This window comes from Nonomuraea sp. AD125B, assembly GCF_041402765.1.
In the GTDB taxonomy this organism is placed as follows: domain Bacteria; phylum Actinomycetota; class Actinomycetes; order Streptosporangiales; family Streptosporangiaceae; genus Nonomuraea; species Nonomuraea bangladeshensis.
In genome coordinates, this window is the sequence record NZ_JBGLOU010000004.1 from 101,717 (window position 1) to 213,645 (window position 111,929).

The 111,929-nt window shown below is 69.9% G+C and carries 112 protein-coding genes, 2 tRNA genes, 1 pseudogene and 1 riboswitch (1 of these 116 cut by a window edge); of the genes and pseudogenes, 63 read left to right on the forward strand and 52 right to left on the reverse strand.

Annotated features, from left to right (window positions below; all coding sequences use genetic code 11):
• Positions 1-330 precede the first annotated feature (330 nt).
• The 8 genes from ACBR40_RS12280 to rpmH form a co-directional block, all read right to left on the reverse strand.
• The gene (locus ACBR40_RS12280) at positions 331-1,311 is read right to left on the reverse strand and encodes a ParB/RepB/Spo0J family partition protein (protein ID WP_371248727.1); all 981 of its coding nucleotides are present in this window, start codon (positions 1,309-1,311) and stop codon (positions 331-333) included.
• A 1,006-nt stretch (positions 1,312-2,317) separates the two neighbouring features.
• Complete coding sequence (locus ACBR40_RS12285) at positions 2,318-3,253, reverse strand: ParA family protein (RefSeq protein ID WP_371248983.1); 936 nt, start codon at positions 3,251-3,253, stop codon at positions 2,318-2,320.
• A 137-nt stretch (positions 3,254-3,390) separates the two neighbouring features.
• The gene (gene rsmG / locus ACBR40_RS12290) at positions 3,391-4,062 is read right to left on the reverse strand and encodes a 16S rRNA (guanine(527)-N(7))-methyltransferase RsmG (RefSeq protein WP_371248728.1); all 672 of its coding nucleotides are present in this window, start codon (positions 4,060-4,062) and stop codon (positions 3,391-3,393) included.
• A 289-nt stretch (positions 4,063-4,351) separates the two neighbouring features.
• Positions 4,352-4,840 carry a R3H domain-containing nucleic acid-binding protein gene (locus ACBR40_RS12295; RefSeq protein WP_344209118.1) on the reverse strand — a complete coding sequence of 163 codons (489 nt, stop codon included), beginning with the start codon at positions 4,838-4,840 and terminating at the stop codon, positions 4,352-4,354.
• A 20-nt stretch (positions 4,841-4,860) separates the two neighbouring features.
• On the reverse strand, positions 4,861-5,784 hold the full coding sequence (yidC, locus tag ACBR40_RS12300; RefSeq protein ID WP_344209035.1) for a membrane protein insertase YidC: 924 nt from the start codon (positions 5,782-5,784) through the stop codon (positions 4,861-4,863).
• A gap of 4 nt (positions 5,785-5,788) precedes the next feature.
• A complete protein-coding gene (yidD, locus tag ACBR40_RS12305) occupies positions 5,789-6,067 on the reverse strand; it encodes a membrane protein insertion efficiency factor YidD (RefSeq protein ID WP_084685948.1) in 279 nt (92 codons plus the stop codon).
• On the reverse strand, positions 6,064-6,405 hold the full coding sequence (rnpA, locus tag ACBR40_RS12310; protein ID WP_371248729.1) for a ribonuclease P protein component: 342 nt from the start codon (positions 6,403-6,405) through the stop codon (positions 6,064-6,066). The genes yidD and rnpA overlap by 4 nt, the downstream gene beginning before the upstream one ends.
• A gap of 83 nt (positions 6,406-6,488) precedes the next feature.
• A complete protein-coding gene (rpmH, locus tag ACBR40_RS12315; RefSeq protein WP_020547366.1) occupies positions 6,489-6,626 on the reverse strand; it encodes a 50S ribosomal protein L34 in 138 nt (45 codons plus the stop codon).
• Positions 6,627-7,083: 457 nt separating this feature from the next.
• Between rpmH and dnaA the strand changes: the two genes are divergently transcribed.
• From dnaA to ACBR40_RS12375, 12 genes are all read left to right on the forward strand, one after another.
• On the forward strand, positions 7,084-8,676 hold the full coding sequence (dnaA, locus tag ACBR40_RS12320; RefSeq protein ID WP_364457231.1) for a chromosomal replication initiator protein DnaA: 1,593 nt from the start codon (positions 7,084-7,086) through the stop codon (positions 8,674-8,676).
• A 536-nt stretch (positions 8,677-9,212) separates the two neighbouring features.
• The gene (gene dnaN, locus ACBR40_RS12325) at positions 9,213-10,352 is read left to right on the forward strand and encodes a DNA polymerase III subunit beta (protein ID WP_364457233.1); all 1,140 of its coding nucleotides are present in this window, start codon (positions 9,213-9,215) and stop codon (positions 10,350-10,352) included.
• 50 nt (positions 10,353-10,402) lie between these two features.
• A complete protein-coding gene (gnd, locus tag ACBR40_RS12330) occupies positions 10,403-11,347 on the forward strand; it encodes a phosphogluconate dehydrogenase (NAD(+)-dependent, decarboxylating) (protein ID WP_371248730.1) in 945 nt (314 codons plus the stop codon).
• A 165-nt stretch (positions 11,348-11,512) separates the two neighbouring features.
• Positions 11,513-12,757, forward strand: coding sequence for a DNA replication/repair protein RecF (recF, locus tag ACBR40_RS12335; protein WP_344209044.1), 1,245 nt, complete (start codon positions 11,513-11,515; stop codon positions 12,755-12,757).
• Entirely contained in the window at positions 12,747-13,256 is a 510-nt protein-coding gene (locus tag ACBR40_RS12340; RefSeq protein ID WP_344209046.1) for a DciA family protein, read from the forward strand. The genes recF and ACBR40_RS12340 overlap by 11 nt, the downstream gene beginning before the upstream one ends.
• 325 nt (positions 13,257-13,581) lie before the next feature.
• A complete protein-coding gene (gene gyrB / locus ACBR40_RS12345; RefSeq protein WP_371248984.1) occupies positions 13,582-15,507 on the forward strand; it encodes a DNA topoisomerase (ATP-hydrolyzing) subunit B in 1,926 nt (641 codons plus the stop codon).
• A 12-nt stretch (positions 15,508-15,519) separates the two neighbouring features.
• Entirely contained in the window at positions 15,520-18,018 is a 2,499-nt protein-coding gene (gene gyrA, locus ACBR40_RS12350) for a DNA gyrase subunit A (protein ID WP_344209050.1), read from the forward strand.
• Positions 18,019-18,021: 3 nt separating this feature from the next.
• Positions 18,022-18,714 carry a DUF3566 domain-containing protein gene (locus ACBR40_RS12355; protein ID WP_344209052.1) on the forward strand — a complete coding sequence of 231 codons (693 nt, stop codon included), beginning with the start codon at positions 18,022-18,024 and terminating at the stop codon, positions 18,712-18,714.
• A 150-nt stretch (positions 18,715-18,864) separates the two neighbouring features.
• Positions 18,865-18,938, forward strand: a tRNA-Ile gene (locus tag ACBR40_RS12360).
• Between the two features lie 140 nt (positions 18,939-19,078).
• Complete coding sequence (locus ACBR40_RS12365) at positions 19,079-20,200, forward strand: WD40 repeat domain-containing protein (RefSeq protein WP_371248731.1); 1,122 nt, start codon at positions 19,079-19,081, stop codon at positions 20,198-20,200.
• 76 nt (positions 20,201-20,276) lie between these two features.
• Complete coding sequence (locus tag ACBR40_RS12370) at positions 20,277-20,798, forward strand: SigE family RNA polymerase sigma factor (protein ID WP_371248732.1); 522 nt, start codon at positions 20,277-20,279, stop codon at positions 20,796-20,798.
• The gene (locus ACBR40_RS12375) at positions 20,795-21,871 is read left to right on the forward strand and encodes a CU044_5270 family protein (RefSeq protein WP_371248733.1); all 1,077 of its coding nucleotides are present in this window, start codon (positions 20,795-20,797) and stop codon (positions 21,869-21,871) included. The genes ACBR40_RS12370 and ACBR40_RS12375 overlap by 4 nt, the downstream gene beginning before the upstream one ends.
• 9 nt (positions 21,872-21,880) lie before the next feature.
• Here the strand turns inward: ACBR40_RS12375 and ACBR40_RS12380 are convergent, their stop codons facing one another.
• Complete coding sequence (locus tag ACBR40_RS12380) at positions 21,881-22,762, reverse strand: NAD(P)H-binding protein (protein ID WP_371248734.1); 882 nt, start codon at positions 22,760-22,762, stop codon at positions 21,881-21,883.
• An 81-nt stretch (positions 22,763-22,843) separates the two neighbouring features.
• Here ACBR40_RS12380 and ACBR40_RS12385 point away from each other — a divergent pair, with 81 nt between their 5' ends.
• Positions 22,844-23,251 carry a winged helix-turn-helix transcriptional regulator gene (locus ACBR40_RS12385; protein ID WP_371248735.1) on the forward strand — a complete coding sequence of 136 codons (408 nt, stop codon included), beginning with the start codon at positions 22,844-22,846 and terminating at the stop codon, positions 23,249-23,251.
• 6 nt (positions 23,252-23,257) lie between these two features.
• Here the strand turns inward: ACBR40_RS12385 and rpoB are convergent, their stop codons facing one another.
• The gene (gene rpoB / locus ACBR40_RS12390; protein ID WP_371248736.1) at positions 23,258-26,725 is read right to left on the reverse strand and encodes a DNA-directed RNA polymerase subunit beta; all 3,468 of its coding nucleotides are present in this window, start codon (positions 26,723-26,725) and stop codon (positions 23,258-23,260) included.
• Between the two features lie 533 nt (positions 26,726-27,258).
• Between rpoB and ACBR40_RS12395 the strand changes: the two genes are divergently transcribed.
• Positions 27,259-27,579, forward strand: coding sequence for a hypothetical protein (locus ACBR40_RS12395; protein ID WP_371248737.1), 321 nt, complete (start codon positions 27,259-27,261; stop codon positions 27,577-27,579).
• Between the two features lie 253 nt (positions 27,580-27,832).
• Here the strand turns inward: ACBR40_RS12395 and ACBR40_RS12400 are convergent, their stop codons facing one another.
• On the reverse strand, positions 27,833-28,462 hold the full coding sequence (locus ACBR40_RS12400; protein WP_344214049.1) for an FMN-binding negative transcriptional regulator: 630 nt from the start codon (positions 28,460-28,462) through the stop codon (positions 27,833-27,835).
• 34 nt (positions 28,463-28,496) lie between these two features.
• On the opposite strand from ACBR40_RS12400, the gene ACBR40_RS12405 reads away from it, so the two are divergent.
• Complete coding sequence (locus ACBR40_RS12405; RefSeq protein ID WP_371248738.1) at positions 28,497-29,825, forward strand: aminotransferase class I/II-fold pyridoxal phosphate-dependent enzyme; 1,329 nt, start codon at positions 28,497-28,499, stop codon at positions 29,823-29,825.
• Between the two features lie 9 nt (positions 29,826-29,834).
• On the opposite strand, the gene ACBR40_RS12410 is transcribed toward ACBR40_RS12405, so the two are convergent.
• Genes ACBR40_RS12410 through ACBR40_RS12425 form a run of 4 tightly spaced genes read right to left on the reverse strand, consistent with a single transcriptional unit; the run spans position 29,835 to position 33,667 of the window.
• Entirely contained in the window at positions 29,835-30,431 is a 597-nt protein-coding gene (locus ACBR40_RS12410) for an ATP/GTP-binding protein (RefSeq protein WP_364461214.1), read from the reverse strand.
• A complete protein-coding gene (locus ACBR40_RS12415; RefSeq protein WP_344214043.1) occupies positions 30,412-30,810 on the reverse strand; it encodes a DUF742 domain-containing protein in 399 nt (132 codons plus the stop codon). The genes ACBR40_RS12410 and ACBR40_RS12415 overlap by 20 nt, the downstream gene beginning before the upstream one ends.
• Positions 30,807-31,238: a roadblock/LC7 domain-containing protein gene (locus tag ACBR40_RS12420; protein ID WP_091080779.1), complete on the reverse strand. Its 432-nt coding sequence runs from the start codon at positions 31,236-31,238 to the stop codon at positions 30,807-30,809. The genes ACBR40_RS12415 and ACBR40_RS12420 overlap by 4 nt, the downstream gene beginning before the upstream one ends.
• A complete protein-coding gene (locus ACBR40_RS12425) occupies positions 31,238-33,667 on the reverse strand; it encodes a nitrate- and nitrite sensing domain-containing protein (protein WP_371248739.1) in 2,430 nt (809 codons plus the stop codon). Before ACBR40_RS12425 ends, ACBR40_RS12420 begins: the two co-directional genes overlap by 1 nt.
• Positions 33,668-33,838: 171 nt before the next feature.
• On the opposite strand from ACBR40_RS12425, the gene ACBR40_RS12430 reads away from it, so the two are divergent.
• Together ACBR40_RS12430 and ACBR40_RS12435 are read left to right on the forward strand one after the other, a co-directional pair.
• On the forward strand, positions 33,839-35,122 hold the full coding sequence (locus ACBR40_RS12430; RefSeq protein ID WP_344214040.1) for an FxsB family cyclophane-forming radical SAM/SPASM peptide maturase: 1,284 nt from the start codon (positions 33,839-33,841) through the stop codon (positions 35,120-35,122).
• On the forward strand, positions 35,119-36,450 hold the full coding sequence (locus ACBR40_RS12435; protein ID WP_371248740.1) for an HEXXH motif domain-containing protein: 1,332 nt from the start codon (positions 35,119-35,121) through the stop codon (positions 36,448-36,450). Before ACBR40_RS12430 ends, ACBR40_RS12435 begins: the two co-directional genes overlap by 4 nt.
• Positions 36,451-36,505: 55 nt before the next feature.
• On the opposite strand, the gene fxsT is transcribed toward ACBR40_RS12435, so the two are convergent.
• Positions 36,506-39,052, reverse strand: coding sequence for an FxSxx-COOH system tetratricopeptide repeat protein (gene fxsT / locus ACBR40_RS12440; protein ID WP_344214036.1), 2,547 nt, complete (start codon positions 39,050-39,052; stop codon positions 36,506-36,508).
• Between the two features lie 191 nt (positions 39,053-39,243).
• On the opposite strand from fxsT, the gene fxsA reads away from it, so the two are divergent.
• A complete protein-coding gene (fxsA, locus tag ACBR40_RS12445) occupies positions 39,244-39,423 on the forward strand; it encodes an FxSxx-COOH cyclophane-containing RiPP peptide (RefSeq protein WP_344214034.1) in 180 nt (59 codons plus the stop codon).
• A gap of 39 nt (positions 39,424-39,462) precedes the next feature.
• On the opposite strand, the gene ACBR40_RS12450 is transcribed toward fxsA, so the two are convergent.
• Positions 39,463-41,415: an AAA family ATPase gene (locus tag ACBR40_RS12450; RefSeq protein ID WP_371248741.1), complete on the reverse strand. Its 1,953-nt coding sequence runs from the start codon at positions 41,413-41,415 to the stop codon at positions 39,463-39,465.
• Between the two features lie 246 nt (positions 41,416-41,661).
• Here ACBR40_RS12450 and ACBR40_RS12455 point away from each other — a divergent pair, with 246 nt between their 5' ends.
• Together ACBR40_RS12455 and ACBR40_RS12460 are read left to right on the forward strand one after the other, a co-directional pair.
• Positions 41,662-43,719: a P-loop NTPase fold protein gene (locus tag ACBR40_RS12455; protein ID WP_371248742.1), complete on the forward strand. Its 2,058-nt coding sequence runs from the start codon at positions 41,662-41,664 to the stop codon at positions 43,717-43,719.
• A 101-nt stretch (positions 43,720-43,820) separates the two neighbouring features.
• Positions 43,821-45,038, forward strand: coding sequence for a polysaccharide biosynthesis C-terminal domain-containing protein (locus ACBR40_RS12460; protein ID WP_371248743.1), 1,218 nt, complete (start codon positions 43,821-43,823; stop codon positions 45,036-45,038).
• Here the strand turns inward: ACBR40_RS12460 and ACBR40_RS12465 are convergent.
• From ACBR40_RS12465 to ACBR40_RS12485, 5 genes and pseudogenes are all read right to left on the reverse strand, one after another.
• The gene (locus ACBR40_RS12465) at positions 45,023-46,180 is read right to left on the reverse strand and encodes an NAD(P)/FAD-dependent oxidoreductase (RefSeq protein WP_371248744.1); all 1,158 of its coding nucleotides are present in this window, start codon (positions 46,178-46,180) and stop codon (positions 45,023-45,025) included. The genes ACBR40_RS12460 and ACBR40_RS12465 overlap by 16 nt on opposite strands.
• A 38-nt stretch (positions 46,181-46,218) precedes the next feature.
• Positions 46,219-47,016, reverse strand: coding sequence for an amino acid ABC transporter ATP-binding protein (locus tag ACBR40_RS12470; protein WP_371248985.1), 798 nt, complete (start codon positions 47,014-47,016; stop codon positions 46,219-46,221).
• A gap of 162 nt (positions 47,017-47,178) precedes the next feature.
• A pseudogene (locus ACBR40_RS12475) lies at positions 47,179-47,724 on the reverse strand (amino acid ABC transporter permease); the annotation flags it as partial.
• A gap of 274 nt (positions 47,725-47,998) precedes the next feature.
• Positions 47,999-48,967 (reverse strand): ABC transporter substrate-binding protein, encoded by a 969-nt coding sequence (locus ACBR40_RS12480; RefSeq protein ID WP_371248745.1) that lies wholly within the window; start codon positions 48,965-48,967, stop codon positions 47,999-48,001.
• Complete coding sequence (locus tag ACBR40_RS12485; protein ID WP_371248746.1) at positions 48,967-50,403, reverse strand: MmgE/PrpD family protein; 1,437 nt, start codon at positions 50,401-50,403, stop codon at positions 48,967-48,969. Before ACBR40_RS12485 ends, ACBR40_RS12480 begins: the two co-directional genes overlap by 1 nt.
• 140 nt (positions 50,404-50,543) lie before the next feature.
• Between ACBR40_RS12485 and ACBR40_RS12490 the strand changes: the two genes are divergently transcribed.
• The 4 genes from ACBR40_RS12490 to ACBR40_RS12505 all read left to right on the forward strand — a co-directional run bounded on the left by ACBR40_RS12490 (position 50,544) and on the right by ACBR40_RS12505 (position 54,900).
• Positions 50,544-51,578, forward strand: a complete 1,035-nt coding sequence (locus ACBR40_RS12490) for a TetR family transcriptional regulator (protein WP_371248747.1) — start codon at positions 50,544-50,546, stop codon at positions 51,576-51,578.
• 143 nt (positions 51,579-51,721) lie between these two features.
• A complete protein-coding gene (locus ACBR40_RS12495; RefSeq protein ID WP_371248748.1) occupies positions 51,722-53,326 on the forward strand; it encodes an amidohydrolase family protein in 1,605 nt (534 codons plus the stop codon).
• Positions 53,327-53,394: 68 nt separating this feature from the next.
• Positions 53,395-54,144: a class I SAM-dependent methyltransferase gene (locus ACBR40_RS12500; protein ID WP_371248749.1), complete on the forward strand. Its 750-nt coding sequence runs from the start codon at positions 53,395-53,397 to the stop codon at positions 54,142-54,144.
• A 6-nt stretch (positions 54,145-54,150) separates the two neighbouring features.
• Positions 54,151-54,900, forward strand: a complete 750-nt coding sequence (locus tag ACBR40_RS12505; RefSeq protein ID WP_371248750.1) for a hypothetical protein — start codon at positions 54,151-54,153, stop codon at positions 54,898-54,900.
• Positions 54,901-54,988: 88 nt separating this feature from the next.
• Here the strand turns inward: ACBR40_RS12505 and ACBR40_RS12510 are convergent, their stop codons facing one another.
• Entirely contained in the window at positions 54,989-55,339 is a 351-nt protein-coding gene (locus tag ACBR40_RS12510) for a helix-turn-helix domain-containing protein (RefSeq protein ID WP_344214012.1), read from the reverse strand.
• A gap of 48 nt (positions 55,340-55,387) precedes the next feature.
• On the opposite strand from ACBR40_RS12510, the gene ACBR40_RS12515 reads away from it, so the two are divergent.
• Positions 55,388-56,284 (forward strand): NAD(P)-dependent oxidoreductase, encoded by an 897-nt coding sequence (locus tag ACBR40_RS12515; protein ID WP_371248751.1) that lies wholly within the window; start codon positions 55,388-55,390, stop codon positions 56,282-56,284.
• On the opposite strand, the gene ACBR40_RS12520 is transcribed toward ACBR40_RS12515, so the two are convergent.
• On the reverse strand, positions 56,281-57,501 hold the full coding sequence (locus tag ACBR40_RS12520; RefSeq protein ID WP_371248752.1) for a hypothetical protein: 1,221 nt from the start codon (positions 57,499-57,501) through the stop codon (positions 56,281-56,283). The two genes, ACBR40_RS12515 and ACBR40_RS12520, sit on opposite strands and share 4 nt — an antisense overlap.
• Positions 57,480-58,559 (reverse strand): ThiF family adenylyltransferase, encoded by a 1,080-nt coding sequence (locus tag ACBR40_RS12525; RefSeq protein ID WP_371248986.1) that lies wholly within the window; start codon positions 58,557-58,559, stop codon positions 57,480-57,482. Before ACBR40_RS12525 ends, ACBR40_RS12520 begins: the two co-directional genes overlap by 22 nt.
• A 260-nt stretch (positions 58,560-58,819) precedes the next feature.
• On the opposite strand from ACBR40_RS12525, the gene ACBR40_RS12530 reads away from it, so the two are divergent.
• From ACBR40_RS12530 to ACBR40_RS12545, 4 genes are all read left to right on the forward strand, one after another.
• Positions 58,820-61,822: a BTAD domain-containing putative transcriptional regulator gene (locus tag ACBR40_RS12530; RefSeq protein ID WP_371248753.1), complete on the forward strand. Its 3,003-nt coding sequence runs from the start codon at positions 58,820-58,822 to the stop codon at positions 61,820-61,822.
• Positions 61,823-61,882: 60 nt separating this feature from the next.
• The gene (locus tag ACBR40_RS12535; RefSeq protein ID WP_344214005.1) at positions 61,883-62,167 is read left to right on the forward strand and encodes a hypothetical protein; all 285 of its coding nucleotides are present in this window, start codon (positions 61,883-61,885) and stop codon (positions 62,165-62,167) included.
• Positions 62,168-62,196: 29 nt separating this feature from the next.
• The gene (locus ACBR40_RS12540; protein ID WP_344214003.1) at positions 62,197-62,622 is read left to right on the forward strand and encodes a hypothetical protein; all 426 of its coding nucleotides are present in this window, start codon (positions 62,197-62,199) and stop codon (positions 62,620-62,622) included.
• A 62-nt stretch (positions 62,623-62,684) separates the two neighbouring features.
• Positions 62,685-63,023, forward strand: a complete 339-nt coding sequence (locus ACBR40_RS12545; RefSeq protein WP_344214001.1) for a VOC family protein — start codon at positions 62,685-62,687, stop codon at positions 63,021-63,023.
• Here the strand turns inward: ACBR40_RS12545 and ACBR40_RS12550 are convergent.
• Complete coding sequence (locus ACBR40_RS12550) at positions 63,020-63,415, reverse strand: cupin domain-containing protein (RefSeq protein ID WP_371248754.1); 396 nt, start codon at positions 63,413-63,415, stop codon at positions 63,020-63,022. The two genes, ACBR40_RS12545 and ACBR40_RS12550, sit on opposite strands and share 4 nt — an antisense overlap.
• Before the next feature lie 52 nt (positions 63,416-63,467).
• Here ACBR40_RS12550 and ACBR40_RS12555 point away from each other — a divergent pair, with 52 nt between their 5' ends.
• From ACBR40_RS12555 to ACBR40_RS12565, 3 genes are read left to right on the forward strand one after another with little or no spacing between them, the layout of a single operon-like run.
• Positions 63,468-64,472, forward strand: coding sequence for a GlxA family transcriptional regulator (locus tag ACBR40_RS12555; RefSeq protein ID WP_371248755.1), 1,005 nt, complete (start codon positions 63,468-63,470; stop codon positions 64,470-64,472).
• A 32-nt stretch (positions 64,473-64,504) separates the two neighbouring features.
• Positions 64,505-64,825 (forward strand): prevent-host-death protein, encoded by a 321-nt coding sequence (locus ACBR40_RS12560; RefSeq protein WP_329588005.1) that lies wholly within the window; start codon positions 64,505-64,507, stop codon positions 64,823-64,825.
• Positions 64,822-65,232: a type II toxin-antitoxin system VapC family toxin gene (locus tag ACBR40_RS12565; RefSeq protein WP_371248756.1), complete on the forward strand. Its 411-nt coding sequence runs from the start codon at positions 64,822-64,824 to the stop codon at positions 65,230-65,232. Before ACBR40_RS12560 ends, ACBR40_RS12565 begins: the two co-directional genes overlap by 4 nt.
• On the opposite strand, the gene ACBR40_RS12570 is transcribed toward ACBR40_RS12565, so the two are convergent.
• Together ACBR40_RS12570 and ACBR40_RS12575 are read right to left on the reverse strand one after the other, a co-directional pair.
• Positions 65,201-65,854 carry a GNAT family N-acetyltransferase gene (locus tag ACBR40_RS12570; protein ID WP_371248757.1) on the reverse strand — a complete coding sequence of 218 codons (654 nt, stop codon included), beginning with the start codon at positions 65,852-65,854 and terminating at the stop codon, positions 65,201-65,203. The two genes, ACBR40_RS12565 and ACBR40_RS12570, sit on opposite strands and share 32 nt — an antisense overlap.
• Positions 65,848-65,953, reverse strand: a riboswitch (SAM riboswitch). It overlaps the preceding gene by 7 nt.
• A gap of 36 nt (positions 65,954-65,989) precedes the next feature.
• Positions 65,990-66,649, reverse strand: a complete 660-nt coding sequence (locus tag ACBR40_RS12575; protein ID WP_371248758.1) for a TetR/AcrR family transcriptional regulator — start codon at positions 66,647-66,649, stop codon at positions 65,990-65,992.
• 77 nt (positions 66,650-66,726) lie between these two features.
• Between ACBR40_RS12575 and ACBR40_RS12580 the strand changes: the two genes are divergently transcribed.
• The gene (locus tag ACBR40_RS12580; protein ID WP_371248759.1) at positions 66,727-67,200 is read left to right on the forward strand and encodes an anthrone oxygenase family protein; all 474 of its coding nucleotides are present in this window, start codon (positions 66,727-66,729) and stop codon (positions 67,198-67,200) included.
• Positions 67,201-67,210: 10 nt separating this feature from the next.
• Here ACBR40_RS12580 and ACBR40_RS12585 read toward each other — a convergent pair whose 3' ends face one another.
• The 4 genes from ACBR40_RS12585 to ACBR40_RS12600 form a co-directional block, all read right to left on the reverse strand.
• Positions 67,211-67,402 (reverse strand): hypothetical protein, encoded by a 192-nt coding sequence (locus tag ACBR40_RS12585; protein ID WP_371248760.1) that lies wholly within the window; start codon positions 67,400-67,402, stop codon positions 67,211-67,213.
• 255 nt (positions 67,403-67,657) lie between these two features.
• Positions 67,658-68,560: a DUF3626 domain-containing protein gene (locus ACBR40_RS12590; RefSeq protein ID WP_371248761.1), complete on the reverse strand. Its 903-nt coding sequence runs from the start codon at positions 68,558-68,560 to the stop codon at positions 67,658-67,660.
• Positions 68,557-69,027 carry a hypothetical protein gene (locus ACBR40_RS12595; protein ID WP_371248762.1) on the reverse strand — a complete coding sequence of 157 codons (471 nt, stop codon included), beginning with the start codon at positions 69,025-69,027 and terminating at the stop codon, positions 68,557-68,559. The genes ACBR40_RS12590 and ACBR40_RS12595 overlap by 4 nt, the downstream gene beginning before the upstream one ends.
• A gap of 21 nt (positions 69,028-69,048) precedes the next feature.
• Positions 69,049-70,263 (reverse strand): benzoate/H(+) symporter BenE family transporter, encoded by a 1,215-nt coding sequence (locus ACBR40_RS12600; protein ID WP_371248987.1) that lies wholly within the window; start codon positions 70,261-70,263, stop codon positions 69,049-69,051.
• Between the two features lie 100 nt (positions 70,264-70,363).
• On the opposite strand from ACBR40_RS12600, the gene ACBR40_RS12605 reads away from it, so the two are divergent.
• From ACBR40_RS12605 to ACBR40_RS12630, 6 genes are all read left to right on the forward strand, one after another.
• Positions 70,364-70,906 (forward strand): helix-turn-helix domain-containing protein, encoded by a 543-nt coding sequence (locus ACBR40_RS12605; protein WP_371248763.1) that lies wholly within the window; start codon positions 70,364-70,366, stop codon positions 70,904-70,906.
• 74 nt (positions 70,907-70,980) lie between these two features.
• Positions 70,981-72,042, forward strand: coding sequence for a ThiF family adenylyltransferase (locus ACBR40_RS12610; RefSeq protein ID WP_371248764.1), 1,062 nt, complete (start codon positions 70,981-70,983; stop codon positions 72,040-72,042).
• Between the two features lie 63 nt (positions 72,043-72,105).
• Positions 72,106-72,228: a hypothetical protein gene (locus ACBR40_RS12615; protein ID WP_364461125.1), complete on the forward strand. Its 123-nt coding sequence runs from the start codon at positions 72,106-72,108 to the stop codon at positions 72,226-72,228.
• A 50-nt stretch (positions 72,229-72,278) separates the two neighbouring features.
• A complete protein-coding gene (locus ACBR40_RS12620) occupies positions 72,279-72,863 on the forward strand; it encodes a DUF6879 family protein (protein ID WP_371248765.1) in 585 nt (194 codons plus the stop codon).
• Positions 72,860-74,044 carry a hypothetical protein gene (locus ACBR40_RS12625; RefSeq protein ID WP_371248766.1) on the forward strand — a complete coding sequence of 395 codons (1,185 nt, stop codon included), beginning with the start codon at positions 72,860-72,862 and terminating at the stop codon, positions 74,042-74,044. Before ACBR40_RS12620 ends, ACBR40_RS12625 begins: the two co-directional genes overlap by 4 nt.
• Positions 74,045-74,156: 112 nt before the next feature.
• A complete protein-coding gene (locus tag ACBR40_RS12630) occupies positions 74,157-74,591 on the forward strand; it encodes a hypothetical protein (protein ID WP_344213975.1) in 435 nt (144 codons plus the stop codon).
• 33 nt (positions 74,592-74,624) lie between these two features.
• Here the strand turns inward: ACBR40_RS12630 and ACBR40_RS12635 are convergent, their stop codons facing one another.
• Positions 74,625-74,948: a hypothetical protein gene (locus tag ACBR40_RS12635; RefSeq protein ID WP_371248767.1), complete on the reverse strand. Its 324-nt coding sequence runs from the start codon at positions 74,946-74,948 to the stop codon at positions 74,625-74,627.
• Positions 74,949-74,984: 36 nt separating this feature from the next.
• Here ACBR40_RS12635 and ACBR40_RS12640 point away from each other — a divergent pair, with 36 nt between their 5' ends.
• The gene (locus ACBR40_RS12640; RefSeq protein ID WP_371248768.1) at positions 74,985-75,485 is read left to right on the forward strand and encodes an HIT family protein; all 501 of its coding nucleotides are present in this window, start codon (positions 74,985-74,987) and stop codon (positions 75,483-75,485) included.
• A gap of 269 nt (positions 75,486-75,754) precedes the next feature.
• Here the strand turns inward: ACBR40_RS12640 and ACBR40_RS12645 are convergent, their stop codons facing one another.
• On the reverse strand, positions 75,755-76,162 hold the full coding sequence (locus ACBR40_RS12645; protein WP_371248769.1) for a VOC family protein: 408 nt from the start codon (positions 76,160-76,162) through the stop codon (positions 75,755-75,757).
• Between the two features lie 55 nt (positions 76,163-76,217).
• Between ACBR40_RS12645 and ACBR40_RS12650 the strand changes: the two genes are divergently transcribed.
• Positions 76,218-76,706 carry a MarR family winged helix-turn-helix transcriptional regulator gene (locus ACBR40_RS12650; RefSeq protein ID WP_371248770.1) on the forward strand — a complete coding sequence of 163 codons (489 nt, stop codon included), beginning with the start codon at positions 76,218-76,220 and terminating at the stop codon, positions 76,704-76,706.
• A 30-nt stretch (positions 76,707-76,736) separates the two neighbouring features.
• Here the strand turns inward: ACBR40_RS12650 and ACBR40_RS12655 are convergent, their stop codons facing one another.
• Together ACBR40_RS12655 and ACBR40_RS12660 are read right to left on the reverse strand one after the other, a co-directional pair.
• The gene (locus tag ACBR40_RS12655) at positions 76,737-77,042 is read right to left on the reverse strand and encodes a hypothetical protein (protein WP_344213965.1); all 306 of its coding nucleotides are present in this window, start codon (positions 77,040-77,042) and stop codon (positions 76,737-76,739) included.
• Positions 77,043-77,305: 263 nt separating this feature from the next.
• Complete coding sequence (locus ACBR40_RS12660; protein WP_371248771.1) at positions 77,306-77,944, reverse strand: TetR/AcrR family transcriptional regulator; 639 nt, start codon at positions 77,942-77,944, stop codon at positions 77,306-77,308.
• Positions 77,945-78,006: 62 nt separating this feature from the next.
• Between ACBR40_RS12660 and ACBR40_RS12665 the strand changes: the two genes are divergently transcribed.
• The gene (locus ACBR40_RS12665) at positions 78,007-78,672 is read left to right on the forward strand and encodes a class I SAM-dependent methyltransferase (protein ID WP_371248772.1); all 666 of its coding nucleotides are present in this window, start codon (positions 78,007-78,009) and stop codon (positions 78,670-78,672) included.
• Positions 78,673-78,982: 310 nt separating this feature from the next.
• Here the strand turns inward: ACBR40_RS12665 and ACBR40_RS12670 are convergent, their stop codons facing one another.
• From ACBR40_RS12670 to ACBR40_RS12685, 4 genes are all read right to left on the reverse strand, one after another.
• The gene (locus ACBR40_RS12670) at positions 78,983-80,530 is read right to left on the reverse strand and encodes a pentapeptide repeat-containing protein (RefSeq protein WP_371248773.1); all 1,548 of its coding nucleotides are present in this window, start codon (positions 80,528-80,530) and stop codon (positions 78,983-78,985) included.
• 488 nt (positions 80,531-81,018) lie between these two features.
• Positions 81,019-82,161 carry an ImmA/IrrE family metallo-endopeptidase gene (locus tag ACBR40_RS12675; protein ID WP_371248774.1) on the reverse strand — a complete coding sequence of 381 codons (1,143 nt, stop codon included), beginning with the start codon at positions 82,159-82,161 and terminating at the stop codon, positions 81,019-81,021.
• A complete protein-coding gene (locus ACBR40_RS12680) occupies positions 82,154-82,948 on the reverse strand; it encodes a hypothetical protein (RefSeq protein WP_371248775.1) in 795 nt (264 codons plus the stop codon). The genes ACBR40_RS12675 and ACBR40_RS12680 overlap by 8 nt, the downstream gene beginning before the upstream one ends.
• A gap of 690 nt (positions 82,949-83,638) precedes the next feature.
• Positions 83,639-84,067, reverse strand: coding sequence for an ATP-binding protein (locus ACBR40_RS12685; protein WP_371248776.1), 429 nt, complete (start codon positions 84,065-84,067; stop codon positions 83,639-83,641).
• Between the two features lie 173 nt (positions 84,068-84,240).
• Here ACBR40_RS12685 and ACBR40_RS12690 point away from each other — a divergent pair, with 173 nt between their 5' ends.
• The 9 genes from ACBR40_RS12690 to xerC all read left to right on the forward strand — a co-directional run bounded on the left by ACBR40_RS12690 (position 84,241) and on the right by xerC (position 91,620).
• On the forward strand, positions 84,241-84,549 hold the full coding sequence (locus ACBR40_RS12690; protein ID WP_020547016.1) for a putative quinol monooxygenase: 309 nt from the start codon (positions 84,241-84,243) through the stop codon (positions 84,547-84,549).
• Between the two features lie 2 nt (positions 84,550-84,551).
• Positions 84,552-85,748: a helix-turn-helix domain-containing protein gene (locus ACBR40_RS12695; protein WP_371248988.1), complete on the forward strand. Its 1,197-nt coding sequence runs from the start codon at positions 84,552-84,554 to the stop codon at positions 85,746-85,748.
• 323 nt (positions 85,749-86,071) lie between these two features.
• The gene (locus tag ACBR40_RS12700; RefSeq protein WP_371248777.1) at positions 86,072-86,401 is read left to right on the forward strand and encodes a hypothetical protein; all 330 of its coding nucleotides are present in this window, start codon (positions 86,072-86,074) and stop codon (positions 86,399-86,401) included.
• Complete coding sequence (locus ACBR40_RS12705) at positions 86,394-87,728, forward strand: FtsK/SpoIIIE domain-containing protein (protein WP_371248778.1); 1,335 nt, start codon at positions 86,394-86,396, stop codon at positions 87,726-87,728. Before ACBR40_RS12700 ends, ACBR40_RS12705 begins: the two co-directional genes overlap by 8 nt.
• Before the next feature lie 25 nt (positions 87,729-87,753).
• Positions 87,754-88,410, forward strand: coding sequence for a DUF2637 domain-containing protein (locus ACBR40_RS12710; protein ID WP_371248779.1), 657 nt, complete (start codon positions 87,754-87,756; stop codon positions 88,408-88,410).
• 14 nt (positions 88,411-88,424) lie between these two features.
• On the forward strand, positions 88,425-88,691 hold the full coding sequence (locus ACBR40_RS12715; protein ID WP_371248780.1) for a hypothetical protein: 267 nt from the start codon (positions 88,425-88,427) through the stop codon (positions 88,689-88,691).
• Between the two features lie 130 nt (positions 88,692-88,821).
• A complete protein-coding gene (locus ACBR40_RS12720; protein ID WP_371248989.1) occupies positions 88,822-90,156 on the forward strand; it encodes a replication initiator in 1,335 nt (444 codons plus the stop codon).
• Complete coding sequence (locus tag ACBR40_RS12725; RefSeq protein ID WP_371248781.1) at positions 90,146-90,328, forward strand: helix-turn-helix transcriptional regulator; 183 nt, start codon at positions 90,146-90,148, stop codon at positions 90,326-90,328. The genes ACBR40_RS12720 and ACBR40_RS12725 overlap by 11 nt, the downstream gene beginning before the upstream one ends.
• Complete coding sequence (xerC, locus tag ACBR40_RS12730; RefSeq protein WP_371248782.1) at positions 90,328-91,620, forward strand: tyrosine recombinase XerC; 1,293 nt, start codon at positions 90,328-90,330, stop codon at positions 91,618-91,620. Before ACBR40_RS12725 ends, xerC begins: the two co-directional genes overlap by 1 nt.
• Before the next feature lie 43 nt (positions 91,621-91,663).
• On the opposite strand, the gene ACBR40_RS12735 is transcribed toward xerC, so the two are convergent.
• The 4 genes from ACBR40_RS12735 to ACBR40_RS12750 all read right to left on the reverse strand — a co-directional run bounded on the left by ACBR40_RS12735 (position 91,664) and on the right by ACBR40_RS12750 (position 93,234).
• Positions 91,664-92,155, reverse strand: coding sequence for a hypothetical protein (locus ACBR40_RS12735; protein WP_371248783.1), 492 nt, complete (start codon positions 92,153-92,155; stop codon positions 91,664-91,666).
• Between the two features lie 125 nt (positions 92,156-92,280).
• A tRNA-Ala gene (locus ACBR40_RS12740) sits at positions 92,281-92,353 on the reverse strand.
• A gap of 17 nt (positions 92,354-92,370) precedes the next feature.
• On the reverse strand, positions 92,371-93,099 hold the full coding sequence (locus ACBR40_RS12745; RefSeq protein WP_344213959.1) for an HAD-IA family hydrolase: 729 nt from the start codon (positions 93,097-93,099) through the stop codon (positions 92,371-92,373).
• A 15-nt stretch (positions 93,100-93,114) separates the two neighbouring features.
• Complete coding sequence (locus ACBR40_RS12750) at positions 93,115-93,234, reverse strand: DLW-39 family protein (protein WP_020542320.1); 120 nt, start codon at positions 93,232-93,234, stop codon at positions 93,115-93,117.
• Positions 93,235-93,716: 482 nt separating this feature from the next.
• Between ACBR40_RS12750 and ACBR40_RS12755 the strand changes: the two genes are divergently transcribed.
• From ACBR40_RS12755 to ACBR40_RS12765, 3 genes are read left to right on the forward strand one after another with little or no spacing between them, the layout of a single operon-like run.
• A complete protein-coding gene (locus tag ACBR40_RS12755; protein ID WP_344213956.1) occupies positions 93,717-93,932 on the forward strand; it encodes a copper ion binding protein in 216 nt (71 codons plus the stop codon).
• Positions 93,929-94,888 (forward strand): hypothetical protein, encoded by a 960-nt coding sequence (locus ACBR40_RS12760; protein ID WP_371248784.1) that lies wholly within the window; start codon positions 93,929-93,931, stop codon positions 94,886-94,888. The genes ACBR40_RS12755 and ACBR40_RS12760 overlap by 4 nt, the downstream gene beginning before the upstream one ends.
• Positions 94,889-94,918: 30 nt before the next feature.
• Complete coding sequence (locus ACBR40_RS12765; protein WP_371248785.1) at positions 94,919-97,126, forward strand: heavy metal translocating P-type ATPase; 2,208 nt, start codon at positions 94,919-94,921, stop codon at positions 97,124-97,126.
• Between the two features lie 19 nt (positions 97,127-97,145).
• On the opposite strand, the gene ACBR40_RS12770 is transcribed toward ACBR40_RS12765, so the two are convergent.
• Positions 97,146-98,366, reverse strand: a complete 1,221-nt coding sequence (locus ACBR40_RS12770) for an MFS transporter (RefSeq protein WP_371248786.1) — start codon at positions 98,364-98,366, stop codon at positions 97,146-97,148.
• Positions 98,363-98,812 carry a carboxymuconolactone decarboxylase family protein gene (locus ACBR40_RS12775; protein ID WP_364461067.1) on the reverse strand — a complete coding sequence of 150 codons (450 nt, stop codon included), beginning with the start codon at positions 98,810-98,812 and terminating at the stop codon, positions 98,363-98,365. Before ACBR40_RS12775 ends, ACBR40_RS12770 begins: the two co-directional genes overlap by 4 nt.
• Positions 98,813-98,879: 67 nt before the next feature.
• On the opposite strand from ACBR40_RS12775, the gene ACBR40_RS12780 reads away from it, so the two are divergent.
• Positions 98,880-100,286 carry a PLP-dependent aminotransferase family protein gene (locus ACBR40_RS12780; RefSeq protein WP_371248787.1) on the forward strand — a complete coding sequence of 469 codons (1,407 nt, stop codon included), beginning with the start codon at positions 98,880-98,882 and terminating at the stop codon, positions 100,284-100,286.
• On the opposite strand, the gene ACBR40_RS12785 is transcribed toward ACBR40_RS12780, so the two are convergent.
• Together ACBR40_RS12785 and ACBR40_RS12790 are read right to left on the reverse strand one after the other, a co-directional pair.
• A complete protein-coding gene (locus tag ACBR40_RS12785) occupies positions 100,242-100,760 on the reverse strand; it encodes a universal stress protein (protein WP_329588066.1) in 519 nt (172 codons plus the stop codon). The two genes, ACBR40_RS12780 and ACBR40_RS12785, sit on opposite strands and share 45 nt — an antisense overlap.
• Before the next feature lie 99 nt (positions 100,761-100,859).
• The gene (locus tag ACBR40_RS12790) at positions 100,860-101,573 is read right to left on the reverse strand and encodes a hypothetical protein (protein WP_344213943.1); all 714 of its coding nucleotides are present in this window, start codon (positions 101,571-101,573) and stop codon (positions 100,860-100,862) included.
• 61 nt (positions 101,574-101,634) lie between these two features.
• Here ACBR40_RS12790 and ACBR40_RS12795 point away from each other — a divergent pair, with 61 nt between their 5' ends.
• Positions 101,635-102,231 carry a cadmium resistance transporter gene (locus ACBR40_RS12795; protein ID WP_371248788.1) on the forward strand — a complete coding sequence of 199 codons (597 nt, stop codon included), beginning with the start codon at positions 101,635-101,637 and terminating at the stop codon, positions 102,229-102,231.
• On the opposite strand, the gene ACBR40_RS12800 is transcribed toward ACBR40_RS12795, so the two are convergent.
• Positions 102,215-103,549: a hypothetical protein gene (locus tag ACBR40_RS12800; protein ID WP_371248789.1), complete on the reverse strand. Its 1,335-nt coding sequence runs from the start codon at positions 103,547-103,549 to the stop codon at positions 102,215-102,217. The two genes, ACBR40_RS12795 and ACBR40_RS12800, sit on opposite strands and share 17 nt — an antisense overlap.
• Before the next feature lie 153 nt (positions 103,550-103,702).
• Between ACBR40_RS12800 and ACBR40_RS12805 the strand changes: the two genes are divergently transcribed.
• From ACBR40_RS12805 to ACBR40_RS12825, 5 genes are all read left to right on the forward strand, one after another.
• Positions 103,703-105,490 carry a flavin-containing monooxygenase gene (locus ACBR40_RS12805; protein ID WP_371248790.1) on the forward strand — a complete coding sequence of 596 codons (1,788 nt, stop codon included), beginning with the start codon at positions 103,703-103,705 and terminating at the stop codon, positions 105,488-105,490.
• A 28-nt stretch (positions 105,491-105,518) separates the two neighbouring features.
• A complete protein-coding gene (locus ACBR40_RS12810) occupies positions 105,519-106,304 on the forward strand; it encodes an MBL fold metallo-hydrolase (protein WP_344213935.1) in 786 nt (261 codons plus the stop codon).
• A 71-nt stretch (positions 106,305-106,375) separates the two neighbouring features.
• Complete coding sequence (locus ACBR40_RS12815) at positions 106,376-106,942, forward strand: PadR family transcriptional regulator (protein WP_344213933.1); 567 nt, start codon at positions 106,376-106,378, stop codon at positions 106,940-106,942.
• A 114-nt stretch (positions 106,943-107,056) separates the two neighbouring features.
• A complete protein-coding gene (locus tag ACBR40_RS12820) occupies positions 107,057-107,449 on the forward strand; it encodes an SgcJ/EcaC family oxidoreductase (protein ID WP_371248791.1) in 393 nt (130 codons plus the stop codon).
• A gap of 21 nt (positions 107,450-107,470) precedes the next feature.
• The gene (locus tag ACBR40_RS12825) at positions 107,471-108,412 is read left to right on the forward strand and encodes a GNAT family N-acetyltransferase (RefSeq protein WP_371248792.1); all 942 of its coding nucleotides are present in this window, start codon (positions 107,471-107,473) and stop codon (positions 108,410-108,412) included.
• Positions 108,413-108,421: 9 nt separating this feature from the next.
• Here ACBR40_RS12825 and ACBR40_RS12830 read toward each other — a convergent pair whose 3' ends face one another.
• The 3 genes from ACBR40_RS12830 to ACBR40_RS12840 all read right to left on the reverse strand — a co-directional run bounded on the left by ACBR40_RS12830 (position 108,422) and on the right by ACBR40_RS12840 (position 110,502).
• Positions 108,422-108,706: a hypothetical protein gene (locus ACBR40_RS12830; protein WP_371248793.1), complete on the reverse strand. Its 285-nt coding sequence runs from the start codon at positions 108,704-108,706 to the stop codon at positions 108,422-108,424.
• A 130-nt stretch (positions 108,707-108,836) separates the two neighbouring features.
• Positions 108,837-109,916, reverse strand: coding sequence for a hypothetical protein (locus ACBR40_RS12835; RefSeq protein WP_371248794.1), 1,080 nt, complete (start codon positions 109,914-109,916; stop codon positions 108,837-108,839).
• A 97-nt stretch (positions 109,917-110,013) separates the two neighbouring features.
• On the reverse strand, positions 110,014-110,502 hold the full coding sequence (locus tag ACBR40_RS12840; protein ID WP_344213923.1) for a hypothetical protein: 489 nt from the start codon (positions 110,500-110,502) through the stop codon (positions 110,014-110,016).
• 156 nt (positions 110,503-110,658) lie between these two features.
• On the opposite strand from ACBR40_RS12840, the gene ACBR40_RS12845 reads away from it, so the two are divergent.
• Positions 110,659-111,195 carry a peptidylprolyl isomerase gene (locus tag ACBR40_RS12845; RefSeq protein WP_371248795.1) on the forward strand — a complete coding sequence of 179 codons (537 nt, stop codon included), beginning with the start codon at positions 110,659-110,661 and terminating at the stop codon, positions 111,193-111,195.
• A 62-nt stretch (positions 111,196-111,257) separates the two neighbouring features.
• Positions 111,258-111,929, forward strand: partial view of a rhomboid family intramembrane serine protease gene (locus tag ACBR40_RS12850; RefSeq protein WP_344213919.1) — the 5' portion only. Its footprint extends 201 nt past the window's final position; 672 of the gene's 873 nt are visible here — the first part of the coding sequence; the start codon lies at positions 111,258-111,260; its stop codon lies off the right edge, out of view.

Genomic DNA, 111,929 nt, shown 5'->3' on the forward strand with positions numbered 1-111,929 from the left:
GTCCGCGCCGTCCGCGCCGTCCGCGCCGTCCGCGCCGTCCGCGCCGTCCGCGCCGTCCGCGCCGTCCGCGCCGTCCGCGCCGTCCGCGCCGTCCGCGCCGTCCGCGCCGTCCGCGCCGTCCGCGCCGAAAGGCTAGCACTCGGAAGGCAGCCGCCTGTGTTTCACGTGAAACCAGTCCCTCCCTCACCCTCACCCAACCTGACAGTCGTTGACACCATCCGCGCCTCATCCCGAAAAGCCGTCAGCCCCGACTTCCGAACGCATCGGGAGCCGGGGCTGACGGCCGCGGTGTTTCACGTGAAACAGCGACAGATACAAGTGGTGGCGTTCTTACTCCTCGGCCTCGCGCATTGCCCGGACCGCCTCCGGAGCCATCGTCCCGATGATCCGCTCCAGATCGTCGATCGTCGCGAACTCGACCACGATCCGCCCCTTCCTCCGGCCGAGATCCACCTTCACCTTGGTCTCGAAGTGATCGGAGAGCCGGTCGGCGAGGTGGGTGAGACCGGGAGCGGTGGGCTTGGCGACCGGACGCTCCCGCGTCGGCCCCTTCGCCGCCTTGGCGCTCCCCATGGAGACGATCTCCTCCACCGCCCGCACCGACAGGAGCTCCGCGACGATCCGCTTAGCCAGCTTGATCTGCTCCTCGGCCGAGCTGAGCCCGAGCAGCGCGCGCGCATGCGAGCCGCTGATGAGACCAGCGGCGACCTTGGGCTGGACTTCCGGCGGCAGGTTCAGGAGTCGAAGGGTGTTGGTGATGTGCGAGCGCGAACGACCCACCTTCGCGGCCAGCTGCTCGTGCGTCGCCTGGAAGTCGTCAAGCAGTTGCTGGTACGCCGCCGCCTCTTCGAGCGCGTTCAGCTGCTCCCGTTGCAGGTTCTCGATGAGGGCGTCACGGAGAAGGTCGGTGTCCTGGGTGTTTCGGACGATCGCGGGCACCGGATCAAGCCCCACCTTCTGACACGCCCGCCAGCGCCGCTCCCCCATGATGAGCTCGTACTGACCGCCACCGACCGGCCGGACCACGATCGGCTGCAGCAACCCCACTTCACGGATGGACGCGGCCAGGTCATCCAGCTTCTCCGGGTCGAAGATGTCACGCGGCTGACGCGGGTTGGGAACGATCGCCTCGAGCGCGACCTCCTTGAAGTACGCTCCAGCGATCGGCTTCGGGCCGGCCTGCCCTGCCGTGGGCGTGCCGTTGCCGTTGGCCGGGGCGGTCGCCGTCGCCATCCCGGGGCCGTCAACAATGGGACCGGTCGGGATGAGCGCCCCGAGCCCCTTGCCCAATCCCCGCCGCTGCTGACTCACTGCGTCTCCTCATCCACCCAACCGATTCCGGTCACCTCAGGAGAGGTTACCGTTGCGAGCGTCGCCGAGTGCCTCCTCGCCACACACCGTCCGGCGGATTTGCCCCAACACACCCACAAACTCGCCTAACCCTGCCCGCCCTCGCGCCACTCCCCCACCACCCGCCTATGGGGAAGGAACGGGGAAGACTGATCGGCGCGAAGTCGGTCGCTCAGGTGGGCGAATCCTCTTGATATCAAGCCCTCAGATCGAAGGTCGCCCGCTCAGGAGAACGTCTGCGGGCCCCCAGCCATCAGAATCACACGGGGTGGGTGGTGTCCGGCGCCCTGCGGCTGGGTGCGGTCGATGGTAGGCGGTGGGGCGGCGTCGGCGGCTGCGTTGGACGCCACCTGGCTCGATACGGCTGGGCTCGGTTCAGCTTCGCTGCTTTGGAGTCCTCTGCTCGACGGGAGCTGTAGCTCGGTCGGCGATTGAGGCCGGTACAGCGGGCGGCTTGCGGTTGCAGGAGTCAGCGTCGCGCAGGTGCCGGACTCAGATCGCTGACCTGATCGGGTATGTCGAGGGACGCACCTGAGGTTGTGAGGGGACACGTCGCGGAAGGGTGAATGCGCTCCGGAGCGGCAGCGGTGACGGGGAAGCTGACGCGGTGGTCACCTTCGACACTGCCTGCGGTGGCTGCCGGCGGAACCGGGCGCGGTGCTTCATCGGTGGGTGCGGGGTCGCGATGCCCAGCCTCACCGCGAAGCGCATCGCCGTCCGTCGTATACGAGGTCTGCCTTCTGTTGGGACGGCGACAGAGGCGAAGTGGATCCGCCCACCGACCGAGTGGCGTGGGCTGTGATGGTCGCGACGGGAGCGAGCACAGCAAGGGCTACTGACGGGATGGCACGGCACGCGACTGCGATGCCGGCTGTGAGCCTCAGAGCCGATGAGTGTGCCGACTCAGAGAATCACAGCCGACCCAACGTCACCACCCCGAACCGGCTCAGACGGCAGGGCAGGGCACTCAGGCGACCGTAGCGCGGTAGGCGATCTCCCGAGCCGCATCCATGTAAGCCATCGCCCCACTGGACCCCGGATCGTACGTCATCACCGACTGCCCATAGCTGGGCGCCTCCGACAGCCGCACGCTCCGCGGGATCACCGTGTTCAGCACCGTCTCCCCGAAGTGGGACCGCACCTCCTCCGCCACCTGCGACGCGAGGCGGGTCCGCCCGTCGTACATCGTCAGGACGATCGTGGACAGCCGCAGCATCGGGTTCAGGTGGACCTTGATGAGGTCGACGTTCCGGAGGAGCTGGCCGAGCCCTTCCAGCGCGTAGTACTCGCACTGGATGGGAATCATGACCTCGTCCGCGGCCACCAGCGCGTTGACGGTGAGCAGGCCGAGCGACGGCGGGCAGTCGATGATGATGTAGTCCAGCTCGATCGCGTCGTACGCCATCAGCGCCCGCCGCAGCCGCGCCTCCCGCGCGACCAGCGACACCAGCTCGATCTCGGCCCCGGCGAGGTCGATGGTGGCGGGCGCGCAGTAGAGGTTGGGCATCTCGGGCACCTGCTTGACGATGTCCGCCATGGGCAGGTCGTCCACCAGCACCTGGTAAACGTCCGGCACGTCACCACGGTGCTCGGTGGCAAGGGCGGTGGAGGCGTTGCCCTGTGGGTCCAGGTCCACCACGAGCACCCGCTGGCCGTGCATCGAGAGCGCGGCCGCGATGTTCACCGACGTGGTGGTCTTGCCGACCCCACCCTTCTGGTTGGCCACCGCGATCACCCGTGTCTTCGCCGGGCGGGGCCAGCCGACGTCGCCCGTACCGGGCCCGTCTCCAGCCTGAGCAGCCGTCGGGGTTGCGGATGTTTCACGTGAAACCACTGAGCTGAGCGCCTCTCGTACCAACGGCGAATCACCGGGGTTCAGGGGGGTCTGGGTCACGATGGCCATCCTTTCAACCGATGGTGTGCCGGTGCCGGGAATTTGCTGTCGCGACACGCCCATTTCGGGCCAGCCAACCCCGGTGGGACTCGAAGGCTGACGACGGTCCGGCCATCCGAGACCGCTTGACGCGACTGGCACAACCGTCACCTCCTCCGTCGCCGCCCGGCTCGCTCCGGCGCGCGACCCGCTACCACCCGAACCAGTGTTGCAGGCGGCTCGACCTTACCGCGCCCGACGGTCACAAGCTCGGCCGTTCGGGCTCCGCTGGCGCGCAATTGGGCTTCGGCCTCGGCCAGCTCACCGGCCGCCCGCTCCCCCTTCATGGCGATGAGCTCGCCGCCCTCGCGCAGCAGCGGCATCGCCCACGTCAGCAGCCGGTCGAGCGGCGCGACCGCACGGGCGCTGGCGACGTCGAAGACGCGCTTGCCGGCCAGCTCCTCCGCCCGGCCGCGCAGCACCTCGACGTTGCCGAGCTTGAGCGTCGCGACGCTCTCCTCCAGGAACACGGTACGACGCAGCAGCGGCTCCAGCAGCGTGACCCGGATGTCCGGCCGGACGATCGCCAGCACGAGCCCCGGCAGCCCGGCGCCGGAGCCGATGTCGACCAGCTCGACGTCGGCGGGCACGGCCTCGGCGACGACCGCGCAGTTGAGCAGATGGCGGTCCCAGATCCGCGGCACCTCCCGCGGCCCCAGCAGCCCACGGACCACGCCGGGCCCCGCCAGCAGCTCGGCGAACGCGTTGGCGCGATCCCAAGCCTCCCCGGCGAAGACTTCCCGCGCTATGTCCGGCGGCGCCGGCAGCTCATCGCTCACTGGTTGGAGGCCCTTTCTCGGGTGCTGGTGTCGTGGCCGGGCGTGACCGTCCCCGCGGGGAGCTTCCACGTCCCCAGGCTAATCGGGCGATCACAAAGGAAGACTAGCGGGCCGCTCTCAGGGTGACCTTCGAGCACGCCGCCGGTCGCGGCGGACGGACCGGCAGCATGGGGACGTACGTGCTGACATCACCGCAATGAGGCTGACGGAGGTACGTACCAGGATAAAAGAGAACGGCCGCCTGCCGCTCGCCAGGGGGCGGGGCAGACGGCCGCGACGAAGCGGAGGATCAGGCGGGCAGGACCACCACGTAGCGGTTGGGCTCCTCGCCCTCGGACTCGCTGCTGAGCCCGGCGGCGGCCACCGCGTCGTGGACGATCTTGCGCTCGAACGGGGTCATCGGCTGCAGCGACTTGGGCTCGCCGCGCTCCTTGACCTGGTTGGCGATCTCGGTGCCGAGCTTGGTCAGCTCGGCGCGCCGGCGCTCCCGGTAGCCGCCGACGTCGAGCATCAGCCGCGAGCGCTCGCCGGTCTGGCGGTGCACGGCCAGGCGGGTCAGCTCCTGCAGCGCCTCCAGGACCTCTCCCCCGGGGCCCACCAGCTCGTTGCCCTTGAGCCCGACGACGGAGACGAGCGCGCGGTCGCCCTCGACGTCCATGTCGATGTCGCCGTCGATGTCGGCGATGTCGAGAAGCCCCTCGACGTAGTCGGCAGCGATCTCGCCCTCCTGCTCCAGGGCGGCGAGATCAGGAGCATTCTTCTGCTCGGCCTCGGTCATGGCCGGCCTCTCCTTCGTGGTCACGACTTCTTGCTGCCGGTGCGCTTGCTGCGAGGCTGGCGGCTCGGCTGCTGCCTGATGATCTTAGGCTCCGGCGGGGCCGGAGGGGCCTGCTCCTCCGGAGGCGTCTTGCGGATCTTGGCGATCAGGCCCTGCTTCGGCTCCACGGGGATCGCGTTGCCCTTGGCGTCGAACTGCGGCATCGGGTGCCGGCTGTAGAACCAGTGCTGCTGGCCGAGCGTCCACAGGTTGGTGGTGACCCAGTAGAGGATCAGGCCGAGGGGGAAGTTCAGGCTGAAGAAGGCGAACAGCGGCGAGATGTACATCAGGATCTTCTGCTGCTGCGCCATGGGGTTGTCCGGCATCTGGGCCATGGAGCGGGTCACGCTCTGCCGGACGGTGAGGAACGTGGTCAGCGAGCTGATCGCGACGAAGAAGCCGATGACGACCTTCTGCATCGCCGTGGGCGCCTCGAAGAACGTCGCGGGCAGCGGGGCGCCCAGGATGAGCGCGTGCTTGGCGCTGTCGACCAGCTCCTGCGTCATGCCGAACTTCGCCTCGTCCGCCGCGATCGCCCGGAGGACGGTGAACATCGAGATGAAGATCGGGAACTGGGCGACGACGGGGAGGCAGCCGCCGAGCGGGTTGGCCCCGGCTCCCTGGTACAGCGCCATGACCTCCTGGTTCATGCGCTGCTTGTCGTTCTTGTAACGCTTGCGGAGCTCCTGGACCTTCGGCGCCAGCTCCTGCATCTTCCGCGACGACCGCATCTGCTTGAGGAACAGCGGGAAGATCAGGATCCTCATGAAGATCGTCAGCGTGATGATGGTGAGCGCCCACGTCAAGCCGCTGTTCGGATCGAGGAACGTGCTGTACGCACTGTGAATCCAGGTGATGACTTGGGCGACGGCTGTGTACAGCCAATTGAGCCAGGACAGCTCCACCGAGCTATCTCCCTTGCGTTTCGTGAGACCGGACCGGGCGTGGGGGCACCGGGTCTATACCTCCGGGATGGAATGGGTGGCACCGCCCGATGCGCCGGACAGTCAGCCAGATGCCACGCAACGCACCATGCGTGGCGATCGCCTCGAGGCCGTACGCACTGCACGACGGATAGAAACGGCAGCGCGGGCCGAGCAGCGGGCTGATGAACGCCCGATAGAACCGGATCGGGACGATCAGCACCCGAGCCGCGACGCTCGGCACCTCGTGCACCTGCTCCGTCATCTCTGTCCACCCGTCGAGGCATCGCGCCGCCTGAGCAAACGATCCAGCGCGGCGTCGAGCTCGGCGGCCAGGTGCTCGAATCGCGCGGACGCGGCCGGTGGATTGGCGCGTACCACAAGCAGGCTACCTCCCGGCAGCCGGTCAAGACGCTCCCGCATGAGGTGTCGGAGCCGTCGTTTGACCTTGTTCCGGGTGACAGCGCCGCCCACGGCCTTGCTCACCACGAAACCCACCAGGGGTGGCTCTTCCCCGGAAACGCGAAAATGCACCACCAAAGTGGGGCGACCCGCGCGCTTGCCGCGCCGCACGGCCGCCTCGAAATCCTCCCCGCGCCGCATGCGGGATTGCCTGGACAGCACCGTATATGCCTATCGCCCGCCGGCGAGATTCACCGGCGGGCCGACTATCAGGCGCGGGACGGTCAGGCCGACAGCTTCTCGCGGCCCTTGCGGCGGCGGGAGGCCAGGATGGCGCGGCCGGCCCGGGTGCGCATCCGCAGCCGGAAGCCGTGGGTCTTCGCGCGGCGACGGTTGTTCGGCTGGAAAGTACGCTTGCTCACGGGTGGGCTCCAGGTCATTGGTGCGCCCGGCGGGCGCGGTACACACACAAGGATGGCCTGCCAGGAAAGCGAGGGCACGCGAAATAGCCGTCGCGTGACAAGCCGACCGTCGTACGTTACGGGCCAAGGCCCTCCCAGGTCAAACCGGGCGGGTTGTCCACCAATCCACAGGCGAGTTTTCCCCAGGCCGCACACGTCCACAGTATGTGCACTCAGGTGCCACTAGGCTGTGGACAACGCCTTGAACACAGCTGTGCACAGAGTTACTGTCGGCCCTCCTGGAGCGGCGGTAACACGGCAGCGCCACTGTGCACAACATGTGGAGATCCTGTGGAGGAACCGAGCGTGACGCTCGCCTCCCCTGCTGTGGACAAAGGCGTCCGAAGATCGTCAGCGACCGCCGGCATGTGGATGAACGACCGCGGAGGCCGCGAGAGGGAGGAGGGGGAACCGCACTGTGAGCAGTGTCGACCTCGGCACGGTATGGGCGAGGGCCCTGGGTAACTTCCTCAACGAGAACGTGCCGATCCAGCAGCGTACGTGGCTGTCGATGGTGCGCCCGATCGCCCTGGCCAACGACACGATCGTGCTCGGCGTCCCCAACGACTTCCTCAAGGACCTCATCGAGGGCAAGCTGCGCCCGCTCGTCGCGCACGCGCTGTCCCAGGAGCTCGGCCGGACGATGCGGCTGGCGGTGATGATCGACACGACGGCCCCCGAGCAGCCCGTCGTGGACGTTCATCAACAGCCTGTGGCTTCGAGTTATCCCCAAGGTGTGGAGAACCAGCCGCGTTTCACACAGCACCTTCAACCGCAGGCCCAGCAGGCTTCCGAGCCTCCGCAGTTCTATTCTCCCCAGCCCGAGCCGGAGCGTTCGTCCACCGAATATCCACAGCAGGGCTTCGCTTTTGAACAGGCGCAGCCGTACGCACCGGCCGGCACACCGCCTGTGGAGAAAACGCCGGAGCCGGCGCCGAATCGGTGGGAAGCAAAGAGCAGCAAACCCAGCGAACCCGCCCGGCTCAACCAGAAGTACACATTCGAGACTTTCGTCATCGGCGCCAGCAACCGGTTCGCGCACGCGGCCGCGGTGGCCGTCGCGGAATCGCCGGCGAAGGCGTACAACCCGCTGTTCATCTACGGCGACTCGGGGCTGGGGAAGACCCACCTGCTGCACGCGATCGGGCATTACGCGCAGAGCCTCTACGACGGAGCCCGGGTGCGCTACGTGAGCTCCGAGGAGTTCACCAACGACTTCATCAACAGCATCCGCGACCACAAGGCCGACGGCTTCCGCGGCCGCTACCGGGCGATCGACATCCTGCTCGTCGACGACATCCAGTTCCTGGAGGGCAAGGAGCAGACGCAGGAGGAGTTCTTCCACACCTTCAACACCCTCCACAACGCCAACAAGCAGATCGTCATCTCCAGCGACCGCGCGCCGAAGCAGCTGATCACGCTGGAGGACCGGCTGCGCAACCGCTTCGAGTGGGGCCTGATCACCGACGTCCAGCCGCCCGAGCTGGAGACGCGCATCGCCATCCTCAGGAAGAAGGCCATCCAGGAGGGCCTGGCCGCGCCGCCCGAGGTGCTGGAGTACATCGCCAGCCGCATCTCCACCAACATCCGGGAGCTGGAGGGCGCGCTGATCAGGGTCACCGCGTTCGCCAGCCTCAACAGGCAGGGCGTCGACCTGCAGCTCGCCGAGGTGGTGCTGAAGGACCTCATCACCTCGGAGTCCGACACCGAGATCACCATCGCGGCGATCATGAGCGAGACCGCCAACTACTTCGGCATCAGCATCGACGACCTGTGCGGCACCTCGCGCAGCCGGGCGCTCGTCAACGCCCGGCAGATCGCCATGTATCTCGCGCGGGAGCTGACGGAGCTGTCGCTGCCGAAGATCGGCCAGCAGTTCGGCGGTCGTGACCACACGACGGTGATGCACGCCGAGCGGAAGATCCGGTCGCTGATCGCGGAGCGCAAGTCGATGTACAACCAGGTCAACGAGCTGACAATACGCATCAAGCAGACACAGCGCGGGTCCTGAACGTTATGCACAGCCTGTGGAAAACACTGTGGAGCAGCGGAAACGTCGATTCGAGGCCCCTCGGTGCCCGGCAATGCCGCGAAAAATCCGCCCACAAGGGCTGGGGACAAACCTGGGGACATCTGGGGGAAACCTGGGGACGGTCCGTGGATAACGTGTGGACAGCGTGTGCACAACCGATCTGGGGCCCCAGAAGGGCCTCTTCTACCCCGTGGATAACCTGTGGAAACATCGTGGATAACCCCGGGTTTCCCGTGGATGAAGCGACCATGATCTGGGGACAGCCTGTGGGCGAAGTTTCGCCGTCCCCAGGTGCCCCCAGTTACCCCCAGGCTTCACACACAGCCTCGGTGGATGAATTCAGGGCCACTGACCAGGGCGAAGGCTGGTTGTCCACAGTTTCCACAGCCCCTAGTGTGATGACCTCTTCTATCTCTTACTAAGAAACTCAAAGACCCATAGTTGGGCTTCTCCCGGAGCGCGAGTGCGGGAGAGTGGATCCTCGAATCAACGACAGACCCAGGAGGCCGATCACCGTGATGTTCCGGATCGAGCGAGACGTACTCGCCGAGGCGGTGGCCTGGACGGCACGCAGCCTCCCGGCGCGCCCGTCGGTGCCCGTCCTCGCGGGCATGCGCCTGGAGGTCACCGACGACCAGCAGCTGAAGCTCTCCGGCTTCGACTACGAGGTCTCCGCCCAGGTGACGCTGGAGCTGCAGACCGGGGAGGCCGGTGTCGTCCTGGTCTCGGGCAAGCTGCTCGCCGAGATCACCCGCGCCCTTCCCGCACAGCCTGTGGACTTCGTGGTCGACGGCGCCAAGGCGGTCGTCACCTGTGGCAGCGCGCGGTTCACCCTCCTCACCATGCCTGTGGAGGACTACCCGTCCCTGCCGGCCATGCCGCCGGCCGCGGGCCGGGTCGGCAGCGACGTGTTCGCCTCGGCCGTGTCCCAGGTGGCCGTCGCCGCCGGGCGTGACGACACCCTGCCGATGCTCACCGGCGTCCGCATGGAGATCGACGGCGACACGGTGACCCTCGCGGCCACCGACCGCTACCGGCTCGCCGTACGCGAGCTGAAGTGGCAGCCGGGCCAGCCCGACTTCTCGGCCGTCGCGATGATCCCCGGCAAGACGCTCGCCGACACCGCCAAGGCGCTCGGCAGCACCGGCGCCGAGGTCGAGATCGCGCTCAGCTCCGCCGGCGGCACCGGCGAGGGCATGATCGGCTTCTCCAGCGCCGGCCGCCGCACCACCACGCGCCTGCTCGACCCCGAGTTCCCGAAGTACCGCTCGCTGCTCCCCACCGAGTTCTCCGCGCGCGCCGACCTGTCCACAGGCCCGTTCGTCGAGGCGGTCAAGCGCGTGGCGCTCGTCGCCGAGCGCAACACCCCGGTACGGCTGGCGTTCCGCAGCGGCGAGGTCGTGCTGGAGGCCGGCAGCGGCGACGAGGCCCAGGCCGTCGAGGCCCTGCCTGTGGACTACGAGGGCGAGGAGATGAACATCGCCTTCAACCACCAGTTCCTGCTGGAGGGTCTCGGCGCGATCGACTCCGACATCGCCAGGCTCCAGATGACCACGTCCACGAAGCCCGCTATCCTCACCGGTGGCAAACCTGTGGAGGACGGCGTCACCACGGACTACCGATACCTGATCATGCCCATCCGCCTGTCAGGCTGATCCTGCCATCGGGGATGATGAAAGCCTGACGAGGGGGTAGGGAAAAAGTCATGCAGATCGGCATGGTTGGACTGGGCAAGATGGGCGGCAACATGGCCGAGCGCCTGCGCCGCGGGGGTCACGACGTCGTCGGCTACGACCGCGATCCCTCGATCAGCGACGTCGAGAGCCTGAAGGGCCTCGTGGAGCGCCTGGAGGCGCCACGCGTCGTCTGGGTCATGGTGCCGGCGGGCAAGCCCACACAGTCCACCGTGGACGATCTGGGCGAGCTCCTCGACGAGGGCGACATCGTCGTCGACGGCGGCAACTCCCACTATGTGGACGACCAGAAGCACGCCGCCGAGCTGGCCAAGAAGGGCATCGGCTTCGTCGACTGCGGCGTGAGCGGCGGCGTGTGGGGCCTCGAGAACGGCTACGCGCTCATGTGCGGCGGCGACAAGGAGCACGTCGACCGGCTGATGCCGATCTTCGAGACGCTCAAGCCCGAGGGCGAGGACGGCTTCGTCCACGCGGGTGACGTCGGAGCCGGCCACTTCGCGAAGATGGTCCACAACGGCATCGAATACGGCATGATGCAGGCCTTCGCCGAGGGCTGGGAGCTCCTGGAGGCCTCCGACGTCGTCAAGGACGTACGCGGCTCCTTCTCGAGCTGGCGCACCGGCACCGTCATCCGCTCCTGGCTGCTCGACCTGCTGGTCCGGGCCCTCGACGACGACGAGCGCCTCGACCAGCTCCGCGGCTACGCCCAGGACTCCGGCGAGGGCCGCTGGACCGTCCAGGCCGCCGTCGACCACGCGGTGCCGCTGCCGGTCATCACCGCCGCCCTCTACGCCAGGTTCGCCTCGCGCCAGGACGACTCCCCCGCGATGAAGGTCGTGGCCGCGCTGCGCAACCAGTTCGGCGGCCACGCGATCACCGCGACCGAGGGCAGCACCGCCAAGGGCGCCGACGCGCCGGGCGCGGACGTCAACCCGCCCAAGGAGACCGACCGCTGAAGGCGCGCGCCTCCACAGGCCGCGCCTCCACAGGCTGTGCACGGACCTGCGTACAGGTCGGCGCACGCTCGCGCCTCCACGGGTGACCGCCCGGCGGCGGGAGGTTTTCCACAGACCGCACGCCGGTGAACCCAGCGGCGCGCGAGGCCGACTAACCTCTTTGAGGTGCACGTCGCCCACCTCTCGCTGACCGACTTCCGGTCCTACGCCTCCGTGGAGCTCGGCCTGGAGCCGGGCGTCACGGCGTTCGTGGGTCCCAACGGCCAGGGCAAGACCAACCTGGTCGAGGCCCTCGGCTACGTCGCGACGCACTCCAGCCACCGGGTGGCGACCGATGCGCCCCTCGTCCGCCAGGGGGCCGCCAGGGCGATCGTGCGCTGCGCCGTCCAGAGGGACGACCGGCGGGCGCTGATCGAGCTGGAGATCAACCCGGGCCGGGCCAACCGCGCGCGGCTCAACCGCTCGCCCGTCTCCCGGGCCCGCGACGTCGTGGGGCTGCTGCGCACGGTGCTGTTCGCCCCCGAGGACCTCGCGCTGTCCAAGGGCGACCCGTCCGAGCGCCGCCGCTTCCTCGACGACCTGCTGGTGGCCAGGGCGCCCAGGTTCGCCGGCGTGCGCGCCGACTACGACCGGGTGCTGAAGCAGCGCGGCGCCCTGCTGCGCACGGCCGCACAGGCCCGCAGGGGCAGCCGTGGCGCCCGCAGGCAGGAGAGCGACACCGCGTTCGCCGCCGCGGGCGCGGGCGACGTCCTGAGCACGCTGGAGGTGTGGGACGCCCACCTCGCCAGGCATGGGGCCGAGCTGCTGAAGGCGCGGCTGGAGCTGATCGAGGCGCTGCGTCCCCTGGTCGCCGGCTCCTATGCGGCGCTGGCCCCGTCCAGCGCCCCCGCGACGCTGGCCTATCGCAGCACGTTGTCCACAGGTGGGGACGACGACGAGGGGGGTCAGGGGGGCGAATTCCCCGGTGAGCGGGGATCTTTCGATACACAGACGTTATCCACAGACTTGGGGAAAACCCTTGAAGAGCGTCTGCGGGAGCGGCTATTGGAAGTCCGCCAGTCGGAGCTGGAGCGGGGCGTCACGCTCGTCGGCCCCCACCGCGACGACCTGGTCCTCGGCCTGGGCGAGCTGCCCGCCCGCGGCTACGCCAGCCACGGGGAGTCGTGGTCGTTCGCGCTGGCGCTGCGGCTGGCCGCCTACGACCTGCTGCGGGCCGACGGCGGCGACCCCGTGCTGATCCTCGACGACGTCTTCGCCGAGCTCGACAGCCAGCGCCGGCGCCGGCTGGCCGAGATGGTGGCGCCCGCCGAGCAGGTGCTGATCACCGCAGCCGTGCCCGACGACGTGCCCAAGGAGCTCTCGGGCGCCAGGTTCGACGTGCTGGAGGGGAGTGTGACCCGTGTCAGATGAGGACAACCCGACCGCCCGTACGGCCAGAGGGGTGGCCATGGCCAGGGAGAAGCTCGCCCAGGCCAAGGCCGACGCGGCCAAGCGCGGCCAGCTCCCCCGCCGCGAGCCCCGGCGGCGCGGAGGCGGCCCGCGCAGGGAGGCCGGCGACCCCCAGCTTTTCGGACGGGCGATAGCCGACCTGCTGGCCGACCGCGGCTGGGAGCGTTCGGCGGCCGTCGGAGGCGTGTTCGGGCGCTGGCCCGAGATCGTGGGCCCCGACCTCGCCGCCCACACCAAGCCCGACTCGTTCGAGGACGGCGAGGTGCTGATCCTGGCCGACTCGACGGCCTGGGCGACGCAGGTCCGGCTGCTCGCGCGCACCCTCGTACGCAGGCTCAACGAGGAGCTCGGCGAGGGCACGGTCACGAAGGTCAAGGTCAGGGGGCCGCAGAACGCACCGCGTCCATCAGGGGGTTTGCGGGTGACCGGAAGCCGAGGTCCGGGGGACACCTACGGTTAGGCGCCGGGGCGATCAGAAAGCCCCCAGACGCGATAAGCCCCCTTTCCGGAGGGGGGATGCTGGCCTGGGGGGCAAAACGAGCTAGAGGCGACCACAGGCGCGTTCATTGCCACCACGGGGCTCCGGAAGCGGTAGAATGAAAAAGGATTCCGGACACGTCCGCTTGCGTGTCACCCCGGCAGCAAGCCGACTCCCCTGGGTGACCGCGCATCGGGGCACTCACGACGGTGACGGGCACGGCAGGGGCAGCTTCGCAACACGATCGCCTCCCCCGCCGCGTGTCCGCGGCAGGAGGATTTCGCAGTTGTCCTACGACGCTAGCTCAATCACCGTACTCGAAGGGCTTGAGGCGGTTCGCAAGCGCCCGGGTATGTATATCGGCTCGACCGGCGAGCGCGGCCTGCACCACCTTGTCTACGAGATCGTGGACAACGCGGTGGACGAGGCCCTGGCCGGCTACGCCAACCGCATCGAGATCACGCTGCTCGCCGACAACGGCGTCCGGGTGGTCGACGACGGCCGCGGCATCCCCACGGGCATCCACCCTGTGGAGAAGCGCTCCGCGGTCGAGGTCGTGCTGACCACGCTGCACGCTGGCGGCAAGTTCGACAGCCAGGCCTACGCCGTCTCCGGCGGCCTGCACGGCGTCGGCTCGGCCGTCGTCAACGCGCTGTCGACCGCCATGGACGTCGAGATCAAGCAGAACGGCCACTACTGGCGCCAGCGTTTCGAGCACTCCAAGCCCGTCGCGCCGCTCGCCAAGGGCGAGGGCACCGACGAGACCGGCACCACGATCACGTTCTGGCCCGACCCCGACGTCTTCGAGACCACCACCTGGAACTACGAGACGCTCTCGCGGCGCTTCCAGGAGACGGCGTTCCTCAACAAGGGTCTCGTCATCACGTTCACGGACGAGCGGCCCGACCACGTCAACGGCGACGGGCCGCACACCGTCACCTACCACTACGAGGGCGGCCTGTCCGACTTCGTCAAGCACCTCAACGCCAAGAAGGAGCCGGCGCACGCGTCGATCATCGCCTTCGAGGAGGAGGGCGACGGCATCGCGGTCGAGATCGCGATGCAGTGGAACAACTCCTACTCGGAGTCGGTCTACACGTTCGCCAACATGATCAACACGGCTGAGGGCGGCACCCACGAGGAGGGCTTCCGCGCGGCGCTGACGTCCATCGTCAACCGCTACGCGCGCGAGCAGAAGTTCCTCAAGGAGGGCAAGGACGACAACCTCTCCGGCGAGGACGTCCGCGAGGGCCTGACCGCGATCATCTCGGTCAAGCTGTCCGACCCGCAGTTCGAGGGCCAGACCAAGACCAAGCTGGGCAACACCGAGGCGAAGTCGTTCGTCCAGAAGGCGTGCAACGACCACCTGCGCGACTGGCTGGAGCGCAACCCCGGCGAGGCCAAGGACATCATCAGCAAGTCGCTGCAGGCCTCGCGCGCGCGCATTGCCGCCCGCCAGGCCCGCGACCTCACCCGGCGCAAGTCGCTCCTGGAGTCCGGCAGCGGCCTGCCGGGCAAGCTGGCCGACTGCCAGTGGAACGACCCGGAGAAGTGCGAGCTGTTCATCGTCGAGGGCGACTCGGCCGGCGGCTCGGCCAAGGGCGGCCGCGACTCGCGCTTCCAGGCGATCCTGCCCATCCGCGGCAAGATCCTCAACGTCGAGAAGGCGCGGATCGACAAGGTCCTGAAGAACAACGAGGTGCAGGCGCTCATCACCGCGCTCGGCACCGGCGTGCACGACGAGTTCGACATCGGCAAGCTGCGCTACCACAAGGTCATCCTGATGGCCGACGCCGACGTCGACGGCCAGCACATCAACACGCTGCTGCTGACGCTGCTGTTCCGGTTCATGCGGCCGCTGATCGAGGCCGGGCACGTCTACCTGTCCTGCCCGCCGCTGTACAAGATCAAGTGGGACAGGAAGGGCGAGGACGCCTCCTACGCCTACTCCGACCCCGAGCGGGACGCGGTCATCGCCGAGGGCATCGCCAACGGCAAGCCCGACCCCCGGCCCCGCGACAACGTGCAGCGCTTCAAGGGCCTCGGCGAGATGAACGCCGGACAGCTCTGGGAGACCACGATGAACCCGGCGACCCGGTTGCTGCGGCTGGTCACACTCGACGACGCGGCGCAGGCCGACGACCTGTTCAGCGTGCTCATGGGCGAGGACGTGGAGGCGCGGCGCGACTTCATCATCCGAAACGCCCGTGACGTGCGCTTCCTCGACGTTTAAGGAATTTCACCTGTGACGGACGTGAACACCACTCCCCCGGCTGACCGCATCGAACCGGTGGACATCCAGTCCGAGATGCAGCGCAGCTACATGGACTACGCGATGTCGGTCATCGTGTCCAGAGCGCTGCCGGACGTGCGCGACGGCCTCAAGCCCGTTCACCGGCGGGTGCTGTACGCGATGTACGACGGGGGCTACCGCCCCGACCGCGGCTACTTCAAGTGCGCCCGCGTCGTCGGTGACGTGATGGGCACCTACCACCCCCACGGCGACACCTCCATCTACGACGCGCTGGTCCGCCTCGCCCAGTCGTGGTCGCTGCGCTACCCGCTGGTCGACGGCCAGGGCAACTTCGGCTCGCCGGGCAACGACCCCGCGGCGGCGATGCGCTACACCGAGTGCAAGCTCGCGCCCATCGCCATGGAGATGCTGCGCGACATCGACAAGGACACCGTCGACTTCCGTCCCAACTACGACGGCAAGTCCCAGGAGCCCGACGTCCTCCCGGCGCGCTTCCCGCAGCTCCTCGTCAACGGCTCGGGCGGCATCGCGGTCGGCATGGCCACCAACATCCCGCCGCACAACCTGCGCGAGGTCGCCGCGGCGGTCAAGTGGGCGCTGGAGAACCCCGAGGCCACCGACGACGAGCTGCTCGAAGCGTCGATCAGGCTGGTCAAGGGCCCCGACTTCCCCACCAAGGCGCTCATCGTCGGCCGGCGCGGCATCGAGGACGCCTACCGCACCGGCCGCGGCTCGATCACGATGCGGGCCGTGGTCGAGGTCGAGGAGGAGAAGGGCCGGCAGGCGCTGGTCGTCACCGAGCTGCCCTACCAGGTCAACCCCGACAACCTCGCGCTGAAGATCGCCGAGCTGGTCCGCGAGGGCAAGCTCACCGGCATCGCCGACGTACGCGACGAGAGCTCCTCCCGGGTCGGCCAGCGCCTGGTGATCGTCCTCAAGCGGGACGCCGTCGCCAAGGTCGTGCTCAACAACCTCTACAAGCACACCCAGCTCCAGGACACCTTCGGTGCCAACATGCTGGCCCTGGTCGACGGCGTGCCGCGCACGCTGCGCCTCGACCAGTTCATCCGGCACTACGTGGCCCACCAGATCGAGGTCATCGTCCGGCGCACCCGCTACCTCCTGCGCAAGGCCGAGGAGCGCGCCCACATCCTGCGCGGCCTGCTGAGGGCCCTGGAGCGGCTCGACGACGTCATCGCCCTCATCCGGGCCTCGGACTCCGCCGCGCACGCCCAGCAGGGCCTCATGTCGCTGCTGGAGATCGACGAGGTCCAGGCGCAGGCCATCCTCGACATGCAGCTGCGCAAGCTCGCCGCCCTGGAGCGCCAGGCGATCCAGGACGAGTACGACTCCCTCATGACGCAGATCGCCGAGTACAACGCGATCCTGGCCAGCGAGGCCCGCCAGCGGGAGATCATCAACGAGGAGCTCGCCGAGGTCGTCGGCCGCTACGGCGACGAGCGGAAGACCGAGATCATCGCCTACGACGGCGACATGTCGATCGAGGACCTCATCGCCGAGGACGAGATCGTCGTCACCATCACCCGCGGCGGCTACGCCAAGCGCACCAAGACCGACTCCTACCGCGCCCAGAAGCGGGGCGGCAAGGGCGTTCGCGGCGCTCAGCTGCGCCAGGACGACATCGTCGACCACTTCTTCGTCACGACCACCCACCACTGGCTGCTGTTCTTCACGAACAAGGGCCGGGTCTACCGGGTCAAGGCGTACGAGCTGCCCGAGGGCGCCCGTGACGCCCGGGGCATGCATCTTGCGAACCTTTTGGCCATGCAGCCCGACGAAACAGTCATGGAGGTTCTCGACCTGCGCGACTACGACGTCGCGCCCTACCTCGTCCTGGCCACCCGCAGCGGCCTGGTCAAGAAGACCCGCCTGTCGGAGTACGACTCCCCCAGGTCCGGCGGTCTGATCGCGATCAACCTGCGGGAGGACGACGAGGTCATCGGAGCCCGTCTGGTCTCCGAGACCGACGACCTGCTGCTGGTGTCCAAGGGGGCGCAGGCCATCAGGTTCACGGCCTCCGACGAGGCGCTCCGGCCCATGGGCCGGGCCACCAGCGGCGTGATCGGCATGAGGTTCCTCGAAGGCGACGAACTTCTCGCCATGAATCGCATGGCCGACGGTCAAGACGTGCTTATCGCCACGAAGGCAGGGTACGCAAAACGGACGCCAGTGGAGCAGTATCCGGTTCAAGGCCGTGGCGGTAGAGGGGTGCTGACGGCGAAGATCGTGAGTTCCCGTGGCAAGCTGGTTGGAGCCGTCATGGTCAACCCTGAGGACGAGGTCTTCGCGATCACGTCCGCCGGCGGTGTGATCCGGACGAGTGCCGGCGAGATCAAGCAGTCCGGCCGTCAGACCATGGGAGTTCGATTGATGAATCTCGCTGAAGGCGACAGCGTGGTTGCCCTCGCCCGGAACGCGGAGTCCATGGAGACTTCGGTGGACAGTGATGAAGACGGGGGAGGAGAGTAGTCCATGAGCGCCCAGGGTGGCCCCGCCAGGACCCAGGCGGCTTCGGGTAACGGACAGCAGCCGAAAAAGCCCGGAGAAACCGAGATTTTCAACCCGGTCGACGACGGTCAGGACACCACCTCGCCCGCGCAGGGCAAGGCCGTCCCGACCAAGGACGAACCACAGCAGCGCTCCCAGGCGCCCGGCGCGCCGGTCGACGGCAACCGTAACGACGGCATGCGCGCCCGCCCGTCGCTGGCCACCGAGGCTCCGCCGCAGGTGGAGCTGACGGGTGGCAAGAACAAGAAGAACTCCTCCAACTCCGGCGGCAACCGGCTGCCCCGTAAGGCCCACCTGGTCCTGCGGCGCATCGAGCCGTGGTCGGCCATGAAGTTCAGCTTCGTGGTGTCGCTGGTGTGCTTCGTGGTGCTGTTCGTGGCCGTGGCCGTGCTCTACGGCGTGTTGCAGGCCCTCGGTGTGTTCGACAGCATCGTGGACCTGGTCAACCAGCTCGGCCAGGGTGAGCAGGGCCAGAGCTCGATCCCGATCGACATCGCCTCGTGGTTCGAGCCGGTGCGCATCCTCGGCTACACGGCCCTGATCGGCGCGGTCAACGTCGTGCTGATCACCGCGCTCTCCACGCTGGGAGCGGTCATCTACAACATCTCCTCCGACCTCGTCGGGGGCGTCGAGGTGACCTTCAGCGAGGCCGAATAGCGCGTATGTGGAAGGCCGCTCGCGCCGTCCCTCCCGGGCCCGCCGGGGCCGGGGACGGCGCGAGCAGTTCTCCGGACGCGGTAAGCTTTTCCTCGTCCGCGCAACCGGTTCGCCTCCACACCATGGATGCGATACGGTTCGGTGTGCAGCGGGGCTATAGCTCAGTCGGTTAGAGCGCTTCCCTGATAAGGAAGAGGTCCCAGGTTCAAGTCCTGGTAGCCCCACCCAGTTGGTAAAGGCCGCTCTCCAATCTTCGGAGGCGGCCTTTTGCGTTGTCCGGATGGGCCGCTAGGGTTTCGGGAATCGAAGATCACAGCTTCCTGGCGATGGAGCGGACATGGGCGGCCGGACGGTGCCGGTGAAGGTGAAGGCGCTGGCCGTCGCAGCGGGAGCGCTGCTGATCATCGGGCCGCTGGGTCCGCCGGCAGGACGGGCGACCGCCGATGTCCGCCGCGCCTCCGCGCCGGCTGCGCCCCTCGGCAAACCGCTGAAAGGTCACGCAGGCGCGGTCGAGACGGTGGCCGTGGGCAGGCGCAGCGACGGCACCCCGGTCGTCGTCTCCGCCGGGGACGACAGGACCGTGCGGATCTGGAGCCTGGACACCGGCAAGGCTCTCGGGAAGCCCCTCAGGGGGCACAAGGGCGAGATCTACGATGTCGCCGTCGGCAGGCGCAGCGACGGGACCCCGGTCATCGTCTCCGGCGCCGCCGACGACATCCGGATCTGGAACCTCGACACGGGAAAGCCGCTCGGCAAGCCGCTCAAATCGAGCCTGGTCTATGCGGTGACGACCGGGAAGCGCACTGACGGCACCCCGGTCATCGTCTCCAGTGGCGACGCCCTGACCGGGGATGTCGAGATCTGGAACCTGGACACGGGAAAGCTCATCGGCAAACCGGCCGTGAGTCCCATCGCCCTCACGGTCACCCAGTTGGTCACCGGCAAGCGCAGCGACGGCACCCCGGTGTTCGTCACGGGCGCGACCAACGGCAGGGCGCGCATCTGGAACATGAACACCGGCAAGCCCCTCAGCAAATCTCTCAGCCGCTGTGGCATCTGCCTGGTGGAAGGGCTTGCCCTGGGCAAGCGCAGCGACGGCACTCCGGTGGCCGTCTCCGGCGACATCCCGTCCGGTCCCGACGAGGACGGCGGCACGCCACCGAGCTGGATCCGGATCTGGAACCTGGACACCGGCAAACCGATCGGCAAGTCCATCGAAACCCCGAGCCGTGGCGACGTCGAGGTGGCGGTCGGGCGACGGGGTGACGGCTCCCCCGTCATCGTCTCCGGCGATGACGCCGGCAACCTGCTGATGTGGGACCTGGACACCGGGGAGCGCCTCGGCGAACCCGTCGCCGGGCACACCCTTCCGATCTCCGCCCTGGCGACCGGCCGACGCAGCGACGGAACCCCTGTCGTCATCTCCAGCGGCGGGGACGGGACCATCCGGATCTGGAGCCTGGGCGCTCGAAGCTCCACCGGCTGAGCGACGAACTGCCTGAGCGGGACGCTCGATCGGCAGCCTGACGCAACCTCCCAGGGGACTTGTGCATGTAGATGGCATGAGATCCGAGACAGTCCATCCGCCACCCGGCGCGGCCGACACGGCCGTGACGGAGTTGTTCCTCGCTCACCGCCTCGCGCTGGTGCGCCTGGCGTTCCTGCTGGTCGGCGACCAGGAGACCGCCGAGGACGTGGCCCAGGACGCGTTCGCCGAGGTGTACCGCAGGTGGAGCCGGCTCGCCGACCGGGGGCAGTTGCTGCCGTACCTGCGTACGGCCGTGGTCAACGGGTGCCGGATGGTGCTGCGGCGCAGGGCGATCGTCGGACGGTTCCGCGGTCACCGTGAGGTTCCCTTCTGGTCGGCGGAGGCGGCGGCGTTGCTCGGGGAGACCCGGCGAGAGGTGTTCCTGGCCGTGCGGGCTCTGCCGCGACGCCAGCGCGAGGTGCTGGTGCTGCGGTTCTACCTCGACCTGTCGGAGGCGGAGATCGCCCAGGTGATGGGGGTCAGCCGCGGAACGGTCAAATCGACGGCATCCCGGGCGCTGAAGGTGCTCGCGGGGAAACTGCAGGAGGAGCGATGACCCGGAACGTCGAGGACCGCCTCCGCGACGCGTTCACCGCCGGCGCGGAGCTGGTGTCCCCGGAGAGCCTGAAGGGTGTCGCGGCTCCTGTCGTGGCCCGGCCGCGCCGGAGTTTCCTGGTGCTGCCGATGCTGGCGGCCGCCTCCGTCGCGGTGGTGCTCGGCGCGGTCGCGATCGTCCCCTCCTGGTCGCGGCAGCCCGCGGCTCCTGGAGGGTTCACCGCTGTCGTGGACGCGCTGGCGAGGCGGGTCGAGCAGCCGCGTGAATACTGGCGCAGCGAGGTGGAGACCCTGACGAGGGGACGGCCGTCCAAGCAGACGTACAACATCGAGGAGCGTACCCGCAGGGTCCACTGGGCGACTCCCCGCGGCGTCGCCGTGGCGACCACGCCGCTCCAGACCCGGCCCGTGACGACCGCCGATGAACGGAAGTGGCGTACGGCGGGTGCGCCCGCCCTGTGCGGTTTCGCGGTGGGTTGCAAGGGCGTGCAGGACCGGCGTGGCAGGACGGACTACTGGTTCCCGGAGGGCTTCGAGCTCGGCTCGGCGTCGTTGACCCGTCCTCAGCTCCTCGCGCTACCGGAGGATCCGCAGCGGCTGAGAGCGGAGTTGTCGCGGCTGTGGGGCGGCGAGCGCCAGGAAGCCGCCGGTCGGGGCAGTCCCTCGGTCAAGCGATACTCGGAGCAGGACAAGCTGTGGGTGATGGGCGAGCAGTTGCTCACGCGGATGCCTACCCCGCCCGCCGTGCGGGCGGCCGTCCTGCGCATGATGGCCGCGTTGCCTGGCGCACGGATCGTGGACGAGGCCAAGGACGCCGAAGGGCGAAGTGGCCTGGCCATCGTCCGCAGAGTCGACCGCGATCCGCTGGAGCGGCGACTGGTGTTCGATCGCTCCAGCGGCGACGTGCTCGGGATGACGTCCCTGGTGACCGAGCCACTGCCCGCACGCCTCGGCCTGAAGGTCGGTGACCTGGCCTCCGCGGACGTGGTCAGGAAGCACGGCTGGACCAGCGAGGGGCCCCGGCTGCCCGAAGGGTGCGTCCAGCAGGCCGGGAAGTCCTGCCCCGGCCCCTGAGCGGGTCGTTCAGACGCCGCTGCCGGCGACCGCCGCGAGGATCAGGTCGCGTACGGGACGGGGCTCGGCGGGCAGGAGGGCGGGCAGGTCGCTCCCCCGGGCCTGGAGGTTGCCGGCGATGACGTTGGAGAAGGTCGAGAGCGTGTGCGTGACCTGGTAGGGCTCCAGCCCGAGGCCGGTCAGCGCCTCGCGGGCGGCGGACAGCGGGATCGGCCGGTAGCTGACCGGCCGGCCCAGCACGCCGGCCAGCGCCTCGGCGAGGTCGTCGCCGCCGACCGCCTCGACGCCCTCCAGCTCGTACGTCCGGCCCGCGTGCCGGCTGCAGCGGCCCGCCGTGAGGTCACCCTGGATCTCCGCCGCCACCCGGACGGCGACGTCGGCCAGGTCCTCCCGCGCCACCGCCGACATCCGCCCGGCTCCGAGCGCGGCCGCGAACACGCCGGTCTCGGCGGCCGCCGCGGCGCCCAGCATGGCCGGCCCGGCCGCGACCTCGGCGTACAGGCCGTTGCGCAGGATCGTCACCTCGAACGAGGCGGCGGCGAGGCGCGCCTCGGTCCAGCGGTGCGGCAGCGCGAGGGTCAGCAGCTCGCCCGACCCCGCGAGGCTGGTGTAGACGACGTGCCGGACGCCCGCGGCCTCGGCCGCGTCCACCACGGCGCCGTGGCGGGCGAGCACCACGTCGTCCTCGGCGTACCCGGCCGAGACGAACACGAGGACGTCCACGCCGTGGAAGCCGGCGGCGAGCGAGGCCGGGTCGTCGAAGTCGATCCGGCGGGCGGTCACCCCGTCGCCCGAGCGGGTGCCGCCCGCCACCTCAAGGCCGTCCAGGGCCGACAGGCCGCGGTGGATCAGGCCGCCGAGCCCGCCGGAGACGCCGGTCACGAGAATCATTCGGTGCTCCCCGATGTTGATCTGGATCAGAACGTGACCGATCATCCGCGCCCGGCCGCGGCACCGTAAGGAGGCACTTTCGTGTCAGTGACGAACACGGCGGTAATCCCGCAGGTCAACGGCTCAGTCCCCACCGGGCCGTGTGGTGATGACGACTGCGGGATCCGCGACGTGCTCGACCGCCTCGGCGATCGGTGGACCGTGCTGGTGCTGGTCGAGCTGGCCAAGGGAACGCGCCGCTTCCGTGAGCTGGAACGCGCGATCCCCGGCATCTCACAGCGCATGCTCACGCTGACCACGAAACGGCTGTGCCGCGACGGGCTGGTCGAACGCACGCTCTATCCGACCGTCCCGCCGCAGACCGACTACCGGCTCACCGACATGGGGAGAAGCCTGGCGGGCATGGTGTCCGCGCTCGCCGACTGGTCCCGCGAGCACAAGGACGCCGTCGCCGCCGCCCGCACCCGCTGGGACCAGCAGCACCCGTAGCGCGGCTCAGACCTCCTCCACGCTGCTCGGCTCGCGCCGGGACAGGTCGATGCCGAGCTCCTCGGCGGCGCGGAAGACGTCCTCGTCGGTGTCGCGCATCTCGATGGACCTGCCGTCGCTGGAGAGCACCTCGACGTTGAGGCACAGCGACTGCATCTCCTTGATGAGCACCTTGAAGGACTCCGGGATGCCCGGCTCGGGGACGTTCTCGCCCTTGACGATGGCCTCGTAGACCTTCACCCGGCCGACCACGTCGTCGGACTTGATCGTGAGCTGCTCCTGGAGCGCGTGGGCGGCGCCGTACGCCTCCAGCGCCCACACCTCCATCTCGCCGAAGCGCTGGCCGCCGAACTGGGCCTTACCGCCGAGCGGCTGCTGGGTGATCATGGAGTACGGGCCGGTCGAGCGGGCGTGGATCTTGTCGTCGACCAGGTGGTTCAGCTTGAGGATGTACATGTAGCCGACGGCGATGGGGTAGGGGAACGGCTCGCCGCTGCGGCCGTCGAAGAGCATGGCCTTGCCGTTCCGTCCCACCAGGCGTTCGCCGTCGCGGTTGGGCACGGTGTTGTCGAGGAGGCCGAGGATCTGCTCCTCGTGCGCGCCGTCGAAGACCGGGGTGGCGACGTTGGTGCGCGGCTCGACCTGGCCGAAGCCCTTGTCGCGCAGGTGCTCGGCCCACGCCTCCTCGACGCCGGAGAGGTCCCACCCCTGGGCGGCGATCCAGCCCAGATGCGTCTCCAGCACCTGCCCGACGTTCATCCGGCCGGGCACGGCCAGCGGGTTGAGGATGATGTCGACCGGGGTGCCGTCCTCCAGGAACGGCATGTCCTCCACGGGCAGGATCTTGGAGATGACGCCCTTGTTGCCGTGCCGACCGGCCAGCTTGTCGCCGTCGGTGATCTTGCGCTTCTGCGCGACGTAGACGCGGACCAGCTCGTTGACGCCCGGAGGAAGCTCGTCGCCCTCCTCGCGGGAGAACACCCGGACGCCGATGACCTTGCCGGACTCGCCGTGCGGCACCTTCAGCGAGGTGTCGCGCACCTCGCGGGCCTTCTCGCCGAAGATCGCGCGCAGCAGCCGCTCCTCCGGGGTCAGCTCGGTCTCGCCCTTCGGGGTGACCTTGCCGACCAGGATGTCGCCGGTCACCACGTCGGCGCCGATGCGGATGATGCCGCGCTCGTCGAGGTCGGCCAGCACCTCCTCGGAGACGTTGGGGATGTCGCGGGAGATCTCCTCGGGGCCCAGCTTGGTGTCGCGGGCGTCGACCTCGTGCTCCTCGATGTGGATCGACGACAGCACGTCGTCCTGCACCAGGCGCTGGGACAGCACGATGGCGTCCTCGTAGTTGTAGCCCTCCCACGGCATGAACGCCACCAGCAGGTTCTTGCCCAGCGCCAGTTCACCGCCCTCCGTGGAGGGGCCGTCCGCGATGACCTGGCGGGCCTCCACCCGCTCGCCCTCGTCCACGATCGGCTTCTGGTTGAAGCTCGTGCCCTGGTTCGAGTGCCTGAACGTCGCCAGCCGGTATGTCGTGCCGGTGCCGTCGTCGTTCCTGACCGTGACGTAGTCGGCGCAGACCTCCTCGACCACCCCGGCCTTGGCGGCCAGCACCAGGTCACCCGTGTCCGTGGCGGCGCGGTACTCCATGCCGGTGCCGACGAACGGCGCCTCGCTGCGCAGCAGCGGGACGGACTGGCGCATCATGTTCGCGCCCATGAGCGCGCGGTTGGCGTCGTCGTGCTCCAGGAACGGGATCATCGCCGTCGCCACCGACACCATCTGGCGCGGCGAGACGTCCATGTAGTGCACGTCGTGGCCGCGGACGTACTCGGCCTCGCCGCCCTTCGTGCGGGCCATCACCCGCGGCTCGGCGAAGCCGCCGTCCGCCGAGAGAGGGGAGTTCGCCTGGGCGATGACGTATTTGTCCTCCTCGTCGGCGGTCAGGTAGTCGATCTGCTCGGTGACCCGGCCGTCGACGACCTTGCGGTAGGGCGTCTCGATGAAGCCGAACGCGTTGAGCCGGGCGAAACAGGCGAGGTAGCCGATGAGGCCGATGCTCGGGCCCTCGGGGGTCTCGATCGGGCACATCCGGCCGTAGTGGGACGGATGGACGTCACGCATCTCCACGCCCGCCCGTTCCTTGGACAGGCCGCCCGGCCCGATGGCGGACAGGCGCCGGCGATGCGTCAGCCCGGTCAGGGGATTGGTCTGGTCCATGAACTGCGACAGCTGCGAGGTGCCGAAGAACTCCTTCATCGACGCCACGACCGGCCGGATGTTGATCAGGGTCTGCGGCGTGATCGCCTCGACGTCCTGCGTCGTCATCCGCTCCCGGACCACCCGCTCCATGCGGGCCAGACCCAGGCGCACCTGGTTCTGGATCAGCTCGCCGACGCTGCGCAGGCGGCGGTTGCCGAAGTGGTCGATGTCGTCGATCTCGACGATCACCTCACCGCCCGCCCCCGGCATCGACTCCTCGCCGGCGTGCAGCCGGACGATGTACTCGATCGTGGCGACGATGTCCTCTTCGGTCAGGGTGCCCTGCGTGATCTCCGCGTCGACCCCGAGCTTCTTGTTGATCTTGTAGCGGCCCACCTTCGCCAGGTCGTACCGCTTGGCGTTGAAGTACAGATTCTCCAGCAGCGTCTGCGCCGACTCCTTGGTCGGCGGCTCACCCGGCCGCAGCTTGCGGTAGATGTCCAGCAGCGCGTCGTCCTGACCCGCCGTGTGATCCTTCTCCAGCGTCGCCCGCATCGACTCGTACTGGCCGAACCGCTCCAGAATCTGGTCGTTCGTCCAGCCCAGCGCCTTCAGCAGCACCGTCACGGCCTGCTTGCGCTTGCGGTCGATACGCACACCGACGCTGTCACGCTTGTCGATCTCGAACTCCAGCCAGGCACCCCGCGACGGGATCACCTTGCACCCGTACAGGTCCTTGTCGGAGGTCTTGTCCACAGTGCGCTCGAAATACACACCGGGCGAGCGGACCAGCTGCGAGACCACGACACGCTCGGTGCCGTTGATGATGAACGTGCCCTTCGGCGTCATGAGCGGGAAATCACCCATGAAAACCGTCTGGCTCTTGATCTCACCAGTGGTGTTATTGATGAACTCCGCCGTGACGAACATCGGGGCGGAGTAGGTCATGTCCTTGTCTTTGCACTCGTCTACGGAGTACTTCGGCGGCTCGAACCGGTGATCCCGGAACGACAAGGACATGGTCCCCGAGAAGTCCTCGATCGGACTGATCTCTTCGAAGATCTCTTCGAGGCCCGACTGGGTCGGGACGTCCCTGCGCCCGGCCTGACGAGCCGCCTCTACCCGGGCCTTCCACTTGTCGTTGCCGAGCAGCCAGTCGAAAGACTCGGTCTGCAGGGCCAGAAGGTCAGGAACTTCGAGCGGCTCGTGAATGCGGGCGAAAGACACGCGACGGGGACCAGCGGGTACGGCGGAGGCGTTGCGCGAGGCTGCCAACAGATGTCCTTCCGAGGGCTCGCGGCGGACTGACTACACGCACGCCAGACGACCTCGGGATGCGAGCGGGCAGCACGAGGCGTCACAAGGGGAGCGTGGAAGCATGAGCGTACTCGCTCTGCCTAATTTTGTCCACGCTGACGCAGACCCATCTATCCGGTCGCATCTTCAGGATGACGGATGAGGGTTCGCTTGTCAACCTCCAAATCGAGAATTCAGATGTGCGGGTTCTGTGTGAAGACGGTGAAAGTCCTGATCAGGCGACAGAGAGGCTGGGACGATCCGGTTTGTGCGGATGTCTGTTCTCATGGCCGTGCTGGGGTGGATGTTCCTGGTCGCGGCGAGCTGGCTGCAGATTCCCCTCCACCGCGAGATGGGGTGGTTCGGGGCGCTGCTCGTCGTGGGGTTCGGCTGGCTGTGGAGCGGCTTGTGGACCTTCGTCGCGGTCATCCTGCGCCTGTCCGTACGGGCGTACGCGCGGGCGGCGGTGGTGCTGGTCGCCGCGAGCGTGGGGGGGTGCCGGGGTGTGGGCGGTGGACTGGCGGACCGCGTTCGTCGACGGCGTCGTGTGGGCGCAGCGGGACGCGTTCGCCGAGCTGGCCGCCGACTACCGGGAGGGGCGGCCGATCGAGCCGCCGGGGTGGATGGCGTACGTGTCGGTCGGCGGGGAGGTCCGGGTGCTGGATGGCGGGCTTTATCTGCCGGTTCTCGTGGACGAGTGGCGGGGGGAGAGCGGGGCGGGGATCGCGTACCTCGGGCCGTCGCCGGGCGCCGACCGGCTCGTGCCGACGGCAGAAGGAGGGATGGGGCGGCCGGTCCGGGAGCTGGGTGACGGATGGTGGTGGGTGGAGTAGGCGAGTCCCCCGTCGTCCACAGGCTGTGCACGGACGAGGTCGCCCGGAAAGGACGGCGGGGAAAGGGGTTCGGCGCGGCCGGCCGATCATCCTGTGGATATCTGCGCGTCCGGTCTGTACTGGGAGGACGTGCGTGCGGAGCCGGTTTTGGGCTCGGTGGGCCGGGGTGGGGGGTTGGCTGGGGATGCGGCGTTACGGGGAGTGGTTATCCACAGGAAGGGTGAGTTATCCACAGTGTGTGGGAAAGCTCGCCCTACTGCGTGCCCATCCTCCTGAGCTGGTGCGCCCGCGCGCCCGCGTCGCCCGGCAGGTCGCGTTCGGCCAGCGCGGCGGCGACGCGCTCGCGGAGCTCGACCGGCTTGTGGCTGTCGTACTTGAACTTGGCCCGGACGCCCATCACCTCAAGCCGCAGCCCACGGATGGCGGACAACATCTTGCGGTACGGTCCCTCGTCGGCGGCGACCACGCCGTACCCGCCGTCCGGCTCGTGGTGGGCGAGCTGGCGGCGCAGGATGTCGGCCTTGCCTTCCTTGTCGTCCACGATCCGGGCCGTGCAGGTGAGCTGCACCGAGGCGTAGTAGCTGGTCGGGACGCCGGTGCCAGGGGAGTCGGCGCGCCAGGTGGACGGGATGAAGGCGTAGTCGTCGTGCACGCTCATCACGACGGTCGGGTTGGCCTCCAGCGCCGCCCAGATGGGGTTGGGCCGGGCCAGATGCAGCACGATCTCCTCGCCGCTGCCCGCGTCCAGCAGGAAGTGGGTCGGCACCACCACGGGCGGGCCGCCCTGCGCGCCGTTCGCGGCCAGCAGGCCGAAGTCACGCGTACGCAGCCAGGACCGCCACTCGTCCGCGTCGAGGGCCGCGTCCCAAGGATGAATAAGCACCCGAACTCCTTTGTATTAGTACATAATGTCTTTTGTGCTAGAAAAATATCGGATCGTCGGCGAGACAGCCAGCGAGTTGGCCACCGGGATCGAGACCGCCGTCTCCGAGGGACGGTTGCCGCCGGGCGCGCCGCTCCCCCCGATCCGCGAGCTGGCGCAGCAGGCCGGGGTCAGCCCCAGCACGGCGGCGGCCGCCTACCGGCTGCTGCGCGAGCGCGGCGTGGTCGAGACCGCCGGGCGGCGCGGCACCCGCGTCCGGCCGCGTCCGGCCAGCACCACCCGGGAGGACATCCGCATCGAGGTGCCGCCGGGCGTGCGCGACCTGTCGAAGGGCAATCCCGACGCGGCCCTGCTGCCGCCCCTGCACGACGCGCTCGCCGCCGCCGCCCGAGCCCATGAGGAACGGCCCGCGATGTACGGCACCCACGACGACGCTGACCTGCTCGCCCTGGCCGCTGCCCGCCTGAGCCGCGACGGCGTGCCGCCCGGCGATCTGGCGATCACCTCGGGCACCCTCGACGCCGTCGAACGCGTCCTCGCCACCGCCCTGCGTCCCGGCGACCCGGTCGCCGTCGAGGACCCGGGCTGGTCCTCCTTGCTCGACCTGGTCGCGGTGCTGGGCCTGCGGCCGGTGCCGGTGCGTGTGGACGACGAAGGGCCGCTTCCCGACGATCTCGACCGGGCGTTGCGGGCCGGCGTACGGGCCGTCGTGGTCACCGCCCGCGCCCAGAACCCGACCGGCGCCGCCGTCACCGCCGCCCGCGCGGCGGCCCTGCGCGACCTGCTGGCCGCGCACCCCGACGTGCTGCTCGTCGAGGACGACCACGGGGACGGCTTCGTGGACGTGCCCCTGCACCCGCTGGCCGGGGTCACGTCCCGGTGGGTGCTGGTGCGTTCGACGGCCAAGGCGTTCGGCCCTGACCTGCGGCTGGCTCCGGTCACCGGCGACCGGGCCACGCTGGACCGGCTGCGCGGGCGGCAGCGGCTGGCCGTCGGCTGGGTGAGCCACCTGTTGCAGCGGGCGGTCGCGCACCTCTGGCGTACGGGGGCGGTGGACACGGCGGCCGTGGCGGCGTCGTACCGGGAGCGGCGGGACGGCCTGGTGGCGGCGCTGGCCGGGCGCGGCGTGCGGGCGCACGGCCGGACCGGGCTCAACGTGTGGGTTCCCGTCGCCGACGAGTCCGCCGCGATCACCCGCCTGCTGGCCCGGGGCTGGGCCGCCGCGCCGGGGGCGCGCAACCGGGTCCGTACGCCGCCCGCGATCCGCGTCACCGTCTCCACGCTGAGCCCGGCCGACCTCGCGCCGCTCGCCGCCGACCTCGCCGCCGCCGTCGAGGCCCCGTCACGCGGCCGGTACGCCTAGCCGGTACGGCTAGGCGCCCGGCGTCGCCGGCCGCGAGTGCGCCGCCATCAGGTGGTCCACGAGCGCGAGCAGCACGTCCCGGCTCGCCCGGCGGTCACGGGCGTCGCACAGCACGAGCGGCACCTGCGGGTCGAGGTCGAGCGCCTTGCGGATCTCCTCCGGCGCGCGGTCCCTGACGCCGTGGAAGCAGTTGACGCCCACGACGAACGGGATGCCGCGGCTCTCGAAGAAGTCGATCGAGGCGAAGCTGACGTCCAGCCGCCGGGTGTCCACCAGGACGACCGCGCCCATCGCGCCGTTGACGAGGTCGTTCCACATGAACCAGAACCGCTCCTGGCCGGGCGTGCCGAACAGGTAGAGGACCAGCTCGCGGTTGATCGTGATGCGGCCGAAGTCCAGCGCGACGGTGGTGCTCGTCTTGCCGTTGAGCCCTTCCAGGTCGTCGACGCCGACGCTGGCGTGGGTCAGGTACTCCTCCGTACGCAGGGGCTCGACCTCGCTCACCGCGCCGACCATGGTCGTCTTGCCGACCCCGAAACCGCCGGCGACGAGGATCTTCACCGCCAGGGGAGCGGTGTCCCCGTGGTCAGAGTTCGCGTAACCCATCCCTCACCGCCTTGAGGATTTCCATGTCGGGAAGGCCGTTCGCGTGCGCGAAGGCCATCGGAGGCCGGGCGCGCAGTTGCCCGGTCTCGATCAGGTCGCCAATGAGGATCTTGGTGACGGACACCGGCAGGTCGAGCGCGGCGGCCACCTCGGCCACCGCCATCGGCCGGTGGCACAGGACGGCGATCCGGCGGTGCTCCGGCTGGAGCCGGCGCGGGCCGCGGCCGGGCTCGGGAAAGGTGTCGGACACCGTCGTCACGAGGGTGATCAGCGCGAGGTCGTCCCGCTCGGGAGTGGTGCGCCCGCCGGTGATCGTGTAGGGACGGACGAGGGTTTCGTCGGCGTCGTCGTCGTCGAAACCCTCCGTCCAGTGTTTCATCCGTGTCCCCCGATGTCGCGGGCCTCCGGAGCGCGGGCGTCGGTGCCGAGCTTCTGGCCGACCTGCTGGATCAGGGTGTGCATGGCGACGCTCATCAGCTCGGCGTCGACCTCCTGGGAGGCGACCACGGCGAGGTGCGTGCCGCGTCCCGCCGCCGTGATGAACAGCCACAGCTCGGCCATCTCGATGATGACCTGGTGCACCGGGCCGCCGCTGAAGAGCTGCCCGACGCCGCGGGCGAGGCTCTGCTGGCCGGTGGCGATGGCGGCGAGTCGTTCGGCGTCCGCCCGCTGGATGGACCGGGAGCGGCTGATCACCAGGCCGTCGTCGGACAGCACGATGGCGTGCCGGGTGCCCGCGACTCGATCGACCAGGCCGTCCAGCAGCCAGTCCAGGTCGGCGTTGGTGGCGGTGGTTCGCTGCGTCATCATCGATCTTCCGTCGTAGGGGAGCCGGGCTCGGGGGACCCGTTCGGCCGGTGCGGTGAGGTGTCGTCGTCGCCGCGGCGCAGGCGGGACTGCCTCTGGAAGGCGCCGATCGTGGCGCCGGAGCGGCTGGGCCGGTCGCCCCAGGCCCAAAGCCGCTGTTCGTCTGTCTCGTCCGGATCCGGGGTGGCCGGGGTCCTGAGTTCTTCGGCCAGATTGGCCTGGCGTACGCGCTGCGGCAGCGGACGACGGCCGGAATCCGGGTCGGGCGGCGGGGGAACGGGCGAGGCCGCCACGTTCGCCAGCGCGCGGCCCCTGGTACGGCTCGGCAGGCCGTTGCCGGCGGCCGCGTTCTCCCGCGCGGCCTCGTCCTGGGGACGGGGCCGGGGACCGGTCGCCGCCGGGCGGGACTCCTCGGCGGGCGGCGCGGCGCTCTCCTGGGGGCGCTCCACCACCAGCGTCTCCGGCACCAGCACGATGACCCGGGCGCCGCCGAACGCCGACGGCCGCAGCTCCACCTGCAGACCCAGGTTCGCCGAGAGCCGGGCGACGACGTACAGGCCGAGGCGTACGTCGTCGGCGTGCGTCATCACGTCGAGCTGCGGCGGCGACTTCATCAGGGCGTTGGCGGCCGCGTACTGCTCGGGCTCCATGCCGAGGCCGCGGTCCTCGATCTCGACCGCGACGCCGCGGCTGACCGGCGAGGCCCGCACCTCGACGGGCGTCAGCGGCTTGGAGAAGGCGGTGGCGTTCTCCATCAGCTCCGCGAGGACGTGGACCAGCGGCCCGACCGCGCGCTCGGCCACCCAGGGCTCGCCCTCGACGTCGATCGTGATCCGCCGGTAGTCCTGCACCTCGCCCTGCGCGGCCCGCAGCACGTCGAGCAGCTGCACCGGCCGCCGCCAGCGGCGCTGCGGCTGCCCGCCGCCGAGGATCACCAGGTTCTCCTCGTAGCGGCGCAGCCGGGCGGTGAGGTGGTCCAGGTCGAACAGGCCCTCCAGCACCTCCGGGTCCTCGTGCCTGCGCTCCAGCTCGTCGAGCTTCTTGAGCTGGAGGCCGATGAGGATCTGCGTACGCCGGGCGATCCGCTGCAGCATCCGCTGGAAGCCGCGGTGCTGCTCGGCCTGCCGGACGGCGGTCAGGACCGCGCTGCGGCTGGCCTGGTTGAGCGCCTCCCCCAGCTCGCCGAGCTCGTCGGGGGTGGGCTCGACCAGGTGGACCTCGGCGTCCACGTCGACGTCCTCGCCCCGCTCCAGCCGGGCGACCACCTTGGGCAGGCGCTCCTGGAGCTCCTGGGCCTCCTCGCGCAGGCGGAGGATGCGCCGCCGGAGGACGGAGGTGAGCCGCCAGCTCGTGAAGATGACCAGGCCGAGCGCGAGCAGGCCGACGCTGCTGATGCTGACGAAGACCACGAACAGCATGCGGGCGTGGCCGTAGCCGAGCTCGCGTACGGTCTCCAGCCGGAGGTTGAGGAGGTCCAGCACCTGGGCGGTGACCGCGTCGGCCGACGTGCGCCAGGCGGCCGCGTCGCCGCGCACCGCCACCTGGCCGCTCGCGTCGTCGCCCCCGGTGGCCAGGCGCGCCTCCTGGGCGACCAGGGCGTTCCACGCCTGGCTCGTCATCAGCGAGCGGTGCCGCAGCTCGTCGCCGGTGAGCGCGGGCATGATCCTGGACTCCAGGAGATGCGTACGGGTGCCGATGGCATCGGTGACGACGGCGTAGTCGTCCCTGGTCAGCCGGCCCGTCTTCCAGGCACGGGCCAGCACGGCGTCCTCGCGGCCGATCGTGTCCACGACCCAGAACAGGTCGATCATGATCTGCGCGCGGCTGTTCACCTGGCCCTCGTCGGTGTGGCTGAGCGCGGTGAGCACGCCGAGGTCCGCCACCAGGAGGCGGCTGTAGTAGTCGAACGCCTTCCTCGCCGTGGACGTGCCGGCGTCCACCGCCCGCCGCTCCGCGCCGAGGGAGGCGAGCACGCGGTCGGCCGCGGCGACGGCCTCGGGCAGCCCCTCCTGCCCGTTGGCGAAGTCCTGGCCGACGAGTGAGCGGAAGGCGCGTACGGACTCGTCGGTCGCCGCCCGCTGCTTGACGAGCTGGTCGCGGACGCCCGGCTCGGCGGCGGCCTGCACCTCGGCCGTGAGCCTGCGCTCCTTCTGCAGGTCGAGGAAGAGCGCCGCCGCGGGCCTGCCGGCGGTCTCGGTCGCGAGGTCGAGCTGGGCCCGCTCCGCCCGCCACTGGGACGAGAGCTGGTACATGCCCGAGGCCAGCAGCGGAGTGAAGGTCAGACTCGGCACGAACACGATGATGAGCAGCACCGTACGCAGAGGAAGCCGGCGCGCGCCGGCCAGCCGCCGCGGACGAGCGCCGTCCGAGCTGTTGTCGTCGCCTGCGGTCTCGGCCGCGTCTCGCCCGCCCCTGCCTGATTCAGCCACGTGCGGACTCTCCTCACTTCGGATTGGTGCTCGATCGTAGCTATGTGACAGGTGTGACGAAAAGTCCCGCGGTTCAGGGCTTGGCGGCCTGCGTGTAAGTCCGGCGACGCCTGCCCGTGAGCGCTAGGATCGCGGCGTTCCGCAGGTGCTCGAAGCTCGGAAAGGGCGGGCGTGAGTTCGCAGTCCGAAGAGGCGCGGCCGGAATGGCCCTCGGGGCTGGACATCGGCGCTCTGCTGGAGAGCGGCTGGCGCCCGACGCCCTTCCAGCAGTTCGTACTCAAGATCCACAGTAGGTGCAACCTCGCCTGCACCTACTGCTACATGTACGAGATGGCCGACCAGGGCTGGCGCCGCCAGCCCCGGCGCATGTCGCAGGCCACGATCGACGCGGCCGCGGCCCGCATCGCCGAGCACGCCAGGATGAACCGCCTGTCCCAGGTCGAGGTGATCCTGCACGGCGGCGAACCCCTGCTCGCCGGCGTCGACCACCTCCGCTACGCGGTCAGCGCCGTCCGCGCCGCGGTCGATCCCGGCGTGACGGTGAACGTCCAGGTGCAGACCAACGGCGTGCTGCTCGACGCCGCCTTCCTGGAGCTGTTCGACGAGCTCGGCGTGCTCGTCGCGGTCAGCCTCGACGGCGACCGCGAGGCCAACGACCGCCACCGCCGCGGACCGGCCGGTCAGGGCAGTTTCGACCGGGTGGACGCCGGGCTGACCAGGCTCGTCTCCCCCGCCTTCCGTCACCTGTTCAGCGGGCTGCTGTGCACCGTGGACCTGCGCAACGATCCGGTAGGCACGTACGAGGCGCTGCTGGCGTACGGGCCGCCGGCCGTGGACCTCCTGCTGCCGCACGGCACCTGGGAGACTCCGCCACCGGGCCGCCTGCCGGACAGCGAGGACACCCCTTACGGCGACTGGCTCGTCGCCGTCTTCGACCGCTGGTACCGCGCCCCGGAGCGGGAGACGCGGCTGCGGCTGTTCGACGAGATCATCCGGCTGCTGCTCGGCCGGCCCTCGCGCAGCGAGACCGTCGGGCTCTCCGCGGTCGCCGTCGTCGTGATCGAGACCGACGGCGGCATCGAGCAGGTGGACAGCCTCAAGTCGGCCTACGACGGAGCGACGCGCACGCCGCTGCACGTCGGCGACGCCGGCGCCTTCGACACGGCGCTCATGCTGCCGCCGATCGCCGCCCGCCAGATCGGCGAGCGCGCGCTCGCGCCGGAGTGTCAGGCGTGCGAGATCAGGCGGGTGTGCGGCGCCGGGCTCTACCCCCACCGCTACCGCCCCGGCACCGGGTTCGCCAATCCCAGCGTCTACTGCCGCGACCTCTTCCGGCTCATCAAGCACGTCCAGCACGCGGTGAGCGACGACCTCGCCGCCGTACGCGAGCGCCGCCGGCGCCGCCAGGCGTCCGCGCAGCTCACCGATCCGCAGAGAGGCCACTCCACGTCATGAGGCTGACCCCGCTACTGCTGCCCCAGAAGGTGTTCGCCGAGCTCGCCTCGGGCGGGGGCGGCCGCGACGCCGTCGGCCGCCTGTGGGCGGCGCAGGACGGCAAACGCCTGCTGCTCCTGCGCGGGGTCCGCGACCTCGCCACCGAGGACGTCGAGCGGGTCCGGCATGCCTACGACCTGCTCGCCGACCTCCAGGAGGCCGCGCCCGAGGTGGTCAGGGCGGTGCTGCGCTACCCGACCGTGGGGTCCTGGGGGCTGCGTACGCTCCAGGCCCTCGCGGGCGAGGCGCCGCCGGCCGCCTGGCAGGATCCGGCGGTCATGGCGTCGCTGGCGGCGGTGGCGGCGATCCGGGCCGGGCGTGCGGCGACGGTCGAGGTGCCCGTGCTCGACGGCACGGTGGTGCTCCCGTCGCTGGGGCGGGCCGTGGTGCCGGGCGACGCGCGGACCGCCGTCGTACGGACCGCCGACGGCGAGGCGGAGATCAGCGCGGGCGGCATGACCGTACGCGTCGGCGAGGACCCCTCGTGGGAGGGCCTGCGCCGCATCCGCGCCGAGCACCGCGGGGTGGCGGTCGAGTTCGTCGTGGACGACGTCGATCCGGGCCGGATGCCGGGGGCGCGGCGGCTGGAGGAGCGGCTGAGCGAGGCGGACCTGCACCGGTGGGCCACCACCCTCCAGCCGGCGTGGGAGATCCTGGTCGAGCGGCACCCGCTGGTCGCCGAGGAGACCGACGCCGTGGTCAAGGCGCTCACCCCGCTGATCGGCCCGGCGGACGGGACCGCCAGCGCGACCTCCAAACTGGCCTTCGGCAACATCGGCCTGTCCACGCCGCCCGATCCGCACTCCTTCGCCGTGACCCTGGCCCACGAGTCCCAGCACGCGAAGCTGAGCGGCCTGCTCGACCTGATCCCGCTGACCCGGCCGGACGACGGCAGCCGTTACTACGCGCCGTGGCGGGAGGACCCGCGCCCGCTGGGCGGCCTGCTCCAGGGCGCGTACGCGCACATGGCGATCGCCGCGTTCTGGGAGGTCGAACGGCGCGAGCCGCATCCGGACGAGTTGCTGCTGCGGGCGCACACGGAGTTCGTACGGTGGCGCGAGGGCACCGACGCCGTGATCCGCACGCTGCGGGCGAGCGGGCGGCTCACCCCCGAGGGCGAGGTGTTCGCCGCCGGGATGGCGGACGTGATGGCCGCGATGGGCGCCGAGGACGTCCCGGCCGAGGCGACGCTCCGGGCCCGGGGCTCGGCCGGCCGGCACCTGGCCGGCTGGCGCGCGCGCAACGGCGAGCCGCCGGCCGAGCAGGTGCCGGCTCCGGCCGCGCCGTAGGTCCTGGCCGCGCCGTAGGCCCCGGCCGCGCCGTAGGCCCTGGGCGTCGTCCCGGTCAGATCGGCGGCGGGTCGAAGTCGAGGTCCAGGTGCCGTCCTTCGAGGAAGGCGACGGCGTCGGGGTGTTCGAGGCCGAGGCGGTGCGCGTATTTCTCGCGGGTGTCCTCCCTCAGCCGCTCCGCCTCCTCGACGGCCTCCGGCGTGCCGAGGCGCTTGAGGTCGGCGGAGAGGTTGGCGGCGCAGGCGAGGGCGACCGGGTGGTCCGGGCCGACCAGCTCCCGCAGCCGGCGGTAGGTGTCGTGGCCGCGCTCTACGGCCGCCTCGTGGTGGCCGAGCTCGGCCAGGTCGCTCGCCAGGTTGGTCGCCACGGTCAGGTAGTAGTGGTGGTCGCGGCCCAGGTGGCGCTCAATGTCGTTGAGTGTCTCCTCGTTGACCGCGCGGGCCCGCTCCGGGTCCTGGCAGGTGCGGTGGAGCAGCGCCAGGTTGCCGGTGCAGGCGAGGACGTACGGGTGGTTGGTGCCGTACACGCGGGGGTAGCGCGCCACGGTGTCGGCCGCCAGCTCCAGCCCCTCCTGCTCCTGGCCGTTGTTGCGCTGGACGTTGGCGAGGGACATCGCGGCGGCCAGCGTGTCGGGGTGGTCGAGGCCGTACCTCCGCACGTAGCGGCCGTGCACGTCGGCGCACATCTCCAGCGCCCGGTCGAGCTCGCCGAGCCGCCGCCAGGCGATGGAGAGGTCCTTCGCTGTCCAGAGGTAGGCGGGGTGCTCGCCGCCGAGGTATTCGAGGCCGTAGGCGAGGGCCTCCTCGCCGAGGTCGCTCGCCTCGGCGTAGTCGCCGGTGAGCCGGACCGCGCGGGCGAGGGAGTTCCAGTGGACGAGGACGGTCGCCGCGCCCGCCTGCGCGTCCTGCAACCCGATGAAGGCGACCTCGTGCAGCTCGCGCGCCCGCTGGAAGCTGCCGGTGAGGCTGTAGTCCAGGGCCAGGTTGTTCTTGGCGCGCAGGGTCCGCGGGTCGTCGGGGCCGAAGGCGGCCTCGTGGCGGCGTACGGAGTCCTCGTCGTGCTCCAGCGCGGCGCTGAAGTCGCCTCGCGCGCGCAGGTCGGCGCCGATGCCGCTGACCAGGTTGAGCAGCTCGTCCTCCGGCGTGCCCACCTGCCGCATCTTGGCGAGGGTGCGCTGGTTGAGCTCGTAGACCTCGTTGTACCTGCCGAGCTGGCGCAGGATGTTGCCCAGCTCGCGGTAGGCCTTGAGCACGTGGGGGTCGTCGGGGCCGGAGTCGCGCTCCCACTGGTCGATGAAGAGGTTGACGAACTGGTGGGCGAAGCCGTCGCCCGACATGTAGAGGTAGCGGGCCAGGTCGAGCGCGAAGTCGCGGACCTTGACGTCGCGGCTCTCCTGGACCCGGGAGGGGACGACGTGCCCCAGGATGCCGCCGTATTTCCCCCAGTTGACCGACTCTTCCGGGTTGCCGAGTTGCAGGCCGGTCAGCAGGCGGTGGACGTCCGCGAGATGTTCGTCCCGCTCCTCCGGTTCGAGCTCGTCGCGGACGAGGGCCTGGATCAGCCGGTGCACCTGGATGGTCCGGCTGCCCGGGTCGATGCGCGCGAGGGCGAAGCGGCCGAGCTCGCCCACCGACCGGCTCAGCTTGATCGGGTTGGCGAGCAGTTCGCTCATGCGCGGGCTCAGGCCGCTGACCCGCTGGCTGAACACGTCGCGCGGGATCGGCTCGGGGCCGAAGAAGGCGCAGCAGCGCAGCAGGTCGATGGCCTCCGGCCGGCGCTCGCTCAGCCGGCTCACCGACAGGTTCCACGCCGCCGTCATCGAGATCGGGTATTCGGTCGGCTTGCCCTCGCTGAGGAGCTGCCCGGTGTGCTCGTTGAGCAGCTCGATGTACTCGTCGACGGGCATGCCCGTCTCCGCCTGGAGCGCGCCGGCCTGCTCCAGCGCCAGGGGGAGGTCCCCCAGCTGCTCGGCGAGCCGGTCGGCGTCCTCGGGGGCGAGGGCGCGGCGCACCCGCTTGGTGAGGAAGGCGATGCTCTCCTTGCGGCTGAAGACGTCGACGGGCACGGCCTCGACGACGTCCTCCCACCGGTGGTTGCGCGAGGTGATCAGGACGTGGCCGGGCCCGTCGGGGATGACGTCCCTGATCTCCTCCGGCTCGTCGGCGTTGTCGAAGATGAGCAGCCATCGGTCGTACGGCTGGCCGCGCCGCAGCGCGTCCAGCGCCGCGTTGGCGGCGTCCTCGACGCCGACGGCCGCCGCCGACGGCAGTTCGAGGTGGGGCGCCAGGGCCGCCAGCGACGAGCGGATGAGCACGCGCTGGTCGGCGGAGATCCACCAGACGAGGTCGTACTCGTTGCCGTAGCGGTAGGCGTATTCGACCGCCATCTGCGTCTTGCCGACGCCGCCGAGGCCGTGCAGGGCGTGGGGGAGCACCTGGGGGAGCACGACCGTGACCTGACCGGTGGTGCCGGCGGTCATCCCGGCGCGCAGTTTCTCCAGGAGCTCTTCCCGGCCGGTGAAGTTCTTGTTCCTGGGCGGCACCTTGCCCCATACCTCCGGGGTGCCTGACCGTCGTACCTCACTCTGGTGCGTACCGGTCATAAGGGACACCTCCGGATCGCGGATTTCAATGCCAACGTCGGGCAAGATTTCGCTATCGTAAATGGTTCCTTCGGGCCCGGCCATGACCTTTTAGTGCTGGCCTTTGAACGAGCCCCGGTGTCAGGCGCGGAGGCTCAGCTTGTATGCTGGCCCGGACATAGCACCATGATGTATCGAGCTGGGAGTCCCTCATGGAGCAGCAGCAGAACGACCTGGCAGGTCAGCTGCCTGATTGCTCCGATTTGTCCCTTCGCGACCTCGATGAGCTCGACAGTTCGGCGTTCGCCCACGCGCTGCGGAGCCTGATGTCGCCGGACCCCCGCGACACCGAAGTCGTGGCCGGATTCAGCAACTCCATCGACTATCAGTAACGCGCTTAACGTCCCATTCGGGCGGAAATCGCCCTTTAGTCACTGTCTGCGGGCAATTTTCCCCATCGGTTTCTCGTGATGGCGGAACAGGCGCGGGCTCGTCGCCTGGAGCGCTTCTTCGGCCAGCTCCGCCGCGAGGTCCCGGTCGCCGCGCCGGTCCGCCGCCTGGGCCAGGAACACCAGGACCAGGCCGTGCGTCCGCCCCTCCTCGCGAAGCTCCTCGACCTCGCTCCGCGCCACCGGCACATTGGCCGCCATGATGTACGCCGCGCGGGCCGAGGGCGGCGCCGCGGTGGCGACGCTGCTCAGGTCGGCCACGGCCAGCTGTGAGTTGCCCCAGTCCGCGTGGATCTCGCCGCGGATGCGCAGGGCCTCGCAGTGCTTCGGATCCCGCTCCAGCAGCCCGTTCAGCTCTCTCACCGCCGCCTTGTGACGGTTCGCCCGCCAGTGCGCCTGCGCCACCTCCAGCCTGGCGATGGACTCCGCCGCCTGGTTCAGCAGGCCCGAGCGCGCGGCGCCGAGGGCGCGGTCGGCGTCTCCCTGGAGCAGGTGCAGGCGCGCGATCGCGGCGTACAGGTGCATGACGGCGGGCGACCTGCGGTCCGTCATCAGCTTGTCCTGCAGCGCCGTCTCATAGGCCTCGCCCGCCGCGCCGTGGTCGCCGCGCAGGTAGGCGATGTCGCCCAGGACGATCCGGGCGGCGGTGTGCGCGTCGTGGTGGGCCCGCCGGTCCTTCTCCAGCGTCGCGCGCGCGTACTTCTCGGCGAGCCGCAGGTTGCCGGCGGACATCGCCTGCTCGCACTCGCGCAGCAGGTCGTCCGCGGTGGGCTCCGGCTGCGGCCCCGGCGCCTCGCCGAGCCGCTGGAGGGCCCGCGCCAGCCGAGGGTGCTGGAGCTGGAGGCCGTCGTCGCCGGTGAGCCGGCAGTACTTCAGCAGATGCCGGTCCTCCACCGCGCGGACGACGGTGTCCGTGATCTCCTTGGGGCGCGCGCTGCGCGGCGCGGGCACGGCCTCGTACGGGGACCGCTCGTCCGGCGACCTGGTGAAGGTGCGCCGCATCCAGCCGCCGATCTCGCAGGTCGGCAGGTTGTGGTCGGTGGTCAGCGTGAACAACGTGCGGGTGCAGTAGTCGGCCAGCGCCGCGTCCACGTCGTCGAGCACCTTCTCCGCGACGACGGACAGGCCGCCGCCGTCGCGCAGGCCGGCCCAGAGCTGGGCGCACAGCGCCTGCAGCAGGACGGGCTCCACGCGCCCGCCCGTCGTGCCGTGCTCGACCGCCAGGGCGTCGACCAGCCGCTCCGGCACGAGCTCCTCGAACTGCAGGTGGGTGCCGAGCAGCGGACGGGTGAGCGCGTCGATCGCGGACGGCCGGTCGAGAGGCGGCAGGTCGTACCGCGCGGGGGTCAGGCCGAGCGCCACGCCGAGGTCGCCCGCCTCCTGCACGGAGTCCGGCCGGACGGCGAGCAGCAGCCGGACGTCGGGGAACGCCCGCAGCGCCGTCTCCAGCTCCGCGCGCACGCGGCGGTGATCGGGCAGCGCGGCGGCCGGACGCCGCAGGATCCGGTCGGCGCCGTCCACGGCCACGAGGATCGGCGTGCCGCGCCCCGCCCTCCTGGTCTCCCGCTGGAAGAACTCGCGGATCGTCAGCCCGACGCTGCGGGCGGCGTCCTCCTCATCCGGCTGCCACGAGGACAGGAGCGCGAAGAGCGGGCGGCCCCGGGCCGTGACCACGGGAGCCGGCAGGGACCTGCGGTAGTCGAGGTCGCCGACCGGCACCACCCGAGCTCCGCTCGCGGCCGCGTACGGAGCCGCACCGGCATGCAACAGGGAGGTCTTGCCGACACCCGAGTCGCCGACCAGCAGGGTCAGCCGATGTTTCTTCCAGAGCTCGGCCAGCTCGCGTTTCTCGGCGTCACGTCCGAAGAAACGGGCCGCGTCCGGCCTGCGGAAAGGCCGGAGGCCGACCCAGGGCCCATCTTCGTAGGAGGTCACGAAGAGACTCCCGCCGACGCCGATTCCTGTCGAATCATGATCTCCCGTATCCGCTGCCGCCGCAGGCGAATGTGTGTTCTGCCTGACGGTGGCTTGGCATGAAATCCGGCTGGGTAATGCCGCAATCATCCAAGAAAGTCTTCTATCATGCTATGTCTGGCGTCAGAAGTCCTCGACGGAGACAATCTCGGGCGTAAGAAACGCCTTTTACCCCCCTGACTCACGACTGCATCTATGGTGACCTGAATGCGGAAAAAGGTCGATCGGCTGTCGCCCGAGGAGCTGGAGCAGGCCGCCCGCCAGTTGCTGGAGAACGACGCCGAGCTGGCGTACAGACGCGACCAGCACCGCGCGATACTCGATCACGTCCGGCAGAGGTCCGGCGATCTCTCCGCGCTGCTGGGCGAAGAGATCGCGGTGGTCGGCGAGGCCCGCCGCGCGCTGCTCCGCCTCCGGGTCGTCGCCGTTCTCGCCTTTCTCGTGGCCGCCTTTCTCATCCTCGCGGCCGCTCTGTGGAGCGACGGGACGCCGTTCCGGACGCGGACGGCCAACATCACGTTCGCGTCCGGCCTGGCCGTGTTCGGGACGATCGCCGTCGCCGCGCGCTGGGCCGCGATCCGGCGGCGCGGCGTGAACGCCGCCCGCGAGCTGCGGAGGGCGCTGGTGGCGCCGCTGCGCGCCCTGATCCGCCTCCTCATCAGCGAGCTGGAGGACGACGAGGTGCGCTGGGGCGGCACGCTGCGCACGTCCGAGGCTCCCGCGCTGGTGGAGCTCCACCTTCAGGACACCATCCCGTCCCGCACCTACGAACGGCTGCGCACCTTCATCGGCGAGCACGAGTCCTCCGCCATCGGCCTGGCCGGCGCGCGCGGCTCCGGCAAGACGACCCTGATGCGGCAACTGCGGCTGGACAAGGACCTGGACTGCCACGTCGCCCTGGTCAGCGCGCCGGTGCAGTACTCCGCCGTGGAGTTCACCCGCCTCATCCACAACGAGCTGGCACAGGTCGGGCTCAAACCCGGCGAGGCGGCGCTCATCCGGCACCGCATGGTGGCGCCGACGCTGCGCGCGGTGCTGCGGACGCTGCTCGCGTCCGTGGTGCTGTTCTTCATGATCACGTTATGGATCTACGACAAGAACCGTCCCGTGCCGGACGCGCTCGACCTCGGCTGGGCGGGCTTCGCCGCGGTCGTCCTGGGCGCGCTGATCATGGGGTTCATGCTCAGCCGGGGCTGGGTCCTCTTCCAGAGCCGGACGAGGCTGACGGTCCCGCCCCGGACCGTCCGTGAGCTCTGCCTGCAGCAACTGGAGTTCCTGCGCTGGTCGACGACGGTCGAGAGAAGCGCGGGCGCCGCGCTCAAGGTCGGCGGCACCGGCTTCGACGGCGGCGGCAAGCTCTCCAGGACCGAGCGGGAGATCACCCACGCCGAGTCGGTCCAGGCGCTGCGGCAGTTCATCGACCAACTGCTCGCGCTGAGCAGCAAGCCCGTGGTCATCTGCGTCGACGAGCTGGACAAGCTGGCGAACCCGGCCGAGGCCGTCGACGCGATCAACGGGCTCAAGGACCTGTTCCACGTCGCCAAGGCCCACTTCGTCCTCTCGGTCTCCACGGACGCCATGCACAACTTCGCCGCGCGGGGGGTGCCGGTGAGGGACGTGTTCGACTCGGCCTTCGACACCATCATCGGCGTCGGCCCGCTCTCCTTGAAGGAGTCGCAGACGCTGCTGTCGCGGCGGGCGCGGGAGTTCTCCAACGTGTTCGTGCTGTTCTGCCACGCCTGGTCCGGTGGCCACGCCCGCGACCTCATCCGGACCGCCCGCGCGTGCGTGGACCTCAAGCGCGAGCTCAAGGACGGCGAGGAGGCCACGGTCGCCCTGCTGTCCGGGCGGGTGCTGCGCAAGGACCTGCGCGAGGTCGTGGACGCGACCGTCGAGAAGCTGCGCGGCGACGACCGTGGGAATGACCGGGGCAAGGAGCTGCTGGACCAGGTGCTGGCGTTCCAGGAGTCGCTGGAGGACGAGTCCGCGCCGCTGCGCGACCTCGTCGAGGCGGGCGCGTTCCCGCCGGACGCGGGACCGGTGGCGCCGGAGGCCCAGCCGGCGGCGACCCTGGCTCCCTACGCGCGGATCGCCGGCCTCTGCGAGCGGCTGTTCTCTGTCGCCCGCCCGCCGGCGGCCTGGCAGAGCGAGGCGATGGGCCAGGCCGTCATGGCCCTGGCGGAGGCCCGGTCCTCGCTCGGACGCCACCCACGGGCGATCGAACGACGGCTGAAGCGAGCTGTGGACGCGTGCGATCGGGTGTAGAATGATCATTGTCCCGAGCGGTGAGGCCGCCCGGGATTTTGCCTTTCATGCCCTCCCCTCATCGCACGATTCTCAGTGCGGCCGTTCCCCTGTTCGGGTCCATGAGCGCCGGGGTCGTCGCGCAACTCGTCGGCACGTCGCTGCTCGGGCACCAGGCGACCGCTCAATTGGCGGCGTTCGCGCTGGCCGGCGCGGTGCTGAACCCGGTCACGGCGGCGGTCGCCGGTGGGCTGCGCGGGGCGGCGCCGTTCGTGGCCGTCCACCGCGACCGCCCCGCCGAGGCGGTCGCCGTGCTGAAGGACGCGCGGTGGCTCGCGCTCGGGCTCGGCACGGTGGGCGCCGGGGTCATGCTCGCGGTGCCGTCCATCGCGCGGGCGGGCGGGGCGCCGGACGAGGCGGTGGCGGAGCTCGGGCTGCTGCCGCTGCTCCTGGCGCTGCACGTGCTGCTGTTCGCGGCGGGCAGCGGCGCCAACGGGGTGCTGGTCGCGCTCGGACGCAGCCGGCTGGTGCTCTGGTCCGGCCTCGCGGGCACGGGCACGCAGGTCGCGCTGTCGCTCGTTCTCGTGCCGAGGGTGGGGGTTCAGGGGATCGGTGTCGCGTTGCTGGGGTCCACCGGCGTCGCGGTCGCCGTCTCGAACGGGGTGCTGGTGCGGCTGACGGGCGCGTCGCCGTGGCCGGGGCGGCCGCGAGCGCGGCGGATCGTCCGGATGGCCAGGGTGGGCGTTCCCATGTCCGCCACGCTGGTGATCAAGTTCACGGTCTTGGGCGGGGTGGCGTACACCGCCGCCCGGACCGGGGTCCAGGGGGCGGCGGCGCACGCGATCCTCATCGCGCTGGACGGGTTCCTGGGGCTGGCGGCCTTCGCGGCGGCGCAGGCCGCGACGCCGGAGATCGCGAGGGCGGCCTCGCGCCGGGAGGCCCGGCGCGTCAGCGGGGCGGCCGTCACGATCGCGGCGGCCGGGGTGCTCGTGGGCGGGCTCGTGCTGCTGCTCTCCGGCCGGGCGGTGCTCGGCGCTTTCACGCCGGACGCCGCCGTGCTCGGCCTCGCCGGTGGCCTGGTGCCGCTGCTGGTGGCCTTCTCCCTGGTGGGGAACTGCGGGATCGTGGTGGCGTACGGGCTGGTCGGGCTCAGGCGCTCGACCTGGCAACTCGCCTCGACCGGCACCGGGTACGGCCTGCTCGCCCTCACCATGACCCCGGCCGCCGAGGCCGGGGGACTGGCGGGGTTGTGGTGTGCGATGGTGGCGAGCGTGGCGCTCATCGGCGTGCTGCAGGTCGCCGGGTTCCTGCGGTACAGCGCCCGTCAGTCGTCGTCGTAGCCGTACGGGGGGTTGATCGGACGTCCCTGGGCGAACCGGTCGGGGGTGAAGGCGGAGACGTCCACGGTCTGCGGCTCTCCCAGAGCCAGTTCAGCGAGGGCCCGGCCGACCGCCGGGCAGATCTTGAAGCCCATGCCGGAGAAGCCGGCCGCCACGATCAGTCCCTCGATCCCGGCCACCGGGCCCAGCATCGGCCGGGCGTCGGGCGACATGTCGTACACGCCGGTCACGCCGCGGCTGATGCCCGACTCGGCGAGGGCGGGAACGCGGCGCGCGGCCCGCCCGACCAGCTCCACCACGCTCTCCTCGCCCGGCGTCTGCGGGAAGTCGTCGGGGTCGATCCCGTCGCGCGGGCCGACGAAGTCGCCGAGCAGCAGGCCGCCGCCCTCCGGGCGGAAGTACGTACGGGTCCCCGAGTCGATGCAGGCGATCCTGGACGCCGGCCCATCGGGCCCGTCCCGCAGCACCGCCACCTCGTGGTATTCGGGCTCGATGGGCAGATCCACGCCCACGGCCCGGAGCAGCGGCCGGGTCCACACGCCGGTGGCCAGGACGACCAGGTCGGCCATGAGGTCGCCGGTGTCGGTACGCACCCCGCGCACCCGGCCGCCGGCGTCGGTGAGCAGCGAGCGTACGGGGGTGTTGGGCCGGTAGGCGACGCCCAGGTCCCGCGCGCGGGACAGGAGATCGCCTGCCACGACCGCGCCGTCGCCGTAGCCCGCGCGCGGCTCGTACGCGGCCGCGACCACGTCGTCCACCCGCCAGCGCGGCTCCAGCTCCAGCACGTCGGCCGCGGTGATCACCTCGGCCTCGGCCCCGCAGGCCCGCTGCATCTCGACGTTCTTGCGCAGCAGGTCGGCCTCGCCGGGCTGGACGACCCGGACGAACCCGCACTCGCGCAGCACGGGAGGCCGCCCGACCCGCTCCGGCCACTCCCGGAAGAAGGCGAGGCTGTCGACCGCGAGGCGTACCTCCGGCTCGAACGTGTAATGCATCCGGACGAGGGCCGACGAGCGGCTGCTCATGCCCTCCCCGGCGTGCCGCGCGTCGACGACGGTGACCGCACGCGCGCCGCGTTCGGCCAGGTGGAACGCGGTGGACGCGCCCATGACGCCGGCGCCGACGACGATGACCTCGGGCACTGCTCAAACCTCCAGGAAACGTGATGACGAGCGGGGGGTCATCCGAGGACCTTCGACAGGAACGCCTTGGTGCGCTCCTCCTTCGGCGCCACCAGGCATTCCCCGGGCGGGCCCGACTCGATGACGACACCGCCGTCGAGCATGGCGACGGTGTCGGCGACCTCCTTGGCGAACCCGATCTCGTGGGTGGCCACGATCATGGTCATGCCCTGCCGGGCCAGGTCCTTCATGACGTCGAGCACCTCGCCCACCAGCTCGGGATCGAGGGCCGAGGTCGGCTCGTCGAACAGCATGACGTGCGGCTTCATCGCGAGGGCCCGCGCGATGGCCACCCGCTGCTGCTGCCCGCCGGACAGCTGTGACGGGTAGGAATCGAGCTTGTCGCGCAGGCCGACCCGGGTCAGCAGCCGCTCGGCCTCCGCCTCGGCCTGGGCGCGGGACAGGCCCAGTACGCGCCGGGGGCCGAGCGTGACGTTCTCCAGCGCGGTCATGTGCGGGAACAGGTTGAAACGCTGGAACACCATGCCGATACGGACCCGCTGCCGGCACAGCTCGGCCTCGGTCAGCTCGTGCAGCCGCCCGCCGGCCTCGCGCAGCCCGACCCGCCGGCCCTCCACCTCGACCAGGCCGGAGTCCAGGCGTTCCAGGGCGTTGACGCAGCGCAGCAGGGTGGACTTGCCGCTGCCCGACGGGCCGAGCAGGACGAGGGTCCGCCTGGGACGGACGGTGAGGTTCACCCCTCGCAGCACGTCGGTGGAGCCGAACCACTTCCACGCCTGCTCAACCCGGATGATCGGCTCGCCGTCGTCCGTGCTCTCCTTCGGGGCGTCGGGCACGAGCTCGGGCGTGGGCCTGGCCTTGGCGCGGGCGGCCGCGCGACGCCGGGCCCGCCGCTCGGCGGCGGCCGAGGGCTTCACGCCGAACCCGCGGCCGAAGTAGCGCTCCACGTAGTGCTGTCCGACGCTGAGGACCGAGGTCAGCAGCAGATACCACAGCGAGGCCACCACCAGCAGCGGCATGATCTTGAAGTTCTGCTGGTAGATCTGCTGCACGCTGGTCATCAGGTCCCGCCCGGAGATGACCGAGACCAGCGCGGTCATCTTCAGCATCGAGATGGCCTCGTTGCCGAGCGTCGGGATCAGCACCCGCATGGCCTGCGGCAGGATGACGAAGCGCATCCTGCGTCCCGAGGACATGCCGAGCGACATGGCCGCCTCGCGCTGCCCGCCGTCCACCGAGATGATCGCCGCGCGGACCAGCTCGGCGCAGTACGCGGCCTCGTTCGTGGCCAGCGCCAGCACCGCCGCGGTGGCCGCGCCGATGAGCGAGCTCGTCGGCACCGAGCCGAACACGATGCCCGTGAGCGGGATCCCGAGGAAGAGGTTGGGGTAGAGCGCGCCCAGGAAGCCCCAGAAGATGATCTGGACCAGCAGGGGAGTGCCGCGGAAGAACCAGATGTAACCCTGCGCGACGCCGGACAGCACCGGGTTGTCCGACAGCCTCATCACCGCGAGCAGCACGCCGCCGGCGACGCCGATCACCATGGCCACGAGGGTCAGCTCGATGGTGACGGCGAGGCCGTGCAGGATCGAGGGCGCGAACAGGTACTGCCGGATCGAGGCGAGGTCGAGGTTGGGGTTGTGCCACAACGACCAGCCGAGGGCGAACAGGACGTACGCCACCAGTGCCGCCGCCGCCCAGCGGCCGTACCGGCGGACCGGCACCACGGCGACGGGAGGCGGCCGCTGCCCGGCCGGGGCCGAGGTGGCGTCGGCGGATGCCAAGGAGGTCACAACACTTCTCCTTCTCGCGGGTGCCCTAGTCGGTCCCCTGGTCGATCTCCGCCTTGGTCAGCGCGATGTTCTGCACGCCGTACGTGGAGAGGATCTTCAGGTAGGTCCCGTCGTCCATCAGCGCCTGCAGCGCCTTCTGCAGCGCCGTCCTGAGCTCGGTGTCCGCCTTGGGGACGCCGATGCCCTCCATGCCGCCGCCGAACTCCGCGGTGATCGAGGGCGCCTCGACCAGCTCGAACGCCTTGCCGTCCTCGAAGGTCTTGGCGGCGTACGCGGCCGCGGAGGTCGCCTGCACGCGGGCCGTCGCCTTGCCGCTCTTGATCGCCAGGAACGCCTCGCTGTCGCCGGGGAACGCCAGGACCGTGACGCCCGGTTTGCCCTCCGACTCGAACCGCTTGCTCAGCTTGCTCATCGCGGCCTCCTCGGAGGTGGAGCTCTGCACCGCGACGGTCTTGCCCGACAGGTCGGTGACGTCCTTCAGACCTTGGGGGTTGCCCTTGACGACCAGCAGGGAGTAGCCGTCCTTGGCGTAGTCGACGAAGCTCAGCGACTCGCGCCGCTTCGGGGTGTCGAAGATGCCCGCCATGACGATGTCGGCCTTGCCGGCCAGGACGGCGGGGATCATGCTGTCGAAGGCCGTCTGGTCGAAGGACGCCTTCACGCCGAGCTTGGCGGCGAGGGCCTGGGAGAGGTCGTAGTCGATGCCCGTGGGCTGCTGGCCGCCCGCCGTCGTGTACATCTCCCAGGGCGGATAGGGGATGTTGCTGGCGACCCGGATGACACCGGCCGACTTGATCCGCTCGGGCAGCAGGTCGTGCAGGGCGGGGTCGGCCGCGGGCGTCGCTGCGGCGGGGGCGGATGCGGGGACGGCGCTCTCCTTGCCGCCGACCTCGGGGGCGGGCGGGTCGGCGGCCAGGGCGCAGCCGCCGAGCGCGACGACCATCGCCACCACGCTCAGAAAAGTCGACCGGCCGCGCCGGCGAAGTGCTCTCATCAGTTGGCTCCAACCGGTGTCAGAGACGACGCCAGGTCCCGAAGGAGGACGGAGCTGTCGTCGGCGGATTCCACGCCCTCCAGGGCTTCCAGCAGCCGGGGAACCGACTCGGGCGCCACCCGGCCGGAGGCCAGCCAGGTGAACTTGTCCCGCATCTCGTCCAGGGTCCAGCCGGGCTCGGGGTAGAGGATGTGGTCGACCCGGCCCGACGACAGCACGGTGCCGTCGGTCAGCGTGACGGTGACCACGGCGGAGTCGCTGCCCTCCGGGTCGTTGACCTCCGAGAGGTAGTAGCGGCGGGTGAGGTCGTCGGTCACCACCACCTCGATCCGCCGGCACAGCTCGACGACCTCGGGCGCGCCGAGGCGGGAGTCGGCCATCTGGTCCGGGCCGACCCGGTCGTCGACCAGCAGCGCCGCGACCGGCCAGGCCAGGTTGAACTGGGCCTCCTCGGTGGTCTCCGGCAGCCGGGTGCCGAGCCGGGCGGCGTCGGGGTAGGTCTCGACGACGACGCGCGCGATGTCCGCGGGCGGCAGGGGGTGCTCGGTGCGCAGCTTCTCCACGGCGAGCAGGGCGGGGTGGGTCCAGGCGCAGCTGGAGTACCGCTTCCAGGTGATGCCGTGGGGCAGGTAGTAGTCGCTGCCCAGGTCGTCCACGTACGGGCGGAAACGTGGGAGGTCGAGGCTGGGCTCGATCCCCGTGAAGCCGCGCCGGGCGAGGTCGGCCGCCAGCAGTCCGGTGAGCGCGCCGAAGCCGACGCCGTGCTTGACCATGCCAGGGGTGTCGATGGCGCGCATCATCGGCAGATCGGGGGAGTCGTACTCGGCGATGCCCAGCGCGTGCCGCGTCGTGATCTGGTCCAGCCCGTGGACGTGGCAGGCGATCGCGGCGCAGGCCACCGCGCCCCACGAGCCGCAAGCCCGATAGGTGCGTTCGGCCGAGTGGACGGTGCTCTGCTCGTGGTTGACGCAGCGGCCGGCGCGGAAGGCGGTCTCGTAGCCGACGACGATCGCGGTGATCAGCTCGCGTCCGCTGAGACGCAGCTCCTCGGCCAAGGCGAGCGCGGTCGGGACGACCTGGGCCCCGGGATGGCCCCAGGTGTAGATGCCGCAGTCGTCGATGTCGACGGCGTTGGCCGCGACCGCGTTGGCGAAGGCGGCGCCGCCGGTGGTCAGCGGGCTGCCGCTGACGATCGAGGTCGCCGGGCCGGCCGGCCACCAGGCGCGGGCGAGGTCGTCGGCCACGAGCGCGGACTTCGACGCCCGGCCGGCGAGCACGGCCGCGAGCGTGTCGATCAGGCACATCACGGCCCGGTCGATCACCTCGCGCGGTAACCGCTCCCAGGTGAGCCCGGTGATGAAGGCCGCCGCCGGTGAATCGCCGCCCGTCCAGGCCGTGGGCGCGCTCCGGAGATCGTCACGAAACGGCGCCGCCATTTGTTTCTCCAATGTTTCTGCAGGTATATCTTTGGTGCCGGAAACAATTCCATTCGCTGCGATGGCTTGTCAAGGAACGTTCTACCTTGTATTTACAGAGAGCCGGAAGTGTGAAAATACCTTTAGAAGCAAGTACGTCCGTGACGGACGCCGGGCGGGAGGAGGCCGCGCTGGCGCTGCTGTGGAGCGCCGTCCACGCCCCAGAAGGCCGGACGCCCTACTGCCGCCGGTGCGCCGCCGATCGTTCGTTCCACAGGGTCTCGCGGCGGCGGGCGTACGCGTGCGACAGCTGCGGCGCGCACGTCTACCCGGCCTCGACCACGCCGTTCGCCGGCTCCCCCGTGCCGCTCGCCGCCTGGCTCGACGCCGTCGTGCTGATGCTGGACTCCCCCGGCAAGGCGCGCCCGAACCGGGTCGCCGGGGCGCTGGGCGTGGACTACCGGCGGGCCTGGCGGATGACCCGGCGGATCGACGAGGTGCTCCAGGCCGGCGGCGACGACGCCGACCTGCTGCGAAGGCTGGCCGGCCGTTGGAAGGAGCAGGACCGCACCAGGCCGGGCCGGACCCCCGACCCCGGGAGCCCCGAGGACCGCATCCGCGTCGCCGCCTGCCGGCTCATGGCCGAGCGCGGCATCGAGGCGACCCGCATCGCCGACATCGCCCGCGAGGCGGGAGTGGCGAACGCCAGCATCCACTATTACTTCAGGAGCAAGGACGAGGCGCTGCTGGCCGCCTTCCGCTGGGCCGGCGACCAGTTGCACGTCACCCTGCAACGCCTGCTCGACGAGAACGTCGGCACCATCGGCCAACTGCGCCACCTGCTCGAGCTCAGCATCCCCGGCGACCAGGGCGCCTTCGAGGAGTACCTGCTGTGGCTGGAGATGTGGGCGCGGGTGAGGCGTCACCCGGCCTTCCTCGACGAGTGCGTACGCATGTCGCGGCGGTGGGCCGATGCGGTGATGGGGGTGTTCGTCGCGGGCGTGGCGGACGGCACGTTCACGCCGGTCGCGCCGCTCGGCGAGGTGTGCGAGCGGTACGTCGCCATCTCCGAGAGCCTGGCCGTGCGCAACACGCTCGGCTACAGCGGCATGTCCGCCGAGACGGCGCGGGGCCTGCTCGCCCGCTTCACGGCCGAGCAACTCGGCGTGCCGGCTGATCTGCTGTCGCCGCGCTGAAACCGGCGCACTTGGCTCAACGGTCATTCTCCCGTCCGATATGGCGACTTGCGCGCCGGGCGCATTGTTTTCCTTGACAGCGCTTCGGCGCCGCGCCGACAATCCTGCAACCACCCCCCGGACACCTCGGAACGGAAAATTGCATGCCTGATTCACGCCCAGGCCCGGCGGACGTCGTCGTGCTCGACGCCACCGTGCTCACCATGGACCCGGCGCGGCCGCGGGCGGCAGCGCTGGCGATCATCGGAGGCAGGATCAGCCAGGTCGGGGACCATGCCGAGGTGGCCGCGCTCATCGGTCCCGGCACCGATGTCATCGAGGCGGGCGGGCGGGTGGCGTGCCCCGGCTTCGTCGACATTCACACGCACACCGATCTCGACCTGTTCCGGAACCCCGGGCACCTGCTGTTCAAGAATTACCTCATGCAGGGCATCACCACGGTCCTCGCCGGTAATTGCGGAATGGCGGAAATGGCGCCGGGCGAGCTTCTCGGCCGCCTCGACCAGCACCCACCCGCGGTCAATTTCGGCACGCTCGCCGGGCACGGATACGTACGCGACGCCTGCGGCGTCCCGGCCGGCGCAGAAGAGCTCTCCGGCGAGCAGATCGGGGCCATGCGGGACGTGCTCGGCAAGGCGATGGCGGACGGCGCGTTCGGCATGTCGACCGGGCTCGAGTACATCCCCGGCCTGTCCTCCCGTACGGCGGAGCTGATCGCGTGCGCCACCGTCGTCGCCGAGCACGGCGGCTTCTACGCCAGCCACATGCGCAGCGAGGGCGATCACCTGCTCGCCGCCGTCGAGGAGGGCATCAGGATCGGCCGTGACTCCGGCGCCCGCGTCCAGCTCTCCCACCTCAAGACCGACGGCGCGTGCAACTGGTGGAAGACGGACGCGGTGATCGGCGCGATCGAGGCGGCCCGCGCCGACGGCATCGACGTGGCCGGTGACCAGTACCCGTACACGTTCTTCGGCTGGAATCCCTCCATCTTCATCCCCGGCGAGCACCTGGCGGCCGGCCGGACGACCCTGCTCGACACCTACCTGCCCGACCCTGCCCGCCGGCGGCTGATCAAGGAAGGCATCGTCGACCGGATCACCCGCTACCACGGCGGCGACGGCGACCTGGTGGTGGTGTTCGACTGGACCGACGGCGACGGACGCCGGTGGCAGGGGAAGACGCTGGCGGACATCCTGACCGCGCGCGGCCTCACCCCGACCCCCGACGCGGAGGCCGAGCTCATCCTGGAGATGCTGCCCGACGAGCGCTCCGACGCCGTCATGGGGACCGACCTGAGCACGAGCGACGACGCCGTCCGGCGCTACCTGTCCTTGCCGTACCTGGCGGTCTGCACCGACGGGTTCAACCAGCCGTGGCTGGCCCCGTGCCATCCGCGCAGCTACGGGGCCTTCCCGAAGGTGCTGGGCGAGTACGTACGGGAGAAGCGAGCGCTGCCGCTGGAGACCGCGGTCATGAAGATGACCTCGCTGCCGGCCTCGCTGATGGGGCTGACCGACCGCGGCGTGCTGCGGGCCGGCGCGTGGGCGGACGTGGTGGTGTTCGACGAGGCGAGCGTGGGGGAACGGGCGACGTTCGATGCCCCCGCGGCGCCGGCCGGCATCGACTTCGTGCTGGTCAACGGGGTGGTCGTGGTCGACCGGCGGACGGCCGGCGACGGCTTCCGCCTTGACGGCGCCGCGTCCGGCGCGCTTCCCGGCAAGGTGCTCCGCCGCGGCCTTGCGGGATGACGTTCACGCGGCCTATCGTCGCGATGTATCAGGTCGATATATCGAAGCGAGCAGGAACGGCGGCCGCGATGAGACGGATCGACTACGACAGGGAGCTGCACGAGAACTACGCCCGAGGCCGGGCGCTCACCGGGCGGCAGCTCCAGGTCTGGATCGACGCCTTCGCGGCGGTGCTGCCCGGCCGCCGTCCCCTGACCGGCCTGGACGTCGGCTCGGGGACCGGCCGGTTCACCCCGGCGCTGGCGAGCGCGTTCGGCCCGGTGATCGGGATCGAGCCGTCGGTCCGCATGCGGGAGGTGGCCGAGGCACGTCCCGGCGTGCGGTACCTGGACGGCCGCGCCGAGGACCTGCCCGTGCCGGCCGCGAGCGCCGACTACGCCCTCATGTTCCTGTCCTGGCACCACGTGGCGGACAAGCCGCAGGCCGTCCACGAGCTCGCCAGAGTGCTCCGTCCCGGCGGGCGGCTCCTGTTGCGCGCGAACTTCAGCGACCACCACCCCCGGCCGTGGTGGCTGGACCACTTCCCCCGGGCCCACGAGGTCGAGACCGCGCTCTTCCAGCCGTTGCACGAGGTCATCGCCATGTTCACGGCGAACGGCTGGCGGGTCACCGACTTCACCACGGTCACCGAGCCCTCGTCCGGCACCCGCCGGGACATGCTCGACCGGCTCCGCCTGCGCAGCCTGTCGTTCTTCGCCCACCTCACCCCCGACGAGCAGGAGGCCGGCTTCCGCAGCCTGGAACGGGCCGTCGCCGAGGACCCCGACGCCCCGGCCCCCGTGTTCGCCGAGCCGCTGCTCACCCTTGAGCGGGGGTGACACGGGATGGGTGCCTGGGGTCCCGGCCTGTTCTCGGACGATCTCGCGTGTGACGTACGGGACGAATATCGCGAGCTCATCGAGGACGGCGCGACCGACGAGGAAGCGCGGCGCCGCGTGGTGGAGTCCTACGCCGAGGCGTTGGACGATCCCGGCGAGGCGCCGGTGTTCTGGCTGGCTCTCGCGGTCACGGAGTCGAAGCTCGGCCGCCTGGACCCCGTGGTGCGGGACCGGGCGCTCGGGATCATCGAGCGAGGGGAGGCTCTCGCCGGGTGGGAGGCGGCGGGCGCCAAGGCTCTGGCCCGGCGGGAGGCGGCGCTGTTGAAGGCGCGGGCGCAGCTCACTGGTCCTCAGCCGGCCCGCAGGCGGCTGCGCCCGCCATGGCGGCACGTTACCGACCTGTCGGCCGGGGCGGTGCTGGCCTATCGGGTGCCGTCCGGCGACGTGGCCCTTCTGCGGGTGGTCCGCGTTGACGATCACCGTCAGGGGCGGTGCCCGATCGTCTCGATGTTGCGGCACTCGGGGGACGCGCTTCCTGTCGCGGCTGAGCTGGACGCCATGCCTGACGCTCCGCTGTACCCGTTCGAGGGGACGACGGTCCAAATGTGGGTGTTCAGGAAGAAGGATCCCGACTACCGGGATGTCGGTTTCACGTTGCTCGACGGCACGATCGGACCTCGCCCGGGAGACGAGCGGCTCGCCGCCCAGGTGCATACCCATTGGCGGAGCCTCGCGGAAGAGCTGGACGCCCGATAGCCACCTTTTTGTGGGTACTTGTCGGCCGGGCCCGGACAGGGTGAAGCTTGGTCCGTACAAGCAGGTGAAGCGGGAAGTGGGCGGTGGTTCATGAGGCTGGTCGTGACTCAGCCAGCTTCTCCAGACGGCGGTGTCCCCAGTCGGACAGCGGCTCCAGGGCTTCGGAGAGCTCGCGGCCGAACGGGGTCAGGGAGTAGACCGTCTTGAGCGGCCGCACGTCGTGCACCTCCCGGTGGACCAGCCCGTCGGCCTCCATCTCGCGCAGCGTCTGAGTCAGCACCTTCTCCGTGAGCCCCGGCAGCCGCCGGCGTAGCTCGCCGGGCCGGTGCGGGCCGGATTCCAGCAGCCAGAGCAGCATCGTCTTCCACTTGCCGTCGATCACGGCGATCGCGGCGGTCACCCCGCAGACGTTCGGGTCCCGGGCGCGGCTGCGCGTCATCGTCGTCCCCTTTTTTCGTCGTTCAGTGCCATTTTGAGGAGCTGAGGAATGACCTCGAACACCCAACAGTCTGCCGTCACCGTGCTCGGTCTGGGCCCGATGGGCCGGGCGCTGGCAGGGGCCTTCCTGGCCGCCGGCGTGCCGACGACCGTATGGAACCGTACGCCGGGCAAGGAGCATGAGCTGGTCGAGCGGGGCGCGGTCAGTGCCCGCTCGCCCGAGGAGGCGGCCGGCGCGAGCCCGTTGACCGTGATCTGCGTCGTCAACTACGACGCGGTGGACGCCGTCGTACGGCGCCCCGAGGTGACCGGCGCGCTCAAGGGACGCACGCTCGTGAACCTGACCGCCGACACCCCCGACCGGGCCAGGGACACCGCGGACTGGGCGGGCGAGCACGGCATCGGCTACCTGGACGGCGCCATCATGACGCCGACCCCGACCATCGGCACCCCGGCGGGGGTGTTCCTGCACAGCGGTCCCGAGGACCTCTACCTCGCGCACCGGCCGACGCTGGACGCGCTGGGCGGCACGCACACCCACCTCGGCGCGGACGTCGGCAGGGCGGCCGCGTACGACATCGCCCTGCTCGACATCTTCTGGACGGCGATGGCCGGGTACGCCCACGCCCTGGCCGTGGCCAGGGCCGAGGGGATCAGCGCGCGGGAGCTTGCGCCGTTCGCCCAGGGGATCGGCGCGATCCTGCCGCCGCTCTTCGAGGAGGGCGCGGCGGAGGCGGACAGCGGCACGTACTCCGGCGAGGGGAACCCGATCACCTCGGCGGTGTCGTCCATGGCCCACATCGTCCACACCTCCGAGGCCCACGGCATCGACGCGAGCGTGATGCGCGCGGCCGAAGGGCTGGCCCGCCGCGTCATCGGGCTCGGCCACGGCGACGACGGGTTCCTCCGCGTCACGGAGCTGCTCAACCCGTCGGCGCGCGCCTAGCGCCGCACGCGCTCCCGTACCGCGAGGAAAAGGGCCAGCGCGTACGGCCCGAGCAGCAGGGCCGCGCACAGCAGCGCGTACCAGAACCGCGGCTCGAACGGCCCCAGCACGAGCCGGTCGGCCGTCCACTCCAGCGTGGCGGCCACGACCGGGAGCACGAAGAAGACGAACCAGGCCAGCACCCCGGCGAACCCGGCGAGCCACACCCACCGGAACCACCGCCCGGCCCTGATGTCGGTGGGCCCGGCCGCGACCAGCTCCGCCGCCTGGCCCGGGGTGAGCCGGCCGAACGCCCGCCGCAGCAGCAGGGTCTTGACCCGCCACAGGTCGCGGCAGCCGAGCGCGTTGACCAGCACCGCGTACAGGTCGGTACGCAGGAACACCATGCACTGCCACAGCAGGCCCGCCAGCTTCACGAACACCCACACCGCGAGCGTCGCGTCCACGGCGGGAGCCGGCGACCACACCCCGTGCCGGATCAGCAGCCGGGCGGCCAGCAGCAGGCTGAGCACGACCACGTCCACCGCCATCCCGCCGAGCAGCGGCCCGTAGCGGAGTCGGCGCGGCACCGTCCAGAGCTGGGACAGGTCGGTCTCCAGGACCAGCAGCATCATCCGCCGGTCCACCCCGAACCTGGACCGGACGCCGATCGCGCGGGCGGCCAGCCAGTGCCCGCCCTCGTGCAGAGCGGTCGAGACCAGGACGAACGGCATGAGCAGCAGCACGCTCAGCCCGACGTCGCCGAGCAGGAACGCGTCCCGTTCCGGACTCGGGAACAGCGACGGCGAGGTCACGAAGACGGCCAGGCAGAACAGGGCGAGGGCGAGGTAGCAGGCCCAGGCCGCCCGCCCGAAGAACGGGCGGGCCACACGCTCGCTCACCCCCGCGAACCAGCGCCGCGTCTGGATCGGCGCGGTGCGCACGACCTGGCGTTCCGCGTCCGGCCGGTCGTCGAGGAAGCCCAGCTCGGCGAGGGTCGCCACGAACGACGGCAGGTCCACGGGCCGGCCGGCGTGCGCCTCGGCCTCGGCGGCGGCCTCCTCCACGCTCGCGCCGCGCAGCAGCGCCGAGATCAGCACGCCGCCCACGGCGGGCATGGCCACGAAGGTGCCGGTGGCGGGGTCGCCGACCAGGGCCTCGTCGCCCTCCTGGATCACGGTGAGCGGGCGCAGCCGTACCCCGCCGGTCATGGGCGTCACCGCCGGGCCAGCGCGCACGCCGGGCAGCCCGGGTCGCGGGGGAACGGCTGCCACACGGGGACGAGCCCGTCCAGCAGGTCGAGCACGACCCGGGACCCGGCCGCGCGCGGCGGCTCGACGCCGGTCAGATAGCGCATGACCTCGTACGCGACCAGCGACCCGACCTGCATCGCCATCGGCCCGGTGAGGCCGTTGGCGAGCCGCAGCCCCCGGCTGAGCCGCTGCGCGACGGCCGCGCTCGTCCGCCCGTCGCGCGGCGGCAGGTCGGACTCGTCGCAGAGCAGGCAGGCGCTCCTGCCCGGGTCCACGGAGAAGTAGATGAGCTGGGTACGGGTCATCCCGCCGGCGACCAGGGGGACGCCCGCGCGCAGCGCCGCCTCGTTCACCCACAGGTTCGCGTCGGGCGCGCCGTCGAGGCCGCCCGCGATCACGTGGACGTCCTCGGTCAGGTCCTTGAGGTCGTCAGGGCCGGAGATCCAGCGGTCCACGGCGCGTACTTCGATGCCGGGGTCGAACTCGCGCACCCATTCGGCGGCGCGCTCCACCTTCGACCGGCCGACGTCGGCCTGCCGGTAGAGGAACTGGCGGGCGAAGTTGCGCGGCGCGATGTCGTCGCGGTCCACCAGCGTGAGCGCGCCGACGCCGAGCCCGGCCAGGCACTGCACCAGGGCCGAGCCGCCGCCGCCCGCGCCGAGCACGAGGACGTGCGAGTCGCGCAGCCGCCGGACGAACTCCGCCCGCGACCTGCCCAGCCGGGCGAAGGCCCCGAAGAACGTCAGATTGGAGAAATGCCGCTCGTTGGCCTCCGGGTCGCCCAGGAACCGTTCCGCGGCGTCCTCGACCAGGCCGAGCGAGTCGAGCCCGGCCAGCCCCGCGCGGACGTCGTCCCCCGTGACGGCGACGCCCCGCGCGGCCAGCCGCGCGCTCAACTCCTCCGCCGTGGCCGGCCCGCGCGCCAGCTCGTCGAGGAGCGCCGCGATCCGGCCGTCGGGATCGGCCAGCGTGTACGCCTCGCGCGGGTCATGGACCACCACCAGCTCGTCGCCCAGGGGTTCCCAGGCGCACTCCTTCAACATCACCTGCATCACGCTGTCCGCATCATCCGTCGGGCCGGGGACTGGCCGGGAGGCGGCAGGACCGCCTCCCGGCCGGCTGAGAGGCGGTGCCTCAGGTCATGAACTGGGTCGCCTTGACGGCCTCGACCTTGCGAACCTCGATCTTCACCGCGTTCACCTCCTTCTCCGCTCGTTTCCGATCAACCTCCTCCATCGGCCCACACAAACCGCATAGGGTCGCCATAGAAGGACAGAACCGCTGATCGTGCCGGGAGACGCAGGTGGACTTCGCGATCCTCGGGCCCGTCCAGGTCACCGACGCGCGGCGGCCCGTCCGGCTGGCCGCCAAGGCGCGCGCGGTGCTCGGCGTCTTCCTGCTCCACCCCAACACCGTCCTGACCAGGGAGCGGCTGATCGCCTCGGTGTGGGACGACCCGCCCCGGTCCGCGCTGCCGAACCTGCAGACGTACCTGACCGCGCTGCGCCGCGCGGCGATCGAGGTGGAAACCGTGCCGCACGGCTACCGTCTGTGCCTCGGGCCCGACCGGCTCGACGCGCTCGCCTTCGAGGAGGCCGTACGTGAGGCCAGGCTGGAGGCGGCGCGCGGGGAGCCCGCCGCGGCGAACCGGCTGTTCGCGCGGGCGCTGTCGCTGTGGCGCGGCCGGCCCGCCGAGGACGTGACGCTGGCCGCGACGGTGCAGGCGCGCATCGCCGAGCTGGAGGAACGCCGGGAGAGCGCCCGGCTCGGCTGGATCGACGTGCGCCTGCGGCTCGGCCTGTACGACGAGCTCGTCGGCGAGCTGACCGCGCTGGTGGAGGCCGCGCCGCTCAACGAACGCCTGTGGCACCGGCTCATGCTGGCGCTGCACCGGGCGGGCAGGCGCGCTGAGGCGCTGGAGACGTACCGGCGGGCCCGCTCGGTCCTCGTCGCCGAGCTGGCGCTGGAGCCCGGCCAGGAGTTGCGCGAGCTGCACGCGGCGGTTCTCGACGACGGTCCCGTTCCCGCTCCCGAGCTGGAGACGGTGCGGGAGCCGGGGTGGACGGGGATCTGCCTGCTTCCGGCGGACATCGCCGATCTGGCGGGGCGGGAGCGCGAGACCCGCGACCTGGTCACGACCCTGGACGCCTCCGACGCGGCGGCCGGTCTGGCGGCCGGTGGGGCGAGGGGTGCGGCGGCCGGTGGGGTGTCCGGAGGGGCGGCCGGTGCGGCGAGGGGTGCGGCGGCCGGTGGGGCGAGTGGCGCGGCGGCCGGTGCGGCCCGCCGGGCTGCCGGTGTGGCGCCGGTGATCGTGGCGGTGTCGGGGCCGCCCGGTGTCGGGAAGACCACGCTGGCGGTGCACGTCGCGCACCTGGTCCGCGACCGGTACCCCGACGGCCAGCTCTTCGTCCGGCTGCACGGCGCGTCGGCGACGCCCCGCGACCCGTCCGACCTGCTCGCGGAGCTGTTGCGGGCGCTCGGCGTGGACTCCGCGGGCGTGCCCGCCTCCACCGAGGAGCGGGCGGCGACGTACCGGGCCATGATCGCCGACCGCGCGGTGCTCGTGCTGCTGGACGACGCGGCCGGCGCGGCCCAGGTGCAGCCGCTGATCCCGGGCACGCCGCGATCGGCCGTCCTCCTCACCTCCCGGGGGCCGCTGCCCGCGCTGCCGGGCGCGGTCACGTACGCGCTGGACGTGCCCACCCCGGCCGGCGCCCGCGCCCTGCTCGCGGGCGTGGCCGGGGCGGACCGGGTGGCGAGCGACCCGGAGGCGGCGCAGGCGATACTCGACGCCTGCGGGCGGCTGCCGCTCGCCCTGCGCATCGCCGGGGCGCGCCTCGCCACCCGCCCGGCCTGGCCCCTGGCCGAGCTGGCACGCCGCCTCGCGGACGCTTCGGCGCTGAAGGAGTTGCGCGCGGGCCATCTGGACGTCCGCGCCACGTTCGAGGCGAGCTACGCGACCCTGTCTCCGCCCGCGCGGCACGCGTTCCGGCTGCTCGGGTCGGTGGCCGCCGACGGCGTGGCGGCCTGGACGGTGGCGGCGCTGGCGGGGGCGAGCCCGTACGACGTGGACGGCTCCCTGGAGGAGCTGGCCGTCGCCGGCCTGATCACCGCCGGCGCGGCCGACGCCGCCGCCCAGCCCCGCTACCGCATGCACGACCTGCTGCGCGGCTTCGCGGGCGAGCTGTTCCACGCCGAGGAGAGCGGTGAACGCCGGACGGCCGCGCTGCGCCGGGCCGCCGCCGAGGCCCGCGCCCGCGCCGCCGGCGCCGCCGCCGAGCTGCCCCTCGCCTTCGCCCCGCCGCCGCCGGACCTACCGGCCCGGACGCCGCCCTGCCCGGAAGGCGGCGCCTGGCTGGCGGCCGAGCGCGGCGTGCTCGTCGCCGTGGCCGAGGCCGCCGCCCGCGCCGGGCTGGTACGGGAGGCGGCCGGCCTCGCGTACGCGCTGGCGCCGTTCCTCGTCGTGCGCGGCTTCCACGACGACGCCGTACGGATGGTGGGCACGGTCGCCCACGCCGCCGCGACGGCGGGGGACACGGTCACCGAGACACGCCTGCGGCTGGTGAGCGCCGACGCCGAGGTCGATCGCCGGCGCGCCGGCACGGTCGCGGACGAGTTCCGCCACCTGCTCGGCCGCAGCTCGCGGGCGGGGGACCGGCACGCGGCGGCGTACGCGCTGCTCGGGGTCGCCGCCACCCTGGAACACGACCTCGGCTCCGCGCTCACCGCCGCCACGCTGGCCGCCGAACGGTTCCAGGAGTTGGGCGACGCGCACGGCCTGCTGAGCGCGTGGACCGAGATCGCCGGCATCCAGTTCTACCTGCGCCGGCACGACGCCGTCGGAGCGACCTGCCGCCTGGCCCTCGCCCACCTCGACGGCCACAGCTCCCTCCATCGGGCCCGTTTCCTGCGCGCCCTCGGCATCGCCTGCTACGAGACGGGCCGCGTCGAGGAGGCGATCGGCCACTACCGGGCCAGCCTGGACCTCTGCCGCGAGCTGCGATGGGAGACCGGCGAACGGCTGTCGCTGCACCGGCTGGCCCAGGCCGAGGCCGCGCTGGGCCGCCACGACACCGCCATCGGCATGCTCGCCCGGTGCGCGCGGCTGTTCGTGAACGCGGGGGACACGCGGGGGCAGGCGCTGATCTCGTACACGTTGGGCGAGATCAGCCGGTGGCGCGGCGACGAACGGGTGGCGCTGGCCCACTTCACCGCCTGCCTCGACCGGCTCGACCCGCTCAACGAGCACCTCTGGTCCGCCCGCACCCGCGACCAGATCGCCCGCTCCCGCGCCGCACTCCGATGACCGGTCAATGCCCTGCCCATGTCCTGGTCCCGGCACCCTCGGTCCGCGAGCCTTGACCACATGAAAAAGATCGCTCTGCTGGTCCCGACGCTGGCCGCCGCCGGCCTCGCCCTGGTCGCGCCCGCCAGCCCTGCCGCCGCGAACCCGATCCCGCCCGCCGCCATCCCGCCGCCCCGCTGCGTCCCCGAGAGCCAGGGCAACGGGACGTACGAGTGGGAGTACCAGTACACCTCGACCATCAGCAAGGGAGGCCACGGCACCCGGACCCACCACTTCTACGTCTACTACGTGCCGGTCACGTGGTTCAGCACCGGCACGAAGGTGAGCTGCAGCCTGTCCTTCTGAATGTCGGTACCTCTCGCTACGCTCCCCGCATGTTCGGCTTGGACACGGAGGAGTCGCTTCTCCTCATCCTGTTACTAATGATCGTCGGGACGGGGATCAGCAGGTGGGCGGCGCGGCGCAAGGTGGCGCAGATCTACATCGGCCTGGACCACATCACCCCTGTCGGCGTGCAGGTGCGCGCCCACGACCTCATCGAGGCGGGCAGGTTCCGCGACGCCGTGAAGCTGGTCCGCAAGGAGTCCCAGGTGTCCCGCCGCACGGCCGTGGAGGTCGCGAACGTGCTGCGGGACGGCGGGGTCCTGCCGGGGTTCCCGGTCTTCGACCAGGGTGACCTCTCCGCTCAGGTTCGTGCGCTGATCGCGGCTGGCAGCCGGAAGGAGGCCGTCTTTCTCGTACGAACCACCGAGGACATGAGCCAGGCGGAGGCCGAGGCGTTCATCGACTCCCTCCGATGACTCCCGGGCCCGGGCGTGGTCTTCCTCATGAGACGACCGAACTCATGAGGAGGAGCGATCCCGTGGATCTGCACAGCGTGGTGTGCGTACGTGACCGGACAATCTCCCTGAAGTGGTACGAAGCCTTCTTCGGCCGGCCGGCGGACGAGATCATCGGCGAGGAACACCTGTGGCAGACCGGCGAGAACGCCTGGCTCGTCATCGACGACCGGCCCGTGCGGGCGGCCCGCGTCGGCGGCGCCATGATCACGTTCGGCGTGACCGACCTCGACGACATCCTGGCCCGCCTGGCCGCGCACGGCATCGAGCACGAACCGGTGGAGACCTACCCCAACGGGGTGCGCCACGTCGAAATCCTCGACCCCGACGGCAACAGCATGTCGCTCGCGCAACTCCCCTAGGAGCCGAGCGGGTGACCCGTCGTCGCGTCGACGTGATCGGGGATCTCGGCGTGGCGGTCCCCGACCGACGACGTCCCGGTGGGCTCGAACATGAGGATCGCCGCCCCGGCGGGCGCGGACGGCCGGTGCTCCGTGCCGCACGGGACGGTGAACACCGAGCCCGTGGGCAGCCGGACCGTACGCTCCCCGCCGGGCTCGCGCAGCGCGATGTCCAGCTCCCCGTCGAGCACCAGGAAGAACTCGTCGGTGTCGTCGTGGACGTGCCAGACGTGCTCGCCCTCGACCTTCGCGACGCGTACGTCGTAGTCGTTGACCCGCGTGACGATCCGAGGGCTCCACAGGGCGTCGAAGGAGGCCAGGGCCTGGCTGAGTGCGATGGGTTCGAGGTTCACGAGTGCATCCTGACCCACCGGACCCGCCCGGCGTGAGTGCTAGGAATAGCACATGCCGCAAGAATCCTCGCACATCGCCTCGGACGCGCACCGGGTCGTCGTGATCGTGGACGAGAACTCCAACCCCTTCGAGCTGGGCTGCGCGACCGAGGTCTTCGGCCTGCGCCGGCCCGAGCTCGGCCGCGACCTGTACGACTTCCGCCTGTGCTCCCCCGAGCCGCGCACCCTGATGCGGGACGGGTTCTTCACCCTCACGGGCGTCGCCGGCCTGGAGGCGGCCGACGCGGCGGACACCCTGATCGTCCCGAACCGTCCCGACGTCGAGGTGCCCAGAAGAACCGCCGTGCTCGACGCCGTCCGCCGGGCGCACGCGCGTGGCGCCCGCCTGGTCGGCTTCTGCAGCGGCGCCTTCACCCTGGCCGAGGCCGGGGTGCTCGACGGGCGCCGGGCCACCGCGCACTGGCAGTGGGCGGACTCCTTCCGGGCCCGCTTCCCTTCCGTCCGTCTTGAGACGGACGTGCTGTTCGTGGACGACGGCGACATCCTCACCGCCGCGGGCAGCGCGGCCGCGCTCGACCTCGGCCTGCACATCGTCCGCCGCGACCACGGCGCGGAGGTCGCCAACTCGGTGAGCCGGCGGCTGGTCTTCGCCGCCCACCGCGACGGCGGGCAGCGGCAGTTCGTGGAGCGGCCGGTGCCCGAGGTGCCTGACGAGTCCCTGGCGCCCGTACTCGCCTGGGCCCAGGAGCACCTGGACGCGCCGCTCACGGTGTCCGACCTCGCGGCCCGCGCCTCGGTCAGCGCGGCCACCCTGCACCGCCGCTTCCAGGCGCAACTGGGCACCACCCCGCTGGCGTGGCTGACGGGGGAACGCCTCGCCCTGGCCTGCCGGCTGATCGAACGCGGCGAGTCCCGCTTCGAGGCGGTCGCCCGGCACACCGGCCTGGGCACGGCCGCGAACCTTCGCGCGCTGATGCGCCGCAGGATCGGCCTCACCCCCCTGCAGTACCGCCACCGCTTCGGCCCAGGGGCCGGCAGCATGAGTGCTACCAGGTAGCACCGGATGGCACGGGGTCGTAGACTTGGGATGTGAGCACTCCTGAGCCTGACCACTCGCACGAGATCTCTCAACGCGACCTGCGTAATCGTTCGGCGGAGATCATGGACGGCCTGGAACGGGGGGAGCGGTATGCCGTCACCCGTAATGGTCATCACATCGGTGATCTGGTCCCTCTCCGTCGTCGGCGCCGGGCTGTGTCGCGCGCGGAGTTCGCCGCCGTGTCGCGTGGCATGCCGCGGCTGGACGACCGCAAATATCGCGCGGACATGGACCTTCACGTCAATGACGATCTCTACGACCCGTACGATCGCGCGTACGGCCGACGCGAATTCGCCGAGGACGAGGGATGACCCACCCTCTGGGGCTGCTCGACACCAACATCCTCATCCTGCGCGCCGGCATAGATCCCGATGAGCTCCCCGATGAGATGATGATCAGTGCCATCACCACCGCGGAGCTCTCGGTCGGCGTCCTGACGGCGACAGGGCCACAGGAACTCGCCCAGCGCATGAAGATCCTTCAGACCGCCGAAGCCGAATTCGACCCACTCCCCTTCGACGACACCGCAGCTCGCGAGTACGGTCAGCTGTGGACGGCCGTCATCGCCTCAGGACGCAGGCCACGCCCCCGCACCGCGGATCTGATGATCGCCTGTGTCGCGATCGCGAACCGGCTCCCTCTCTACACCTGCAATCCCAAGGACTTCAAGGGGCTTGATCACCTGCTCACCGTGGTCCCGGTGACCCGCCCGCAATAGGCCGGGCCGCCCTCGCCGAGGCCAGCCGGGTCATGAGCGTCCGCCGGACGGCCGGCCAGTCGGACGAGACCACCGCGAACATCGCCGAGTCCCGCAGCATCCCCTCCTCGCCGGGCGCCCACGACATCGACCAGTTGCGAAGGACCCCCTCGAAGCCGATGCCGAGCTGCTCCAGCGCACGTCGGCACCGATGGTTGCGGGCGTCGGTCTTCAGATCGACTCGCGCGACGCCGATGCTCTCGAACGCGTACGCCAGCAGCAGCAGCTTCGCCTCGGCGTTGATCCCGGTGCCCTGCGCCGACGCCGCGAGCCAGGTGAAGCCGATCTCGATCGCCCGCAGGGAGTCCGGCCGGTCCGGCCACGGCCGCGGATCCCAGAACGCGGTGCACCCCACGGCTTTCCCGTCACCTACGCGGATCTGGGCGAACGGCGTCAGCCCGTCCCTGGCCAACTGCGCCGCGACATACCCCCGCATCCCGGGCCCTCGGGGAACCAGCGTGAACCCGTAGGACGCCCTGTCCTCCTCGGCGGCCTCCGCCAGGTCGGCCGCGTGTTCCATCGTCAACGGCTCCAGCCGTACCGAGGAACCGGCGAGCACGGGAACGTCGAGCTGAACGCTCATCAGACCTTCCTCATCGTTCCTGGCGTTGGCACCTTGCCCGAGCTGGGCAGGTTGCCGGACCGTCACAGGGCCAGGCCCCTCAGATCCTCTGGATGATCGTCGAAGACCGATCCTTCCCAACGACCGTCGGCAGCGTCAAGCCTGGAGGAGGGTGGCCGCGAGGATCCCGGCCAGCCATTCCTCGTACTCGGCCTCGCTCCACCCGCAGACCTCGGTCAGCTTCTCGAAGTTCTCCGTCGAGGTGAGGACGTAGATCTGCTCGGCCGCCCTGGCAGGAGTGAGGCCCGGCCGCAGGGCCCCGAGCGCGTGCAGGTGGTGGGCCGGCCCGTGGCTGCCCTTCAGCCGCTCACGTTCGATGTCGGCCAGGACCTCCTGGAGCCCCGCGTCGGACGGGGAGGCGGCGGCGGCCGCGCGCAGGACGCGGTGCACGGGCTGGATGCGCCGGAGGATCCCGGTGGCCATGGCGGCGTACCGGGCGAGCTTGCGTGCGGGGTCGGGTTCGTCGATGATCGCCTGCACCTCGGGGCGGTCGCTCTGCGGCAGGGGCCGGGCGTCGCCGGCCAGCGTGGTGTCGTAGACGAGCTTGGCCAGGGCGGGCTTGCCGCCGGGGGAGGACGTGTACAGCGTCTGGAGCGCCACCCCGGCCTCGCGGGCGACCTCGGCCATGGTCGTGTCCGCGTAGCCCTTTCTGATCATGAGTTCCCGCGCCGCGCCCGCGATCCTCTGCCGCGTGGCCTCGGCCTGCTCCTGCCGCAGAGCGCTGGAGTAGGGACGGCGCTTCTTCCGCTCAGTCATCGCCAGCCATACTCCCAGAACCATATTGACTAGAAGCTCTTCTAATGAAAGCTTCTGGCTATACCCAACTTCCGGAGATGCCGATGTCCGTGGTGCTGACCGCGGCCAGGATGGTCGCGCTGCTGCTGATCGGCCTGTACGCGGGCGGCGTCGTCTTCGTCCTCCTCGCCCCGTCCGTGGCTCGCCTGCCGGGACCTGCCTACGTCCGGTACTGGCAGGCGCTCAACGTCGACTACGGCCGCGCCATGCCGCCGCTGCTGCTGGCCGGCATCGCGGCGCTGATCGTCGCGGCCGCCCTGTCGTGGCCCCGCGGATGGTTCGCCTTCGGCCTCACCGCCGCCGCCCTGATCCTGGTGATCCTCACCGTGGCCCTCACCCTGACGGGCCTGGAGCCCCTCAACCGGCTGGCGGACGCCTGGGACCCCGACCTCCTGCCCGCCGACTGGGAGGAGAGCCGCCGGCGGTGGCTGAACCTGCACCTCGTACGGACCGCGCTCGCGCTCGCGGCGTTCGCCTCCCTGATCACCGTCCAGACCTTCGACCGCACCTGAAGAGCGGCCTTCAGCGCGGGAACTCGTCCGTCCACCCGGTGGTGACGGAGATGTACGAGTTGCTGATCGCCGCACCTCCTTCGGCGGTCAGCAGGATGGTGGCGCGCGTCACCCGGGCGGCCTCAGGATCGACGACCATCTTGACCTCCACCTTCCCGGAGAGCGGGATCACCAGCTCCTGCCCGTCCTCGACAGGCCCCACGTTCCTGACCCCGGGGGTGGTGGCGAGGGCACGCCGCCGCCGCCACCCCACAGGGTCACGTCATCGCCTGCTTCGGCCGCGACACCGCCGTACTCACCATGGCCAGATCGAGCTGACCGCGGCCTGGTCCGGCAGGACCGCGAAGATCTCCGATGCCAGGCTCCCGGCCTCCTCGCCGAGCATGGCACTCAAGCGACCTCATGAAGGACCCGTCACAGCCCGCCGTCGCACCGCTGATCCTCGGGCTCGCCGGGGTCACCGGCCTTCCCGTCGACAAGGACAGCAGGCAGTGGCCGGGTCTGGACTCCCGCCGATCGGGGGCAGAGGCGAGCCGAAGCGCGCCACGCAGTGCCATGCCTTCTTCAGCGCCTGCGCGTCGTAGCGCCCGGTGCGGGCGGCTTCGCCGATGATCCGCGGATCGAGCAGGCCGTCGACCGCGATCTCCGCGCCGAGCGCCACGTACTCCTGGCCCCGGTAGTCAGGGTGGCGCCGCAGATGCTCGACCGTGAGCCGGAAGCCGGGATGCCATTCCACCGGGCACGGAAGCCGGCGGGCCGCGTCCTCTACGGCCGTGCCACGATGGCTGGGATCGAGGACGAGGGCCTCGACGTCCCGGTCGAGCCTGACCGGCCCGTGCACCTGAGCCTCGATGTAGTCGTCCAGAAGGTCGGGGTCGTCGGCCTCGGCCAGCTCGATCAGCGCCATACGGGATGCGACGCCGAACGCCGAAGGCTCGAAGAAGCTGTCCGGGTAGCAGAAGGTGGTCCGGCGAAGAGTGTCGGCCGTCAGCCTGAAGTGGGCGGATCCGAACCTTGGCGCGGCGCCGATGGACCTGCGCCGGAAGTTCAACGCGCCGTAGACGGGGCGCTCCCGCGCGGGCGCGTGGTCGTACGCGCCGCCGAAGATCGTGCTCTCCCACCGCCACCGGTCGCCGCCGGGGTGGGCGGTGAGTCCCCCGTTGCTCGTCCCGGTGACGAACTGCGACAGGTAGACGCCGTCGTCGGCCAGACCAAGCAGGATCTCCCGGTCGCCGACCAGGCGGTCGGGGTGGAAGTTGAGCGTCACACGCGACCGGGGTTCGAGCGGGCCCCCTGACGACAGGGCCTCGACATGGCGGAGTGCTCGCTCCTGCGGCGATGTGACCGGGTCCGCGCTCATCCGCGCAGTCCGTCCCTACGCGGACGCCTTTGACGACGTACCGGAGCAGTTCGCGGGTCGTAACCGGACCATCGCAACAAGACGATGGACAGACCCACGAAGATCGTGAACACGCCGGAGGCGAGGGCCAGGAACGCCATGAACCACTCGCCGTCCGGATCGCCGAGCCCGGAGGGGCGTCCGTCGACCCAGCTCATCGTGGGCCAGGCCTGACTGGCGACGAGCACCCCGAACGCGGCGGTGATCGTACCCAGGGCATAACCAGGGGGACGGGTCCGCCGGCCCGTGGCGGCAAGCACGAAGCCGGCCACCAGCCCGACCGAGACCCCTGCGAACTGGCCCATGTCCAGCGCCATCAGGGCTGCGAGCCGCGCGTGCTCGAACCCTTCACCACGTTGCAGCCACAGGAGCGGCACCGCGATCACACCACCGAGCAGGCCGACCGCCAGTAAACGGAGCATCGCCACCTACGACATGATCGCGGACCACTACGAAGACTGATCGACCGGCATGCGTTCCACCGCGGTTTCGGACGGCGATCGCTGCTGTTCCGACGGTGGTCGCCGGTGCAGCAGGAGTGCGGTCAGGCCGCCCGCGACCAGGCCCCAGAACGCCGCGCCGATGCTCAGGATCGTCATCCCCGACGCCGTGACCACGAAAGTGACCACCGCGGCCTCCCGCCCCTCCGGTTCGGTCACCGCCTGGGCCAGCGACGAGCCGAGCGCCGACAGCAACGCGAGGCCGGCCACCGCGGTGACCAGTACGGGCGGGGACAGCAGCACCAGAGCCATGGCCAAGCCGGCGCCGAGGCCGAGCGCCAACTGCCCGGCGCCGAGGGCCGCCGTCGCGATCCACCGGCGGCCGGGGTCGGGGTGGGTGTCCGGGCCGGCGGTCATCGCCGCGGTGATCGCGGCCAGGTTGACGGCGTGACCGCCGAACGGCGCCGCCGCCGCGCTCGCCAGCCCGGTCGTGACGAGGACCGGCCGCAAGGGCGGCGCGTACCCGTACGTCGCCATGACGGCCATGCCGGGAACGTTCTGCGCGGCCATGGTGACGAGGAACAGCGGGACGGCGATGCTCACCACCACGGACGGGTTCAGCGTCGGGGCGGTCAGCTCGACCGCGGGCCGCAGCGCGGCGCCGGCCAGGCCGTCGCCGGTCCCGTGCACCGCGATGGCGATGACCGCCACCACGAGCGCGCCGGGTACGGCCCACTGCCGCAGGTACCGCTGCAACACCGCCCAGGTCAGGACGACCGGCACGGCCAGCAGCGGGACGTCGACGACGGCACGGACCGGCGCGGTGCACAGGCTGAGGATGACGCCCGCCAGCATGGCGCCGGCGATCGGCCGCGGGATGGCCGCGATCGCCCGGGCCGGCCAGGGCGAAAGGCCGGCCAGGACGATGAGCGCGGCGCAGACGATGAACGCCCCGACCGCGGCCGGAAAACCGCCGGGCACGGGACCGGTCGCCACCAGCAGCGCCGCGCCGGGGGTCGACCAGGCGATGCTGATCGGCATGCGGTAGCGCAGCCCGAGGAAGATCGCCGCCACCCCGACGCCGCAGCAGAGGGCGAGCAGCCCGGAAGCGGCCTGCCCCGGCGTCGCCCCGACGGCACGCAGCCCGGCGAGCACGACGGTGAACGAACTGGCGTAGCCGACCACCGCGCTGACCAGCCCCGCCATGACGGCCTGCAGCCGCATGCCCACCCCCGCCTCCCGGACACCGTTCCGTTTACGGAACGAACTCTAGCCAGGTGGTCACCGCGGGACAAGCCCGGCGACGGAATGCAAGGATTGCCGGATGGACGGCCGTGAGACGGATATCGGGAGCCGGCTGCGGCGACTGAGGGAGGCCCGTGGCATCTCCCTGTCGGCGCTGGCCCGCAGCGCCGGCATCGGCAAGGCCACCCTGTCCGGCCTGGAACTGGGCACCCGCAACCCGACCTTGGAGACGCTCTACGCGGTGGCGGGAGCCTTGGGCGTGCCGCTGACGACCCTGGTCCTGGAGCCCGGCGCGTCGCCGGCGGAGGCCGTCCACGTGCCCGGCGCCGCCGTGACGGCCACCCTGCTGGAGGTGTTCGAGGAGCCGACCGCGACGTTCGAGCTGCTGCGCATGCGCGTCCGCCCCGGCATCGTGCAACACTCGCCGCCCCACGCCCCCGGCGTGACCGAACACGTCACGGTCTACGCGGGCGTGCTGCGCGCCGGCCCGGCCGACGCCCCTCTGGTGGCCGCGCCGGGCGAGCACATCTCCTGGCAGGCCGACGTCCCCCACGTCTACAGCACCGTCGGCCCGGACGAAGCGCTGGCCACCCTCCTGATCCGCTCCCCCCGACAGAACTGAGCAATCGCCTACGTGACCGCGGCCTGAAGCGCTCGATCTTGACGCTGCGACGCGCCGCTGCCGACCATCGGTGAATGCGCCTTCCCCGTGTGAAACCGGAACACGCCCCTTACCGGCTCAGCGACGGCACGATCCGTCTCGGCGGCGCCCTGCACGGGATAGCGTCGGAGATCGCGGATGCCGACGGCTGGGCGTGGGCCGCCCTGATGCTCATGAACGGCACCCGGTCCCCCGCGGAGATCGCCTCCGAGCTCCGCTCCGGCTTCCCCGACCTGACCGCCGAGGACGCCGAAGGCATCGTCGCGACCCTCCTGTCCTCCGGCCACGTGGAGGAGGCCGCCCCCGGCCCGTGCCAGGAGCTGGCCGAGCAGGAGCAGGAACGCTACAGCCGGAGCAGGGACTACTTCCGCTGGGTGGATCTCACCCCGCGCGACCACGGATGGGAACCCCAGCTGCGGATCAAGGACGCTCGCGTGCTGGTGCTCGGCCTGGGCGGGACCGGCAGTCACGCGGCCTGGTCGCTGGCCGCCGCAGGAGTGGGCCGGCTGCACCTGGTGGATCCTGACGTCGTGGAGCTGTCGAATCTCAACCGGCAACTGCTCTACACCGAAGCGGACATCGGCCGGCCCAAGACCGAAGTGGCGCTGGAACGGCTGCGCCAGGTCAACTCCGGTGTCGAGATCACCGTGGAGAAGTCGACGGTGGACAGCCCCGAGCAACTGGCAAGCCTGGTCGGCGGCTTCAACGTCCTGGCGCTGTGCGCCGATCGGCCGCGCGAGCCGTCCGGCATCCAGAGCTGGGCCAATCGCGCGTGCTGGAAGGCGGGGATCCCGTGGGTGAGCGGCGGGTACAACGGTCCCCTCGTCAGCGTGGGCGTCTTCGGCCCCGGGGGACCGTGTTTCGCCTGCGTACGAGCCGGCATACCGCCACAGCCCGGCGCCGACTACGCCTGGCCCGGGGTGACCGGCGCGTCCGCGGGGTTGTCCGGGCACCTGGTCGCGCACGACGTCCTGGCGCTCGTGACCGGGACTCTGGCCACACCGCCGGGCTACTTCCACGGGGTGACGCTGCTGGACCCGGACGGGCACGTGTACGCCCGCCATCCATCGCGACCTGAATGCGAAATCTGTTCTTGATCTGCGGCCGAAGGGATCATACTCTCGCCGTTACCGTTCCCGACCCGATCGGTAAGGAGTGTCATGAGTAACACCCCCTCCCCGGAACCACAGCAGGAGCGGAAGCCGCGTAAGAAAATCATTGTGCGCCGGCTGGAAAAGATCGAGCCCACCACGATGACTCCCAGCCAGGGCAACTCCAACTGATCAACGTGCGGGCAGGGCGACCTGCCCGCACCTGCATCTCGGGAGGCGTGATGAGTGACGTTCTGAGCCGCTTGATCAACGTGCCCGCCAAGGCGATGAACGCGGCCGAATACGGAGCCGACTTCGCCAGAGAGTTCGACCGCGCCGCCGGAGTCGTATGGAAGCTCGAACGCGCCCAGCATTTCGACGAGGGGGATCTGCCCAGCTATCTGGCGATGCTCGACGGAGACTGGGACCGGGCGATGGAGCTGGCGGAACAGATGCGCCCCGGTTTTCGCGCCGACAATCCCGACCGGATGGACTTCCGCCGGATCCGAGTGGTGGAAGAGCCGTTCTCCCCGTACGTCCGCTGGGAGCTCGCGTTGCTTTCCATGCGCGCCGAGGAGGGTGAGAACAGCAGGGTCGTGCCCGTCTCGGCGGTGCACCCGTACGAGGCCGAGGGGCCCGTGCCGGAGCTGGTCCTGTTCAACCCGACCCTGCTGTACGAGGTGCGCTACGACGAGGCCGGAAGGCACACCGGCGCACGCAAGATCACCGACCCGCGTGCCGTCGAGCCCTGCATACCGGTCCTGGCGGATCTCTTCGAGAAGGGCGAGGACCTGCGTACGTACTGCGCCAGGATGAGGGTGGCTTGACGGTCGCCTTCCACCGTCTCGGTGTCCGCCGTGACGGCGACGAGTGGATCGTCGGGCGGGTGGACTCGGGCGACTTCGTGGCCGTACCCGAGGAAGGACTGCTGGCCATCCGCCTGCTGGGGCAGGGGATGAGCGTCGAGCAGGTACGCGCCCGCCTGTGGGAGGAGACCGGCACCGACCTCGATGTGGACGACTTCGTCGCCGACCTGTCGGACGCGGGTCTGGTGGCCGAGGTCGAGGGGCGTCCCGTACCGAGTCCGCCGCCACCGCGACCGACCTTCCCCTGGCTCCAGCCCCGGTACGTGCGCTGGACGTTGCATCCCGCGCTGCACCTGGCCCTGTCGGTGCCGATCGGGGCGGGAATCGCCTGCCTGGCCTTACGCCCCGCGATCTTCCCGGGATGGGAAGCGGCCTTGTGGACCGGCCACGGCGTCGCCGTACTGCTGACCTGGGCGGCGATCGCCTGGCTGACGACGGGGCTCCACGAGCTGGCTCATCTGATCATCGCCAGGGCCGCCGGAGTGCCGGCGCGGATGACCCTTGGCACGCGCCTGCAGTTCCTGGTGGCACAGACCGACGTCTCGGGGATCTGGCTGGCGCCGACACGCGTCCGCGTCACCGTCTACCTGTCCGGCATAGCCGTCGATCTGACGATCTGTGGCCTGGCCCTGACCTGGGCGTACCTCATGGGGCCGAACCCGCTCACCTCCTGGACCATCCTCATCCAGGCAATGCGCCTGGCCAATCAGCTCCTGGTGTTCATGCGTACCGACCTGTACTTCCTGCTGCAGGACGTCACCGGCTGCCGCAACCTGTACGGCGACGGCGCCGCCTACGTGCGCGGCCTCCTGCGCGGCAGGCGGAACACCCTGGCCGCGCTGCCGCCACGCGAGCGGCTCAGCGTGCGCCTCTACGCGATGCTCCAGAGCGTCGGCACCGTCGCCTGCCTCGCGTTCGCGGCGCTGGTCACGCTGCCGCTGGTGATCACCTTGATCGCCCACTCGGTCCGGGACCTGCTGGCGGCGGTGGAGCCGTGGGCGATGGCCGAGGCGGTCGTGGTGCTGGTGCTCGTCATCGTTCCGGACGTGCTCTGGGCCCGCGTGTGGTGGCGCAGGCACGGGCCACGGATCAGACGAGCGACAGCGGCGGTGGCGCGTGGGTTATGGAACGCCCCAACTTGACTCGAACATGCACGAGTTTTTGCCCGGTCTTGTCCAGATGCAGTGATCCACGCCAGAATCAGTTCAGCCTTCAACTACTGGGTTGGAGCGTCACCGCACGGATAGGAGAGGCATGAAGCGCATCATCTCCGTTCTCGTCGCCACCGGCGTCCTCGGCGCCACGCTCACCGGCACCAGTCCCGCATTCGCATCCGCATCCACCTCCGCCGTCGACTGCGCGGCAGGCGGATACACCCGGGTCCACAACAGCTACGTCCCCACCAACATCGAGAGGCCCGCGATCGACGGCCGCAGCTACAACATCGGCGGCCCGCTCGCGTACACGTACGAGATCTGCCTCGACATCCCGGACACCTCGACCTTCACGATCGAGGTGCGGAGCTGGAACAACGGCTCACAGAGCTCGTTCGTGGACGACCGACCCGGGGACAAGATCTTCCGCTACTCGCTCGCCCCCAACAGCTTCTGGCAGGTCTACGGCACGCTGACCGGCCCCGGCAGCACCTACCTCTACTACACCTGGTACGAGAAGCAGATCCCGGCCTGACCCGGAACAGACTGACAAAAGGCCACATCCCGCTTACGAGGGGATGTGGCCTTTGACCTGGAGGATCTCGGCGGCCAATACGACCATGTCCCGCCCATGCGTGTAGTACTTGATCGCATACTGGTCATCAATCACCAAGAGGACTTTCTCGAACGCCGATGTCAGCCGCGTCAGGCGAGAGCGGTGCTGCGCGCTGAGCCGGCCCTCGAGAACACCCGAAGCGAGGCCATAGGCGTCCGCGTCGAGCATCACCATGTCCTGGTCCTCGATGTCGAGGCCGCGGAAGCCCGGCGGGAATGGCATGGCCATGTGCTCACTCATCATGTGCGAGAGCTCGGCGAGCCTCTCTGCCACCATGCGGAAAATCCTCCCAGAGTTCCAGGAAAGGCAGCGATGATCGATCCCATCAAGCGCGTGCCGTTCGACGTGGAAAGTTACATCCGCCGTTCCCGTACGGGACCGTGCTTCATCTGCGCGATCGTCAGCAAAGATCCCGCCCAGCCGGAGGAAATCGTCTACGACGATGGCGAGCACATCGCGTTCCTTGCCCGCTTCGCCTCGCTGCCGGGCTATGTCCTCGTGGCGCCCAAAGCCCACATCGAACACGTCGTCCGAGACCTCACTGAGGACCAGTTCGTCGCGGTGATGCGGCTTGTGCGCCGAGTCGCTCTGGCTTTGGAGGCGAGCGTGCCCTGCGAGCGAACGTACCTGTTGTCCTTGGGTAGCCAGCAGGGCAACGCCCACCTGCACTGGCACGTCGCGGCCCTGCCGCCTGGCGTGCCGTACGAACAGCAGCAGTACCACGCCCTCATGGCAGAGAACGGGATCGTCGAGCACACCCCCCAGGAGGCCGCCGCCTTGGCCACCGCGCTAAGGAATGCCTTGGACGCATAGCCCTTGGGCCCACCGCGTACTACGTCCGCATCATCCCGGGGCCGATTAAATTGGGGAAATGAGTCGGATGCGCCGCGTCGTCGCACTAGTGGTGATCGCGATGGGAGCTGTGGTTGTCGTGTTGTGCGAGCCGGTGACGTTCCTGCTGGAACGGATCCGCTGGCCCAGAGGCCGTGGCCGCCACTCCACAGAAGCGGCTCCTCCATCCTCTCCACCTACGCGGCTTCGGCGCGAAACCGACTCTTAGCCCGCCTGGTTGAGCCCAGTAGTCAGTACGCCTGCAACTCCAGCAGATTGCCCTCCGGATCACGCAGATGCGCCGTACGAAGGCCAGGGCCCCACTCCGGCCGGTCCGTAGGCGGTGCCACGGCCTGACCCCCCTGACGCAGGCAGAACCGGTAGCCGGCGTCCACGTCCGCCACCCGGCTGACGAACATCACCACGTCCTGCACCGCAGGGCCGTGCTCCGGCAGGTCCGCGGTGCCGGCCACCCGGGCCATGGCCTCGCGGTCGAACAGCGTCAGCACCCCCTGCCCGCCGACGTCCCAGTGAGCGTACGGGCCGGCTTCGGTGCCCTGCACCCGCTCGGCGCCGATCAACTCGGGGAGCACGGCGTCATAGACGCGAAAGGCCGCAGCGAAGTCGCCGGCCAGCAAACGAGGGTGGAACCCGTCCATTCCCGCTCCGATCGTAGGTTCGCACCAATGATAGGTGCCAACCTACAATAGATGAGTGACCAAGACACCACCCCGCCTGGCAGCGCTGACCCCCTACCTGCTGTCCAAGACCGGCAAGGCCGTACGCGGCCAGGTCGCCTCCCGGCTCGCCCTGCACGGAGTGCGGATGTGGCACATGGCGATCCTGGACGCCCTGGCCGGCTCCGGGCCGCGCTCACAGCGGGAGCTCGCCGCCGCACTGGCGATCGACCCCAGCGACGTGACCAAGGTGCTCGACGAACTGGTCTCCGCCGGCCACGTCGAACGCACCCGCGACCCGCGAGACCGCCGCCGCATCCACGTCAAGCTCACCCGCGCGGGAGCCGACGCCCTCGCCGACCTGGCCGCCGAAGTGTCAGCGGTCGAGGACGAAGTGCTGGCGCCTCTGGACGCAGCGGAGCGCGCCCAGCTCCACACCCTGCTGACCCGGGTCTTCCACCACCTCGAAGGTGCTGCCGTACGAAATCAAAAAGCCACTTCCCGTTCTACGGAAGTGGCTTTTTAGCTGACGCTTTGCCGACCTGCGGAAACCTGATCAGTCAACGCACATCGCTTCGTGGGTGGACCTGAAGACCCATGTGCCACCACCTGGAGAGGAATAGATCGTCAGCGTGTAATAGGTCCCAGGGGTGCAGTCGTGGCCGACCGCGAGGACGGCCTCCCGGGCCCGCTGTTCGGCCGCCGCCAGCCCGGCCGCGTGGGTGCTGCCCGCCCCCAGAGCGGTGGCGCTGCGGGGAGTGTCATAGCCGTCGGCGTGCGCGGCCACGGGCGCGGTTGCCAGGCCGACCGCCACCACCGCTGGGACGAGGCCCAGCCGGTGGAGCCAAGTGACTTTCTGCATGCTTCTCCTTACAGGGGACGGGCAGTTGATCGATCGAAGTAGATTTAGCGCACGTCGATATCGCGGCGATATTTACCACTTGGACACAAAGATCTGCCGGCCGTTGTCCTCCTGGCGGAACACATGGCGAAGGGCACTCCAGAAAATCGGCTTTCAGGTAATCTCGCCCCATTAAGGCGGTCTCAATGCTCTGACCTGCAGATTGCATTCGCCGAGTCGTTTGAAATTACTGAATTACGCGGAACGCAGGTATCAGGTGATCACTACCCTGGGTCGGCGCATAGCTGGAAGGTCAAAGTGGTGCGGGCCCACTCTTCCCACGTGTCCGCCGACCAGCCGCGGTCGCGGACGAAGATCAGGTAGAGCTCCGGACTGAGCAGGCCGAACAGCAGATCCGCCGCCATCTCGACGGAGAGGCCGGGCCGGACGTCGGGCTTGCCGACCAGGGCTTCGGCCGCCGCGTACTGCACGGTGTAACGCGGGTCGGGCCCATCCGGCCACTGCGCGGCGATCTCGGGGTCGGTGGCCGCAGCGGACGCGATCAGCGGCATGATCGGGGCGACCCGGCCCAGAATCTCGCACGTGCCGCGGACATGTGCGCGCAACTGCCCGGCCGCGGTGGGCTCGGCACACGCGGCTCGAAACCACTCACGATCCATGGTGGCGACGGGCTCGGTGTCCCCGGCGATGGACGTGTCGACGACGTCCTTGAACAGCGTCCGCTTGTTGCGGAAGACGAAGTAGACCGTCTGGACGGCCACACCTGCCCGGTCGGCGACCTCCTGAAGGCTCGTCGCTCCGTAACCCTGTGCGACGAACAACTCGCGAGCCGCCTCGACGACCTTCTCACGGGTACGGCGTGAGCGCTCGGCTCGCTTGTCCGACCGGTTGACTCTCTCCATTGTGCGAGTATAACTTCAGAGTTCATCACTAGAGTCCAACTCTAGCTTCTTTGGAGGAGACGATGGACCAGCTCAATGCCCAGAACCCGGACTCGGACCTGACCTCAACGGAACAGGCCCAGGAGGAGGAGTCCGTACACCGCGCACTGGAGGGCTTTTACCGCGCCGGCAAGCCGCCATGGGACACCGGCGTCACCCCGCCCGAGCTGGTGGCCCTGGTAGAGGGGCAAGGCGCGCTGCCGCCCGGCCGCGCCCTCGAACTCGGCTGCGGCACGGGGACCAACGCCATCTACCTCGCCCGGCACGGCTGGGAGGTGGCGGCCGTCGACCTGATCGACCGCGCCGTCGACCAGGCCAGGCAGAGGGCCGAGGCGGCGGGAGTGACGGTGCGGCTGCTGCACGGAGACGCGACCCGCCTCGACGAGCTGGACGTGCCCGGCCCCTTCGACCTGTTCTTCGACCTGAGCTGCTACTGCGGAATCCCGCTGCACCGCCGCGACGCCTACGCCGCCGGGCTCACCCACCGCGCCGCTCCCGGAGCACGGCTGCTGATGTTCGGGTACGGCCCCGAGCCGCTCGACAACCCGACCACCGAGGTCAAGTCGTGGGCGGCGGGCGTCACAGCCGACGAACTCCGGGCCAGGTTCGCCGGCTGGGAACTCCTCGACGTCACACCGGGCACCAACTCGGTGCCGACCTTCTGGTTCACGCTGCGACGCGTCGCCTAGCGCCAAGGCGGCGCTGAACGCGCCCTACAACTGTGGTAGCCGTATAAAACCGAAAAGGCCCCTCCCCGATCAGGGGAAGTGGCCTTTTGCTGGGAGTGGAGCCTAGGAGATTCGAACTCCTGACATCCTGCTTGCAAACGGGAGCTGGTCACCATCTCAAACCGACACTGCCCAGATCAGAGGGCAGTTCGAGACAGGCAGCATGCGATCGTGTAAGTCTCCGTTGCTGTACTTCCCTGCTGTACAGCAACAAGTACAAGACGAGACATCAGCATCTGCAACTGAACATCCGTCCCCGCTAGGTTCATTTCTATAACAAGTCGTCATCGTACTTGCACCCACGATCCGATGAACAGAAGGGACACAGACCATCCTGTGTCTCCATAGAGCTCAGGCGTTGCACTTCTTCGTCGCGCGCAACGGCCACACAGCTCTCGTAGGGTGCGCTCCAACCCGGCGGCCATATCTGCGAGAAGAGATAGTTGCCATAGTTACGGACGTGACCGAGGTCCATTTTACCCAAACATTGTGCGTCCAAAAATGACACCCCAGCCCTGAAGGTCGCCCTCCTGAATTGCCCATATTCTAAGAACTTACTATTAGAAAAGTTTACACTATCCCCAAAAACTGCTTCCTCGAAGACTGCCGTCCGATCGAACACTACAGAGTCAAAAGACGAGGCATGGTCGAATATTGTACGTCGGAAAGAAATTTCATCGCAACAGTGTGCTCTAGAAAAGTCAGCCAAACCACTAAATTGCGCGCGATGAAAGGTCGCGTCTCCAACGAAGCCACTCCCTTCGAAGTTGCCACCCAACGTAAAGGTACAAGCCGTAAAGTCGGCGCTACCTCCGAAGTTAGCCTGCGAAAAATCTGCGTCATGCTGGAAAGTTACCCCCCTGAGAATAGCGTCGCCCGTGAATCGAGCCCTGCTGAATAGCACTCTCCCCACGACGCCACCCAACAGAGTGAAATCGGTCAAATGTGAACCTCTCAAATCGAGGTCCAGATCACTCCACACCTCACCAGCCGGCAGGTAATCATATCGTTCATTCACTCCGCTTATGCGACGTTGGATGACGCCTTGAGCGAAGGCGCGCACCTCCTGATCAGTTTGGCGGGAGGGATAGCGCAAGTAGTGGCATAAGGTGTTGATGATTTTCTGGCGCATGCTGGGTTCAGCGTCACCAAGCCAATCAAGGGTATCGATTGCAGATCGAGCCGTAATGGCATCAGAATTCTGGATCTTTGCGGATGCCTCAAGATAAAGCTGCTGCGGCAGCGGTTTACCCGAATCCAGCCTAACTAGGCTATCCGACAATCTAGCTAAAACGTCACCGGGGGTCGTGAAGTGAGAGAACTTTGCACTCACCTGAGGGTAGGCGTCGAGATATGCGACAAGCTGGTTGCCATCCCAAAGCGACCAGTCCTTAAGTCTCATTTCCTTGGCATGCCGGCGTAATACTGCCACTACTTGGTCAATACCTCCCTTTCCAGCTCCGCCGGACAGTCGAACATTTGTCGCTATGATTATGTATTCCGGCACTCGCCCTTGAGTCGCTCGTGCACCGTCCGGGTCAGCCCACAGGCCAAGCTCTTTAGAAATTTCCCGAATCAACCATTCGGCATCTTTGAGACCTACTCTTGTGCGCCGAAACTTGCACTGCAGAATGCCGTAACCATTCCAGCCATCAGCGGGGCTGGATGGATAGTTGAGCTGCCCATCGAACGAGGCTTCGCGGCCGCCATCGGGGCCATCGCCGAAGGCTTGGATGCCAGGCCCGAGAACGTGGACCGCTAGGGCGCGACACAGGGCTTCAAAGTCACGCTCACCCATGCTACTCAGATCGTACTTCACGTTACAATAATGCCGTAGATCACTACTGTCGGCCGCTTTTTCAAGTGATCAGCGAATACCAGCGTCAATCATCCGCCCGTAGGATGATTGACACAGCCTTCTACGGGTGCATCAACAGATCAGGAGGGCGTGTCTTGGCACGCAGCCTCTGCCCTGACATGTGTCTGGGCACTGGCTTCGGCGCTAAGCCCACTTGCCAGCGTCATTCGCGCTCGCCGTCTCCTCGCTCGACCGTGATGAGTTGACCTCGCTATGGACGGCGTCAACCCCGAGATACCCGATGGCAAGGCCCGACGAAGGAGGGCCGCGGCAGCCGATCGCCCCGACCAGGTACGGCGAGCACCGAAGTCAGCGATCGTCACGGCGTCATCATCAGCTGCATGATTACAGCAAGGGAGCAGGTACGCAACTGCTTGCCTTGTGGACGAACTTCGTCACAGCACAACAGTTGCGCAACGCCTAATATTGGACATCGATCTCGCTACCGGTCACACGAGTCTCAACACGGGTCGGAGTGGTGCCTGGCCCAGGAACTCCCTAACTTCCGAGACAGGCCAAGCCAAGTCACGCGCCAACTGCTTAATTGTAAGTCCATGTTGTTCGGCAAGCTCATACGCACTTATCAGCAATGTAGGCACCTCTCCAGGAAATCCCGAGATCGGTTGCGGATTTAGCAGCTCCGCAGTACGAAGTTGTTGTACTCGCTGATGCGCTCGCCGAGCGGAAACCTCTGAAACAATACCCAACTCTTTGGATCGGCGTATAAGGCACTCGACCGATACACCCCATACGCGCCCCGCCTCCTCCAGAGCAGGAATGCGCAACCGAGGCGACAGTTCTTGCTCAATTTCATCCGCTGGGACCAGAAGTTCCGCAGCAAACCGATCAGCTTCTCGTTCTTGCTCTGGATCCCCGGGCGCTACCTCTCTATGCAATATCAAGTGCCCCAGTTCGTGTGCCGCCGTAAACCGATGACGATAAATATCATTCGCACGATCTGGCGTGAGAACCACCAGCGGTCGAGGTAGCTTCGATGTGGAAAAGGCATCTACACGAGCGACATCATCATCTGCAAACGAAAATAGCGAAACTACAACTCCATGAAGCTCCATAGTACGTACAAGGTGACGGAACGGACCCTTGGGGATGTCCCATCGTTTGCGCAGTTCGCGAGCCGCTTCTTCGGGCTCTGCGCCATCCGCCCTCTCGTGCGGTGGAGAAGGAAGGTCAACGAAAGGCATTTCGACGCGCAGTTCGAGCGCGTAGGTCAGTTCCCATAGCTGCTCGACCAGGACAACCGCCTTCGCCCTTTCGCCTGCCCTGGTGCTTCGCAAGCTTCTAAAATGAGCCAATGATGCATCAAGGCGCGCATGTGGCCTTCCAACCGCGAAAAACTCCATCGGATACCCGAGGATATCCGCAAGTCGCTGCAAGTGGTCGGGGCGGGGGGAATTTATGCCAGCTTCGTAATAGCCTATGGCGACCGGTGACACTCCAAGCTTTTCCGCGAGTTGTTGTTTCGACATTCCTCGACGGATGCGCGCCTGTGTTAGGCGCGCAGCGTCGAAGATATCAGCCACCATACCAGCAGGTGCTTGCTCGAAAAGCGAGGGCTGACGAGGCTTATTCACTATCTCCGGTCTTTCGGGGAGGGGTCGGAGGTTCTGTTGCCGGAGAACCCTCTAGAGGAGAACGCGGGCGGAGGACAGGGTTCTCTGGCGTGCCAGTATCAAAAGCGGCACGTGATTGAGTGGTGGAAACGAGTTTGCTGCCCTCTTGAGGCGCAATCGCGAACTCCTCGCGAAATGCCCATTCGAGAAGGTCGTCTGTGCGGAGACGCGCATAGCCGAAGAAGCACCGGAGAAGAGCTTCAGGGTTGCTGGCATATGCAAGAACAGCCACCAACTGCTGATTAGCAGCCAACTCGTAGATCTCTTCGCCGTAGGCGTCGAGCTCCGCAAGCTGCTCCGGCGTGAGGTCTGCGAGCACATCCTCTTCTGCTTCGTCCTCTCCCGAGAAGAGAGACGGCTGAATATGAATGAGCTCAAATAGGGATTTCTTTGTCGTAGAGACCGGCTGACCGAACGGTGTCTGGTCGAGGTCTGTTATGCGGTCCTTTGCGTACCGCCACGGAATGAGAGGGACGCCGTTGACCACCGGAAGGTGGTAGCGCCCTCTCCTGGGGCGGTGCGTATCGACGCCGGGAAGGCCCTTGAACTCCTCGACCAGGGCCTTTGGCACGCCTAGCCACATCAACCCGTATGGCTCGGCGCTGCTCAGGCCGAGCGCCCTTTGATTGGCTGCATACCGGTTGTGTGTCGTGGACAACACCGACAGCACGCCGGCTCGGATGCGTAAGCCCACGTCACCGAACACGCTACGCGCCCAGGCAAGCGCTTCCATCTCGTTAGTGGACATGGCCCCCTCGCTTCACTTGACCATGGGAACTGTAGCACTGAACTTAAGTTTCACGCACGAAATCGACATTTGAGGACTCTCGGCCAGGCGAGATGGCTACCGCCGTTTGGCCATGAGGCTGTCCCGCTCCTGCAGGGAGATCCATCCACATGGAGATCAATGCATCATCCTGTGGGCTACTCGAAGACCTCGACGGCGAGCTCACAGAGCGCCGCGCCTGTCCTCAGCATCTACCCCTTCATGCCTTTGCTGGCGTGCGGGCGTGCGGGCGGTGCATGCCCGGACCGGCCGAAGAGCCGCAGTCGGGCATGCAGGCCGACCGCCGCGCCCGCGGACCGCGCAGCGGGCCGCCTTGAAACCGTAGAGAAAGTTCTCATCCAGCGACGATGCCGAGTGGATGATCTTGGTAACTGGCGCTGTTGTCCTACCGTGCTCGGCCCTGCAGTAGTGCCTGCCACACGGCCTGTCCTTCTCGGAGGCGCATGCGTCGGGTCTCGCGGGCCTCCTTAGTGGCGAGGTCTGTGCGGAGCAGGAAGAACTGTCCTCCTGCGGTGCAGAGTTCGTAGATGACCGAGTCGCAGTGGCAGGTCCAGGCGATGATTCGTCGTCGCGAATCCATACGAGCTGCGAACCAGGTCAGTCGCGCGTGGTTCGGCTGCGGCTCCGGCAGGTGGGGCGAGAGGCAGTTGCTCATGCGGACTGGCCGGCGGGGTTGAGAGGGATGAGCGCCCATACCGTGCGTCCGCCGTCGTTGCCGTGGACGCCCCAGCGTGTCGTCAGGCTCTCCACCAGGTGCAGCCCTCGGCCGTTCTGGTCGGTGTTCTCGGCCTGGCGTCGGCACGGGGTGGAGGGGCCGCCTTCGTCGTGGACGGCGAGGATCAGCAGCGTGGTGCCTGCGTGGAGGGTGACGCCGAATCGGCCGCCGGCCTGGCCGCTACGGGTGTGGCGGATGGCGTTGGTGGCCAGTTCGGATGTGACGAGTTCGGCGGTATAGGTCTCGGGGCGGTCGCCGAGGTAGCTGTTGACGAATCGGCGCGCTTCGCTGATCTGGGCCTTGGTGCCGGGGAAGTTGCGACACCACCTGTGGATTTCTTGGCGGCTGTTGAGCGCTGGGTACATCGCCGTTTCCTTGCGTTCATGCAGGTCAACGCCCTGCGATCCGCTATCCGTACTTAAAGTACTGATGCTATACTTCAAGTACAAGCGACTTGATGTACTTGCGCCGCACAATAAGTACTGATCGAGTGAAGACACCGGGATCCCAGACCGTGCCGGCGACTCAGGAGGCGTACATGTTCGGACTCATGGTGCGATTCACCTGCAAGGACGAGGAGAGCGCCGCAGCGTTCGACGCCCTCGTCGGTGAGACAATCGAGGCGATCCGCCGGCACGAGCCGGGAACGATCGTGTACGCCTCGCACCGGGTGGACGGTCAGCCGCTCCAGCGGATCTTCTACGAGCTGTACCGGGACCGCGACGCCTTCGACGCCCACGAGCAGACCGAGCACACCAGGCGCTTCCTGGCGGCCCGGGAAGAGCTGCTGGCCTCGGTAGAGGTCGACTGGCTGGATCTGCTGAGCGGGAAGGGCACGACGTCGTGAGCATGGAGTATCAGCGGGCGCTCGGACGGCGCATCGCCCAGGAACGCAAACGGCGTGGCCTGTCGCAAGCGGAGCTGGCGCGGCTGGTGGATCGGTCGGTGGCTTGGATCTCGCAGGTTGAGCGGGGCGTGCGCAAGGTCGATCGCATGTCCGTGCTGGAGAAGGTCGCCGAGACGCTGGACGTACCGCTGTCGGAGCTGGCCGCTGAGGCGCCGGTGGTGGCGGCCACGACCGAGGAGATGCCGGGGACGGCCGGGCTACGGCTGGTGCTGTCCGGGGCGCACTCGTTGCAGGCCATGTTGCACGCCACGCCGGTGCCGCCGACCGATCAGCTCAAGCCGCGGGTGGATCACGCCTGGGAGCTGACGCATCAGAGCCGCTACGTCGAGCTGACCGAGCTGCTGCGTGGGCTCGTCCCGACGCTGGAGAGTGCGGTACGGTCCGCGCCCGCCGAGCGCCAAGCCGAGCTGTTCGAGCTGCTGGCGGTCACCTATCAGGCGTGTTCGGCGTCGCTGGCGAAACTGGGCGAGCCGGAGGCGGCGTGGATCGCGGCCGATCGGGCCATCAGTGCGGCCGAGCGAGCCGGTAACCCGCTGATGATGGCGGCCGGGGCGTTCCGGCTGGGGTTCGTGTTCCTGGGGGCTCGTCACTTCGATCAGGTGGAGGAGACGGCGCGTACGGCTGCTGAGGCGCTGTGGTTCCTGACCGATCAGGGCAACGTGGAAGCGATGTCGTTGTGGGGCGGCCTGACGTTGCAGCGGGCGGTGGCGGCCTCGCGACTCAATCAGGCCGATGTCGCCTACGAGCACCTGTCGCGAGCCCGTGAGATGGCCTCGCGGGTCGGTGAAGGACGCAACGACTACAACACCGAGTTCGGGCCGGCCAACGTGGCGCTGCATGAGGTGGCCGTAGCCGTGGAGGTCGGTGACGCCGGGCACGCGCTGCGGGTCGGGACCGCGGTGGACGCCTCGACGCTGTCGGCCGAGCGGCGGGCACGGCTCGCGGTGGATCTCGCGCGGGCGCATGCACAGCGTCGCCAGGTGGACGAGGCGGTGGCGCGGCTGTTGGAGGCGGAGGACGTGACGCCCGAGCAGATCCGTAACCATCGGGTAGTGCGGCAGCTCGTCTCCGACCTGGTGTCGATGCAGGATCCGGCGTCGTCGGAGCTACGGGAACTGGCCGAACGAGTGGGGGCGTAGAAAAAGTACGTGTCCACGTACTCTAAGTACTAGCGATTACTCTCAGTATCAGGTAGCGTTCGTGCTGTAGCTGGAACTCTCCGTAGTCGGAGGGTGGCAGCCCAGCACGAACGCTCTTCGCGTTTCAGGGGTGGATCAAGGAGGTCCGCTCACGGAAGGCGGAGAGAAGGCCACACATGAAAGTGGCCTGAGCGGGAGACCCGCCCAGGCCGGATGCGTTAGCACCCTAGTTGGCGCTTCGATGCTATCGCCTCCGAGCTGACGGCACGGCCTCCCTCGTCCTGAAACGCCTGATCAACAGGCTGACGAGAGGTGTATTCGCCATGCGTACCGTCCCCATCCCCGTGGACGTCAGCAAGCTCAGCATCACCTGCGTGAAGGCCCCTCGCCCTCGCGTGCTCAACAAGGACACCGGCGAGATCAAGACCGACAAGAACGGCAACACCGTCTACGAGGTCACCGTGTCCGTCGAGGACGAGTTCGGCCGGATCGAGCTCGTCAAGATCGGCATCACCGGAGAGCCGCCCATCAAGGCCGGCGACGCCGTCAACGCGGTCGGCCTGCTCGGCTACGTCTGGGAGATCGCCGGCCGGTGGGGCATCTCCTACCGCGCGACCGCCCTGCTTCCGATGCAGGAGGCCGCCGATGTCTGACCAGCTCTACCCGCTGCTCGGAGTCCTGGCCGCTCTCACGGCCGGGCTCTGGGCCTGGCGCCGCTTCCACTACCCGTCCTTCTGGCTCGCCATCGGCTTCCCGATCGCCGCCATCACCATCCGGGCGACCTGGCGCAAGGTCGCCCTCGGCTGCGGACTGACCAAGAAGCGGCAGCGCTTCTGGTTCACCACCGTTCCCGGCCTGGTCGCCTCGACCGGCGTCGTCCGGGTGCGGCGCAAGTGGCAGCGCATCGCTGTGGACACCAAGCCGTTCATGTGGCTGCCGCTGCCGACCCGCCACGGCTGGCGCGTCACCCTGCACACCCTGGAAGGACAGATTCCCGCCGACTACGCCGAGGTCGCCGAACGGCTCGCGCACTCCTGGGGCGTACACGCCGTGCGCGTCTCCTCCGACAAGCCCGGACGGGTACGACTGGCTGCCACCGTCCATGACCCCTTGGTCAAGATCGATGAACTGCCACCGTCCACCGAGCTGCTCAAGGTCACCGTGGGCCGTCTGGAGACCGGCACGCCGTGGGTGATCGACTTCCGCACCGTGCCGCACTGGCTGAACGCCGGAGCGACGCAGTCCGGGAAGTCCAACCTGGCCAACGCACTCATCGTCGGCCTCGCCCCGCAACCGGTCGCCCTGGTCGGCTTCGACCTCAAGGGCGGCGTGGAGTTCACTCCGTACGCGGCCCGGCTGTCCGCGCTGGCCACCTCCCGCGCCGAGTGCGGCGGGCTGCTGGAGGACCTGGTAGCGCTCATGACCGACCGGATGGGCGTGTGCCGGATGGCCGGCGCCCGCAACATCTGGCAACTCCCGCCCACCATGCGGCCGGTGCCCATCGTGGTCCTGGTGGACGAGCTGGCCGAGCTGTACCTGATGGCCGACAAGTCAGAGAAGGACGAAATTGCCAAGACCTCGACCGCACTGCTGCGGGTCGCCCAGCTCGGTCGGGCGTTCGGTATCTACCTGTTCTGCTGCGGCCAGCGCATCGGCTCCGACCTCGGTCCCGGTGTGACCGCGCTCCGGGCGCAGTGCTCGGGCCGGATCTGCCACCGGGTCAACGATCCAGAGACCGCCACCATGACCCTCGGCGACCTCGACCCCGCCGCGCTCGACTCGGCTCGCACTATCGCCGCCGAGACACCCGGCGTCGCCATCGTCGCCAGCCAGGACGGTCAGTGGTACCGCGCCCGCTCCTTCTACGTCACCGAGCAAACCGCCGAGCACGCCGCCCGCACCTACGCGCACCTTGCGCCGCCTTGGTCCGAGGTGATGACCGTCCAACCCATCGAGACGCCCGACCAGCAAACCGCCTGAACCGGTACTCCGAGGAGGAACTGAGATGCGCCGCATCACCGCCTGGCTCCTCGACACCGGCTCTGTCCTCGTCCTGGCACTCATCGCGGGTGCAGGCTCGTTCACCCACATCCGCGACACCGCCAGCGAACACGGACAGACCGGCTGGATGTCCTGGGCCATCGCCATCTGCATCGACCTGACCTGCGTCATGGCCGCCCGCGAACGCCAACGCGACAAGAAGACCGGCCGAACCCGGCGCGGCCCGATCTCCTGGCCCGTCCTCGTCCTGACCGGCGGCATCGTCCTGTCCCTGGCCGCCAACCTCGCCCAAGCCACACCAACCGTCTGGGGCTGGATCACCGCCGCCACCCCGGCCGGAGCCTTCCTCGTCGCCGTCTCCATGCTCGAACGCCGCGCCACGACCACCAGCGCCGAGACACCACAGGACGTCCCGCAGACGTCCTCGCCCTCCGCGCAGACGTCCTCAGCCGTCTCCGCAGGGTCCCGCGACGTCCCGGCCCGCCACGACAGCCCGACACCAGCCCCGGCCCTCGTCGACTACGCCCGCCGCATCGCCGACGAGCACCGCGCCAAGCACGGCGAACCGATCTCGGCAGACCTCATCCGTGCCCGCCTGGGTGTCTCCGAGCAACTCGCCACGGATCTCCTCCACGTCCTGCAACCCGTCCAAGCTCACTGAGAGGAACGCCGTCGATGTCCGCTCTTCACTCGCGGCCCGCGTTCATCGCCGGGCTACACGCCCTGGCCGAACTGCTGGAAACCCGTCCCGACGTCCCGATCCCACGAAGCACCGTCATTCATCACGTCGTACCCGATGCCCAAGACGCCAATATGCCGACGACCGCGGACACGACGCCCCTCATCCACTACCGCTGCTGCACCTGCAACGGCACCGGCCTCTACGACGACCAGACCTGCGCCGACTGCCACGGCACCGGCATCGACAACCACGGCGCATAGCCGTAGCGCCCCCCGCCTGGCCACACATCCGCCAAGATCCGCGCCAGGCCGGGGGCCATCCACACCAGCGTCACTGGATAGGACGGAACCCATCTTGCCCCACCTTGCCCACAGCCACGCCGTGGCTGGAATGATCCACCGGCTCAACCAACCCGACTACGACCGCTGGGCCGGCCAGATCCGCCGTACCGGCGGCTGCCGCCAGCCCATCCACCTGCGCGGCAAGATCGAACACTACGACCAGGCCACCGGCCACCTCCTGCACCGCTACAGCACCAGCACCGAACCGAACGGCGTCCTGCGCGTGGCGTGCAAGACCCGCCGCGCCTCCCGGTGCCCGGCCTGTGCCGAGGTCTACCGCGCCGACACCTACCAGCTCGTCCGCGCCGGCCTCGTCGGCGGCAAGGGCGTCCCCCCGACGGTCAGTGCACACCCGTGCCTGTTCGTCACCCTGACCGCGCCGTCCTTCGGAGCCGTCCACGTCCGGCGGGAGAAGAACGGCAAGGTCCTGCCCTGCCACGCCCGCCGCGACGCCGATAGCTGCCCGCACGGCCGGACCATGTCCTGCACCGACCGACACAGCGCCGCCGACCCGCGACTCGGCGAACCGCTGTGCCCCGACTGCTACGACTACGACGGCTCGGTCCTGTTCAACGCCATCAGCCCCGAACTCTGGCGACGCTTCACCCTCGCCCTGCGCCGCCGCTTCGCCCGCCTCAACGGCCTGACCGTCAAGGCCCTGCGCGAACACGTCAGCATCGCCTTCGCCAAGGTCGCCGAATACCAGCGGCGTGGCATCGTCCACTTCCACGCCGTCATCCGCCTCGACGGATCCGACGGTCCCGACTCGCCACCACCGCCCTGGGCGACCGCCGACGCCCTGGCCCAAGCCGTCCAGCACGCCGCCGCAGTCGTCACAGCGGAGATCAAGCCGCTGAGCCGCACCATCCGATGGGGCACGCAGCTCGACGTCCGCCCCATCACCATGGACGGCGACCTCACCGAACAAGCCGTAGCCGCCTACATCGCCAAGTACGCCACCAAGGCCGCCGAATGCGTCGGCACCCTCGACCGCCGCATTCAGCCCTTGGACGACCTGGCCGCACTCCCGGTACGCGAGCACGCCCGCCGGCTGATCGCCGCCTGCATGCGCCTGGGCGGAAACCCCGGCCTGGCCGACCTACGGCTCACCCACTGGGCCCACATGCTCGGCTTCCGCGGCCACTTCTCCACCAAGTCCCGCCGCTACTCCACCACCCTCGGCGCCCTACGCGCCGCCCGTGAAGAACACATGCGCGCCGAACAGATCACCACCGGACGCCTCCCACTCTTCGACGAGGACACCGTTCTCGTCGTCGCTCACTGGGCCTACGCCGGACAAGGGCTCTCCCTCGGCGAACAACTTCTCGCCTCGGCCATCACCGGCCAGCACGCGCCACACCTCAGGGGACCAGATGACCGCTGAACTGCTCACCGTCCCGGAAGCGATGGCCGTCCTGAAGGTCAGCCGCTGGACGCTCTACAACCTCATCCGCTCCGGCGAACTCCGCTCGATCGTCGTCGGCGCCCGATGCCGCCGCATCCCCGCCGCCGCACTGGAGGCGTACGTGACCCAGCTCTGCGAGGAGGCCGCCTGATGCCCGCCAAGACCACCGCAGCGACACCCGACGAGCCCGAGCGCGGCCCTCGCAAGAGCCGGCGAACCCGGGCCAACAACGAAGGCTCGATCTTCCCGTACAAGAACGGCTGGGCAGGCTACGTCTGGGTCACCACGCCAGAAGGCAAGAAAACCCGCAAGTGGGCGTACGGCAAGACCCGCGAGGAGACCCACGAGAAGTGGCTCAAGCTTCACGAACTGGCCCGCAGGGGGCCGGTGGTCACCAAATCGCCGAAGCTCTCGGACTACCTGACGTACTGGCTCACCAACGTCGTGGAGCCCAACCTCGCGCCCAAGACCGCCGCGAACTACGAGATGTTCGCCCGGCTCTACATCACGCCCGCGCTCGGCTCCAAGCGGCTCGACAAGCTGACCGTGCGGGACGTCCAGACGTGGGTGAACAAGATCCGCCGCTCCTGCCAATGCTGCGACCAAGGCAAGGACGCCGCTCGTCCAGAAATCCACAGCAACCCAAAGCGCCGTCAGCACTGCTGTGCGGTCGGCAAGTGCTGCAAGTCCGAACCCTCGGAGTGGACCGTCCACGACGCCTACATGACGCTGCGGGCGGCCCTGAGTAACGCCGTCCGCGAAGAAGCCCTGACGCGCAACGTCGCGGCCAACGTCAAGATGTCGGTCCCTCGGAAGCGCAAGGTCAAGCCCTGGTCGGTGGACGAGGCCAGGACCTTCCTGGAGTCAGCCCGTACTCGGGAGGACCCGATGTACCCGGCGTACGTCCTGGTGCTCGTCCTGGGTCTGCGGCTCGGCGAGGTCCTCGGGCTGCGTTGGGAGGACGTCGACCTCGACCAGGCCGAGATGACGATCGGCTGGCAACTCCAGCGAGTCGCCGGCAAGCTGCTGCACCGCCAGACAAAGACGGATGCCTCCGACGCGACTTTGCCCTTTCCCGAGATCGTCACGACGGCCCTCCGTGCCCGTCAACGGGTACGCGATGCCGCCAGGGATGCGGCGGGAGACGACTGGCAGGAGACCGGCCTCGCCTTCACCACCGCCAGTGGCCGGCCGATCGAACCGTCCAACTTCCGGCGCAGCTTCGCGAACGCCTGCGCCAAGGCAAACGTACGAAGAGTCCATGTCCACGCCACCCGCAAGACCTGCGCGTCTTTGCTCGTCGCCCTCGACGTTCATCCACGCGTGGCCATGCAGATCCTTCGTCACTCACAGATCTCCGTGACCATGAACGTATACAGCGAAGTCTCGTCCGCAGAGACGCGCCGAGCTCTGAAGAAGCTTGGTGATCATCTCGACTCCTAGCGAGACCCAGCACTGACGAAAATCGATTAGGCCATTCCTCGACTCACGGGGAGTGGCCTTCAACGTGTGACAAGGGCTGACGACTTCTCCTGCCGCCGCCACGCGACGACGGTTCCGCTTGCGACTCATAGCCAGTCCATCGAAAGAGAAGGATGAGCACGCCGACAAAGGTCGTGATCACGCCAGAGAACAGGGCAAGGAAGGCCATGACAAACTCACCGTCTGGATCACCGACCCCGGAAGGTCGTCCTTCGACCCAGTTCATCGTGGCCCAAGCCTGCGTCGCGACGATCACGCCGAACAGCATCGTGATCGAACCCAGGGCATAGCCAGGTGTACGCGTCCACGACCGTGTGGCGGTCAGCACGATGCCCACCAACAACCCGAGTGGAACGGTTACGACCTGTCCAGCGTCCAGCGCCATCAAGGCTGCGAGTCGTGCGTGCTCGAAATTCTCGCCGCGCTGGATCCACAAGAACGGCAGCGCTACGACACCGCTGAGAAGGCCGATCGCCAGCAACCTGAGTAATGCCACGCGCATCATGATCGCGGGCTTGCTTGCTCCTGTGCTAGCCGAACTGGAGGTGTAGCTGTACTTTGCAGCTGTACAAGATCGAAAAGGCCACTACCCGATCATGGGAAGTGGCCTTCTACCTGGAGTGGAGCCTAGGAGATTCGAACTCCTGACATCCTGCTTGCAAAGCAGGCGCTCTGCCAACTGAGCTAAGGCCCCTTCGAGACGAAGATAGCTTACCGGGCGGAGGATGCCACCTGCGTCGCGCCCATGCTGTCGCTCAGGATCAGGTCGGGGAAGTCGACGATGGAGTCCAGGATGTGGGTCGCGCCGCCCTTGAGGAGGCGTTCGCGGCTGTGGACTCCGGTCATGAGGCCGGCCACGACTGAGGCGCCGGCGCGGCGGCCGCAGAGCATGTCGCTCTCCGAGTCGCCGATCACGGCCACGTTGCGTACGTCGGCGATGCCGAGGCGGAGGACGGCGTGGAGGACCATGTCGGGCCAGGGGCGGCCGCGGCCTCCCGCGTCTTCCGGGCTGATGGCGAGGTCGATGCGGTCGTGCCAGCCGAGGATGCCGAGGACGCGGCTCAGCGTGGTGCGGCTGAAGCCGGTGATCAGGGCGAGCTTGACGTCGTTGCCGCGGAGCTTGTCGAGGACTTCGAGGACGCCGGGCATGGGTTCGAGACCCGCGCGCTCCAGGGTGCCCTCGTAGGAGCGCTCGAAGGTCAGGTTGGCCGCCTGGGCCTGGGCCTCGTTGCCGGGGAAGATGCCGCGGAAGACGTCGATCTTGGGGCAGCCCCGGGACCGGTGCACGTGAACCATGGCTCGCGCGTACGCTCCGGTCCCGGGCACTATGCCCTGTGTCGCGATCGCCTCGGCGAAGGCGCGTTCGACCATGGCGATGTCACCGACCGTGGTGCCTGCAAGGTCCAGGCACACCAGCTTGATGGGGACGATGTCACTCATCGCCTCGCCGGTCGGTTAGTTCTCGCTGCCGGTCGCCTCGGTCCAGAGATCGAGCTCGGCGCGGTCGGCCTGCACCTTGCGCCAGATCAGCAGCCCCCCGAGGGCGATCAGCGCAAGCACGAGCAGCTTCTTCACGGTGTGACCCCACTTCTTCGACGGCCTCACCTGCCGGGGTGAGACCCAACGGTTGACATGCAGCCTAGCAAGGGATGGCTGCGGTCCTCGTGTTGTGCGCGGACCAGATGTGCGGATTGAGCGGTGAAATGTGCGGATTGGGGGATGGATAGGGATACGGGCAGGTGCCGAAACGACTGCTCAGGCAACTTTTCAAGCGAGCGGGTGCTCGGCGAGTCTTCACGTGTTCAAGAGCCCACCATATCCAGGGGTGACGGTTCTCACGTGCCGACGGGGCCGCGTGTCCGGATTCGGGGGCTTGCTCATACCCTAGGGGGGTATGTTAGGTTCGCAGTGGTTGGGCGGGACGCTGTGAGCGAACGGCCCGCCGCTGGACCGCCTCTGTCCGTACGTCATGGGGAGAGGTGGGGCACCGAAATACCCTAGGGGGGTACGGTGTTAAACTCGAAGAGGACGTATTTGACCATGTTGAGGAGACCGTGATGACCGTTACCGCCACCTACACCGTCAAGGGCATGACCTGCGGCCACTGCGTCAGCTCGGTGAAGGAGGAGGTCGGCGAGGTCGCCGGCGTCACCTCCGTCGAGGTCGAGCTGGAGAGCGGCCTGCTCACGGTGAGCAGTGACGAGCCCGTCGAGCAGGCGAGGATCGCCGCCGCCGTGGAAGAAGCCGGGTACGAACTGGCAGGCCGGTCATGAACGCCGCCGGCAAGCTGGGCGCCTACGTCCTGGGGCTGGCCGTCGTGTTCGGCGGGGCCCTGGGAGTAGGGCGGGTCACCGGCCCCGGTGACGCCCCCACCCAGGGGAAGTCCGCAGCGGTGGCGGAGCATGCGGAAACGGGCGGGCACGACGGCGCGGACGGCGGTCATGAGGCCACCACCAACAGCGCCACCACTACCAGAACTGATACCCCCGGGGGGCTCCAGGTGTCCCAGAACGGCTACACCCTCTCCCTGCTCACCACCCCGGTCACCGGCCGCCCGATGGACCTGACGTTCCGCGTCACCGGCCCCGATCAGCGCCCCGTGACCGCCTACAAGGTCGAGCACGACAAGAAGATGCACTTCATCGTCGTCTCCCGCGACCTCACCAGCTTCCAGCACGTCCATCCCGAGATGGCCCCGGACGGCACCTGGAAGACCAGCCTCACGCTGCCCGCCCCCGGCGCCTACCGCGCCTTCGCCGATTTCGTCCCTGAAGGCCCCGAGGGCGGCGAGAAGCTGACGCTGGGCGCCGACCTCCAGGCCGCGGGCGACTACCAGCCGCAGCCGTTGCCGCACGTCAGCCGTACGGCGACGGTCGGTGACTACACTGTGAACCTCGCAGGGAACCTGGTGCCGGGCCGGTCGAGCAAGCTCACGCTCACGGTCAGCAAGAACGGCAAGCCGGTGACGGACCTCCAGCCATACCTGGGCGCGTACGGACATCTGGTCGCGCTGCGCGCGGGCGACCTCGCCTACCTGCACGTGCACCCGGAGGAGAGCGAGCAGGCCGGGCCGGAGATCACGTTCTACGCCGAGGTGCCGAGCGTCGGCAACTACCGGCTGTTCCTCGACTTCCAGCACGACGACCAGGTGCGGACGGCGAGTTTCACCGTCCCCGCCACCCTGGCCGACGGGCACGCGCCCTCGGCCACCCACGACCACGGCCACTAGCGGCACGGACGCGACGAAGGGAGAGGTGACATGTCCTCCATGACCGAGGGCAAGGCTGTCGAGCTCACGATCGGCGGCATGACCTGCGCGTCCTGCGCCAACCGGATCGAGCGCAAGCTCAACAAGCTCGACGGCGTGACCGCGACGGTCAACTACGCGACCGAGAAGGCGAAGGTCACCTTCCCGGAGGGCCTCGATCCGCGGGCGCTGGTCGAGGAGGTCGAGAAGGCGGGCTACACCGCCGCGCTCCCCGCCCCGCCCGCCGCCGAGGAGGAGGGGAAGGAGAAGGCGGAGCCGCCGGACGAGCTGCGCCGCAGGCTGATCACCGCGATCGTGCTCAGCGTCCCGGTGGTGGCGATGGCGATGATCCCGCCGCTGCAGTTCCCGAACTGGCAGTGGCTGTCGCTGACGCTGGCGGCGCCGGTCGTGGTGTACGCGGGCTGGCCGTTCCACAAGGCGGCCTGGACCAACCTGCGCCACGGCGCGGCCACCATGGACACGCTGATCTCCATGGGCACGCTGGCGGCGCTCGGCTGGTCGCTCTGGGCGCTGTTCTTCGGCTCGGCGGGCACGCCGGGGATGACGCACCCGTTCGAGTTCACGATCGAGCGCACCGACGGCTCCGGCAACATCTACCTGGAGGCGGCGGCGGGGGTGACCGCGTTCATCCTGGCCGGGCGCTACTTCGAGTCCCGCTCCAAGCGGCGGGCGGGCGCGGCGCTGCGGGCGCTGATGGAGCTCGGCGCGAAGGACGTGGAGCTGGCCGACGGCAGCCGGGTGCCGGTCGAACGGCTCCAGACCGGCGACCGGTTCGTGGTGCGGCCGGGGGAGAAGATCGCCACGGACGGCGTGGTCGAGGAGGGCTCCTCGGCGGTGGACGCCTCGATGCTGACCGGCGAGTCGGTGCCGGTCGAGGTCAAGCCGGGCGACGGCGTCACCGGCGCGACCGTCAACGCGGGCGGCCGGCTCATCGTCCGGGCCACCAGGGTCGGCTCCGACACACAGCTCGCACAGATGGCGCGGCTGGTGGAGGAGGCGCAGACCGGCAAGGCGCAGGTGCAGCGGCTGGCCGACCGGATCTCGGGCGTGTTCGTGCCGGTGGTGATCGCGCTGGCGGTCGCCACGCTGGGCTACTGGCTCGGCACCGGCAACGGGGCGGGGGCGGCGTTCACGGCCGCGGTGGCGGTCCTCATCATCGCCTGCCCGTGCGCGCTGGGCCTGGCCACGCCGACGGCGCTGCTGGTCGGCACCGGGCGGGGCGCGCAGCTCGGCATCCTCATCAAGGGCCCCGAGGTGCTGGAGTCCACGCGCAAGGTGGACACCGTCGTCCTGGACAAGACCGGCACGGTCACCGAGGGCCGCATGACGCTGACCGCCGTGCACCTGGCCGAGGGGGAGACCCGCGAGGAGGTGCTGCGGCTGGCGGGGGCGCTGGAGAACGCCTCCGAGCACCCGATCGCCCAGGCCGTCGCCCGCGAGGCCGCCTCGCAGGCCAAGGTAGAGGACTTCGCGAACGTCGAGGGGCTCGGCGTGCAGGGGATCGTGGACGGGCACGCGGTGCTGGTCGGACGCCCAAGGCTGCTCGCCGAGTGGTCACAGCACCTGCCCGCGGACCTCGCGGCCGAGCTGGAGGAGGAGCAGGCCAAGGGCCGTACGGTCGTCGCGGTCGGCTGGGACGGCAAGGCGCGGGCGCTGCTGGTGGTGGCGGACGTCGTCAAGCCCACCAGCAAGGAGGCGGTCGCGCAGCTCAGGGCGCTGGGGCTCACCCCGGTGCTGCTGACCGGCGACAACGAGGCCGTAGCCCGTACGGTCGCCGCCGAGGTGGGCATCGACGAGGTGATCGCCGAGGTGCTGCCCGCCGAGAAGGTGGACGTCGTCAAGCGGCTCCAGGGCGAGGGCAGGGTCGTGGCCATGGTGGGCGACGGGGTCAACGACGCCGCCGCGCTGGCCCAGGCCGATCTGGGGCTGGCGATGGGCACCGGCACCGACGCCGCCATCGAGGCCGCCGACCTGACGCTGGTGCGCGGCGACCTACGGGTGGCGCCGGACGCGATCCGGCTCTCGCGCCGGACGCTGGCGGTCATCAAGGGCAACCTGTTCTGGGCGTTCGCGTACAACGTGGCGGCGCTGCCGCTGGCGGCGGCGGGGCTGCTCAATCCGATGATCGCGGGGGCGGCCATGGCGTTCTCCAGCGTGTTCGTGGTCAGCAACAGCCTGCGGCTCCGCGCGTTCCGCTGAGCGGGGGCGGGCGTCGAAGCTACGCGCGTTCCGCTGAGCGCGAGGCCGAGCGGCGGGCCCAGCGGACGGCCGGCGTCATCGCGGCGCCGGCCGCCGCGAACATCGCGCCGAGGGCGAGCCAGCCCAGCGTCCCGCCGCCGAGGACGAGCGTGGTGAGCGCGACCGGGCCGAGCATGCGGGCCACGGCGGTGCCGGTGCCGAAGAAACCCTGGTACTGGCCCTGCCGGTCGTCGGGAGCCAGGCCGAAGCTGATCTCCCAGGCGCCGGCGGCCAGCAGCATCTCGCCCCACACGAGCAGAGCGGCACCCAGCAGCAGGTACGGCCACCCGTACGGACTGAGCGCGAACACCGCGCAGGCCGCCAGCATCATCAGCCCGGCCCGGCGCACCGACGCGGACGCCTCCCGCAGGGTCCGCACCCGGCGGGCCACCCGCACCTGGAAGGCCAGCACGCTGCCGGTGTTCACGAGGAGCAGCGCGGCCACCACCCAGGACGGCGCGGACGTGCGACCGGCGATCCACAGCGGCACGATGACGCTGAGCAGCGGCATGTAGAACAGCAGCACCGCGTTGATCAGCGTGACCAGCGCGTACGGCCGGTCACGCAGCACGGTCAACCGGCCGGAGGGGGCGGAGCTCACCGGGCGGAGCGCGGGGAGCCGCAGCAGGAGGGCCGCGGCCACGAGGAAGCCGGCCGCGTCGAGGGCGAAGAGCGCCGTGTACGCGGCGGGCGTGTCCAGCCACAACGCGATCCCGCCGAGCCCGGCCCCCGCCGCGAGCCCGCCGTTCAGCGTGGCCTGGAGCATCGCGCGGGCCGCGGTCCGCTCGGCGGGCGGCACCAGGCCGGCGAGCAGTGCCTGGCGGGCCGCCGACAGGCCGGTCTGCGCGATGCCGTACAGGCAGGTGACCAGCAGGAACGGCACGAACGAGCGGACCAGCGCGAACGAGGCCACCGCGACGGCGGTCGCGACCGCCAGCGCCACGGCGACGCCGCGCGGGCCGCGCCGGTCGGCGAGGTGCCCGAGCGGGACCCCCGCCACCATGCCCACCGCCCAGCCCGCCGTGAGGCCGATGCCGATCTGGGCCGGGGGTAAGCCCACGACCTTCGCGAAGTAGAAGGCGGAGGCGACGAGGTAGGCCCCGTCGCCGACGGAGTTCGCGAACTGCGCCTGGGCGAGCACGCGCCGCCCGGAGCCAAGGCGGCCGGCGGGGGTGGGGGCGGCGAGAGTGAGGGTGGTCATGGCTGGTACGACTCCGGAGTCATGCGGGTGGAGACGCCGATCCGGTTCCAGGCGTTGATCGCCGCCACCGCGACCACGAGCGCCGCCAGCTCCTCCTCGCTGAAGTGCGCGGCGGCCTCGTTCCAGACCGCGTCGGTGACGTCGTCGGTGGACAGCCGGGTGGCGGCCTCGGTGAAGGCGAGCGCGGCCCGCTCCCGCTCGGTGAAGAACGGCGCCTCCCGCCACACGGCGACCGCGTGCAGCCGCGCGTCGCTCTCCCCTTCCTTCTTGGCGTCGGCGCTGTGCATGTCCACGCAGTAGACGCAGCCGTTGATCTGGCTGGCCCGCAGGTTGACGAGGTGGACGAGGGACGTGGGGAGGGGGCTCGCGGCGACGAAGCGGTCCAGGCCGGCCATGCCGCGGTAGGCCTCGCGGGCCAGGGATCCGAGGTTCATGCGTTCGGTCATGAGTTCATCCTCGCGCCCGGCTTGTCCCAGGATAAGCTCCAATTTCCAGCCAATTGATTGGGCCAAGATGGACGTGCACATCACCCTTCACGAGGGGCGCGGCAACCTGGCCGCCCAGGTGTACCGGCAGCTCATGGACGCCATCCTCGACGGCAGGCTGCGCTCGGGCGAGCGCCTGCCCCCGACCCGCGAGCTGGCCCGCCGGCTGGACATCTCCAGGAACACGGTCGCACTCGCCTACGACCGCCTGGTGGCCGACGGCTTCCTCGTGGGCCGGGCGGGTGCGGGCACGTTCGTCTCGGCCGCGCCGGTGCGCGGCAGGGCCGCGCCGAAGGGCGTCATCCTCCCGCGCGCGCCCTGGGCGGACCTCAGCCCGCCCCCGCAGGTCCCGCCCGCCCGTTACGACTTCCGCGTCGGCATGCCCGACCCCCGCCTGTTCCCCATGCAGACCTGGCGCCGCCTGGTGGCCCGCGAGCTGCGCGCCGGCATCGGCGGCTACGCGGACCCGGCCGGGCACCCGGCGCTGCGCGAGGCGATCTCCCGGCACATCGGCCTCAGCCGCTCGGTCCACGCCGGGCCCGGCGACGTGCTCATCACGAACGGCGCCCAGCAGGCCCTCGACCTCATCGGCCGGGTGCTGATCGAGCCCGGCGCCTGCGTGGCCGTCGAGGAGCCCGGCTACTGGCCGGCCCGCCTGCTGTTCCGCTCGCTCGGCGCGCGCGTGGCGACCGTGCCGGTGGACGCCGAGGGCATCGACGTCGCGGCCATCCCCGGCGCGGCCCGCGTCGTGTACGTGACGCCGTCCCACCAGTTCCCGCTGGGCACGCCCATGTCGCCGGCCCGCCGCGCCGCGCTGCTCGCCTGGGCCGAGCGCCGCCGCGCGGTGGTGATCGAGGACGACTACGACAGCGAGTTCCGCTTCGGCGAGCGCCCGCTCGCGCCCCTCCAGAGCCTCGACCGGGCGGGCCGGGTCATCTACGTCGGCTCGTTCTCGAAGACGCTGCTCCCCATGCTGCGGCTCGGCTTCCTCGTCGCGCCCGCCTCGCTCGCGCCCGCGCTGCGCACCGCGAAGCAGCTGTCCGACTGGCACGGGGAGCTGCCGGCGCAGGCGGCGCTCGCCCGCTTCATCGACGAGGGGCTGCTGGCCCGGCACATCAGGAAGGCGACCCGCGAGTACGCCGCCCGCCACGCGCCCATCGCCGAGGCGCTGGCCGCCGACGAGCGGCTGCGGCCGGTGCCCTCCAGCGCGGGGCTGCACCTGTGCGCCCGGCTCGCGCCCGGAGTGTCCTTCGAGCCGGCGCCGGGGCTCGCGGTGGAGCGGCTGGAGGCGTACTGCGCGGAGGGCGCCCCGCAACCCGGGCTGGTGCTGGGCTACGGCGGGATCACCAGGGACCTGGTCCCTGAGGGCCTGCGCCTGCTGCGCCGCTCGCTACGGATGCCGGCGGCCCCAGGACCGCCGGCCCCGGTCACCTGACAGCTCGGGGTCGTCCGGCGCGGCCGGCTGCTGCACGATCACCACCGTCGTACGCGCGTGCCGCGCGCAGTACATGCTGGTGGAGGGCAGGAAGATGCGGCTGAACAGCCCGCGTCTCCCCCGGCCGAGCACCAGCAGGTCGCCCTCGCCGGCGAGATCGACGAGATGGTAGCCGGGGTCGCCGACCCGGCCGATGGCGGCCGTCGTGAGGTCGTCGGGCACCCCGCCCGCCACGTCCTCGAACGCCGCCGTGATCACCTCGGCGCAGCGGGCCTCCTCGCCCGCCCGCACCGCATGCTGCACGGGCAGCGCCTCGGGGAAGGGATGGACCGGCGCGCGACTGACGTGCACGGCGACCAGGGCCATCCGGTGCAGCCTGGCCGCCCCGATGGCCCAGGCCAGCGCCCAGCGCGAGGCCGGGGATTCGTCCACTCCCACGATCAGCCTCGCACCGCCGGGCAGTTCCTGTTCCACGGTGCCTCCTGATGAGAAGTACGACCATAGTGCGCCACCCGGCCGGTTACCGGGAGGTGGGACTTTGCGAACTTCGGCGTCGCCGGTCGGGGAGGCGGATCAGATGAGCGTGAGCAGGCCGTCGTGGAGGGCGTCGCGCTCGGCGGCGGACAGCGCGGCGTACGGCCGGCCCGCCCGGAGGTTCGTGGCCGCCTCGACCTCTGCGCGCACCGGGCCGTCCCGGAGGCCGACGATCTCGGCCGCGGACAGGCCCGCCGCCTCCCAGGCCGCGGCGTGGGCGTCGGCGCGGTGGTAGCGGAGCGCGGCCAGGCGGTTGAACAGCAGCACGCCGGGGGAGGCGCCGCCCGGCTCGTACGGCGGCGCCACCAGCTCCAGCGCTCCGCCGGGGACGCGCTCGGCGTGCTCCAGGACGCGGCCCGCCAGCTCGGCCAGAACACGCAGGTCGCCTGGCCAGGCACGGGCGGTGGCGGCGGCGTGGACCTCGTACAGGCCGTGGACGTACGCGAGGCCGCGGGCGGTCAGCCGCAGGCCGTCGTCCCCGTCGGCCAGCGTGCCCTCGCGCAGGTGCTCCAGGACGGCGTCCTCCAGCGCAGCCGGGTCGTGGTAGCGGTGGATCACGGCGAGCCCGGCGCGGGTCAGCGGGCGCAGGGGGAGCACGAAGCGCAGGTCGGGCAGGAGGCCGGGGGTGACGCCCGAGGTCTCGGCGAGCTCGGTGGCGGCGCGGCGGGCCGTGGCGTGCACGTTGACGTGGGCCGCGTCGATGATCGGGGCGATCGCCGCCGCATACTCCGCCAGACCCTGAAATTTCGCCATTTGGCGGTCATTATGCCAACCCCGCAGCGACCCGCCAGGCATGTCCGGGATCATGGTGCCCATGCACACCGGGAACAGCATCGGAGGCGTCGTCGCACAGGCCGCCGGGCTGTTCGCCGTCACGAACGTCGACGACCTCGTGCTGCTCGCGCTGTTCTTCGCCCAGGCCGCCGGGCACCGGGGCGGCGCGGCGCGCATCGTCCTCGGCCAGTACCTCGGCTTCGCGGCGATCCTCGCGGTGTCCGTCGCCGCCGCGCTCGGGGCCACGCTGCTGCCCGAGCAGGTCCTGCCGTACCTGGGCCTGCTCCCCCTCGCCCTCGGCGTCCGCGCGGCCTGGCGGGCCTGGCGCGAGCGGAACGGCGGGGACGAGGAGGAACCCGGAGGAGGTCCGGGCGGTCCCGGCGCGCTCGCGGTGGCCGCCGTCACGTTCGCCAACGGCGGCGACAACGTGGGCGTCTACGTCCCGGTCTTCGCCACCTCGGGCCCGGCCGGCATCGCCGGGTACGCGGCCGTCTTCCTCGTGCTGGTCGCCGTCTGGTGCCTGGCGGGCCGGCTGTTCGCCACCCGGCCGCTCGTCGCCCGCGCGCTGAGCCGCTGGGGGCACGTGCTGCTCCCCCTCGTGCTGATCGCCGTCGGCCTGGTCATCCTGCTCGGCTGAGCACCGCGGACTCCTGCTCGGCGGCGGGCTCCGTGGTACGTCCGGCCAGGGCGAGGCCGAGGGCCAGGAAGATCAGCGGGATCGCCGGCACCACGTACCGGACGTCGAAGGCGGCGAGGAACGGCGGCGAGACGACGAGCGCGAGCGCGACCAGCGCCGGGAGCAGCGCGTCCCAGCGCCGCCGCCACACCATGAGCCCGAACGCGGCCACCAGCGCGACCATCAGCAGCGGGAACGGCACATATCCGAAGCGCTGGTAGGCCCGCAGCCAGCCGGCGTACGGCTCGACCACCCGCGTGGCGGCCGGCCCGGCCTCGTACGACTCCGCGATGCCGCGCACGGACTCGCTGATGGGCCGCTCGGCGGCGGGCAGCTTGTACGGCGTCTTCTCGTCCACGGCCGTGCGCTCCCAGCGCAGCAGCTGCCGGAGGTCGGTCGCCACGGCGGCGAGGTAGTCGACCGGCTGGGCGAGGATGGCCTGCCGGGCGAACTCCCCGGCGAGCTGGTTGCGGTTGGCCGTGCCCGGCACCTTGAGCAGCGGCGAGAAGTCCTCCCACAGCCAGTGGGGCGGGTAGGGGCGCTGCTCGACGGGCATGTTCGGGCAGAGCACGGCGAGACGCTCCGGAGGGTCGATCACCGCGCAGTCGGCGAAGCTCATGGTCCTCGACCAGAGGAAGTTGCCGTCCGCCTCGGTGAGCGCGAACTTGCCCTTCTCGGCCTTGGTCCAGGTCGCGTACGCGCCGAGCGGGATCGCCCCCGCCACGACCAGCGCCACGAAGGGACGCCAGCCGTACCGGCGGACCAGCAGGTACGCGGCCGTGAGCAGCAGCAGCGGCAGGCCGACCGTCCTGGTGATGCCGGCCAGGCCGAGCAGCAGCCCGGCGGTCGCCGCCGTGGCCGGGGTGACCCGCCAGACCACGAGCACGACGGCCGCCGTGACGAGCGCGACGAAGACCGCGTCCGCCATGATCATGTGTTCCAGGAGGATCAGGAACTCGTCGTACAGCAGCGGGGTGACCAGCAACGTCGCGCCCCAGCCCGGCAGGCCGCGCTTCCTGAGCAGGGCGTACACGCCGATCGCGAGCGCCAGCCCCAGCAGGTGCTGCAGGACCGTGACGAGCGTCAGGCTGTGGGCCGGGCGCAGCAGCGCGAGCAGCAGGGAGTAGCCGGACGGCCGGGCGGTGCCGGGCGTCAGCTCCTCGCGCAGGAACGCGAACGAGTCGCCGTAGAACAGCAGCGCGGGCGGGAACCCGAGCACGGCGAGCACGCGCAGCCCGATGGCGGGCAGGAGGGCGATGACCAGCGCGCGATGAGCCAAGGCGGTGCAGCTTCCTCGGGCAGCTTCTTTACGTACGGATTAATCACCATAGCGGCCCTCAACTCGCCCGACGGCCGTCCAGCGCGGGGCCTTGTCGGCGACCGGCGCCGAATGTGATTCTGGAATCGCCTCGGACAATCCACCGGAGGACGCATGACAGCCGCGATCGGCCGCATCGACAAAGAGGCCCTGCGCCGCAAATACCGCGAGGAGCGCGACAAGCGGCTCCGCCCGGACGGCAACGACCAGTACCTCCGCCTGCCCGCCGACTACCTGGACGACCCGTACACGCCCAGGACCGAGCGCGCCCCCAAGACCGACCACGTCACGGTCGCGGTCATCGGCGGCGGCTTCGCCGGGCTGCTCACCGGGGCGAGGCTCAAGGAGGCCGGCGTCCAGGACGTGCGCATCCTCGACAAGGCCGGCGACTTCGGCGGCACCTGGTACTGGAACCGCTACCCGGGAGCGCAGTGCGACACGGCGTCGTACGTCTACATGCCGCTCCTGGAGGAGACCGGCCACATGCCGTCCGAGAAGTACGCGCACGCGCCCGAGATCCTGGAGCACTGCCGCCGCATCGGCAAGCACTTCGGCCTCTACGACGACGCGCTGTTCCACACCGAGGTCACCGGCCTGGAATGGCTCGGCGGCCGGTGGCTGGTGCGCACCGGCCGGGGCGACGCCTTCACGGCGCAGTTCGTCGTCATGGGCATCGGGCCGCTGCACGTGCCGAAGCTCCCCGGCATCCCCGGGATGGCGGATTTTCGCGGCCATGCCTTCCACACCAGCCGCTGGGACTACGCCTACACCGGCGGCGACCCGGCCGGCGCTCCCATGGACCGGCTGGCGGACAAGCGGGTGGCGATCATCGGCACCGGCGCGACCGCCGTCCAGTGCGTCCCCCACCTGGCGAGGGCCGCCGCCGAGCTGTACGTCTTCCAGCGCACCCCGTCGAGCGTGGACGTACGCGACAACCGCCCCACCGACCCCGAATGGTTCGCCGGCATCGCCACGCCCGGCTGGCAGCGGCGCTGGCTGGAGAACTTCACCGCCATGCAGACCGGCGCCCAGGCCGACGAGGACCTGGTGATGGACGGCTGGACCGACCTCGCCCGCCGGGTCAGGGCCAGGGTCGCCGAGCTGCCCGAGATCACCCCGCAGACGCTGCTGGCCGCCTTCGAGGACTCCGACTTCGAGAAGATGGAGGAGATCCGCGCCCGCGTGGACGCCGTCGTACGCGACCCGGAGACCGCGCGCGGGCTCAAGGCCTGGTACCGCCAGCTCTGCAAGCGTCCCTGCTTCCACGACGAGTACCTCCAGGCGTTCAACCTGCCCGGCGTCCACCTCGTGGACACCGACGGCAAGGGCGTCGAGCGCATCACGGAGAAGGGCGTCGTCGTCGCCGGCCGCGAGTACGAGGTCGACTGCGTCATCTACGCCTCCGGCTTCGAGGTCGGCACCGACTGGACCCGCCGCGCCGGCTACGACCTGATCGGCCGCGACGGCCGCCGGCTGTCGGAGCACTGGGCGGGCGGCATGCGCTCACTGCACGGCATCCACGTGCACGGCTTCCCCAACGCCTTCCTCATCGGCCACACCCAGGGCGCGAACCTGCTCTCCAACATCCCCCACAACCTCACCGAGGCCGGCCGCACGGTCGCCACCGTCGTCGCGCACGCCCTGGCGAACGGCCACACCGAGGTCGAGGTCACCGAGGAGGCCGAGAACGGCTGGGTGGACCTGCTGCTGTCCGGCAACGGCCCGCTGCTCGGCTCGCCCGACTGCACGCCCGGCTACTACAACAACGAGGGGCGTGACCTGGGCGTACGCGGGCGGTTGAACGGCGGCTATCCCGGGGGCGCGGCGGCGTTCTTCACCTACATCGACCAGTGGCGGTCCACAGGGTCCTTCGAAGGGCTCCGGTTCACCCGTATGCCATAGGTGGAGGTGAAAAGTAGGGTTCGGTGCCATGGACGAGAAGTGGCAGGAGATCGGCGACCGGGTCTACGTCCGCCGGCACCGTTCCTACGACATGAACACCGGCCTGGTCGTGGGCGACGACGGGCACTGCCTGGTGCTCGACACGCGGGCCTCGCACCGCCAGGCGGCCGACCTGATCGAGGCGATCAGGACGATCACCCACGGCCCCTGGACGGTCGTCAACAGCCACTCCCACTTCGACCACTACTTCGGCAACGCGCTCTTCCGCCCCGCCGAGATCTGGGGCCACACCCGCTGCGCCGAGGAGATCGAGACGTACGGCGAGCAGCAGCGCGCCGCCCTCCTGGAACGGCTTCCCGAGGTGGAGGAGGTGACCATCGTCGCGCCGGACTGCACGTTCACCAGCGCGGCGAGCCTCGACATCGGCGGGCGCATGGTGCATCTGCGGCACTTCGGGCTCGGGCACAGCAGCAACGACGTCGTCGTGCAGGTGCCGGACGCGGGGGTGGTGTTCGCGGGTGACCTGGTGGAGGAGGGGGCGCCGCCCGCGTTCGGGGACTCGTACCCGCTGGACTGGCCGGTGACGCTGGCCGCGATGCTCAGGGAGATGCCCGAGCCGGTGATCGTGCCGGGGCACGGCGCGGTGGTGGACCGCGCGTACGCGTCGGGGCAGCAGGCCGAGCTGGCGCTGGTGGCCGACCTGGCCAGGCGGGCGCACACGGAAGGGCTGCGTGACCTCATCGGCCGCTTCCCGTACCCGGAGGAGACCAGCAGGCAGGCGATCGACCGCGCCTTCCTGCAGCTCGACGCCTGATCGCCCTCGGACTCTCGACTTCCGGTGCTGCACGCGCCTATAGTGCAAATTGCACTATAGGAAGGAGCATCATGGCGCGCCGCCACGATCTGGTCGGGCTCACGGTCCTGGCCCTGCTCACGTTGCGCGCCGCTCACCCGTACGAGCTGCACCGGCTCATCGTCGACTGGCACAAGGACTACATCACCGGCCTGCCGCGCAGCCTCTACCACGCGGTCGAGCGGCTGGCCAGGGACGAGCTCATCGTGCCCGCGAAGACCGACCGCGAGGGCCGCAGGCCGGAGCGCACGGTCTACGAGATCACCGACGAGGGCCGGGAGGAGCTGGCCGCCCGGCTGCGCCTGCTCCTGGAGCGGCCCGACCCCGACCGGCGCGCGTTCGTCGCCGCGGTCTCGCTCATGGGCTGCCTCCCGCCGCCCGAGGCCCAGCGGGCGCTGCGCGCCCGCGCCGCGACGATCGAGGGCGTCCTCGCCGGGATGGACGCCCACCGGCGGGCCATGGCGGAGAACGGCCTGCCCGCCGTGCTCGCGCTGGAGCTGGAGTACGAGCAGGCGCTGCACCGGGCCGAGCTGGCCTGGCTCGGCGACCTGCTCGCCCGGCTGGACCAGGGCGAGCTCGACTGGAGCTCGCCCACCTGAAAAACGGCCGCCGAGGTGCGCCAACACCACGGCGGCCGGCATCCGACCAAGGCGCCTGCCCTGTCCGGACTCGCAAAGCCCAGGATAGGCGCCGCGACCGAGAGGAACCGCGTCATGTCCACCACCCAATCCACCGTCGAGATCAACGGCCTGCTCGCCCGCCTGACCGAGACCTGGAACGCCGGCGACTCCGCCGGCTACGCGGAGCTGTTCACCGCGGACGCCGACTACGTCACCTTCTTCGGCCTGCACCTCAAGGGCCGCGAGGCGATCGAGGAGACGCACCGGGGGCTGTTCCGCACCGCGATCAAGCTCGACGAGACCGACGTCGAGCCGAGCATCAGGCACATCACCGACGACGTCGCCGTGGTCGTGACGGGCGGGTCGTCGTCCGTGAACGGCGTCCCCGACCCGAGCCGGACGTCCACCGTCACCTTCACGGCGCTGCGCACCCCCGAGGGCTGGCGCTTCGCCTCCTTCCACAACTCGCGCGTGGTCAAGCCGTGAGCTGACCTAGGCTCCCTTGTCATGAAATGGGAGCCTTTGACCCTGGCGGACGCCCGGCCGCTGGCCGACCTGCTGGGCGCGATGGAGGCCGTGGACCGCGCCGGCGTGGTCCACGGCGTGGACGAGGTGGCCGGCTACCTCTCCAGCCCGCTGCTCGACCTGGCCGAAGGCACCCTCGCGGCCTGGGAGGGTGACCGCCTGATCGCCTTCGGCCACCTGCCGGTCATGCAGTCCGCCCCGGAGACGCACACCATGCGGCTCTGGGGCGGCGTGCATCCGGACCACCGCCACCGCGGCCTCGGCCGGCGGATCGTGGACTGGAGCCTGCGTGCCGCCCCGGGGCTGAGCGCGCGGGCCTTCCCCGGCGTTCCCGCGGAGGTCCACCTCACCGCGTACGCCACCGACCCCGGAGCGGCGGTGCTCGCGGAGGCCGCCGGGTTCGTCCCGGTACGCACCTTCGCCCGCATGGCCCGCCCGCTGCCGGGCGACCTGCCCGCCGTCCGGCCCCCGGCCGGCGTGTCCGTCCTTCCCTGGTCGCCGGACCTGGACGAAGGCGCCCGTGCCGTACGCAACCAGTCCTTCCGCGACCACTGGGGCAGCGTGCCGCACACCCCGGAGAGCTGGCGGGCCGCCATCACCGGCCCGCCCAACTTCCTGCCGGGCTCGTCGTTCGTGGCTGTGGCGGACGGGCGGGCCGTCGGCGTGCTCATGACCCACCACCGTGAGACGCCGACCGGCGAGCGCGTCGCCTGGATCCAGATCGTCGGCACGCTGCGCGAGTGGCGCGGCAGGGGCGTGGCCGGCGCGCTGCTCGCCCACGCCCTCGCCGCCTTCACCGCCCAGGGCTACGACGCGGCCGGGCTCGGCGTGGACGCCGCCAACCCGACGGGCGCGGTCGCCGTGTACGAACGCGCCGGCTTCACCGTCGCCCACCGCAGCACGGCGTACTCCCGCCCGGTGTGAAGCGGCTGCTCATGAGGGGCAGGGATGCGACACGTGCCGGTTGGGGCAGCAGATCAGCCCCAGGCTCACGAACCTGCCACCCTTCAGCCACTCACCCCACTGCACGTCCACGCCCCTGGGCAGCGCGTCCCTGGCGTTGACCAGGCGTTCCTCCAGGGGGATGCGCTCCGGCCGGATGAGGGACGCGCGCACCTTGCCGTACTCGCGGGCCAGCCAACCGGCGGCGTCCTCGACCTCATGGAAGGCGCCGGCGATGCGCGAGGCGGGCTTGGCCAGCCAGTCACCGGTCCGCATCGGCGGCAGCGGCGAGGAGGGAAAGCCGGGCGAGCCGGGCCGCCTCCCGGACTCGTCGCCCCGGTGGTTGTATCTCCTCGTCTAAGTAGCAGATAGTAGCCGCGCCGCTACGAGAATGGGCGGCGACGCGCTAACCCCGGTCGAACGACGGGTGCGGGCCCAGGGCCCAGTACTCGAACAGGCCGTGTCCCACCAGCCCGTCGTACTCGAAACGTCCCACCGCGTCCACGAGCCCCCACATCCGGTCCGCGTCCTCCGGCAGCCGGTACGTCATCCCCTGCACCACCGGATCCGGCCCCTGGTACATCCCGTGCCGCCAGTCCGGTTCGAGGCCGTAGCCGGTGCCGGCCATCAGGTGGACCGGCAGGACGGGGGTGCAGCGCACATCGAAGGGCTTGCCGGTGGGCGGGGTGAAGGTGATGACGGCCTCGACGACGTCCCGGGTGCCGGGCGCGTAGACGGGCCGGTAGTCGGGGCGGCCCAGATACTCCTCCTCGCGCCCGTCCGCCCACACCCGGACGGCCTCCTCCAGCAGCCGCCGGCCCCGCTCGTCCTCCTGGACGATGCACAGGATCGCGTGGTCGCCGAAGCTCATGGGGGCGTACAGCCAGTAGAAGGTGCCGGCGTTCCTGGACTGGATGCCGGGCGGCTCGGCCTCGCCGACCGGGCGGATGCCCCAGGAGCGGTCCCTGGTGCCCAGCCAACGGTCCGGCGTGACCGGGATCTCCTCGTCGCCGATCCGTACGTGCCCGGACCAGCGGCCGGTCTGCGCGAGCCGGACGGAGTCGAACATCACCCGCTCCTGCCACCGCAGGAAGTGCCGCGGCTCGAGGGTCGCCGGGATCGTGCCCTCCCAGCTCAGGTCGAAGGACAGCCCGTACGCGTTCGGCTCCAGGACCACGCGCAGCCGCTTCAGCCCTTCGACGACCTCGACCCGGAACGGCCCGACCCCGGTGTCCATCCGGTCCGCGCCGAGCTCGCGCGAGGCCCGTACCACCCGGTGCAGGTCCCCCCGGCGGGCCAGGGCGAAGGCGTCGGTGACGCCCAGGTTGGGGTACTGGCCGAGGCCGACGATGAGCATGAGCTCGTCGGTGCCCGCATGACAGTTGAAGTAGTAGCGGTCGTAGAAGTTGCGGTCGGAGGTGGTCACGTGCCGCATGACCTGGGCCGCCTGGTGGACGGGGTGGTCGTCGAGGGGTGACAGGCTCATGTCCGTTTGTAGCAAGCGCTTGGTAAGCGGTCAAACCCCCCGGAAAGGAGAAGCGCCCCCGTGCCGGAGCACGGAGGCGCCTACCCTGGTCGCCGGATCAGGACATCTTGCGAGACGTCTCGTCCGCCCGGTCCGACACACCGCTCGCCATATCGGCGGTACGGTCCGCCTTCTCACTGACCCACCGTGAGGCATCGGAGGCGGAGTCCTTCATGTGCTCGGTCCACTGCTGGGCATTGCGGCGGTAGGCCATGTAGCCCATCGCACCCACCGCGAGTCCGGTCATCAGGACGAGCATCGGCCACTTGCGCGACCGTGTCCGAGCCGGTTCGATCTTCCTGGCCGCCGCGGTCAGCATGGAGCTGATGTACGGGGCGACCTGGTCCTCGATGCCGTGCGCCGCGGACTCCAGCCGCGGTGCCGCCCACGAGCGGGCGTCCTCGATACGGTGCGTGGCGGCCATCCTGGCCTGGTCGGCCATCGGCGACATGCGTTCGCCGGTTTGCACGGCCCGGGTCTTCACGCGACCCATCCACGTGGCGGGTACCTCTATGGCCACGCGGCGCTTTCTCAGTGTCAGGGACACGACAACCTCCCCTGTCGTTGGGATCCCGAGCCTGACCTTCCCTGGGGGAGGCGGTCCATTCATTGCGGTCCGTGGGAGGATGGTCACAGCGGCCATAAGGCCACAGTTCGCACAAGATCACCAACAACCCTGTACATAAAGGGGGGCAGCTGTCTCGTGGCTGAGAAGCTGATCGCTAACCTGCAGACCAACCGCGGCCTCATCAAGGTCGAACTCTTTCCCAACAGGGCGCCGAAGACGGTGCGCAACTTCGTGGAGCTGGCCGAAGGCACCCGCGAATGGACGCACCCGGGCACCGGCGAGAAGAGCACGGGCCGCTACTACGACGGCACCATCTTCCACCGCGTCATCCCGGGCTTCATGATCCAGGGCGGCGACCCGCTGGGTCAGGGCATCGGCGGCCCCGGCTACGAGTTCGACGACGAGATCCACCCCGAGCTCTGGTTCAACCGCCCCTACCTGCTGGCCATGGCCAACGCGGGCATCCGCTTCGGCAAGGGCACCAACGGCTCGCAGTTCTTCGTCACGGTCGTCCCGACGCCGCACCTCAACGGCAAGCACACCATCTTCGGCGAGGTCATCGAGGGCCAGGACGTCGTCGACGCCATCGCCAAGACCCGCACCGACGCCCGCGACCGGCCCGTCGAGGACGTCATCCTGGAGTCGGTCACCATCGACCGCGTGCAGGGCTGAGCCCGCGTTCCTGAGGGGCGGGCGAAGCGCAGCAAGCCGTAACAGGCCATAGGCTTTCGGTCATGACCAGCCAGCCGCCCAGCCCGCCCCCTCAGCCGGAGCAGCCGGCCGAGGCCGTGCCCACGTGCTACCGGCATCCCGACAAGGAAACCTGGGTCCGCTGCCAGCGTTGTGAGCGCCCGATCTGCCCCGACTGCATGCGTGACGCGGCAGTCGGCTTCCAGTGCCCCGAATGCGTGGCCGAGGGCAACCGCGGCATCCGTCAGGCCCGCTCCACCTTCGGCGGCAACGTCGTACGCACGCCGATCGTCACGTACGCGATCCTGGTCATCAACCTGCTGATCTTCGGCGCCCAATATCTCACCGGCGACCGCGTCACCGGCGAGCTCGCGATGTGGCCCGCCGGGGTCGCGCTCGGCGAGCAGTACCACCGGCTGATCACCGCCGCCTTCGTGCACGGCGGCGTGATGCACATCCTGTTCAACTCCTGGGCGCTCTACGTCGTGGGCCCCTACCTGGAGCGCTCGTTCGGCCACGCCCGCTACATCGCGATCTACCTGATCAGCGCGCTCGGCGGCAGCGTGCTCGGCCTCTGGCTCGACCCGCTCAGCCAGCCGACGGTCGGCGCATCCGGCGCCATCTTCGGCCTGTTCGGCGCGGTCTTCGTAGTCGGCCGCCGGCTCAACATGGACGTACGCGGCATCGCCGTGCTGATCGTGATCAACCTGGCGATC

Coding starts and splice junctions, on each gene's coding strand:
- ACBR40_RS12645 (WP_371248769.1), bottom strand. CDS start 76,162: ATGGACGGGTTCCACCCTCGTTTGCTGGCCGGCGACTTCGCTGCGGCC.
- ACBR40_RS12590 (WP_371248761.1), bottom strand. CDS start 68,560: ATGAGCGCGGACCCGGTCACATCGCCGCAGGAGCGAGCACTCCGCCAT.
- ACBR40_RS12725 (WP_371248781.1), top strand. CDS start 90,146: ATGACCGCTGAACTGCTCACCGTCCCGGAAGCGATGGCCGTCCTGAAG.
- ACBR40_RS12710 (WP_371248779.1), top strand. CDS start 87,754: ATGCGCCGCATCACCGCCTGGCTCCTCGACACCGGCTCTGTCCTCGTC.
- ACBR40_RS12605 (WP_371248763.1), top strand. CDS start 70,364: ATGGACGGCCGTGAGACGGATATCGGGAGCCGGCTGCGGCGACTGAGG.
- ACBR40_RS12495 (WP_371248748.1), top strand. CDS start 51,722: ATGCCTGATTCACGCCCAGGCCCGGCGGACGTCGTCGTGCTCGACGCC.
- rnpA (WP_371248729.1), bottom strand. CDS start 6,405: ATGCGGCGCGGGGAGGATTTCGAGGCGGCCGTGCGGCGCGGCAAGCGC.
- ACBR40_RS12480 (WP_371248745.1), bottom strand. CDS start 48,967: ATGAGAGCACTTCGCCGGCGCGGCCGGTCGACTTTTCTGAGCGTGGTG.
- gnd (WP_371248730.1), top strand. CDS start 10,403: ATGCAGATCGGCATGGTTGGACTGGGCAAGATGGGCGGCAACATGGCC.
- ACBR40_RS12380 (WP_371248734.1), bottom strand. CDS start 22,762: ATGATTCTCGTGACCGGCGTCTCCGGCGGGCTCGGCGGCCTGATCCAC.
- ACBR40_RS12665 (WP_371248772.1), top strand. CDS start 78,007: ATGGACCAGCTCAATGCCCAGAACCCGGACTCGGACCTGACCTCAACG.
- ACBR40_RS12460 (WP_371248743.1), top strand. CDS start 43,821: ATGAGCGCCGGGGTCGTCGCGCAACTCGTCGGCACGTCGCTGCTCGGG.
- ACBR40_RS12375 (WP_371248733.1), top strand. CDS start 20,795: ATGACCCGGAACGTCGAGGACCGCCTCCGCGACGCGTTCACCGCCGGC.
- yidD (WP_084685948.1), bottom strand. CDS start 6,067: ATGACGGAGCAGGTGCACGAGGTGCCGAGCGTCGCGGCTCGGGTGCTG.
- ACBR40_RS12410 (WP_364461214.1), bottom strand. CDS start 30,431: ATGGGTTACGCGAACTCTGACCACGGGGACACCGCTCCCCTGGCGGTG.
- ACBR40_RS12535 (WP_344214005.1), top strand. CDS start 61,883: ATGAAAAAGATCGCTCTGCTGGTCCCGACGCTGGCCGCCGCCGGCCTC.
- ACBR40_RS12695 (WP_371248988.1), top strand. CDS start 84,552: ATGGAGTATCAGCGGGCGCTCGGACGGCGCATCGCCCAGGAACGCAAA.
- ACBR40_RS12755 (WP_344213956.1), top strand. CDS start 93,717: ATGACCGTTACCGCCACCTACACCGTCAAGGGCATGACCTGCGGCCAC.
- ACBR40_RS12690 (WP_020547016.1), top strand. CDS start 84,241: ATGTTCGGACTCATGGTGCGATTCACCTGCAAGGACGAGGAGAGCGCC.
- ACBR40_RS12835 (WP_371248794.1), bottom strand. CDS start 109,916: ATGAGCCTGTCACCCCTCGACGACCACCCCGTCCACCAGGCGGCCCAG.
- ACBR40_RS12575 (WP_371248758.1), bottom strand. CDS start 66,649: ATGACTGAGCGGAAGAAGCGCCGTCCCTACTCCAGCGCTCTGCGGCAG.
- ACBR40_RS12705 (WP_371248778.1), top strand. CDS start 86,394: ATGTCTGACCAGCTCTACCCGCTGCTCGGAGTCCTGGCCGCTCTCACG.
- ACBR40_RS12765 (WP_371248785.1), top strand. CDS start 94,919: ATGTCCTCCATGACCGAGGGCAAGGCTGTCGAGCTCACGATCGGCGGC.
- ACBR40_RS12355 (WP_344209052.1), top strand. CDS start 18,022: ATGAGCGCCCAGGGTGGCCCCGCCAGGACCCAGGCGGCTTCGGGTAAC.
- ACBR40_RS12635 (WP_371248767.1), bottom strand. CDS start 74,948: ATGGTGGCAGAGAGGCTCGCCGAGCTCTCGCACATGATGAGTGAGCAC.
- ACBR40_RS12770 (WP_371248786.1), bottom strand. CDS start 98,366: ATGACCACCCTCACTCTCGCCGCCCCCACCCCCGCCGGCCGCCTTGGC.
- xerC (WP_371248782.1), top strand. CDS start 90,328: ATGCCCGCCAAGACCACCGCAGCGACACCCGACGAGCCCGAGCGCGGC.
- ACBR40_RS12580 (WP_371248759.1), top strand. CDS start 66,727: ATGCCGATGTCCGTGGTGCTGACCGCGGCCAGGATGGTCGCGCTGCTG.
- ACBR40_RS12565 (WP_371248756.1), top strand. CDS start 64,822: ATGACCCACCCTCTGGGGCTGCTCGACACCAACATCCTCATCCTGCGC.
- ACBR40_RS12655 (WP_344213965.1), bottom strand. CDS start 77,042: ATGCAGAAAGTCACTTGGCTCCACCGGCTGGGCCTCGTCCCAGCGGTG.
- ACBR40_RS12540 (WP_344214003.1), top strand. CDS start 62,197: ATGTTCGGCTTGGACACGGAGGAGTCGCTTCTCCTCATCCTGTTACTA.
- ACBR40_RS12620 (WP_371248765.1), top strand. CDS start 72,279: ATGAGTGACGTTCTGAGCCGCTTGATCAACGTGCCCGCCAAGGCGATG.
- ACBR40_RS12435 (WP_371248740.1), top strand. CDS start 35,119: ATGAGGCTGACCCCGCTACTGCTGCCCCAGAAGGTGTTCGCCGAGCTC.
- ACBR40_RS12820 (WP_371248791.1), top strand. CDS start 107,057: ATGTCCACCACCCAATCCACCGTCGAGATCAACGGCCTGCTCGCCCGC.
- ACBR40_RS12745 (WP_344213959.1), bottom strand. CDS start 93,099: ATGAGTGACATCGTCCCCATCAAGCTGGTGTGCCTGGACCTTGCAGGC.
- ACBR40_RS12720 (WP_371248989.1), top strand. CDS start 88,822: ATGATCCACCGGCTCAACCAACCCGACTACGACCGCTGGGCCGGCCAG.
- ACBR40_RS12640 (WP_371248768.1), top strand. CDS start 74,985: ATGATCGATCCCATCAAGCGCGTGCCGTTCGACGTGGAAAGTTACATC.
- ACBR40_RS12610 (WP_371248764.1), top strand. CDS start 70,981: ATGCGCCTTCCCCGTGTGAAACCGGAACACGCCCCTTACCGGCTCAGC.
- ACBR40_RS12510 (WP_344214012.1), bottom strand. CDS start 55,339: ATGACGCGCAGCCGCGCCCGGGACCCGAACGTCTGCGGGGTGACCGCC.
- ACBR40_RS12525 (WP_371248986.1), bottom strand. CDS start 58,559: ATGTTGAAGGAGTGCGCCTGGGAACCCCTGGGCGACGAGCTGGTGGTG.
- ACBR40_RS12780 (WP_371248787.1), top strand. CDS start 98,880: ATGGACGTGCACATCACCCTTCACGAGGGGCGCGGCAACCTGGCCGCC.
- ACBR40_RS12825 (WP_371248792.1), top strand. CDS start 107,471: ATGAAATGGGAGCCTTTGACCCTGGCGGACGCCCGGCCGCTGGCCGAC.
- ACBR40_RS12685 (WP_371248776.1), bottom strand. CDS start 84,067: ATGTACCCAGCGCTCAACAGCCGCCAAGAAATCCACAGGTGGTGTCGC.
- ACBR40_RS12775 (WP_364461067.1), bottom strand. CDS start 98,812: ATGACCGAACGCATGAACCTCGGATCCCTGGCCCGCGAGGCCTACCGC.
- ACBR40_RS12295 (WP_344209118.1), bottom strand. CDS start 4,840: ATGACCGAGGCCGAGCAGAAGAATGCTCCTGATCTCGCCGCCCTGGAG.
- ACBR40_RS12790 (WP_344213943.1), bottom strand. CDS start 101,573: ATGGCGAAATTTCAGGGTCTGGCGGAGTATGCGGCGGCGATCGCCCCG.
- ACBR40_RS12420 (WP_091080779.1), bottom strand. CDS start 31,238: ATGACGCAGCGAACCACCGCCACCAACGCCGACCTGGACTGGCTGCTG.
- ACBR40_RS12500 (WP_371248749.1), top strand. CDS start 53,395: ATGAGACGGATCGACTACGACAGGGAGCTGCACGAGAACTACGCCCGA.
- ACBR40_RS12515 (WP_371248751.1), top strand. CDS start 55,388: ATGACCTCGAACACCCAACAGTCTGCCGTCACCGTGCTCGGTCTGGGC.
- ACBR40_RS12760 (WP_371248784.1), top strand. CDS start 93,929: ATGAACGCCGCCGGCAAGCTGGGCGCCTACGTCCTGGGGCTGGCCGTC.
- ACBR40_RS12570 (WP_371248757.1), bottom strand. CDS start 65,854: ATGAGCGTTCAGCTCGACGTTCCCGTGCTCGCCGGTTCCTCGGTACGG.
- ACBR40_RS12630 (WP_344213975.1), top strand. CDS start 74,157: ATGAAGCGCATCATCTCCGTTCTCGTCGCCACCGGCGTCCTCGGCGCC.
- ACBR40_RS12370 (WP_371248732.1), top strand. CDS start 20,277: ATGAGATCCGAGACAGTCCATCCGCCACCCGGCGCGGCCGACACGGCC.
- ACBR40_RS12680 (WP_371248775.1), bottom strand. CDS start 82,948: ATGTCCACTAACGAGATGGAAGCGCTTGCCTGGGCGCGTAGCGTGTTC.
- ACBR40_RS12505 (WP_371248750.1), top strand. CDS start 54,151: ATGGGTGCCTGGGGTCCCGGCCTGTTCTCGGACGATCTCGCGTGTGAC.
- fxsA (WP_344214034.1), top strand. CDS start 39,244: ATGGAGCAGCAGCAGAACGACCTGGCAGGTCAGCTGCCTGATTGCTCC.
- ACBR40_RS12795 (WP_371248788.1), top strand. CDS start 101,635: ATGCACACCGGGAACAGCATCGGAGGCGTCGTCGCACAGGCCGCCGGG.
- ACBR40_RS12600 (WP_371248987.1), bottom strand. CDS start 70,263: ATGCGGCTGCAGGCCGTCATGGCGGGGCTGGTCAGCGCGGTGGTCGGC.
- ACBR40_RS12715 (WP_371248780.1), top strand. CDS start 88,425: ATGTCCGCTCTTCACTCGCGGCCCGCGTTCATCGCCGGGCTACACGCC.
- ACBR40_RS12415 (WP_344214043.1), bottom strand. CDS start 30,810: ATGAAACACTGGACGGAGGGTTTCGACGACGACGACGCCGACGAAACC.
- ACBR40_RS12700 (WP_371248777.1), top strand. CDS start 86,072: ATGCGTACCGTCCCCATCCCCGTGGACGTCAGCAAGCTCAGCATCACC.
- ACBR40_RS12815 (WP_344213933.1), top strand. CDS start 106,376: ATGGCGCGCCGCCACGATCTGGTCGGGCTCACGGTCCTGGCCCTGCTC.
- ACBR40_RS12455 (WP_371248742.1), top strand. CDS start 41,662: ATGCGGAAAAAGGTCGATCGGCTGTCGCCCGAGGAGCTGGAGCAGGCC.
- ACBR40_RS12285 (WP_371248983.1), bottom strand. CDS start 3,253: ATGGCCATCGTGACCCAGACCCCCCTGAACCCCGGTGATTCGCCGTTG.
- fxsT (WP_344214036.1), bottom strand. CDS start 39,052: ATGACCGGTACGCACCAGAGTGAGGTACGACGGTCAGGCACCCCGGAG.
- ACBR40_RS12485 (WP_371248746.1), bottom strand. CDS start 50,403: ATGGCGGCGCCGTTTCGTGACGATCTCCGGAGCGCGCCCACGGCCTGG.
- ACBR40_RS12615 (WP_364461125.1), top strand. CDS start 72,106: ATGAGTAACACCCCCTCCCCGGAACCACAGCAGGAGCGGAAGCCGCGT.
- ACBR40_RS12810 (WP_344213935.1), top strand. CDS start 105,519: ATGGACGAGAAGTGGCAGGAGATCGGCGACCGGGTCTACGTCCGCCGG.
- ACBR40_RS12830 (WP_371248793.1), bottom strand. CDS start 108,706: ATGCGGACCGGTGACTGGCTGGCCAAGCCCGCCTCGCGCATCGCCGGC.
- ACBR40_RS12555 (WP_371248755.1), top strand. CDS start 63,468: ATGCCGCAAGAATCCTCGCACATCGCCTCGGACGCGCACCGGGTCGTC.
- ACBR40_RS12805 (WP_371248790.1), top strand. CDS start 103,703: ATGACAGCCGCGATCGGCCGCATCGACAAAGAGGCCCTGCGCCGCAAA.
- ACBR40_RS12660 (WP_371248771.1), bottom strand. CDS start 77,944: ATGGAGAGAGTCAACCGGTCGGACAAGCGAGCCGAGCGCTCACGCCGT.